Here is a 115,343-nt window from a genome sequence, read left to right as displayed (position 1 = left end):
TTATGATCAAGTACATATAGTTGAAGAACAAGAATTACCAGATCCTCAATTTTCGACTGTGAAAAGTCCAAATCCTGAGGAGCATGTTGCATTTGAACTTGCTATTCAAAAAGGAAATGAAGTTGGAGCAGACTTACTCATTGCAACCGATCCAGATGCAGACCGATTAGGAATTGCTGTTAAAAATAGTGTAGGCGAATATGTGATTTTAACAGGAAATCAAACGGGCGCATTACTTTTACATTATATACTTTCGGAAAAGGCTAAAAAGAAAACGTTGCCTAGCAATGGTGTTATGCTAAAAACAATCGTGACATCCGAGTTGGGAAAGGAAATTGCGTCATCTTTCGGGGTGGAGACGGTTGATGTTTTAACAGGATTTAAATTTATTGCAGAAAAAATGAGACAATATGAGGCAAGTGGTGAGTATCAGTTTTTATTCGGATATGAAGAGAGCTATGGTTCTCTAATTGCTAATTTTGCAAGAGACAAAGATGCCATTCAAGCAGCTCTATTAGCGACGGAAATTTGTGCTTTTTATAAACAAAAAAGCATGTCCTTATATGATGCTTTATTATCTGTATTTGAACAGTATGGATACTTCATTGAGGGCTTACGTTCCCTCACATTAAAAGGGAAAGAAGGAGCAGAGAAAATCCAACAAACATTAACTTCCTTTAGGGAAACCCCTCTGCAGGAAGTTGCAGGATTAAAGGTAGTTAAACAAGAGGATTATTTAAAAGGGATTAGTACAACAGTAGAAGGACAAAAAGAAATCGACCTTCCAAAGTCTAATGTATTAAAATACTTCCTTAAGGATGATTCTTGGGTTTGCTTACGTCCCTCAGGTACTGAACCAAAGATTAAATTTTACTTTGGGGTAAAAGGTTCATCTCTGGATGAAAGTAGAACTAAGCTCAAAAAGATTGAAGAGGACTTCATGCACTTAGTAGAAGAAATGATGAACTAAAGACACGGCATTTTGCTGTGTCTTTTCTTTCGGAACCTCTCATAAGTCATTTAGAAGCATAGTTATATTAAGAAAGTGAATTAAGGGTTTGCAATCAAATGATTGATCAAAAATGATATGTCACAAATGGGCTGGCACGTTCAATTTAAAAGTTGATTTTAGGAGATGTTTTCGTAGGATAGGAAAAATTGGCAATTTTGCGGGGAAATCCTCATACAGAGATTTCAGTTTAGCCGGAAAGTAAAAAGGCTGTTTAGAAGATTAAATCGGTTAAGAGAATGAGGGGGGGACGGCTTAGATTTGTCATTATGTGTAGATAAAAGAGTAGCACTTGTTTAACTACTCTTTTCATCTAAAACCATATATCGTAGTAACGCTGCCAATCCTCCCCCATGTTGAAACTGGCCTGATGAAGCTAAATTTTTTAGTTCTTCAAGCTTTAGAGGATACACTTCAATTTGCTCGCTCTCTTCAAGAGATTGAACAGACTTAACAAGGTCGGTTGCTAGGAATAGAAAAATTTCCTCGCTTGTGGAACCAGGTGAAGGGAAGAAGCTGCCTAAAGGAGTCCATGTGTCAGCGATATATCCGGTTTCCTCTTGGAGTTCTCTTTTTGCAGATTCAAGTGGGCATTTATCTTCTGGATCAATAGCACCTGCAGGTAATTCCCATTGCCAGCTTTTAAGCGCATGTCGATATTGGCGTAAGCAAAGGACTTCGTTATTTTCATTCATTGCTAAGATACAGACACCTTTTGAAAAATTAACGAAAGAAAAAAGTATCTTCTTTTGATTGGGAAGAAGCACTTTATCTTCAATAATGGAAAAACGACCAATCTTATGTAGTGAACTTCTTAATATTTTCCAAACCATGTCCTTCCTCCATTTTCACAAGTGAAAAAATAATAGGGACAGAAGCTCTTTGTCCCTATAGTTTTTTATAAATTCAATATTTTTCTGCTAGTTGAATTATATGCAGTTCGCTAATTCCTTCAGCTCTGCTGGATGCTTTGGCCAAACTGGGGAAAATAATACTGTGAATAGCCATAAAATCCTCAATAGTGTAATCTACATAAATATTCCCTTTTCAATTTTGTAATTGGCTTGCTTAGTCTTCGTGAGCTTAGCCAATGTAGATATGTGCCATCGCTTTCAGTGATTTTGCCATATTTCGTCCATTTGTAGTTTATATTATCATATTATACTTAGATTAACATTTTAACGCGAGTCTTTAAGTTGTTTTATCGAATAACTTTTGAAGAATAGACAGGTATTGAAAATAGGAGAGATTCTCAAGTTACTCTAGGGTTGAGAATTTTTAATATTAAATTGGACCGAAGTGAAGAAGATGGAAGCCCGTAGCAAAATTGTTTGGGATGGTATATCCTTTTCCATATTTAACTAGAACATACAGGGATTGGCCATTAGGAAAGCTTTCGGAACCCTATTCGGAACCCTATTCGGAACCCTATTCGGAACCCTATTCGGAACCTTGTTATAGTAAGAAAGTAAAAGAGGAGCTATCAATCAAACGTTTGATCAAAAATGGCACGTCGTAACTGGGCTGGTGCTTCTGAGACGAAAGTGAATTTTTAGGAACATTTTAGTGAGATAAGAGCTGACCGTAATAAAGCACAATATGGCCCTCACTATAGTAAGAAAGCAATAAAAGGGATGCCAATCAAACGTTTGATCAAAAATGGCACGTCACAATTGGGCTGGTGCTTCCAAGTCGAAAGTTAATTTTTAAGAACATTTTAGTAAGATAAGAACTAATAGTAAAAAGCACAATATGCCCCTCATTATAGTAAGAAAGCAAAAAAGGACCCGCCAATCAAACGTTTGATCAAAAATGGCACGTCGCAACTGGGTTGGCGTTTCCAGGTCGAAAGTTAATTTTTCTGATCATTTTAGTGGAATAGGGATATTGGAGTTAAAACCAGGATTTTATCATATTTCTGGGGTTTTTCTTATGAGTTAGTAAGAAGGATTCCGAGTTCTTGAGTCTTTTTCAATAAAAAGGGGCAATTGGAATATACCAAATTCACTCCATATGCCCCATCAGTTCATTTTTCATTGAGTTTTTCGATGAAACCTTTTAGTACATGTGCAGTTTGAACGCAGTCGTTCAATGTGGACCATTCTGATGGATTATGGCTAATCCCTTCGATGCTTTTGACAAATATCATAGCGATGTCTGTTTGCTTCCCGATAATCATGGCGTCGTGACCAGCGCCGCTTGGAATCCGGACAGGAGTAATTCCATGTTCCTGCAGAACGTCTTCTAAAAGAAGTTGAACGTTTTCTTTAATTGGAACAGGCGGATTATTCATTTTCTTAGTGTAGGATAGGGACACTTGATGTTCCTTCGCTATATTTTCTGCTTCTAGAATAACGGTATCAACAAGTTGATTGCGACTTTCTTTGAAAATGTCGCGGATATCTACAAATAGTTTTACTTCACCTGGGATCACATTGACTCCATTCGGAGAAATCTCCATTTTACCAATTGTTGCAACGGATGTATCATTAATTGAACGTGGAAGTTTGCTTACTTTTGTAATAAATTCACTTGCAGCTACGAGGGCATCCGTTCGATCGTCCATAGGCGTGTTGCCAGCATGTCCAGCTTTTCCAGTGAAATTAACTTCTAACCAGTAGGGTCCAGCAATCCCATTTACGATGCCACATGGTAAATCTAGTTTTTCTAGGCGTTTCCCTTGTTCAATATGGACTTCCACAAATATTTCTACATTGGAAAAATCTCTGAGAGACTTTTCGTATGATTCAACTGATAATCCGACACTTTTTAATACTTCTTCAAAGGAAAGATCATCAATCGAAATTAGTTTCTTGAGTTCTTCTATATCATAGTCACCGGTCATTCCTTGGCTTCCAAGTAGACCACCATTGAATCTAGCGCCTTCTTCGTCACTAAAAATGATAACTTCATAGCTTTTTCTTGGGTGATAGCCGATGGCTTTCCAAGCTTCGACCACCTCTAAAGCTAATAACACGCCAAGGGGACCATCAAAATGACCACCATTTGGAATACTATCTACATGTGAGCCTGACATGATGGTGGGAAGTGAGGGGTCTGACCCCGATAGTCTTCCAATTATGTTACCAGCTCCGTCTCGGTTGACCTCTAAACCAGCTTCCTCCATCCACTCAGAAACTAGACTTTTAACAGCTAACTCTTCTTCCGAGAAGCCTGGACGGTTTGAGCCTTTGTCATTTGTTAACCCAATCTTGGCAATCTCATTTAGACGAAAAGCTAGACGCTCTCCAGATATCCCATTTTGGTCATAATCATTTTCATCATAGCCGTCCATGAGCCGCTGATAAATTGGACCATCCATACTCATTTTCAACACTCCAATTCTTACTAACTATTAGCGTGGCCTAATACTCCATTTGTTGCGGCCATGGCGATAATGACACATCCCCACATATGCTTATAAGCAGTAACGATGTCACCGCAAGTAAACTTAATACTTGTTGGGGAAGTTAGCTCAACTGTCGGCAAAGTAGAAGTCATTTTTGTTTGCTGTGGGCCTTTAAAGCGAATTTCAAATGTTGTTTCCATGTTTTTTGTATCAAGTGGTGTAAAAGTTGAAAGATTATCGATGGCCTTCGCGACACCAGTTTCTATGAGTTCGTTTACTTTTTCAGGATGGATTAACTCGGCAGCAAGGCGATCACGTGCAAATTTTGTCACAACACTTTCTACATCTGGCAAAGTTTCCTTCACTTCAGATACGTATATATCATCACCGCTAATGAATATGGCAGGAACACCAAAAGCACCTGCTACCATTGCATTCATTTCCGTTTCACCAACAACTTTTCCATTAATCTTCATTTCGCTTACACAAACACCAGCTAATGTATGAGAGATAACTGCTTCGGATGCTCCTTCTCTGCCGTGATGACCGACGAATATAATGCCATCAAACGTTTCATCAAGTCCTTCCAATTGGCACATGACTCGGTTGTTTCCTGAAACAAGACGTGCACGAGGGTCTAATTCCTCAATTAGCATATTTGACATATTTCCGTGTCCATCAGCTACGACTACTTCTGTTGCACCTGCGTTGAAGGCTCCTCGGATTGCAGCATTGACTTCAGATGTCATTAATTTACGAAAACGTTGATATTCGGTATTGTTTACGAGTTGTTGAATGGTACTAACTCCAGCAATTCCCTCAATATCTGCGGAAATGAAAAATTTCATTTGTATCACCTCATCTAAGTTATGTAAAAAGAGGAACGACTCAACATCTTACTTACATATATTGAGTCATTCTTAAATTGATTGTGATTCTTAATTTCTATAGGAATTCTCTACGATTAATAACAAATCAAAGACTGCAAATCTCTCGGATAGTATGTCAACAATTCAATCCCGTTTTTTGTTACAAGAATCGTATCGGAATGACGGAATCCACCCAAGCCCATTACGTAGATCCCTGGCTCAACCGTAACGACCATGCCAGGTTCCAAAATAGTTTGGTCACCTAAATCAAAGAACGGTGCTTCGTGACCTAATAGTCCGATGTTGTGACCAGTATGATGTCTTGTTAATTCTGTTAAGTTATTCTCTTTAAAATAAGCTTGAACATCTTTTTCAACATCAGCGTAGGTTCTTCCAGGTTTAATCGCATTAAATGCGACTTCTTGAGCCTCATACATATGGTTAAAATATTTCTCTTGCTCTTTTGAATATTCTTCGACGAACATCACGCGTTCTAGTTCACTTGTATATCCGAAAACGCTAGAAGCAGCTCCTGTTACAAGTGTATCTCCTTTTTTCAATACGATATTTTGTGTAACTGCGTGCGGGAAAGCCGATTCTGGACCAATTTGGCCACGGAAAACAGCATATGGCGTTTGACCATGTGGCTTGTAATCAGGTCCAAGTGTATCGATCATCGTTTTCGTTGCTTCATTCGAAGCTTTACTAGTAATCTCGATTTCACTCAAACCTGCTTTTGTATACTTTTGTAGTAGGCGGTGAACTAGATTTCCCCAGCGACAAGATTCTTTGATTAATTCAATCTCATTGGGACTTTTAACATATCGCAATTCTTGCACGACACCACTTAAGGAAATAAAGTTCGCATCGATGAGTTGATCCATTGCTGGACCGCGATAACCCATTGGAGAACCATAACCTAAAGAATCAACGCCGATTTTTTTATTTTCGAATCCGTATTCTACTAAGATTTCTTTAAAGTATTCCATCGGGTGTTTGATACCAGGGTATTCTGGATAGGAATGAACATAATCTACGACACTATATTCTTCGGCGTGTTCATGCTCTAATGCAGGAACAAATAAATGAATCTTATCTTGTGAATCAATCAATATCCCAATCGGTCTCTCGGTTGGATGGAAGTGAAAACCTGTTAAGTAGAAGATATCTGTTACTGAGAAAAGAACGGAAGCGTCACAGCCTTTTCCTTTGTAAATGTTCTTAAACGTTTCTTGTCTTTCTTTGAATTCGTACTTAGGAATAGATAACAGCATTTTATTTTTCCTCCTTGTTATTGGTATATAGATGACAGCTAGTGATATGTCCTGACTCGATCTCGGTGAGTGCTGGTACTACAGATTTACAAATATCCATGGCAAAAGGGCATCTCGTATGGAATGTACACCCAGAAGGTGGATTAGCTGGGTTCGGAACATCTCCTTTTAATACGATGCGTTCCTTTACTTCTTTCGGGTGAGACGCTGGTACCGCAGAGATAAGCGCTTGCGTATAAGGGTGCTTTGGATTCGCAAACAGTTCCTCTGTGTCAACTAATTCTACGATTTTGCCAAGATACATAACAGCAACGCGGTCCGTCATATGTTCAACGACACTTAAATCATGGGAGATAAAAAGATACGTTAACCCAAATTCTTTTTGTAGCTCGAGCATTAAATTGATGACTTGAGATTGAACCGAGACATCAAGAGCAGAAACAGGTTCGTCTGCCACGATGAAGTCTGGATTTAGAATCACGGCTCTTGCTATCCCAATCCGTTGCCTTTGTCCACCGGAAAATTCATTTGGATGGCGATCTAGATGTTCTTTTGATAGACCAACAATCTCTAAGATTTTGAGAATCTTCTCTAGGCGTTCTTCCGGTTGGAATTTATTATGGACACGAAGTGGCTCCATTAAGATTTGTTTGATGGTCATCTTCGGATTAAGTGAAGCGTAAGGGTCCTGAAAGACCATTTGCATCTCTGCCCGTAGTGAACGCATTTTTTCAGCCGACAAGGCTAGAAGGTCCTTGCCTTTATAGAGGATTTCACCAGAAGTTGTACCAGTTAATCTTAATAAAGTTTTACCAGTGGTCGATTTTCCGCAGCCAGATTCGCCGACTAGTGCAAAGGTTTCTCCCTTTTTAATAGAAAAACTAACGTTATCAACTGCCTTTACGACTACCTTTGGCTTAAATAGACCCTGAGATATTTCATAGTATTTTTTCAGATTTTTAACTTCGAGTAAGGTCATTGAATTTTCACCTGCCGTTCGGGCTCTTGTAACCAACATTTGCTTAAATGCTCGCCTGTTGAAAAAGTTGGTGGGGCACTTGCTATGCATTTATCAAATGCATATGGACAGCGATTGGCAAACGCACATCCCTTCCCAATCTCGTCAGGTCGGGGGACTTGACCTTTAATGGAAAAGAGTCTACTTTTTCTTGTGTTGTTCGTCGGAAGCGAGTCAATTAGTCCTTTCGTATATGGATGTAGGGGATTGTCAAATAGCTCATTAATCTCTGCGCTCTCAACAATCTCACCTGCATACATGACAACAACGCGGTCACACATTTCTGCCACTACCCCTAAATCATGTGTGATAAAAAGGAGACTCATATCTTTTTCAGATTTAATCTGCTTCATTAGTTCTAAGATTTGAGCTTGAATCGTAACGTCTAAAGCAGTAGTTGGCTCATCACAAATGAGCAGCTTCGGGTCACATAAAAGGGCTAAAGAAATCATCACACGTTGTCTCATCCCACCCGATAATTGATGAGGATATTCGTTAATAATCTGCTCTGCTCTTGGAATACCTACTTGCTTTAAAATATTGATGATCGCTTCTTTTCTATCTTTCTTAGCCATTTTTTTATGCTGTTTAAGTGGCTCGCTTAATTGTTCACCGATCGTGAAAACCGGATTAAGGGATGTCATAGGTTCCTGGAATATCATTGAGATTTCATTTCCACGGAGTTTTCTAAACTGGCGATCCTTTAGGTGAGTAACATCCTGATTATTAAAATGAATACTCCCAGAAACAATCTTGCTTTTCTTCTCTGGTAAAAGTCCCATAATTGCTAATGAAGTAACACTTTTTCCGCTACCAGACTCGCCAACAACCCCAAGAGTTTCTCCTTTTTTTAAGGAAAAATTGACTCCTCGTATAGGTTGAACAACACCTTCGCCTGTTTTAAATTGGATCCCTAAGTCTTTAATTTCTAGAAGTACTTCAGTCATATTTTTTCACTCCTATTATTCGCCTTTAAGCTCTGGGTCGAGCGTATCTCTTAACCAGTCGCCGAACAGATTAACTCCAAGCGTTGTCAGGACAATGGCCAATCCTGGGAAGGTGATTAGCCACCAAGAACCAAAGATATAATCCTTTCCTTCGTTCAGCATGTTGCCCCAAGCAGGAGTCGGTGGTTGAACGCCAAAGCCTAGGAAGCTTACAGATGCCTCTGCAATAATGTAAGTCCCCATTTGTAAGGAAACCAAAATAATAATGGGAGTAAATATATTTGGAAGTATATGTCGAACCAATATCTCCAGTTTTGGAACACCTGTTGCAATGGCTGCCGTAATAAATTCTTTTTCTCTAATTGCTAGTACTTCACTGCGTATTACCCTTGCAAAAATAACCCATCCTCCCACAGCAAGCGAGATGATGATATTTGTTAGGCCCGCACCGAGCACCGCACTTACGACAAGCACTAATAGGATAAAAGGAAAACTAAGCTGAACGTCGACAATTCTCATTAGGACAACATCAACCCAGCCTCTAAAATATCCTGCCGTCACACCAATAATGGTACCAACGACTCCGGCTAATAAAGCAGTAGCCAAGCCGATAATCATGGATACTTTTGTTCCGGCAATCAGTCTAGAAAGAATATCTCGGCCTAATTGGTCCGTTCCAAGGATGTGCCCATCTGTGAGAGGGGGTAAGAGCCGGTCTCTTAGTGGAGCATCCATTGGATCGAAGGGAGCAATCCATTGCCCAAACAAACTGAGCACAATCAAAATGATGATGATGCCAAAACCAAGCATCCCTGTCCAACTTTTTGACAACTTTCGAAAAAAGAACTTGAATTTTGATTTCTTTTGAACTTTTGAATCAATTGGATTAGTAGTAGTTGTAATTGTACTTGTTTCCACATCCTCACCTACTTCACTCTAATTTGTGGGTTCACATATGCGTATAAAATATCAGTAATAAAGTTGATAACGGCATATATGATGGCAATGATAAATACCCCTGCTAAAACAATTGGGAAATCTCGATTCATTAAAGACTGTTGTAAAAGTCTACCTACACCTGGCCAAGAGAAGACAGCTTCCGTAATTACAGCTCCACCTAGTAGCACGCCAAGATCGAGTGCGATTAACGTAATAATCGGAATCAATGAATTTTTCAAGGCATACTTCATAATGAGTGTTGATGTTGGCGTTCCGGCTGCCTTTGTTGTTCGGATATAATCTTTACTTAAAACATCGAGCATGGCTGAACGTGTAAAGCGGACAAACCGTGAAACACTGTATAAGGCTAATGTAATGACTGGAAGTACCATGTGTTTCACCGAGCCGCCACCACTGGATGGGAACAATTTCAGCTGAGCAGCGAAAATAAAGATTAAGATAAGACCGAACCAAAAGTTAGGGATAGCCTGGCCGATGACGGTAATACCAACACTCGCTTTATCAAAAAGAGTGTTTCGTTTGTAGGCTGATAGCACACCTAGTGGTATTGCGATAATTAGCGATAGAGCCAGTGCTGAGATAGCCAACTGGAAAGTTGCGGGCATTCTTGCCATAACAAGTCCGAGAGCATCTTCACCGCTTCTTAATGATTCCCCGAAATCCCCATGAACGGCACCTTTCATGAATTCAGCGTATTGCACATATAGCGGACGATTGAATCCTAATAGTTCGCGATACTCTTCAATTTGTTCTTTTGGTGCATCAGGAGGGAGGAAGAGGGTGGTAGGATCTCCCGAGAGACGAATTAAAAAGAAGACAACGGTAAGGGCAAGAAATACAACTATCACTACTTGTACTACTCTTTTCACGATAAAATCTAACATGGGAGCAACTCCTTATCCCTTGGAATAAAAAAGAGAGGAGGTGAACCTCTCTTTTTCGATGTTTTTCTTGTACTCTACTAATTTAGTTCCATGCCATTTCGAATACATTCATCTTCTCATCAACACGAGGTGAGAAGCTTAAAGATGTTTTAACAGCGTATAGGTCGGCTTGTTGCCATAACGGAACCCATGCAGCTTGTTCCACTAGTTCTTGTTGCAACTCAGCGTATCCGGCATAACGCTCATCTTGATTGAATAATTGGTTTGTTTCCTTAATTTTCTTTTCGATATTTTCTTCATAAAAACTACTGTAAGGTGCTTCTTTAGTGAACAAGTTTTCAATGGTTGACTGAGCGTCAAAAGCAGGGCCCCAACCCAGAATGTACATATCACCTGTTTCTCTCTTTTGAATCTTCTCTAAATGTTGCCCCCATTCATTCACTCTTACTTCTACATTGATTCCGATACTTTGTAATTGGGAAGCAATGGCTTGTGCAATGTGAGAGTCCATTGGATATCGACCACTTGGTGTATCTAGTGTTAAGGATAAATCTTCAGGTTTAAAGCCAGCTTCTTCAAGAAGTTTTACAGCAAGTTCTGGATCATACCTGTAGTCTTTTGTTTCAGCATAATCGGCGTTTAGTTTAGAAAGAGGTCCTGTGATTCTTGTGCCGTTTCCACTTAAAACAGTTTCCAATAATTCATCTGCATCGATTGCGTAGTTAATGGCTTGTCTAACTTTAAGATCCTTTAGTGGTCCATCAACTAGATTCGATAGTGCTAAATAATTGATACGGGAAGAAGATACTTGTTTTACTTCATCGCTTTCAAATTGCTCCACAGAGTCGACAGGGATGTTTTTAAACAAATGGATTTCTCCACTCATAAAAGCAGACATTCTGGCACTGAATTCAGGAATAATACGGAACTCAACTTCTTCAATTTTCGGTTTTCCCTGCCAATAGTCTTCGTTTGCTTTTAATTTCAAGTAATTATCTCTTGACCAGTCTACAAACGTGTATGCACCAGTACCGACGGGTTCACTTGATGCTTTTTCAATCCCAACCTCTTGAACATAACCAGGTTCCATAATGAGTAAGTCTTCTGCGATACGTTGGATTAGACTTGGAAAAGGAACAGATGTATGAATTTCAACTTCATAATCTGAAAGAACAACAACCTCCTCTACATTCGCCCATCTAGAGCGATAAAATGAACCGTTGTTTTCATCTAAAATGTAGTCAATGCTAAATTTGACTGCATTGGCATTAAAATCTGCACCATTCTGGAACTTGATTCCTTCTTTAAGCTTTAAGTACCATGTTTTTTCGTCAACATTTTTCCATTCTTCTGCCAGGACAGGGATAAATTCCGCTGTTTGAGGATCACGATCAATAAGTGGATCGTAAATATTTCGAATCAGTGTATCTGTGGTGTAGTTCACATCGTGGTTAGCTAAAAGGGTAGTAGCATCTGCTTCAAAACCAATGACAAGAGGACCTGAATTAGCAGCATTTGAGTCGGAATCGGGTGAACTGCTTGAGTCCCCTTCAACGTTCGTACCTTCTGTACATGCAGCCAATAATAAAGTGACTATTAAAAACAATGCTAAAAGGAACTTGTTGTTACTCATCATTTTTTCCTCCTTGATTTTCTGATAGAATTTTCTCGATTTCTTCCATTGATTGAATGAGGGAATCTACTTTTGATAAATCGATTTTTTCAATCATCCTCCTTACATCATTGCTAGCATTATCTGAAAGTTCTTTTAGAACTTTTTTCCCGTCATCGGTAATATGTAAATACTTTTTTCGTTTATCATGTGGGTCTGATACTCGTTCAATCAGCTTTCGTTTACTGAGCCTGTGAATCATTCTGCTTACATAGCCTTTATCAAAGTTGAAAAACTCGGATAAATCTGTGGCTGTACATTCCTTTCGTTGATCGATCTCATATAAGATCATTGCTTCTGATATCGAATACGGGCTACCTTCTGTATATTGCGCATACAAGCCTACGACATTAAGGTAAAAACGGTTAAACCTTTTGATCTTTTCAATTTTTTTATCCATGTTTTGATTTCCCTTTATGAAATTTAGTTGCTAGTAACAACTTGTTTATATGTTAGTTATTTATAAGTGGATTTGTCAACTTAATTTTTCGAAAATTATGTCAATTGGTTTTTTAGAAAAATAGAATTAAGAGAGATTTTGGGATGTGGGAAAAGAGATTTTGCTCAAGAAGAGATTGTGAGTAAGTTGATGCATGTCCATATATAGAAGGGAATTATTCTAGTTCAACTTTTTGTTTATATACTCATTTTAATAAAAAATCAGTATTGGAAGAGTTCATAAAATCGTTTTAGTAAGATAGATATGTATCACCGTTTCGGGAGGCATTTGTAACTGGATTCAGAGGAAAGATATTTTGAAAAAATAAAAAAGGGATCTCTATCAAACGATTTAAAAAACGCCACGTCTGATATGGGCTGACGAGAACGAGTTAAAAGCTTATTTTTCGAGTTACTTTTGTGGAATAGGAATAAACGAAAAAATGGGGACAATGAAGTCCCATTATAGTAAGCAAGCAAAAAATGACCCGTCAATCAAACGTTTTATCTATTTCGCCACGGCACTCATGGGCTGCTGCGTTCAAGTCCAAAGTTAATTTTTTTGATAGTTTTTGTAATATAGATTAAAAGCGCAATAAGAATTGATATTGGGTAAAAAATAATTAAAATTTTCCAGGTATGATAGGCGAACTTGTAAATATGGCTTTAAAGGTTCCGAATAGATGTAAGCTACACGTCAAACAAATGGTTCGTCCTCAAACTAAAAAACAACATGATACCAATGATTTTTGGTTTCATGTTGCAAAAGTCGCAATTCCCTCTCTACTCAAGAGCTTTAATTTTTTCTATTATTTTGCTTCGTGCACCTCTTTTCCAAGCTTTCACCTCAGATATAGATACTTGTTCTATTTCTGCAATTTCCTTGATGGAGAGGTCGGCTAAAGATGTATACAATACCCATTTTTTTGATGCTCTGTAAAAATTCGTACAATAGGAAAGAATAGTTTCTCCTTCTAACAATGGATTTACTGATTCATCTTTAATAAGAGACCTAAATTCCTCTTCCGGAAAAACAGAGCGGTCTTCGTGCTTTTTTCGTCTAGTTAATTCTGTCATGATCTTCCCTCGAATAATGGCAAATGCATAGCTAGTAAAGTTCCCTTTAATTTCGTCAAAACCATTATTGGCTTCCCATAATGTAATCAGTCCTGTTTGATAAAATTCCTGCTGATTCTTGTAAATATGTAACGAATGAATGATTTTTCATATCATCGCCTTATACCTTCTTTTCCAATTCATTAAATTGTTCCACGATTTTTCCCTTTCAGGAAAGCCTGCTTACCAAATTTATTCCCGGATAGCTAAAACATATCGAGATTTTTTCAATTTGGTCTAACTTAGGAAAATGTACTTAATGAAGGAAAAAGATGGTGTTTTTTTATTTTTCATCGATAATTTTGCACTTTCGGTATTAAAAAGGGGGGGACATACGTTTTAGGATGAAATGAGAAGAAGCATCTCTATAATTATTGAATTAAAAAACTGAAGTATTCAGTGTTAAACCGAATACTTCAGTCTTAGAAGAGAGTATGCTCCTATAGGGGACAAGGAACCTGTCCTATTTTCATTATTTGATAATTTGATATAACGGAGATTGAACAAATTCCTTATCAGTCATAAGATATTGATGGCTTTTCATCATAGCTGTCTGGAGGTGAGTGTTGACCTTCGATGAGTCGTATGCACAAACTGACATAAGTCCCATTTCATTTACACTACAGTCAGCTACATTTTCAAAATCCTCAATTTTCTTCGAAATGTCATCTTGGTCTTTCCACTCAACATGACCCCAAGTACGAACGTCTATTTTTTTATTGAGAAAAGGATCCAGTAGTTCACCAAAATGTTCAACAATACTATGGATGTGAAAATCTCCATAACAGCGATAAAATAAATAATTATCTACATGGTGAATAAAATTTTTGTCTTCACTAGAGAACAATTCATTTATTCTAGCTTCTACCAAATTATAGATGGTTGAATTTTCGATAATGATCAGGTGATGATTTCTATCAATCCCTGTCTTAATATAAGCCAATAAATTATTAATATAGGTATCCGTATTTTCATAAAGATAAAGTATATGTGCTGAACTGTTTACTTGTATAAATTTAGTTAATTGAACCATTTTTTCCATATTATCACACTCTATCTCCTATGATTAATTATCCTCTTGCATATAAAGAGAGGGGTATATTTTTGTATTTGTACTAGAAGGATACAGTGGGGATTCAACGATTTCATTATCAGTCATAAGATAAGGGATCTTTCTCATCAACTTGATATGTGTATTTGCAGATACTAATGAAGCATCATATGCGTGTAATGAAACTAATTTTTCCTTGTTTTCCATGATCCCTATATAATTTAATTGATTTTGCACATTGAATATACAATTATTTGAATAATCTCTTCGGACATGACAACACAAATATATAAAATCTTCGCTTTCTAGCTGATTGAATAACCCTTCCAAGTGAGTAGTATTCAAGTTTTCTGGTGATTGATTTAATAGTGCATCCAAATTGATATGATGAATGTATTTATTTAATTCATTTTTAGATAAATACTTTTTTAGAGTATTCTTTATCTGAGAAAAGTTCATCCGAGTATCTATTATAAAGCAATAACACTTCTTCCAAACTCCCATTAAAGAAAAAGCAACAGAGGAATTTATATAGCGATTGAAATTACTATATAGGTAAAGGATATGCCCGCTTTCCATATTTTTTAAAAGGTAATCTAAATCAAGTGTGTCAGAAACGTTGTTGATCTGGTCATCTTTAAAGAAAAGCAATGGATCAAACTTCAACACGGCTGCAATATTTTGAGCAATTGCAAGGCTAGGATTCCGTTTCCCATTTTCAATATGAGAATAATAAGATCTGTCTATAAAGGAACTAGAGGCAACCTGCTGTTGTGTTAGTTGTTTTGATGTGCGCAAATTTATTAACCATTCTCTCTTCATTTTCTCACCACACTTTTGACTTCTTATAAAATAAAATTTCGTCTAATAAAACTTTAAACATATACTACTACACACATATTAAAACACATATATATTCACTTAACCCTAGTAAATATTGGTTTGTTGCTTAGAAGGAGTAATTATTGTTTTGTCCAAATTTATTGGTTATTAAAGTAAGCTGGATCAAATGTGACTTTTAGACACTTTATATTAAACGATTACATATTTAAACTTTAATTATGATTAAAAATGTGAAAAAGTGCAATTTGTCGCATTTTTGTGTAAAATATATTTCTTTCGGATAATTATAGGAAAAGGAAAAAATTGAGGTTATTATATGTTTGGAATTTTTGTTGACTATATAGGCAAGAGAATTATTTATGCAAATACCGTTCACATTGAAGTGTTGGATAAACTCACCAAAGATGTGGCTAGTTGTGAATCATTCAAAGGTATGTCAGAGAATGAAATGAATCTAAAGCTATTTTCCTTAAAGGAAAAGAATGAGGATTTTGAAGTGATTGGTATAGGGGATACTTTCGGTAATTTGGAACACTGATTTTAAAAGTGGTGCTTCTATATTGTATTGCATTTTTAAAAAAACAGATAGATTCATTTTTTGGATATTCATAGATAAAGAGAATCCACTCAAAATAGGGAATGATTCCTAGTCTGAGTGGATTTCCTATGGTTTTGGGAGCTACTATTTCTAAACTTTTAATTTGATTCTAAGGATACTATATTATGTCTTCCTCTAAATAAAGCACTTCACCCTCGCTAATCTCACACTGCCCATTTGTCAGCTCCACCATCCACTCTGCGAACGCGTTCGTTTGGTTTTCTTCAACAAATGTTTCAATTTCGACCGTATCGAGATAGTGAATTTCTTTTACATTATATATAGAAGATCTTAGTTCGTTTTCAAGCTTACCGAGCCAGGTGTAATCGACTTTTGTATGCATCACCTTCATCAGTCTTCTTTCGACCACGCCTGTTGCGTTGATACCTTCGGAAGTAGCTTTTCCATAGGCGCGGATCAGCCCACCTGCGCCTAATTTAATGCCACCAAAGTAACGGGTAATGACAACTACTGTATCTTTTAGATGCTTTTTTTTCAAAACCTCTAAAATTGGGAAACCGGCTGTTCCACTTGGTTCTCCATCATCGTTGGCTTTTTGGATTTGGTCATTCTCACCGATGAGGTAGGCGGAACAATTATGTGTTGCATTCCAATGCTTCTTTTTTATCGTTTGAATAAATTCTTGGGCTTCTTCCTCCGTGGTTGCTCTCGTTACATGAGCAATAAAACGGGATTTTTCGATAATAATTTCATTTTCCCCGTAACTTTTAACGGTATTATAGCTAGGGAGCATGTAATCACTCCTTATTATTTATTGTCGATAACTCGACAATTCTATTATAAATCGACAAATGGTCCTGTATCAAATTATGTGGGCCGAAGGGACAGGTATCTTGTCCCTGTTCCCAAGCCAGGTGAAAGTTGTCTTGCTTATACAAGCTAGAGATACGGCATTGTGCTGTATCATTTATTCGTAACTTCCTCGGAACCATTTCGGAATCTAGTTATTGTAGCAAAGCAAAAAATTGTTCTTCAATCCAAAAGTGCCACGTCAGATATAAGCTGGCTCGTTCAACTTGGAAGTAGATTTTTTAATTTACTTTTGTGGGATAGGAACAATGGCAAATTAGAGAAAAAATGCAGTAAAATCAGTCTAATTATAGTAGGAAAGCAAAAACAAACCTGTCAATCAAACGATTGATCAAAATTGCCGCGTCGAATATGGGGTGGTGGGGATCAAGTTGAAAGTTAATTTTCTGAGTTACTTTTGTGGGATAGGAACAATGACGAATTAGAGAAAAAATGTAGGAAAGTCGGACTCATTATAGTAAGAAAGCAAAAACGTGCCCGTCAATCAAACGATTGATCTAAATTGCCATGTCGGATATGGGCTGGCTCGTTCAACTTGAAAGTTAATTTTTCAAGTTACTATTGTGGGATAGGAACCATAGCGAATTAGAGAAAAAATGTAGGAAAATCGGACTCATTATAGCAAGAAAGCAAAAACAGACCACTCAATCAAACGATTGATCAAATTTAACACGTCGGATATGAGCTGACACTTTCAAGTCTAAAGTTAAATATTTCAATTATTTTTGTGCAATAGATTAAAAGCCGTAAAGAGTGGAAATTAGGTCAAAAATAATAAAAATCCTCAAGGTATGATAGAAGAACTTGTAAGTATGACTCTAAAGGTTCCGAAAAAACGCAAGCTGCTCTAAAATAATAGCTTGTTCCTCTAACTAAAAATGCAACTCAAAACCATTGGTCTTTGGTTTCAAGTTGCAAAGTTCACAATTACTCAAGGGTTTGAATGTTTTCTATTATTTTTTTTCGTGCACCCCTTTTCCAGGCTTTCACAGCAGATACCGATACTTGTTCAATCTCCGCAATTTCCTTGATCGAAAGGTCAGCTAAAGCCGTGTACAAGACCCATTTCTTTTGGTGCTCTGTTAATCTTCCACAATAGGAAAGGATTGTTTCTCCTTCTAGCAATGGATTTACTGAATCATCTTCAATATGATACCAAAACTCTTCTTCTGGAAAAATGGTACGGTCTTCAAGTTTTTTTCGACTAGTTAATTCTGTCATGATCTTTCCTCGAATAAAGGCAAATGCATAGCTAGTAAAATTCCCTTTATTTTTGTCAAAACCATTATGTGCTTCCCATAATGCAATCAGCCCTGTTTGATAGAATTCCTGCTGATTCTTGTATATATGTAACGAATGAATGATTTTCCATATCATTGCCTCATACTTCTTTTCCAACTCGTTAAAATATTCCACGATTATTCCCTTTCAGGAAAGCGCGCTTTACCAAATTTATTCCCGGGTAACTAAAACATACTGGGATTTTTCAATCTGATCTAACGTCGAAAAATGCACTTAATGAACGAAAAGAGGGTGGTTTTTCATTTTTTATCGTGAATTTCGCACTTTTGGTACTAAAAAAGGGGGGATATTTGTATAAGAGGCTGAAATAGAAAAGTGACTATCTTTTTCTGCAAAATATAATAAGAACTAAAGTAATCAGTTTTTAACCGAATACTCCAGTTCTTATCTATGGGACGCTGAACCTGTCCCTCCGTCCACTGTATCAAATTAACATCACCTTGTAATGAAACTTTAACATGATTGACTTTTTGTCATGCTATAATGATACAGGTCAGTGGTATTGTAAAATAGTTTTGTATTTGGAAATATTCATCCATTTTTATAAGAAATAGGCCTCTGGAAAGATTAGGATATTTGACTTATTTTGATAATCTATTCTCCTTCTTTTTACCGATTTTCAACCATTTTTCTGTTTTTTTCAAGGTAGAAATATAGTATCTTGGTGAAAATAAAGGTAAAATATTAACAAATAAGAAAGGGTTTTTGATTCCCTTGGAGGAATATAGATGATTAGAAAATTTGACACAAAAACTCTTGATATGATTTTGGACAAGATGGTAGAAACCGTAGGAGATAGTAAGGATGAAATTTTTCGCATAGGGGAACAGTGCCGTCGTGAGTACGATTCCTTGATCGATGAATTAAGAGATGTGCGAAGAATGGTTGGCCAAATCATTGAAGAGGGAGATGAGCTGGAGGCTAAATCGCGATTAGCGAGGAAGCGACTTTCTGAAGTAAGTATGCATTTTAAAGACTACACGGAAGTGGAAGTTCGAGAGGCATATGAGAAGGCTCATCAAATACAGATGGATCTCACCATGAATCGGCAGACGGAAAAACAGCTTCGAGGACGTAGGGATGATATTGAGCGTAGGCTCGTCGGTCTAACTGAAACGATTGATAAGGCAGAGCGCCTCGTTTCACAGATTACCGTTGTGATGAATTATTTAACGAGTGATTTAAAGAAGATGACTGAGGTCATCGAAGATGCTAAAATGAAGCAAGACTTTGGCTTAAAGATCATTGAAGCACAAGAGGAGGAACGAAAGCGTCTTTCTCGTGAAATTCATGATGGTCCAGCGCAAATGATGGCGAACGTGATGATGCGATCTGATTTGATTGAAAAAGTCTATAATGAATATGGGGCAAAGGATGCTTTAACTGAAGTTAAGAACCTGAAAAAAATGGTTCGTAATGCGTTGTATGAGGTCAGACGTATTATCTATGACTTGAGGCCAATGGCACTTGACGATCTCGGATTAGTACCTACCCTCAAAAAGTACTTGAAGACCATCGAAGAGTATCATAGTACGACGCGTATTACGTATAAGAATATTGGGGAAGAAAAAAGACTACCTTCTAAATTCGAAGTTGCACTATTTCGCCTTGTGCAGGAATCGGTACAAAATGCTTTGAAGCATGCGAATGCAGGTGAAATTGTTGTAAAACTAGAAATGAAACCTGATAAAATCATCATTTTAATAAAAGATGATGGACAAGGCTTTGATCCAAAAGAGCGAAAAGCAGAGTCCTTTGGGATTATTGGCATGAGAGAAAGAGTTGAACTGTTAAGCGGGGAGATTACCATCGATTCTAATATAGGTAAAGGTACCGTGGTACTGATTCAAGTTCCGCTAGAAGTGAAATAGAACAGAAAATAAATGGGCGTAGGGAGGCGAATCAAATGACAACGAAAATTGTTATTATAGATGACCACCAATTATTTAGAGAAGGTGTAAAAAGAATACTAGATTTTGAATCTTCATTTGAGGTTGTAGCTGAAGGTGATGACGGCTCAGAGGCTGTTAATTTAGTGGAACAATACAATCCAGATGTTGTGATTATGGATATTAACATGCCAAATGTAAATGGTGTGGAGGCAACTCGTCAGTTAATCGAAAAGTTTCCTGATTCAAAGGTAATTATTTTATCGATACATGATGATGAGAACTATGTGCAGCATGCTTTGAAGACTGGGGCAACTGGCTATTTATTAAAAGAAATGGATGCCGATGCTTTAATCGAAGCGGTTAAAGTAGTAGCGGATGGAGGTTCTTACCTACATCCGAAGGTGACACATAATCTTGTAAAAGAATACCGTCGCTTAGCGGTTGAAGAAGTTGGAGGCGGTGACGGTTATGTTCAACAAGTTGAAATTAGACGTCCACTTCATCTATTAACTCGCCGTGAATGTGAAGTTCTTCAATTATTGGCAGACGGTAAGAGTAACCGTGGCATTGGTGAATCATTATTTATTAGTGAAAAAACCGTTAAAAACCACGTAAGTAACATTCTTCAAAAAATGAATGTAAACGACCGTACTCAAGCCGTTGTTGTAGCAATTAAGAATGGTTGGGTAGAAGTGAAATAATAGTTTTTGGTAAACGACCTGATTTGGCCCAGTGCTGAATCGGGTTGTTTTATTTTTAAGGACTTAGATATTAAGATGTGCGCCTAAACTAATGCAATTTCGAAAGTTTTCATATAAAATGAATACTACACATATAGTATAATCAACTCTTGTAAAATTTAAGTAGATATAAAGGATGGTACATATATGAAAACGGCAGTTGTCACGGATAGTACGGCGTACATCCCGAAGGAATTGCGAGATAAATTAAATATCCATATGATTCCCTTAAGTGTTATTTTCGGGAACGAGACTTATAGAGAAGAAATTGATCTCCATGCAGATGAATTTTATGAAGAAATTAAGACGAAGGGTCTACCAACAACTTCTCAACCAACAACGGGAGAGTTTGTTACTCTTTTTGAAAAACTAGCCAAGGATTTTGATGCGGTTATCAACATTCATCTATCTAGTGGAATAAGCGGGACCTATCAAGGCGCGATTACAGCAGGAAATCTTGTGGAAGATATCGAAGTTTATGCGTATGATTCCGAAATCAGCTGCATGATGCAAGGCCTCTATGCGATTGAAGCAGCTGAGATGGCTAATGCAGGCAAAGGACCAGAGGAAATCATCGCACGCTTAGATGAGATGAAGAAATCAATGCGAGCTTATTTCATGGTTGATGATTTATCCCACTTGCAACGAGGTGGTCGCCTGTCTAGTGCACAAGCGATCATTGGAAGCATGCTACAGGTCAAGCCTTTGCTTCACTTTGTGGACAAGGTTATCGTTCCATTTGAAAAAATTCGTACGCGTAAAAAAGCAATGAAACGTATTGCGGATATGCTAGAGGAAGATGCAGCAAGTGGTGAAGCGTATAGAGCGGTTATTTTCCAAGGGAAGCGTGAAGAAGAAGCGCAGGAATGGAAAACTGAACTAGAAGCAAAGCTACCAAACGTTGAGTTTACGATTAGTTACTTCGGACCAGTCATTGCAAGTCACCTTGGTGAAGGTGCAATGGGCCTTGGATGGGTAAAAAAGTAAGTGTTTTGATAAACGTCATTCAGCTTGGGTTGGGTGACGTTTATTGATAAATTTGGGTCCTTGTCTCTGAACTACCTGATTACACTAGAAACCTCACTATATTAATCAACGTAAAACTTTCTCATCCCCCGCAACATTCCCTAAAAACCCAATAAAAGAGGTGTCCCCACATGAAATTTGCTGTACTCCATGAAAAATTAGTACCTGAACCATTGCTCACAACACCTTCGGCTACTCAAACCATTACCTCATTAGCTGAAATTCCTCAACCACCAACGATTCCGAACTTCTCCTTCAATCCTGAACTCCAGAAACTACTGCTCGGAAAACAACTACTTTTAGATGAAATTCCCCTCAGCCTCGAAGAAATTCAATCCCACTATGAAAATGGCTATATCACCCTGCGAAAAGGAATTACGTTTAATAAAAATATCCCGAAATGTGAACGTTGTGGCAATCAGGATCAGAGCTGGTTTGCTAGTTTTCCTTGTTCTAGATGCGGAGAAACTTGTACCTATTGTAGAAAGTGCATCATGATGGGACGAGTTAGTACTTGTACACCACTATATGGATGGATTGATGTGAGCGACATATCGCATGTTCACGCAACACTAGATTGGAAAGGTACTCTATCACCGGGGCAGCAACACGTATCCAATAAAGTCATGGAATCCATAAATGTAAACAAGGAACTACTCGTCTGGGCTGTTTGTGGAGCTGGGAAGACCGAGGTGTTATTCGAGGGAATCAACCGCGCTCTTGCAATGCAAAAGCGAGTTTGCATTGCAACTCCCCGTACTGATGTTGTCCTCGAGTTATCTCCGCGACTACAAGCTATATTCCCTATCATTGAAGTAGCTTCACTTTACGGTGGTTCAGAAGACCGACAAAAATACTCCCCACTTACAATAACTACAACCCATCAACTCCTCCGATTTTACAAAGCCTTCGATACGATCATTCTCGATGAAGTTGATGCTTTTCCATATTCCGTAGATAAAGCTTTGCAATATGCAGTCAATCAAGCTCGAAAAGATATGTCTTCGCTCATCTATCTAACGGCTACTCCGAATGAACAATGGCAGAAAGAATGTCGCCAAGGTAAAAGAGACTTTGTTACGATTCCAGCTCGTTATCATCGTCATCCTCTTCCGGTTCCGGAATTTGTTTGGTGTGGAAATTGGAACAAAGCATTAACGAAAGGAACACTTCCAGCCAATGTGATGAAATGGTTGAAACATCGAATTGAAACGGGTAAACAAGCCCTTATATTTATTCCAAAAATCGAGTTAATCCCTAAAATTCTCCCGCTCCTTCAAAAACTCCATCCAGCTATAGAAGCTGTACATGCAGAAGACCCTAATCGAAAAGAAAAGGTAAAAGCCATGCGAAGCAAAGAAATTTCACTTCTTATAACTACGACCATTTTAGAAAGAGGGGTGACGTTCCCCAATTTAGATGTAGCTGTCTTTGGAGCAGAGGATCGCATTTTTACAGAAAGTGCCCTTGTGCAAATCTCTGGTCGGGTCGGACGAAGTGCTCAATATCCTGGAGGGTGGATCACCTTTTTTCACTATGGTTTAACGGAGTCGATGCTGAAAGCAAGAAAGCAAATACAAGGGATGAATAAAGAGGGATTGAAGAAAGGATGGATTGACGTTGAGTGAATATTGTCTGTTTTGTCATGAGCAGATTACTTCAAATACAAATTGGTCGAGTTTTTTCACAAGCCATAAAGAAACGTATCTCTGTCAGGTCTGCGAATCGCAACTTATCAAAATCGAAGGGGAAACCTGTGATATTTGCAGCCGTCCCCTTGAAAAGTTGGAGAAGCAATACGTGATTAACAATCGTTGCCTTGATTGTGTTCGCTGGGAGGAGGATGACGAATGGAAGGGATATTTGCTCAAAAATGAGTCACTTTATGAGTACAATGACTTTTTAAAAGGAATTATCAGTCAATACAAATTCCGAGGTGACTATATCCTAGCAAAAATATTCTCGTTAAGAATTCAACAAAAGCTTCCTCCCAATGTCCTTCTAGTACCCATCCCATTAAGCACTGAACGTCAATTCGAACGAGGCTTCAACCAAACAGAAGCACTCATTAATGAAACTGGACAGTCTCCAATACATCTCCTCGAAAGAACTCATAGTGAAAAACAATCAAAAAAATCCCGCCATGATCGGATTCATATTCCTCAAGTTTTTCAAATAGAAGAGGGGAGGGGAGTTGCTGACAAAGATATTCTCCTCATCGACGATATCTATACAACTGGTTCAACTTTAAGGCATGCAGCAAAAATATTGATACATGCAGGAGCTAAATCGGTCTCATCCTTAACGCTAGCAAGGTGATAGCAAAGTGCTTTCAGTTTGCTATCACCTTGCTAGCATTTGGCTAGAATAACGCTAGCAAAGATAATATCTTTAAACAAAGTGTGCATTATCAACAATTTTCTCGATTGTTCCAGTGTTTCTTAACCTATAAACGTTTTTCAACGATAACCTCTGTAGAACTGTTTTAGCTTTAAGGAATGCAGAAAAAATGGTTGGGTCGATATTGATAGCAAGCTGCTATCAAAGTGCTATCATCCTGCTATCAGTGTGCTAGCATTTTGCTAGAATAATGCAAGTGGTTGCTAGCAAATGGATAAAGCGTAAGGCTAAGTGCCTATTTCCAACAATTGTCTCAATTTTTTCATATTCTACTTCCCTTCTAAACGTTATAATCAAAATAGTAATGTCTCTTGGAGAGGGGATTTTGAATCATGGAAGAGTTATCAAATTGTCCGAATTGCGGAGAGCTATTCATTAGAAACATCCACCGTGATTTGTGCCAAAAGTGCTGGAAAGAAGAAGAAGCGTCCTTTGATAAGGTCTATAAATTTATTCGCCAGCGTGAAAACCGTACTGCAACCATCCATCAAGTAGAAGAGGGAACAGGTGTAGACGAAGAATTAATTCTCAAATTTATCAAAACCGGTCGTCTAAAAGTGGCTTCGTTACCGAATTTAGGTTACCCGTGTGAAAAATGTGGGACAACTATTCAAAAAGGTAAGTTATGTGAGCCTTGTGCAGGTACTTTGAGGAAAGAACTCGATCTCTTCTCAATTGAGGAAGAGCGGAGACGTGAAATTGATAAAAAGGCAACTTATTTTACCTCTAAATAAATAAGGCAGAAGAACTAACCGTGTGCAGATGCATACGGTTTTTTTAATTACTTTTAACTATATTTTATTTTTCATTAAATAATTGCCTCGGTTGATCCGATAATAAGAGTAAGAATACGCTCGGTTAGGAAAGTGAGGAAAAAACAATGAAAATTAATAACTATGGAACATCTGGAATTAATCCATATAAACGTCAAATGAACAAGCTGGAGAACACTAATAAGGTATCCAAGCAAACTGATAAAGTGGAAATTTCCGCAACAGCTAAAGGGATGCAGAGTGTGAATTCTATTGCTGTAGAACGACAAGAAAAAGTAGATGCTATAAAGATTCAAGTGGAGAATGGGAATTACAAAGTAAATACGAAAGAAGTAGCAAAAAGTTTATTTAGCTTTTATAAGAATTAGTAATTAAGAATGGAGGGATGAAATGTCTGCTACTGTAGATTTGATAACAACATTAGAAAAATTACTTGAACTGCACAAAGACTTATTTGAAAGTGCAGTAAAGAAAACAGAATATATCAAGGTAGGAGACATGGATTCTCTCAATCAAATTTTGAAAAAAGAACATGCACTAGTTGCTGAGATAGGGAAGCTAGAGAATGAGCGTATGCAGGTAACAAAAAATATTTTACCTAATACAGAAAATACTACTGTGACAGATTGTATCGAGGCAGCTTCGGGAGAGGAAAAGGATCAACTTATTGAGGTTGCTCATTCATTAACAGCGATGGCACTTGATTTAAAAGAACGAAATTTTTTAAATCAACAATTGATCTACCAATCGCTACAATTTGTGAACTTCTCTTTGAGTTTACTTAATCCACAGCCAGAATCGATTAATTATGGTCCGCCAACAGGAAAAAGAGTAGGGGACTTGAATTTAAAAGGAATGTTTAATTCAAAAGCGTAGGAGATCGGAGGAGCAAAGAATGCGTTCAACTTTTATGGGGCTCGAAACAGCACGTCGTGGTATGTTTGCACAACAAACTGCGCTTTACGTAACAGGAAACAATATTTCTAATGCAAATACAGATGGATATTCACGTCAAAGAGTGAATCTTACACAGACACTAACCTATCCTGGAGTCGGCATGAATAGACCACAAACACCGGGACAGTTGGGTACTGGAGTAGTGGCGAGTTCAATTCAAAGGATTCGAGATGAGTTTGTTGATAGCCGATATCGTGGGGAAAATAATAAATTGGGTTATTATTCCACCAAAGCGGATACCCTTTCAAGAATGGAAGAAATTCTGAATGAACCAACAGAAGAAGGATTAGCGGCTTCTTTAAGCGAATTTTGGAATTCGCTTCAAATATTAGGAAGCAGTCCAAATGAAAGTGGTGCTAGAGAAAGTGTACTCGCACAAGCGAATGCTCTAGCAGATACGTTTAACTATATGTCGACTTCTTTAGAAACGATTATGGAAGATTTAAAATTGAGTACCAAAGCAAATGTGGATACGATCAATTCTATTGCGACTCAAATCAATGAGATAAATAGACAAATATCTGAGGTAGAACCTCATGGTGATTTACCAAACAATCTTTATGATGAGCGTGATAAGCTTGTAGACGAATTGTCGGCTTTGGTTAACATAAAGGTAACTAAGGAAAAAACTGGTGGTAATGCTTCTATACTCGCTGAAGGAGTCTATAAAATTGAAATCCTTGGTTCTTCAGGTAATAGCTTAGGTGTGTTAGTTGATAAAAATTCATTAACCACAGGTCCAACTCAAGTATCTACATCAGCAGATTATAAATCAATTATTTTTGGCAGTTCAACTGTTGCGTTAAATGATTTTTCCATGGGTGAACTAAAGGCCAATATGGAAGCATTGACAGATAAATATCCAGCAATGATTGAAAATCTAGATAATATGGCTTATACCTTGGTGAAGGAGTTTAATAAAATTCATTCAGACGGAGATGACTTGAATGGTGATCAAGGAAGTCCATTTTTTAATGATTTAACTACAGCTACAGGAGCTGCTAAATCTATATCTGTAGCAATTACGGATCCAACAAAAATAGCAGCGGCAGCAGATGGAACTTCTGAAGGAAATGGAGATAATGCTTATTCATTGGCTGGTGTCATGACTAAAAATTTGACTGATTTTACGACAAGTACTATTGGGACAACGGGGAATTTCCAATCGTTCTATGCCGGAGTCATTGCATCTCTCGGTGTTCAAACAAAAGAATCAAATGTCCTAACAAATAACACGCTTACTTTATTAGATTCGGTGAATACTCAGCGTCAATCCGTATCGAGTGTTTCCTTAGATGAAGAAATGACAGATATGATTAAATTCCAGCATGCTTATAATGCATCTGCAAGAATGATTACAATGATCGATGAAACGTTGGACAAAATTGTTAACGGCCTTGGTGTCGGGGGAAGGTAGGTAAATAATCATGCGCGTTACACAATCGATGCTTTCTAATAATACGCTACGTAATCTAAGTTCAAGTTATTTGAAGTTAGGAACATATCAAGATCAACTGAGCTCCCAAAAGAAAATAAACCGACCATCCGATGATCCGGTCGTTGCATTTAAAGGAATTGGGTATAGAGCTAGTCTAAACGAAGTGGAGCAATACAAAAGAAATTTAGATGAAGTTAACAATTGGCTTGAAAATACAGAAGATGCATTAGATAAAACAAATACTGCTGTACAGAGGGTTAATGAACTTGTTGTTCAAGCGAACAATCAAACGTTGACAGATAGTGACAGGGAACAAATTGAAAAGGAAGTTGAAGAATTAAAAAAACAGATTATATCTATAGCCAATACAAAGGTTGCGGGAAAATATATGTTTAATGGCTCTGATATTTATTCTGAACCAATACAATATGATGAAACTTCAAATCCACAGATTACAACAAATTTCAAAGGGGATTATGTAAAGGTGGAGGTTTCGGCAGGTGTGAATTTAACAGTCAATACAGATGGCTCTAAGATATTCGAGCAATTACTATCAGATATCGAAGGTCTTCAGGCTGATTTAAAATCAACTGACCCTGAATTAGGTGGACGCCTAAGTCAGCTTCAGAGTCATATGGATACAATAAATTCTGCAAGGTCAAGTGTTGGGGCTACTATGAATAGAGTTGAATTAATTGGTCAGAGATTGGATTCTACAGAAATAATGGCTACAAAAATGGTCTCCGAAAATGAGGATGTTGATCTTGAGGAAGTCATTCTAAATTTGAAAACACAGGAAAGTATTCATCAAGCAGCTCTTAGTGCGAGTGCAAGAATTATGCAGCCGACATTAATGGATTTTCTAGGCTAAAAAATACAGCTGGCTCTAATTGGTTATTTTGGTACCTAAGGAGTCAGCTATTTTTATAGTTGGAGGTGATGAGATGAGGATACCTCAAATTAGAATGGAGTCTCAAGCTGGGAAAATTGGGTTAGCTACCTATCAACCAATACAAAAAATTGAACAACCACAAGCAGACATAACTATTGAACAGCCTACAGCTGATTTAGGAATTACACATCGGCCATCGAGACTAACGATCGATCAGACACTTGCATGGGATAACTTGGATTTAAAAAATGTTTTTAAACGAGTGGAAGAAAGTGCAAACAAAGGATTCCAAGCAGCCATGGAATTTATCAGAAGGGAGTCACAGGAAGGTGACGAACTAATGAATATAGCAAAGGTTAAAAACCCAATTGCTAAACAAGCTTCTCGAGCCATATCAAAAGAAACACCCTATGATACAGGAAGTGTTCCTTCAAGTGAAAGTGTGCAAATTGATTATGTCCCTGCTAGTGTAGATATTAATGTAAGAGCAAACAAACCACAGATTCAAGTGCAAGCACATAAACCGATCCACGAATACACACCAGGAAGCACGGATGTATACATGTTACAGTACCCTTCATTAAAAATTGATGTAACTGGGTAAAATGAAAGTGTGAGGTGAGGAAATGAAAGTACATACAAGATACCACGGAGATCTGGAAATTTCAGATAATGAAGTGATCTATTTTAAAAATGGAATACCAGGTTTCCCGGATGAAACAAAATATATCCTTATTCCTTTGGGTGAAAATTCTCCGTTTAGTGTTCTTCAATCCATTGAACTAATCGAGTTAGCATTTGTTGTTACAGACCCTTTCCCATTTTATAAAGATTATGAGTTTGAAGTCCCAGATTACATGATAAATCAGTTGGATATTAAAAATAAGGAAGAGGTTCGGGTCTATTGTATTGTTACACTAGGTGATAGTTTGGATACATCGACAGTAAATCTTCAGGCTCCTTTAGTTTTAAATAGTAAAAATAACAACGGCAAGCAGTTCGTCTTGAATACGGATAAGTACCATACAAAGCATGTCTTAAAAATGAATAAAAAAGAAATGGTACAGGAGGGGTAGTTATGCTTGTCCTTACACGTAAAAAAAATGAGAGTATCATCATTGATGAGCATATTGAAATAACTATCCTAGAGGTATCTGGGGATCAAATTAAAATTGGAATCAATGCTCCGAAAAAGGTAGAAATTATTCGGAAAGAAATTCTTGAAAAAGTTGAAAGTGAGAACCAGAAGGCACGAACTACAAGTTTGAATCTAGATATGTTTAAATGAGAGAAATGGCAAATGGAAGATTCAATCCATTGGCCATTTTTCTTTTTTTTGCTCATTGCAAAAAGATTAATGTAGGAAGGTAGTTTGAAAATATAAATCTAGATATTTTTCACTCAAATATTTATCTAAGAATATTGATACTATGGTGATTTAAGGTGTTTTCAATGTTATGAAATCAATTTTTGTAGAAAAAAATAAAAAAATATCAAAAAGTATTAAAGAAATAAAAATCCTGTCGATATTATTAATAGTTACATGGTAGCAAAGTCGGCCGACTCTTACACCAATGTACAAATTTATAAAATACGAAAAAACAATTCCACAAGGATGTGGAATTTCAAACTCAAGGAGGAAAATAAAAATGAGAATCAATCACAATATTTCAGCGATGAACACACATCGTCAACTAACTTACAACAACAATGCAACTTCTAAATCTATGGAGAAATTATCTTCAGGTTACCGTATCAACCGTGCTTCTGATGATGCTGCTGGTTTAGCAATCTCTGAAAAAATGCGTAACCAAATCCGTGGATTAGATCAAGCAACTTCAAACTCTCAAGATGCTATTTCATTAATCCAAACTGCTGAAGGTGCTCTTAACGAAACTCATTCAATGTTACAACGTATGGCTGAGTTAACTACACAAGCAGCTAACGAAACTTTAACAACAGATGATTCTGCTAAGATTCAAAAAGAAATTACACAATTAACATCTCAAATCGATTCTGTTGCAAGCCAAACAAAATTCAATACAAAGAATATCTTAAATACTACTTCATCATTAACATTCCAAGTTGGTGCAAACGCTGGAGAAACTATTTCTATGAGTTTAGTAGATGCAACTTCTTCAACATTAGGAGTATCATCAACGCAATTGTCAGATTTAAGTTCTACAGTTAACGCAACATCAACTTTAAATTCTGTTGCAAGTGCAAACTTAACAAAAATCCAAACTGCTATTAACACAGTTTCAGAAAACCGTTCCAACCTTGGTGCTGTTCAAAACCGTCTTGAGCACACTATTAACAACCTTGGTACAACTTCTGAAAACTTACAAGCAGCTGAATCTCGTATTCGTGACGTAGATATGGCTAAAGAAATGATGAACATGACTAAAAACAACATCCTTTCTCAAGCTTCTCAAGCTATGCTTGCTCAAGCTAACCAACAGCCACAAGGTGTACTTCAACTTTTAGGTTAATAGCCAATTTTAAAAGGACCTTAGATTTTTATCTAAGGTCCTTTTTTGTTTTGGCGAAAAGTGGTTATATCAATATACTATTAAAATAACACTAATATGGCCGATATATTAAATAGAAGAAAATAGGAAATTTAAAAGGTGGCTATTATGAATAAAAAAACAATATCACTATGCATGATTGTTAAAGATGAGGAAGTCTTCCTAGGAAGATGTTTAGATAGTGTTAAAAATCAGGTGGATGAAATCATAATAGTAGACACTGGTTCTACGGATGCTTCAGTGAATATTGCTAAGGAATATGGTGCGAAGATTTACACACACAAATGGAACCATGATTTTGCTGAAGCACGGAATTTTTCTATTGAACAGGCGTCAAGTGAATATATTTTAATTTTAGATGCTGATGAATTTTTGGATATTAGTTTTAATATTCAAGAATCACTCAATACCAATAAGGATTATTATGTGCTAACGATAAAAAATCATATGAGTAATGGGTATATTTCCTACCACCAGGCAATAAGACTTTTTAGAAAAACTGATGGCCTACATTATTATGGAAAAATTCATGAACATCTAAATATAGAACAATTCAATAATTTGTCTCACGAGTTTTCCGATATTGTTATAGAACATGATGGTTACAAGCAAGAAATATATAAAGAAAAAAATAAGGAAAATCGTAATCTGAAAATTTTATTAAAAGAAGTAAATGAGTCACCAACAGGCTACAATCTATTTAATTTAGGTGTGCAATATAAGGTATCTGGAAATTTTGAGAATGCAATAAATATGTTCAAAAAATCCTATTTTTTAAGTAAGGACAAAGTGTACCTACCATATCTTCTCTATTTAATGGGTGATTGTTTATTGTCAACTCAAAAATATGAAGAGGGTATTAATTTGATGAAAGACGCGATTCAATTGTACCCTACGTATACTGGATACCATTTCGTACTAGGAAATTTATATGGAGAAAGCGGCTATTTATTAGACTCGGAATTTTCTTATAAAAAAGCTTTGGAATTAGGCGAAGTTAAAGGCTTCCAAACAATCGATGGTGTAGGTAGCTATTTATCCAATATTAAGTTATCAGAAGTGCTGCAAAAACAAGGTAAGTTGGTGGATGCACTCAATTATGCTTTTAATGCTATCCAACAAAAAAAGGATTTTGCACCTGCGATTTCTCAATATATAAATGTGTTAATCCAATCTGGAATTGAGAAAAGTCATAGCTTCAATAATATTAAACAGGTATATAGAATAACCTCTCTTGATGAAGTTATTCTTTTAAGCGGAGTGCTGTTAGCGAAAAGGTCAGGGATTCTTCTAGAGTTTATTAACGAATATAACTTAAATGTTGATAAAGGATTAATGATGATAGCCAATTTATATGGAAATAGATATAATGAAGCACTTGACTGTTGGCAAGAGGTTCTAGAAATTAGTGAAGAATATTTAATTGATGTAATTAACTTGGCAGTCGTAAGGAATGATGAAAATTTAATTAATGAAGTTGTTTCAAAGTTATCACTATCGGATAAAGACAAGAAATATCTAATTGAATTCATTGTTAATGGAAAAGTTCCAACACAAGATTTAAGTGAAGAATTTTCTAGTGTCATCATAAAATTTATTACCAACTTTATTAGTATGAACGAAAAAGAAATCTTTCATTTACTAGCATCTAAACTTACTAAGTTAGAAAAAATTTTCTTATCAATAGTGAGGCAATCAGATCTTTATGGATATTCGAATTATGTACTGAATTGTTCCTTGGATTTTTCCCCGAAATATCAAGAACAATTTCTCGAAATTATAAGTGACATCTATCTGAGAAATGGTAATTATAAAGAAACAATAGAAATAATCAATAACTTATATAATAGGAAACCAAGTTATCAGAACTTAAATAGATTCTATAATTTTTATGAAAAGACTAAAGACCAAGAAGGGCTAAATCTTGTGCTGAATGAGATATCCAAATATGAAATCTCTAATATAAGGAATTTATAAATTACAAATACAAAGGAATGATATTTTGCTTACAAGTATAATTATCCCGACTTTTAATAAATTGAATTATACAATTGAATGTATAGATAGCATTAGGAAATATACACAACCTGGAACGTATGAGATTGTTATAGTTGATAATGGATCGACAGATGGTACTAGACAATGGTTAGCTAACCAAGAAGATATTAGAACTCTCTTAAATGCAAATAATGAGGGGTTTCCGAAAGCATGCAATCAGGGAATAGAGTATGCAAATGGAGAAAATATCTTATTGCTTAATAATGATACTGTAGTAACTAAGGGCTGGTTAGATAACTTGCTAAAAGCCCTGTATAGTAATGAAAAAATTGGTGCGGTTGGTACTGTGACAAATTCTGCAGCCTACTATACAAGTATTCCTGTAAATTATAGGACTATTGAAGAAATGCATAACTTTGCTTCTAATTACAATAATTCTGATCCTTTACTCTGGGAAGAAAGACTTAAGTTAATAGGATATTGTATGTTAATCAAAAAAAATGTGGTCAATGAAATAGGTTTATTAGATGAACGATTTACTCCAGGAAATTTTGAGGATGATGATTATTCATTAAGGATTAGAGAGCGAGGGTATAAATTACTGTTATGTAAAGATACTTTCATACATCATTATGGAAGTGTATCTTGGAGAGATAATACTTGGGGGTATGACCAGTTGTTATCGGAAAATGAAAAGAAATTTATGGATAAGTGGGGGACCAATTCTTATTCTTATATCATGCATAATGAGTTAATTAATGAGATTGACTTTCATACTGAAATGTCAATCCGCGTATTACATTTTGGATGTGATGCAGGTGGCACATTGTTAAAGATTAGGGATAAATATAGAAATGTATCTTTAACCGGTGTAGAAGAAAATGCACGAGCCGCTTCAGAAGCAGGTCATTTTACAGAGATATTCAATATGTCATATGAAGATGCTCTTGAGGCATTAAACGGAAGAGAATTTGATGTTATTCTAATCACTAATTGGAATAATATCAAAGACTTAAATGGATTTTTATGGAAAGTTAGGAGCTTGTTGCATACTGAGGGATTAATTTTAGCATCAGTATTAAATGCAACAAATGTAAATGTACTAGCGAAACTTATAAAAGGTGAAAATCCCTATTTAATAAATAAAATGATGTCTTTTTTAGACATAGACAACCTTTTCATTCACCAGTCTAAACTAAGAACCAATATAAGAAGTATAACTGGATTTCTTAGTGAAGAAGAATCCCAATTAATTAATCTTTTTTGTACGCTTTCTAATACTGAGATAAAGTCACATTATGAAGCTAGCAGATATTTAATTACAGCGAAAAAATATAATGAAAAAATTCTTGAAAATGTGGTAAATATTTATCATCAAAACGATGTTGAGAGCAATCTTAAAGAGCTGAAGCAACATGATGAAGAGGTAATAATAGAGCATATTGTAAATGCTTTAGAAAAACCGATTCAATTTCTTCAAGCTTTAGCTATTATGAATTATAGCTTTAATTATCATGAAAGTGTTGTTCCTTACTTAAGTAAAGCATATGAACTTGATCCAACAAATTCAGATACTCTCTACAATTTAGGGACGATTTTATACTCATATCAAGAAAAAGACTTGGCAAAAAAGTACTTAGAATTGCTAAAGAAAGAAGATAAAGATGAAGTTGTGGGCAATATCTTAACTGAAATTTATGAAATAGAACAACAAAGAATACGTAGTTTGATCTATCTTTTAAGAAGAATAGAGTTTGAGATTGAGTTAGAAGAATCGAAACAAGAATTAGCGAATTATATTTCAAGGTCAGTTTACTCTGAAGAAGAAATAATGACAGCCATAATAACAAATACAATTAATAAAGAAAAAATGTTAAACACTGTTGCTACTATTTCGTATGAAAATAACATAATGGATAGCATTTTCCCCTATTTGAATAAAGCATATGAATTAAATTCAAAAAACGATGATACACTATTTAATTTGGGGTATATGTTGGTTCAATTAGGTGATTCTGCATCAGCATTGTCTTATTTTGAGAAAATAAGTAACAAGGATCAAGAGGTGCAAGAGCTAATACAGAAGTTGAAGGATGAAGTTTATGAATAATAATAAATTCTGTTTTATTTATAATGTTAGAGATGAAATGAAGTATAGCGAGTCTCTTAAATATATAAACGCACTTTCTATCCCTGAGGGATTTGAGGTAGATGTTATTGGAATAGAAAACTGCCAAGATAATACTGTTGCTTATAATAAGGCAATGAGTTTAACAGATGCAAAATATAAAATCTATCTTGAAGAAACCACCTTCATAAGTGATAAGCAATTTTTATTTTCAATTTTAGAAGTCTTTAATTCAAATAGTGATATAGGTATGATTGGAGTATTTGGCTCAAAAAAAATACCTGATGATTTAGGATGGAGCGAAGGTCAATTTAAGATTGGAAATATTTTCGCAAAACAAGGAAATAATCTAGAGAGAATCAAATTCTCTCAAACTTTATCAATTTTTGATGAAGCAGCTGTACTTGATAGAGCAATAATGGCAACTAAGTATGACATCATGTTCGATGAAGAGGTTGCTGAATATGATTTAGCCCATAGTGTAAAGTATATTGAAACTGGTTATAAAATTGGAGTGATGGCTAAGGAACCACCTTCTGTCATAATTGATCGATCTTTGAGTCGTGATAATGTACAGTATATAGCATTAAATTATTCTGATATAAATAGCCGGATAAAAAATAATGAAAATCATGTTGATCTACCATTAGTTAGTGTTTTGATACCTACTTATAATAGACCGGATTATTTTGAACGTGCTCTACAAAGTGCGATACAACAGACATATCAAAACATTGAAATCGTTATTGGCGATGATAGTACTGACAATGAAACCGAGCTCTTAGTCAAAAATAACTATTTACCGTACTATAACAATATTCGTTATATAAAAAATGAAACTAATCTAGGCCAATTTGATAATGATCTAAAACTTTTCGAATTAGCTCAAGGTGAATTTGTAAATTTCCTAATGGATGATGATGTATTCCATCCTGAAAAAGTCGAAAAGATGATGGAATACTATTTGAATGATCAAAATGAAGAGATTACGTTAGTCACATCTCATAGAAGGTTTATAAACGAAAAAGATGAACTGCTTAAAGAAGAAGGGGTAACACAAAAGGTATTTGATCAAGATACTGTTATGGATGGAAAAGAATTTGGTAATATGCTATTGAAATACAATTTCAACTTTGTAGGTGAACCGACTACTGTTTTATTCCGTAAAAAAGATCTGGATGAACCATTTGGCACCTTCGCTGGAAGAAGGTATGGGTGTAATGTTGACAGTGCAACTTGGTTAACACTCTTGGCAAAAGGAAAAGGTGTTTATATTAGCGAGACTCTAAGCTATTTTAGAATTCATAATGGTCAACAACTTCAATCAGATAAAATGAAGTTTTTAGGTGCAAATGATTATGCAAACTCAGTACTATTAGCGCGTAAAAAGGGTTTCTTACAAGAAAACATTGATTATTTAACTGCACTCAATAATAGTATGAACTATTTAGATAGTGTAACTAAGGTACTGAATAACGATTTTTATAAGCAAGAATTAACAAACACATATAATTATTTGCATGATGAATGTTTAGAATTGGAAATTCCAAAATACAATAAACAAGATACTAGTTATCCACTTGTTAGCATTTTAATTCCTTCATACAACAGACCTAAAATGTTGGAAGAAGCACTAATAAGTGCTTTGAATCAATCATATCAAAATATAGAGATAATCATTAGTGATGATAGCACAACAGATGAAGTTCAAAAAGTCGTAGAAAAATATCTAAATAAATATTCAAATCTACACTATTATAAGAATGAGATCCCGCTAGTTGAAGATAATTATGATCAATGTTTTAATTTGGCGAATGGAGAGTATATAAATTTCTTAAATGATGATGACCTATTTCATCCGAATAAAATAGAAATAATGATGAATTATATTCAGGGAAAAGAAGGAATCACTTTGGTTACTTCACATCGTCAAGTTATTGATGAAGAAGGGGAATATTTACCTGATATTGGTGCAACCACAAAAATTAGTAATGAGGTAACTATCATAAATGGAAGAGATTTTGGTAACCTTTTACTTAAAAACCAGATAAATATAATAGGAGAACCTTCTTCAGTTCTATTTAGGAAAGAAGATCTTATAGAATGTTTTGGTTATATAGGAGGAAAAAGATTAAGTTTTATTAATGATATTACAACTTGGATTGCCTTATTACAAAAGGGAAATGCTGTTTATATTCCTGAGAGTTTGAGTTACTTTAGAATACACTCAAATCAAGCTCAACAAAATCTTAAATATCTTTTCACTAATATTTATCAGTGGTCTTTTCTAATAAATTATTCGAGGAAACTTGGATTTCTAAGTCTAGAAAGAGATTACAAAAATGCACTTAACAAACTGTTAACTGTGGGCACTGATATTTTTAATAAATATATTTCTGAGGGTAATACTAGTATTTTAAATGAGAAACAGTTATTGGATGCATTGGCATTCATTATTTCTGAAATTATACAAGGAACAGATAAATATTACTGTAATCTTTGCCATGAGAGATTTAATGAATTCTTACCACTTCCAGATATATATGTAATTGAAAAATTTGAATTTGAAAATAATAATGTAAAAACGGCACTTTGTCCAAATTGCTATTCTATGGATAGAGAAAGAGCATTTAAATTATTCATTGAAGAGGAAACAGATATAAAAGAGCAAAAGACTAAAGTCTTGCATATTGCTCCTGAAAAGAATATAAGAAACTGGCTAATTTCACTTAAGAATATTGATTATACGTGCGGTGATCTTTTTCCTAGTGATAGAAATATGGAGAAAATAGATATTACTAATATTCAATATAATGATAATTCCTTTGAATTCATAATTTGTAGCCATGTACTGGAACATGTACCTGATGATAGTAAAGCAATGAAAGAACTTTGTAGAATTTTGAAACAAGGTGGTAAGGGTATTCTTCAGGTACCAATTGCTTTAAACCTTGATGAAACATATGAGGATGATAGAATAATAAGTCCAGAAGATAGATTACTAAATTTTGGTCAAGAAGATCATGTACGTGTATATGCCAAAGACTATATTCAAAAACTTGAAAATGCAGGCTTTATTGTATGTCAATATAATTTTGCAGAAAAAAATGGTGTTGCAGAAGCAGAAAAATATGGATTGACCCTTTCTGATATTGTATACATTGTTTCAAAAGAGTAAAAATTAATTTTACTTAATTTTGTATTGAAAAAAATATTTTTTATAGAAATTAATTTCTACGGTCTATTTTGTGTATTTTATTGAAGATATTTGGTTTCTTAAATACCAATTTGTAGAAAACTTTTATCGCGTATAGATTGTATTCAATTTAATATAAATAACAAAAGGAGGCTGTTAAATTTTGAAACTTGGTATTATGCAGCCATATTTTTTTCCGTATATCGGACACTTTCAACTTATTAAACATGTAGATATGTGGGTAGTTTTTGACGATGTACAATATATACGACATGGCTGGATAAATAGAAATAGGATCCTGCATCCTTCGGAAGGATGGCAATATATCGGTTTTCCAGTATCAAAAAAAAGTTATAAACAAGAAATTAAAAACGTTAAGATAAGTAATGGTATGGATTGGAGAAAAAAAATTCTTAATCAGCTGCAACATTATAAGAATAAAGCTATTTGTTATGAAACCACAATGGATATTATTAATGATTCAATAAAACTGGAAACGGATAATATATCTGAATTGAATATGAATATCATGAAAAATGTTTGTGAATATCTTGATATAGATACTAGGTTTATAATTTCCTCTCAAGCTTCTTTTAATTACGACTCTATAGAGAACGCTGGAGATTGGGCTCTGGAAATAAGTTCACAACTAGGTGCTAATGAATACATTAATCCTATTAATGGGAAGCAATTATTCTCAGAAGAGAAATTTAATAATAGTGGAATAAAACTTTCATTCTTTCTTCCAAACAATATTGAATATAATCAAATAGGTTTGAGAGATTTTATTTCACATTTATCCATCATTGATACAATGATGTTTTGTTCCAAGGATGAGATAAAGGATATGTTAAATGAATATGAGGTAATTTAATGAGAGATGAAATTGGTGGTTTTTTTGAATTGGAACTCTTGAATGGGCAAGAGTATCATTCAAATGCAATTAAACTAAATAAAGCTAGAAGTGCACTATATTATTTTATAAAGGCAAACAAAGTAAGTAAAATATATCTTCCATATTACATGTGTGAATGTATTTTAGAGCCAATTTTAAGTCTGGGAATCGAATATGAAATGTATAGAATTGATAGAGAGATGCAGCCTATTTTCAATGGAGAACTATATAGTGACCACTATTTACTTTATATCAATTATTTTGGACTAAATACTAACAATGTTTATAAATTGGTAACAAAATATAAAAATATAATCATAGATAATACCCAGGCTTTTTTTGATTTTCCAATTAAGGATATTCCAACTATATATTCTCCAAGAAAATTTTTTGGTGTACCTGACGGAGCGTATCTATACCATTCAAATCAACTTGAAGAGAATATCAATACTAGTGTTTCATTTGATAAAGTTAATTTTCTAACAAAAAGAATTGATGTATCTGCTGAAAAAAGTTATGAATTATTTCAAGAAAATGAAAGGATATTGACTAGTGAAGGTTTAAGTGAGATGTCAAGACTAACAAAACGTTTATTAAGTAGCATTGACTATGATAGAGCAAGAGAAGCAAGAAACATAAATTTTCTTTATCTTCATAAAAAAATAGGAAAATATAACCAATTAAAAATTGATACGAGTGCTTTAAATGGTCCGATGGTATATCCATTTTTATTTCCTGGTGAAAATATTAAAGAAGTACTTATAAAAAATAAGATTTATATACCAACTTATTGGAAAGAAATATTGCAAGTTACAGATGAAAATTGGTATGAAAATTATCTTTCAAGGAAATTAGTATCAATACCAATTGATCAAAGATATGGAATACAGGATATGAATAGAATATTGAATGTATTGAACTCGTTAATATAGAGGATGAAACAATTATGATTTATTTAAGAGAACTTACATCTACAGATATCGTAACCATTAATAAATGGAGAAATAATAGGAATTTAATTAATTCTTTAGGAGCTATATTTAGATATATTAATATCGAAACCGAAGTAGCATGGTTTGATAATTATTTGAATAACCGTTCCAATAATATTCGCTGTGCAATATGTAGTGAAGAGTTCGCGGAAATAATAGGGGTAGTATATTTATTGAATATTGATTTTATTAATAGTTCAGCAGAATTTGCCATTATGATTGGTGACCGGAATAATCAAGGAAAAGGAATAGGAACTTTTGCAACTGAAAGTATTTTAAATCACGCTTTCGTGGATTTGAACCTAAATAGAGTCCACTTAAGTGTATTAGAAGAAAATATGAGGGCAATAAGATTATATGAAAAGGTTGGCTTTTCAATTGATGGGGTAATAAGAGAAGCTGTATATAAGAATGGAGAATATAAAAATATAGTTTTGATGTCAATCTTAAAAAGAAATTATATCAATAAATAAGACTTAGTGAGGTAATTATGACAAATATTCCATTTATGCGACCAAGTCTTGTGAAATACGAAGAGTATAAAGCGTACTTGGATTTGATTGATAATTCAAGGATTTATAGTAATTTTGGACCGATAAATAATGCTTTTGAGAGTAGAATATTAAATGATTATTTTGATAATATAGGGGGGGTAACAACAGTAAATAATGCAACTTCAGGTCTAATGTTATCAATCTCCCAAACAAAAAGGAAAGGTGCAAAATATGCTATTATGCCAAGTTTTACATTCTCTGCAACCGCCTTGGCAGCAATGTGGTGTGGGCTAGAGCCTTATTTCATAGATGTCAACCCTGAAGGATGGGAGATGGATACTGAAAAGTTAAAATTGGCAATAAGCAATTTAGGTGAACAGGTGGCAGTGGTTGTCCCATATGCTACATTTGGAAATAATATTGATTTAACATATTATGAGGAATTACATAATAATGGAATTCCTGTTGTAGTAGATGCAGCTCCTTGTTTTGGTTCAAGTAAGGAAAATATACAATTCGGAACAAGTTTTAGCGGAATTGTAGTATACAGTTTTCACGCTACCAAACCATTTGGGATAGGAGAGGGCGGTTTAATCTATAGTGCAGATACTAAGTTAATCAATTCTATAAAAGCACAGTCGAATTTTAGTTACTCTGGGAAAAGAGAGTCTGAAAGTTTAGGATTAAATGCTAAACTTTCAGAATTCCATGCAGCAATTGGCTTAGCGACACTAGATGTGTTTCAAGAAAAGATTCAAAAACGGATTGCATTATATAATGTATACTCGGAGGAAATAAGTAAATACAGTTTATTGGACAATGGATGGTGTCTTCAAAAAACGACTGGTAGAATACCCTATCAATTTTTCTCCATCCTGTGCCCTCCGGGAGAGTCCAATAATAAATACATTAAAAAACTTCAGGAGAATTCTATTAATGCAGTTTCCTATTATAATCCTGCGTGTCATAATCAAAAGCAATTTCAAGAATTTATATATACTGATTTAAGTATTACTGATGATATTTCTTCTAGAGTTATTTGTATGCCGTTTTGGGAAGAAATGGATGAAAATACTATTCGAATTGTAGTGGAAACTTTATCCATATAATGAATATGGGGATGGAATTTGAAAAACGAAAGATTCGCTTGTTTTGATGGAATGAGAGTAAACTAGGGTCTCAATTAAGTTGTATTGTTTTATAGAATGTGTAAATATACACGTTACTTAGTTATTGATAAGGATTAAATCACTCTTTGTAATTAGATGATTATAGTAGAACTTTTTAAAAAGTTAAAAAATAAAAGATTTTAGGTCTATAGCCAACCAACTGCTATAGGCCTTTTATTTAGTACTTTTGTTTCAAATATAAAATTTTAAGTCGATATAATCATTATATGAGAAATACAGAATTAAGGAGATTGATATGTTAAATATATCTCTAGTTATGATAGTGAAAAATGAAGAAAATAATCTAGCTACATGTTTAAGTTCCGTCAATAAATTCGTAGATGAAATTATTGTTGTAGATACAGGCTCAATTGATAATACAAAAGAGATTGCTGTTAGACATGGTGCAATCGTTTACGACTATGAATGGTCAAATGATTTTGCTGCTGCTCGGAATTTTGCTCTTACCAAATCGACTTCTAGGTGGAATCTCATACTTGATGCAGATGAACAAATATTAAGGTGGGACAAAGAAAAAGTAGACTCGCTACTCCTAAAAGAACAATCTATTGGGAAAGTCTGTATTAAGAATAAATTCGTACAAAACAACGAAGAAAGATATTCTCAAACATATATTTCTCGTTTGCTTCCTAAAGGTATGGTATATCAAGGTAAGATTCATGAACAAGTTGTCTCTGATTTACCAAGATTGGAGTTTCCGATAGAGATACTTCACACAGGATATAGTGAAACGGACAAATCGAAAAGAAACATTGCCATACTTAATGAAGAACTTAGAAGTGATTCAAACAATGGCTATATACATTACCAGCTGGCTAGACAGTATAAAAAAATGGATTTATTAGAAGAGGCAGAAGCTTCTTTTAGAGAGGCATATCTGCAAGTGAATAGCTTGGAAGGATATTTTACAGATCTAGTAGTCAATTATATTTATACTTTAATTGAATTAAAAAAGTTTTACTCTGTTTTTGAAATTGTTGACCAAATGAATGTTCCATTAAGAAATAGTCCAGACTTTAACTTTGTAACAGGATTGTTTTACATGCATTTTGTATTGAGCGATACTGAGGAGAATATCGATTTCATTCCACTAATTGAACGTGCTTATCTTATTTGTATTGCATTAGGTGAACAACAACAGAGAGAAATCGTAATAGGGACAGGTTCCTTTCTTGCAGCATACAATTTGGGAGTATATTATGAAATGTTTAATCAAAAGGATAAAGCTAAAAATTACTATAAGTTATCTGCTAAGTACAATTACGCTCCTGCAAAATTACGATTAATGAATCTAAAATAGTAAAAGTTGAGGGAAATTATCCGATGTAATAAGTAGAACTATATTAGGGGGATTTGAAAATGGGCTCTGTTAATTTAATATCAAATTTGCTAGAAAAAAACCTCAGTGTTGACAACAGTAAATCTATTAAAGATAGAATTGAAGTACAACAAACTAACAGCATAGAACAGCAGCCTAAGAATGAAACCGACGATAGCATTAAAGAAAAAGATATGGAAAACATGGTTAAAGACATAAACTCAGTTCTTGAAGATACACATACTTCTTTAAAATATGTGTATCATGAAAAATTGGAGAAATACTATGTCACTCTTATTGACGATGAAACCAAAGAAATAGTGAAAGAAATCCCACCTAAAAAATTGTTGGATATTTACGCTTCTATGAGAGAGTATTTGGGTTTATTTATAGACAACAAAATTTAACGGAGGTATCTTAATGGCCAATAATACAATGAGAATTACAGGATTTGCATCTGGACTAGATACAGATCAGATTATAAAAGATTTAATGAATGTTGAACGTGCCCCATTAGATAAGTTATTTCAGAAAAAAGAATGGCTTCAATGGCAACAAGATGCATATAGAGATGTAAATCTGGAGTTAAGTACATTTCAGGCAAAAGCTGATAAATTAAGATTCTCAACTGCATTCAATGGATACAAAGCAACTTCTACAAATACAAGTTTTGTATCTGTCTCTTCAAAGAGTAATGCGGTCCAAGGTTCCTATGATTTAACCATTAATAAATTGGCAGAAACTGCCCGTGTTAAGACCGATAAAAGTATTCTGGGTGTTGATGGATCTGCTGTTAAATCAACAAATAAAGTGTTAACTTCTGGAGAAACAGCCGCTTTTGAAGTGAAAACATCTGTTGGTACAGCAACAATTACAGTAACGGATCAGGATACTTATGCTACATTGGCTAGTAAAATAGGGGCAGCTACTACATCGGACGGAAAATCATTAGGGTTAAGAGCTTCATTTGATGAGGTAACTTCAAGTTTTGTTATTTCGACCAAGGAAATGGGAGAAAATCAATCCATTACGCTTACTAGTAGTGATAGTAAAAATATTGCTGCATTGATTAATAAAGGTGGATCATTGGCAGATGCTTCTAGTGTTGTAACTAATACTTATTCTGCACAAGGGCAAAACGCAGAGATTATCTTCGATGGAACTACTATTTCTAACTTAACTTCCAACAAAGCTACTATTTATGGAATTGAATTAACTTTGTTGAAAGCAGATCCGAACATGGCAACTACAGTAAATGTTGAATCAGACACTGAATCCATTTTCAATAACATTAAGGATTATATTGATAGTTATAACTCCCTCATTGATAGTTTAACTACAAAAGTGAAAACGACTCGTGATCGTGATTATAGCCCACTTACAGATACACAGAGAGAGGAACTATCTGAAAAAGAAGCAGAAAAGTGGGATGAAAAAGCCAAGCAAGGGTTACTCTACAATGATGAGATTATCCGCACGGCCCTTACCAATTTAAGGGGAGATATGGGCAACATTGTTTCTGGAATACCAAGTGGTCAAATTAAGATGTTATCACAATTAGGTATTAGTACCAAATATATGGCTACAGATGGAAAGCTTGAGATTGATGAGGACAAATTAAAAGCGGCTATTGCTAATAATCCAGATGAAGTAGCTAAGTTATTTACAGCTGAAGATGGTATTGCTACTAGAGTATATGATGAGCTCAGCAAAACTGTAGATAAATTGAACAAAAAGGCTGGCCGCCCTAACACAGCTGCAAATATTGATTCTAGTTCATTAGGTAGTTCTATTAATGATATAACAAAACAAATGGCTGATTGGGAAGATAAACTAGAAACAATAGAAGATCGATATTATAAACAATTCACGGCAATGGAAAAAGCAATTAGTGATATGAACTCACAAAGTAGTTCTATTACAAGTATGCTAGGGTAATAATTTTTTTCATATTTTTTTTCATATTTCAAGAGGAGGAAAGAAAATGCAAAAACAATATACAGTTTATCAACAGAATTCTGTTTTAACAGCATCTCCTGGTGAATTAACTCTCATGTTATACAACGGATGTATTAAATTTTTACATTTAACTAAAAAAGCTATTCAAGAAAAAGATATAGAAGGAAAACACCTTAACCTCACTAAAGCGCAAAATATCATTTCGGAATTAATCGTAACTCTTAATTATGACTATGATATTTCAAAAGAGATGAGACAATTGTATGATTATATGAATCGTCGACTTATCGAAGCGAATATTAAAAATGATGTTGAGATTGTGAATGAAGTAGAAGGATTAGTCATAGAGTTTAGAGATACTTGGAAGGAAGTCATCCAAATTAATCGCAAAAAACAATACCAGACAAGTGGGCTTGTTTAAATGGATTCTCTTGAGGAGCTATATTCTATTACGTTACAGTTAAAAGCTAAAGTTGAGACAAGTGATAAACAAGAACGTGATAAGCAAATTGAGGAGATCGTTAGTTATCTTGAAGCACGTGGCAAGATACTACAAGAATTACTTACAGAGACTTTGTCAGCGATTGATAAAAATAGGCTTAAGGAAGTCCTACGTATAAGTGAAGATATAATCAGTAATTTGACTAATATAAAAAAAGAGATACAGCAGGATATTTTACTTGCTAAAAAGGGGAAGTCTGCATTTAGAGGATATAATCAAATGTATACTGTTCCTTCATTTGATGGACATTATTTTGATAAGAAAAAGTAAAGGTGGAAAAGGGTTGTGAAAATAGTTTTCACAACCCTTTTTATGACCTGATTTTTAGTATGAACCCCAATTAAAGTCCAATACCCTTCAATTTCCACATACACATTCCTCATTTTTTGCCGATAAAATAGATAAGAATACCAGAACGGAGTGCGTTTTATGCAAATCCAATTTCCTACTAGTTTTAAAACAAATACGCTCACAAATAGTTCTTCATTTAATGTAGGTGATGTCCTACAAGTAAATATAAAAGATAAAATGAATGGTCAAAATGCGATTGTTTCTGCAAAAGGCACAGATACAATGGTCAAATTCGAAAGTGAAGTTCCGAACGAGAGCAAAGTATCTGTTGAGATTACGGGGAAATCTGCCGAAGGAGTTATTACGGTTAAAGTGGTTGACCCAAATACAGCTCAAGTTCCTGCTACACAGAAAAAGCAAAGTCTAGAAGGTAAATTGGAAGAAATTATCCGCTCCTTCACGGCAAAGGGGATTCCTGTTACAAAGGAAAATATAGCTTCAATTCGTAAATATTTGACGAATGGGGAAGGAACTGCGGAAGAAAAGCAAAAGACTTTGCAAGCTATGGCTCAAAAACAAATTCCAATTTCTGATGCGACCATAAAATCTGTTCATGAAGCTTTGTATGGCAATAAAGTATCTACCACACTAGATACGCTCCTAAATATGTTGAAATCTTCTTTTGGTATGGAAGTTGATCAGACAAACGTTCATCCTAAATCAGAAATTGGGAAGACCACTCAATTTTTGGATGTACAGCTGGACGATGCAGATTTGAATGAGTTGATTAAGAGTCAGCTTACTAAAAAGCTTTCGGAATCAGTTGCTGGTGAAGTGAATGAGGAAGAGTCTCTCGAATTTGCAAAAAGTCAGAACGAGATTAAAAACACTCATTTTGAACAAACCAATTCATCGCAACTTAAACATCCACACAATCAAGATAGCGAAGTGAATCATACTCCTTTAGAGGAGATGAACAAAGAGACAATCAGTCAAACTAGTGTTGATGAACCGAATCTAGCCAATATCGAGGCAGATTTAACTATGGGTGATTTTCCTTCAATAAAGTCAGATTCAATAAAATTGATCGTCACAGAAATTACGAAAAAAATGTCACAAATGGCTATCGATTTTAAAGGTTTAAAGCAAGATATTACACGAAACTTAGATAATGTTAATAAAATGCTTGAAAATCGTACGATGCCACCTCAAGCAAATATAAAGCAAGTATTAGAATCAACTATCCATAAACTAGATAATGCAATTTTAAAAGGCGATTTTCTCCTTTATACAGATATGGCTACAGAAAAAAAGTTACTCACAGCAAGCTCACAATTATCTGATGCTAAGAAGCTTTTAGCCAAAGGGGAAGCGTCGGAGGCAAATAAAATTGTAAAAGAAGTAAAGAGTATGATGGAACAGCTTGAGTTTAAGCCATCGGATGTAAAAATGAAGCATTTTGTGATGAGTAAATTTGGGTTAGAGGATAGTGCACCGATCAAACAGTTAACAAATTCAATTGAAAAAGTGGTTCAGCCTTTTCCGAACAATGAGGTAACTCCACGACATATGTACGAGGCAATAAGTAAGTTGGGTCTTTCAAATGAACGTGAGGTTGCATATTCACTTTTATCAAAAGCTGGTATTCCCGCGAATGAGCAACAAGCGGATAACATAAAAAATATTTTATTAAAAATGATGAAAAGCGATGATCTAAAGACTCAGCATAAGCAACAGGTTGAAGAAGCTGTCAACAGTATCTCAGGACAACAATTGCTAAGTAAGCAATCGTCGACAGGAGAACAAAGCTTATTTTTCCAAATGCCTTATATGGTGGATAAGCAGGTTGAAAATATCAAAATCTATGTTAACTCTAGAAATGAAGGCGACAAGCTGGATTGGGAGAACTGTAGTATTTATTTTGTCTTGCAAACGAAAAAGCTAGGCGAGGTAGGAGTGCTGATGTCATCCTCTGAGAAAAATGTTTCTCTTACTTTTAAGAGTGATAAAGATAGCCTGAGTGATAAGGTAGCCGGTTTTACAGAAATCTCACAAGAACGATTTAAGGAAATTGGGTACAATTTAAATCAAATGAAAGTAAGGCCATTAGAGGAACAGAATGAAGTGGTGGCACAGGAAAACACGACTGTTCAATCAAAGCCTATCGAGAACGAAAATAAAGGGTATGATATTACTGTATGATGAATCCAAGAAGCATGTATATAAAAAATCAGGAAAAAATTAGTGTCCCGTCTGAGGCAGTTGTTCGTTATAATAATAGTCAAGGTGCGTTAGCAAGTGAAGCAATCCAAAGTTCTGGAAAGGCTGTAAAAAAGGTACTCGATTTAGCAAAGCAAAATCAAATTGAATTGCAAGAGGACGATACGCTATTGAATACGCTAATCAGTATCGACCTAGGAGAATCAGTACCTCCTCAGTTGTATGCCGCTATTGCTCAAATATTATTATTGTTAGATGAACTAGAACGTAGCTATTAGAAAAGGTGATGTAGGAATGGAAGTTAGCCGTATAAAGAGAGCTACACTTGATCAAGTAAAATCAAAAGAAACGACTGCTAAAGGGTCCATCCAGTTTCAGTCTGTCATGGATCATGAAAAAAGAGATCTTACTTATGATCGACTTACCCAAAAGGTTAAGGAAATTGAAGAACAAGGGCAAAAGCTTGCTGATAATCAAACGGTTGATAATTTACGTAAATATAAGAAAATGGTCAAAGATTTTTTAAAGGATGTTGTTGAGAACGGTCTTGAGCTAAATGAAGACTTTGGCTTTAATCATCGTGGTTCTGCAAGAACCTACAGAATTGTTAAAGAAGTCGATAAAAAATTAATTGATCTTACAAATGAAGTATTAGAAAAAGAAAAAACGGGTCTTAACATAGCTGGTCTTGTTGGTGAGATTAAAGGGATGTTAATTAATATTTATACTTGATGAATGGTACTGGTTACCTTAAATAGCTCGGCTCTTAATTGGGTGGGGCTTTTTTTATTTTACAGGGCGGGCAAACTGTGCCTAGTGAACTCATTAATAGTAGTAGTCCATACCCAAAACATCTGTCACCAATTCGACAAGATTTTTAAACTTTTTCCTCGTTTTAGCAGGAGTTTGAAGGGTTAAAATAGAAATGTAATACATAGTCTTTTTTAATAAAGACTTGTTTGTAAAATCTTTTGTGACTGGAGCCGTGAGGTGACCGGAAAGCAGGGATTGCAAGGTAAAGGAAATTCTAAAAGGAGGAGTTCACTAATGAATTTTAACGTACGAGGAGAAAACATTGAGGTAACTCCAGCAATTCGAGAGTATGTAGAAAAGAAAATTGCCAAACTTGAAAGATATTTTACCGAAACTCCTGAAGCAAATGTGAATGTGAATTTAAGGACCTACAGCGACAAGAAGTCCAAAGTGGAAGTGACGATTCCGATTCCAAATCTAGTGTTGCGTGCAGAAGAGATTCACGAAGATATGTATGCAGCGATTGATTTAATTACTGATAAATTGGAGCGTCAAATTCGCAAGCATAAAACAAAGGTCAACCGTAAGCTCCGAGAAAAAGGAAGTGTCCAAGCATTATTTGCAAGTTTCGAGGACCAAGGTGCACCTGTCATAGAAGAAGACGATCAAGATCTTGAAGTCGTTCGCCAAAAGAGCTTTGATTTAAAGCCAATGGATAGCGAGGAAGCGATCCTTCAAATGAATATGTTAGGACATACCTTCTATGTCTTTACCAATGCTGACACAAACCTAACAAACGTCGTGTACAAGCGTAGAGACGGCCGTTATGGATTAATCGAGGCACAATAAAATAGTTTATCAAACCGCATCTCCATTTTGGAGATGCGGTTTTTTGTTGTTTTGGGGGAAAAATATCATTTTTTTGCCTATTCGTGCTATTTCGAGGCTAAAATTTCTTGCATTTTGCTTGATACAAGAGGGTATAAATACTTTTTTGCACTCTGTGTTGAATTCCCACCGAAAAAATTAGTACCAGGGCAGGACTTAACGGTTCTGCTCGTACCTTTATCTAAAATTCTTTGCCCTGTTTTATAATGCCACCAATGATGGTAGGTAATGGTGTCAACAGAAGGCTGTAAATTGAATTTAATACAAAGTAAAGCTGTGATATAAACAATCGTATCTTTTTGTTCTTTCGTCATGATATCTTGTCCTTTATCGAAGTTCCCTATATTTTCGATTGATATCCCGTGAGCATTTGCAGTCCAACCAATAGAACCTTCAGGGGCCATGTCAAAAGGTCTTGAAATAACGATTCTTCCATCAGGGAATGTTGTTATGTTTTGAGCAATCGTCTGCCAGCCCTTTTTACTTTTATGGTAATGTTCCATACTTTTAATCATTTGAAAATGATTGTTCCATTTAAAATGTTTGTACGATGGTGCCCATGTATGGTGCTGTTGAATCAGTGCTATTTTCCGTTTAAATGACTGCTTAAATAACCAATTCTTAAATTCTTCTCTTGTCATAAGGATATATTGTCCTTTTTTTGCCATGGTTTCTATGGATGGATTAGGTGTTGCGGTATCTTCAAAAGCATGAACAGTAAAATTATTGAATACAAAAGTTAAAAGTAGTAGCCCTACAATAAAACATTTTTTCATCATTAGAGTCCTTTCCATTAAAATAATACTTATAGATTTTGAAAAAAGGCGTCCGAATATGATTTTAAAAAGTATTGGAAATTATTGCATTTACTCAATCCGTGGTACAAGTGTAATCAAATACGCAACAATTCCTCCACCTTGTGCATTCACTAGCCCTTCACACGCATATCCTCTTCAATTCCACGCATTACTTCAAAAGTCTCATCCATTAAAAACAAAAATTGTGAATATTGCTACAATCTATTACAATATGAATATAAGAAGGGGAGGCATACATAATATGAACTTTGATTTTCAACAATATCCATATCCATCGCAGCGAACAACGGTCATTGCAAACAGAGGAATGGTGGCCACCTCACAGCCGTTAGCGGCACAAGCAGGACTTGATATTCTTAAAAAAGGTGGAAATGCGATTGATGCAGCGATAGCAACTGCTGCAACTCTAACTGTCGTTGAACCAACCTCGAATGGAATCGGAAGTGATGCATTCGCGCTTGTTTGGACAAAAGGTGAGCTTCACGGTCTAAATGGTAGCGGGCCAGCGCCGAAATCCATTTCTATCGAAGCCATCAAAGAACGCGGACAAGAGCAAATGCCGACTCATGGCTTTATTCCGGTCACTGTACCAGGTGCTCCATCTGCATGGGCAGAGCTGTCCAAACGTTTTGGGAAGCTTCCGTTAAAAGAAGTGCTTCAACCTGCCATCGATTATGCGGAAAACGGCTATCCTTTAACTCCGATCCTTGGAAAGTATTGGGGTTATGCCTATAAAAGATATAAGCAAATCTTAACCGATGATGAATTCCAACATTGGTTTGAAACGTTCGCACCAAGTGGGAGGGCGCCAAAGGTCGGAGAGATCTGGAAATCAGCGGGACATGGCGCAACCTTACGCGAAATTGCTGAAACGAATGGGGAAAGCTTTTACCGAGGCGAACTAGCTGAAAAAATCGATGCCTTTTCAAAAAAATATAATGGTTTCCTAACAAAAGAAGATTTAGCTGCCTACAAAGCGGAATGGGTGCAGCCAATTAAGGTGAACTACCGTGGCTATGATGTCTGGGAGATTCCGCCGAATGGGCAAGGATTAGTGGCGCTTTTAGCATTAAACATCACGAGTGGTTTCGAATTCCCAGCAAAAGATACGCTCGATACCTACCATAAGCAAATTGAAGCGATGAAACTGGCTTATACAGATGGAAAAGCCTACATCACAGACCCGAAGGATATGCCAATTACCGTCGAGGAATTGCTATCTGAGGAATACGGCCAATCCCGCCGAAACGAAATTGGAGACGAGGCAATTGACCCGAATCCATACCAGCCACCACGTGGAGGAACGGTATACCTTGCGACCGCTGACGATGAGGGTAATATGGTTTCTTTTATCCAAAGTAATTACATGGGCTTTGGCTCAGGGCTCGTGGTACCAGGTACCGGCATTTCGTTGCAGAACCGTGGACACGATTTCTCGTTAAATCCTGAGCAACCGAATGCATTAAAGCCAGGGAAGAAAACGTATCATACGATTATTCCAGGATTCCTTACGAAAGGAAACGAAGCGGTTGGTCCATTTGGTGTCATGGGTGGTTACATGCAGCCACAGGGACATATGCAGGTTGTTATGAACACGATTGATTTCCATTTAAATCCGCAGGCTGCGTTAGATGCGCCGAGATGGCAATGGGTTGGTGATAAAAAGGTGCAGGTTGAACATAGCTTCCCGAATCATATTGCACAGGCGCTCGTTCGAAAAGGACATCAAATTGAAGTGACTGTTGACACAGGTGGATTTGGCCGTGGTCAAATCATCTGGCGTGACCCGGAAACAGGTGTCTTGATGGGTGGTACGGAATCACGTACAGATGGCTCAATTGCAGCTTGGTAAACATGAATAGCCAGTGGAGTGGTATATTATTTGTATACCACTCTTTATTTGAGAGGCGAAAGGGTGAAAAAATGAAACATCTACACATTTTTCTAGCATTTTTCCGGGTGGGCATATTAGGATACGGTGGCGGCCCGTCTTCCATTCCGCTCGTACATAAAGAAGTCGTGGACAAATATAAATGGATGGACACGGATGAGTTTGGCGACGTGTTAGCCCTTGGGAATGCTTTGCCAGGGCCGATTGCGACGAAAATGGCTGGTTATATCGGCTATCGTGTCGGTGGAATACTTGGCATGGTCAATGCGCTCATTGCGACGATGCTGCCGACCATTATTTTGATGATTCTCCTTTTAACCGTGCTGAATTCTTACAAGGACCAACCTTGGGTGAAGGGGATGGCAACGGCGGTAGTGCCTGTCGTGATGGTTATGCTAGCGACCCTTACCTGGGATTTTGTGAAAAAGTCTGGAACATCACAGCTCGGTTGGATTTGGGCAAGCGTGATGATTGCTGTCGGTGTCGTGCTCCTTTATTTCCTTAACATTCATCCTGCCATTATTATTTTGATTCTACTCGTAGCAGCTTTGGTGAAAAAGGATTCGATTTCGGAGAAAAAGGAGAATCAGGCATCATGATTTATTGGCAGATATTTTTAGCATTTTTCCTTCCAGGAATTCTCGGATACGGTGGGGGACCTGCTTCAATTCCGTTGGTGGAACATGAAGTCGTCGACCGTTATGGTTGGTTGTCAGTGGAGGAGTTCAGTGAGGTGCTCGCACTAGGCAATGCTTTGCCAGGACCAATTGCCACAAAAATGGCTGGTTACATCGGTTATCAGGAAGGCGGCATTCTTGGTGCGGTTATTGCAGTTTTTGCAACGGTTGGACCGTCATTGATCTTAATGATTGCCCTGCTAGGGTTGCTAATGAAATACAAGGAATCGCCAAGAGTCAAGCGTATGACGACGTTCATTCGCCCAATCATCGCGGTATTGCTCGGAATTATGACGTATGAGTTCTTCTTCTCCGCTTATGAAGGTGTTGGCATCTGGCAAACGTTCTTCATCGGAGCGGCAAGCTTCATTTTGATGGAAAAAATGAAGGTGCATCCAGCGTACGTGATTGCTGGTGCGTTGGTGTATGGGGCGGTCGTGCTAGCCTAGCTGAAGGTGTGGCAATTTGCGGTTTCGCCGATATATTCGGTTTTTCGCCGATAAAATCCGATTATCGCCGATATATCCCAAAAATCACCGATATCGCTCCCATCATAAACAAAAAACAGCCCCGGACCCAAAATTCCGGGGCTGTCTCACATAAAATTTAAATCGTAAACTTATCCAATTCCTTCTTCAATACTTCCGTCATGTCTTGAAGTTTCAAGAGCATGTTGTTTACTTCTTGGAAGGCATTTAGCTGTGCTTCAGTGGAAGCGGAGATTTCCTCTGTTCCAGCTGCTGTTTCTTCTGTGATTGCAGAAATGTTTTCAACTGCAAGAGAAACTTGGTTGCTCATTTCGTTTGATCTTTCAACGCTACGAACGAGCTCTTCTAATCTCTCCTGAATCGAAGTTACATCTGTAGCAATTGTTTCAAATGCATGCTCAGTTGAAACTTTCGCTTGTTCCTGTTGAGTGGACAATACATTTCCAAGCTCCGTTGCTTCGACGATGTTTTTCAATCCACTCATGATGTTTGATACCATCGCAGTAATTAAGTGAGTTGCTTGTGTAGAATCTTCGGCAAGCTTTCGGACCTCGTCTGCTACAACCGCGAAACCTTTTCCAGCTTCACCAGCACGAGCTGCTTCGATCGCAGCATTCAACGCTAGTAAGTTTGTTTGCTCAGCAATAGCACGAACCGATTGAGCGGCTGATTCGATTTCTCCTGTAAATTGAGCGAACTCTTTTACCGATAGTGCGATATTTTCCGTTGATTTCGAAAGCTGTTGCGCGATTTCGCCTTGCTTATTGAGTGATTCGCGACCAACTTCAACCGATTTAAATGCACTTGCACTTGCCTCAGATGCTTGTCGACTTTCATCCTGCACATGTACGAAGTCTTGGCTCATACTACCCATTAATGAAGCAGTAGATTGGATATCTGAAGAAATCGATTCGCTTCCTTTTGCAAGCTCTTCGGTTGATTCCGCTACTTGGCTACTAACTTCAGATAAGTTCTCCATTTGCGTAGAGACTTCTTTTGTAAACGCCGTTACTTCTTTCCCAATTTGCTCAATCGAGCTAACCGTACCCTTTAAATTTTCCATCATAAAAATGAATGCAGCATTTAATTGATCAATTTCAAATTTACTATTCGCTTTTTTCTCAGATTGAGAAAGCTGGCTTGTTAAATCCCCATTAGCAATCTTGTTGGCTACATCAACAATTTCGTTTAATGGCTTTGTGATTTTTTGCGAACCGATACCAATAATCACACTCATAATCACAATCAAAGCACCAATGCTAATGCTTGAGAATAGGACGACACCATCAATTTTTGTCTCTGTTTGCTGAAGAATTTCTTCATACCACTCGTTTGTTCTTTTATCCAACATGTAAATATCGTTTAGAACGCCGGAAATACGAATCGATTGGCGTTTGATTTCAGCTTTATTATCCTGCTCAAACGCCTTTTTCGATTCGGTAGCTAAAGTCTCAAATTTACCAGATGCTTTTTGTAAAAGCTCTTTGTGCTCATCATCCCGTAAAATCTTTCCAAGCTCAGACATTTTTCCTTGAATACTATCAAGCTTTTCTAATGCTTCTGTCTTATTCGCTTCAGATGCATTAGCTGTATAGTTCGCTAAGGATTGCTTTGCAACATTTGAATCGCCCTTTAATTCCTCTACCTGTAGAAGAATTTCAACATCATTCTTACTAGAGCTTTGAATATTAAGTAGTTGAACGATCATAAATCCAATGATGAAGGCAGAAAGAATCATTGGAATGATGGACATGCTTAGTAAACGGCCTCTTAGTCTCATAATCTAGTTCCCTCCTTTACTCCGAATCGACGGTGATTTCGCCTGAAATAATTTTATTCGTAGCTTCTTCAAGTGCCTTTTGTTGGTCTGGCGTTAGATTAGCAACCCTAATTTCAGCAAGACCTACCCCTTGTTCAGCAAGACCTAATAGGTAGTCGTCAGCATCGATTTTGCCATCTTCGTCTATCATTTTTGCGATATCATAAACTGCTTGGTCGACATTTTTCAGCATCGACGTCACAACCGCTTTTTCTGCTACGAAAAATTGATCCGTGTCCACTCCAGCTGCATATATTTTACGCTCTTGTGCTGTTTGTAGGATCCCGTAACCTGTGAATCCAGCTGCATGGTAGATAAAGTCAGCACCTTTATCGATTTGAGCTGTCGCTAATTGTTTGCCTAGTTCAACATCATCGAATGAACCAGCATAGTCAACGAATACCTCTGCGTTTGGTTTTACATATTTCACACCTTGCTTAAATCCTGCTTCAAAATGGTGAATTAGGGGAACGTCCACACCACCTACGAAGCCGATCTTATCAGTCTTACTTGTCATCGCTGCGACCATTCCAACTAAGAAGCTTCCTTCTTGTTCTTTAAAAGTAATCGATGCGATATTTTCCAGTTCAGATACTTCGTCAATCAATAAGAATTGCTGATCAGGATATTTCTTCGCTACTGTTTCAAGACCTTCCTTAACGGAGAATCCTAATCCAATAATGATGTCGTTTCCTTGCTCCACAAGCTCAGTCAATGGCTTTTCTAATTCGCCATCTGGAGCTTCACGATAATCAAAAGTAATTCCGAATTCATCACGTGCTTGCTCTAAACCACGAAAGGCTGAATCGTTAAAAGATTCATCGCCAAGACCAGCATCAGAAAGTAGAATACCGATTTTATGTTCATCCTTTTTTTCTACGGCAGAATTGGAACAGCCGCTTATAAGAAAGACCAACAAAATAATGAAACTTAATTTTTTCATGTTGGTTAAACCTCCAAGTTAGTGTAAGATACTTTGCCAATATAATATCGGTTCGAATTCGAGACATTTTAACTCTTTTTGTCATCTTTTCGACAATTTTGCGAAACTTGTCGAAGGGGGATAAATACTATAGGAATATAGTTGCGGAAATCAAGAAGTTTTTTCCAAAAAATAGTTTTGCTTTTTTGAAAAAATGTTTAAACTGAAATTAGTGATAGAATGGTAGGTACGTGTAAAAAGAGAGGAGCACCAACCATGAATGTAAAGGTAAGTAGAAATGAACCATGTCCCTGCGGAAGTGGGAAAAAATATAAAAAGTGTTGTGGAGCACAAAAGACCGTTTCGATTACTTCTATAATTGAGCAAGAGATTTTAGCACTTCAAACGCAAGTGCTTCAATATGCAATGCATGAGTATGAGGAAGAAATCACCGAGGATTTCGAGGAGAAGCTAGAAGAGCTATTGACTGAGGATGAAGATGAACTAGAGTTTTACTCATTTGTTCACACAATCTGGTACTCGTTGTTTGTACCGGTTGAAAATGAGGAAACAATTCTACAGCAGTTTATCAAGGGACGAAGCAAAATGATCCAGCGTCCGAAGGTAAAAGAGATACTAGAATCCTGGACGAACCCAAGACCGATTGCAGGAAGATTGCTTTCCCTAAGCGCCGATTCTATGAAGGTAAGAGATACGTTAACCGGCGAGGTCCTTTCCATTAAGCTGTTGGAGCCAACAGAACTAGAAAAAAATTCCTTTGTCTTCGGATTTTTAGTCCCATTTGGTGGCGAGTACATTCTGTTCGTATCCGTCTTTGACCTAGAAGGGGAGAAGGATGACAAGGAAGAGTTCTATATAAATGAAGTTTTTGAGAATTCAGGATATGAAGACCCAATTGAATTTTTGAGCGATGAATTTATTACGCTTATGAATGATGTACCATATGCGACGATTGAATACGGAGCAGGAGATTTTGAGTGGAAAAGTCCAATTCAGAAGGAAGTCGCAGAGCTTTTTGAAGCAGAAATGAAAAAGCTGGAGGCTCCAAACACGGCGATTGCAACAGGGTTCATCTTGTGGAATAAGTATTGTGAAGTAGCGTGGCGATTGACGAAAAAGCCTGCAACTTATGCAGCGGCGATACATTATATCAACTTGTCCGTGAATCCGATGATCGATATTACGAAAAAAGAAATTGCAGAAATGTACGGCATTTCTCCATCGACTTTAGGTACTGCCATTTCCGATATGGAATTCGATCTAAAAGAGTTAATTTTGGAGTTAAAAGGACTCCACCTTGAACAAATCATCGAGGCTATGCAAGCCAAGGGGATAAATATAGAGGATTAAGCAAAAGAGGAAGTACCCGCTGCATGGGGTGCATCCTCTTATTAGAAATCTCAATCATTAACATTCTGAGCAAAGTTCGTAATAACAAACTTATTCGGGATGAAACGAATTTCCGTATACTCAAATAGCTTCCCCATATCGGTATAGACGAGGTTCTCGGCTACACCCACGCAATTGTTGCCTTCTAGATCAAGGTAGTCCATGTCCTTTGCATTAGCCGTTTCGACCTTCAAAAACGTTTTTGCCGAAGCGATTTGGATTCCTATCGTTTCTCGGATATAACTATAAATTGAGCCGTGCGCAATTTCTTCCGTCAAATTCTCGACAATGTTTGCGCGAAAATAACTCGTATCATACATCACTCTCACTCCATCGACGATACGAATTCGCTCGATGAAATAAGCGGTTTCCCCTGCATCAAAGGATGTTCGTTCTGCTAAATCCTCATCTATTATTATTTCACTAAATGATTTCACAATAGATTTAGATTCCGATTTTTTGTTTGTATGTAAGGTGTTGAATCCCTGGAAGTTGCTCAAAGGTACGTACATATTGTCTTTCTTCGTACTCTCTAAAATCACAACGCCGCGCCCTTTGACGCTATACACAAGACCATCTTCATTCAATTTCTGAATCGCACGACGTACCGTATTACGACTCACATTAAATTCTTCAACGAGTGTCATTTCAGTCGGAAGAAGCATGGTATCAGAGTAATAATTATTTGCAATCCGAGCTTTTAGAATTTCGTATATATGTAAAAATTTATTCTGAGCCATAAAAAATCCCCCAATATGTAATGAACAGTCTAATTATAGTACACAGTAATTTCCATATCAATTAACAACTATAAAAATTTGTTTAAACAAATTCACAAAAACTAATTGACAATTTGTTTAAACAAATTTAAAATTCAAAGTGTAAAGCGTTTACAAATTTAAAGGGGGATAGCGTCATGAACCATCATGAACTAGCGCAACAAATCGTTGACCGTGTGGGTGGTCCCACTAACGTTATTAAAGTGATTCACTGTATTACGAGATTAAGATTTTTCCTAAAAGATGAAACCATTGCCGACACAGAAGCAATTAACGAATTAAAAGGTGTTATGAGTGTTGTGAAAAGTGGAGGTCAATATCAAGTCGTTATTGGTAGCCAAGTAGGGGCAGTTTACTCAGAAGTTATCGAAATTTTAGGAGAGAAGTTCACCGGTGAAGAGACTTCTGCAAAAGAAGAAGTACAAGTAACTGAGAAAAAGAAAAACGTCTTCAACCGCTTTTTGGAAACGTTGACAGGAACAATCACTCCGGTAATCGGACCTTTAGCAGCAGCCGGTATTTTAAAAGGAATTCTAGCACTACTTACTATTTTTAAATTAATTACGGCAGAGTCCGGAGCGTACTTACTCCTTAATGCTTTAGCAGATGCACTTTTCTATTTCTTCCCAATTTTACTTGGATTTTCAGCTGGTAAAAAACTAAAAACAAAACCTTACATTCCAGCGATTATTGGAGCGGCACTTGTCCATCCAACAGTCGTAGCGCAAATCGCAAACGTCGATTTAGACTTCTTTGGCATTCCAGTTGTGCTCATGAACTATGCATCATCTGTATTCCCGGTTCTTGTGGCAGCTTGGTTATGTTCTTACGTTGAAAAATGGTTGAACAAAAAGTTACCGAGTGCAACTCAATTAATTTTGACTCCACTTTTTACAATGATCGTAGTTGGAGTGTTAACGTTCTTATTAATCGGGCCAGTTATCACATTTTTAAGTGGACAATTAGCAACAGTCGTTTTCTGGATTTACAATTTAAGCCCAATGATTACAGGCTTCATTCTTGGCGGATTCTGGCAAATTCTTGTTATCTTCGGATTACATTGGGGGATGCTTCCAATTTCAATCGGAAACTTCATGGCCAATGGACATGACCCATTACTTGCAATATTAGCCGTATCTATTTTCTGTCAGTTAGGTGCAGCGCTTGGAATGCTGATCAAAACAAAGGATCCTATTCAAAAAGAAATCGCAGCAGGTGCAACGATTTCAGCGATGTTTGGGGTAACAGAACCAACTTTATACGGTATTTGTTTGAAGTTTAAGAGAGTTCTTTGGTTCTCCATTCTTGGTGGTGGTATCGGTGGAGCAATCATGGGTGCGATGAATGCAGAAGCGTACGGAGTTGCTGGTGGTGTATTTAGCTTATTTGGTGGAATTAATCCAGCAGGAATTGACCACAGCTTCTATGCCATGTTGATTTCATTCGTTGTCGCAGTATTTGGTACAGCAGCATTAGTATTCATTTTTGGATACGAAAAAAGAAAGAAAAAAGGTGAAATGTAATGATATTTCGTTCGATTGACTTGCCGAACTTTGGTTATAGCGACAAGCACGCACAACTAGATACGTATATTCAGCAAAAGGTAACCATCGATCCAGACTATCGAATGCCTGCTATCATTATTTGCCCTGGTGGTGGATATGAATTCATCTCCAATCGAGAATCGGAACCAATGGCCATTTCCTTTGCGGCACAAGGTTATCAAGCGTTTGTCTTGAATTATTCGATTATCAACAATGATAGTACAGAAGAACTTTTACCATACCCATTGTTGGAGCTTGGCTATACGGTGAAATACATTCGTGAACATGCCGACGAGTGGAATATCGACCCGAATAAAATTGTCTTACTCGGCTGTTCGGCGGGTGGTCATTTAAGCGCACTATATAATGGTGTTTGGCAGCAAGAGTGGTTAGCAGAAAAATTACAGACTACAACGGAAAGCTTGAAGCCGAATGCAACAATTCTCTGCTATGCATTGGTGAGTTTTGATACGGTCACGATTCACCCAGCGCTTGCGGAAGCCGTGAAAAAAATAACGACAAATGAAGAGTATCGCCATGTCGACCAATTAGTAGGGGAGCAGACAAGCCCAACTTTCATTTGGCACACATCAGCAGATGCAACAACACCTGTAGAAAATGCTTGGGTCTATGCGAGTCAATTAGCGAAACACAAGATTCCTTTTGAAACTCATGTTTTTCATAAAGGAAGACATGGCTTGTCTTTAGCTGATAAAACAACAGCGAAATTACAAACAGCCGACTATATTGACCCACATGTAGCGAATTGGTTTCCTTTATGTATTACATTTCTTGATGAAACTCTATAAAAAAGAGGATGTTTCAGCATGTTGAACAAGCACACGGTCGTTTATCAAATTTATCCAAAATCATATAAGGATAGTAACAACGATGGAATTGGAGATTTAAGAGGCGTAATCGAAAAACTAGATTATATAAAAGAGCTGGGGGCCAATTTTATTTGGCTTACCCCGTTCTTCGTCTCACCGCAAAACGATAACGGGTACGATATTGCCGACTATTACAATATCGACCCTTTATACGGAAGCATGGCGGATGTGGAGGAGTTAATTGCCGAGGCTCGTAAAAGAGACATCGACATCATGTTTGATATGGTGTTTAACCATACGTCTACCAAGCATGAGTGGTTCCAAAAAGCCTTAACCGGTGATCCAAAATACGTAGATTACTATATTTTCAAAGACAACCCGACCAATTGGGAATCTAAATTTGGTGGCAATGCGTGGGAATACGTTCCTTCTTTGGGAAAATACTATCTTCATTTGTTTGATAGAACGCAGGCTGATCTAAATTGGGACAACCCTGAGGTTCGTGAAGAGTTGAAAAAAATCGTTCGTTTTTGGATCGAAAAAGGGATTAAAGGATTCCGATTTGATGTCATCAATTTGATTTCGAAGCCAGCCATTTTTGAGGATGATTCTACAGGCGATGGGCGTAAGTTTTATACAGATGGTCCACAAATTCATGAGTTTCTGAAAGAATTAAGTCTGGATACTGGTTTGGATGAGGATGGTATCGTGACAGTAGGAGAGATGTCATCGACGACGATTGACAACTGCATTCGCTATTCGAATCCTGATGAAAAAGAACTAAGCATGTGCTTTAATTTTCACCATTTAAAGGTTGATTATAAGAATCAACAGAAGTGGGAATTGCAGGATTGCGATTTTGAGGCATTGAAGAAGCTGCTTGTTACGTGGCAGGTCGAAATGGAAAAAGGCAATGGCTGGAACGCTGTGTTCTGGTGCAACCATGACCAGCCGCGGATTGTTTCGCGATTTGGCAATGATGGCAAGTATCATAAAGAATCGGCGAAAATGCTGGCGACGATGGTTCATTTTTTACGAGGAACGCCTTATGTGTATCAAGGGGAAGAAATCGGCATGACCAATGCTTATTTTGATAAGCTCGCGCAGTATAAAGATGTGGAGAGCTTGAATTACTATCTCATCTTGAAGCAGGCTGGAAAATCGGATGAAGAGATTTTTCAAATCCTCCAAGCTCGTTCAAGAGACAACTCGAGAACGCCGATGCAATGGGAGGATTCGGAACATGCTGGATTCAGTGCTGTAGAGCCCTGGATTCCGGTCATTCATAACTATGCGGACATAAATGTTGCGAACAGCTTACAGGATGAGGATTCAATCTTCCATTATTATAAGAAGCTGATTTCTTTACGTAGGGAAATGGATATTATCGCGCACGGTTCGTTTAGGCCAGTTTTGCAGGAGCAGCAAGAGATTTTTGCTTATCAGAGAACATATCTTAATGAAGAATTGTTAGTGATGACAAACTTCTTTGAGCAGCCAGTTGAAGTCACAATGTGTGATGTTGAGGTCGATGGTTATCAATACCTCTTGTCCAATTACGACGAACGTCCTTTAGAGCAAACGATAATCCTACGCCCATATGAGGCAGTAGTATTCTATAAAAAGTGATTACGAGCGAGGCTGTCCCAAAAAAGGGTAAATACCTGTTTTGGGAGGACTTCGCTTTTTCCGTTGTTTGGCTCATAAAGACACTGTTCGGAGAATTTTGATGATAGAGTCCGCATGCAGGGAGCATAAAGACAACTCTTGCATGAATCCAAAGCAAGCTGTCTGCATGAGAGCGTCATAAAGACAACTCTTGCATGAACTCAGAGAAAGCTGTCCGTATGAGAGCGTCATAAAGACAGCTCTTGCACGAACTCAGAGAAAGCGCTGTCCGTATGCGAGCGTCATAAAGACAACTCTTGCACGAACCCAGAAAAAGATGTCTGAATGAGCCGTTCATAAAGACAACTAATTTATGAACTAAGTGAACCTTGTCCGCATAAACGCGGTTTTCTCTAAAACCCAACAAACTTTGCCCTTGTGAAGCTACCCAAGAAGACAATAATCCAAGAAATCCACCAAACTATGACTACATAAAGGCAAGCTCCTGTAAAAATCCACACTCCCTAAGCCTTCAGCCTCCCACAAAAGTTGTCACTCTACTTTGGAAGTGGTAATATTAATACGAATATAGGATAAAAGAAACTTCTTAAAATAGACAATTGGAGAGAGGATTCCACCTTTCTTTTTTACATTTTTGAGTAAGCTGTACGGCTTACTTTTGACACAAAGGAGCGTATTCAATGCTTGGAATGTTAAATAAGGTTTTTGATCTGAACAAACGTGAAATTAAACGTCTAACAAAAATGAGTGAAGAAATCGAAGCACTTGCTTCGCAAACCGCCGCTTTAAGCGACGATGAACTCCGTCAAAAAACGGAAGAATTCAAAGCGCGTTATGAAAAAGGGGAAACACTCGAGGACCTTTTAACCGAAGCATTTGCTGTCGTTCGCGAAGGAGCCAAGCGTGTTCTTGGTCTATATCCTTATCCGGTACAGCTAATGGGGGGGATTGCCCTTCATGAAGGTAACATCGCTGAGATGAAAACAGGGGAAGGTAAAACCTTAACAGCGACAATGCCTATTTACTTAAACGCCCTATCTGGAAAAGGCGCCCACGTTGTAACAGTCAACGAATACTTAGCTAGTCGTGACGCGACAGAAATGGGTCAGCTTTATCAATTCTTAGGCTTAACAGTTGGTTTGAACTCAAATGGACTATCGAAGGAAGAAAAGCAGGAAGCGTATGCTTGCGATATTACGTATAGCACGAACAATGAGCTTGGCTTTGACTATCTTCGTGACAACATGGTTCTTTATAAGGAGCAAAAGGTTCAACGCCCGCTTAATTTTGCGATTATCGATGAGGTCGACTCCATCTTAATTGATGAAGCGAGAACGCCATTAATCATTTCGGGTTCTGCGCAAAAGTCGACTGCTCTATACATTCAAGCGAACGCTTTTGTCCGCACATTGAAAAAAGAAGAAGATTACACATATGATGAGAAAACAAAAGGCGTTCAGCTGACTGAAGACGGGATTTCCAAGGCTGAAAAAGCTTTTGGTATTGAGAACCTGTTTGATATTCGTCATGTTGCCTTGAACCATCATATTGGTCAAGCGTTAAAAGCGCATGCGAGCATGCATTTAGACGTAGACTATGTTGTTCAAGATGGAGAAATCGTCATTGTTGACCAATTTACAGGTCGTCTAATGAAGGGTCGTCGTTACAGCGATGGCTTGCACCAAGCGATTGAAGCAAAAGAAGGTCTTGAAATTCAAAACGAAAGCATGACCCTTGCTTCGATCACGTTCCAGAACTTTTTCCGTATGTACAACAAGCTTTCTGGTATGACTGGTACAGCGAAGACGGAAGAAGAGGAATTCCGCAACATTTACAATATGAATGTTATCGTGATTCCGACGAACAAGCCGATTGCTCGTGATGACCGTCCAGACTTAATTTATGCGTCTATGGATGGGAAATTCCGTGCTGTAGTTGAGGATATCGCTGATCGTCATAAAAAAGGACAGCCAGTTCTAGTTGGTACGGTTGCCATCGAAACGTCGGAGTTAATTTCCAAGTACTTAACGAAAAAAGGCATCCAGCATAATGTCTTGAACGCGAAAAACCATGGTCGTGAAGCAGAAATTATCGCCAATGCCGGTGAGCAAGGTGCTGTCACGATTGCGACAAACATGGCTGGTCGTGGTACCGACATCAAGCTTGGCGAAGGCGTAATCGAACTTGGCGGTTTAGCGGTAATTGGTACAGAGCGTCATGAGTCTCGTCGTATCGATAATCAGCTACGTGGACGTTCAGGTCGTCAAGGGGACCCTGGTATTACGCAGTTCTATCTTTCAATGGAAGATGAACTAATGCGTCGTTTCGGTTCTGACAACATGAAGGCAATGATGACGCGTCTTGGCATGGATGATTCACAACCAATTCAAAGTAAAATGGTGTCCAAAGCAGTGGAATCAGCACAGAAACGTGTTGAAGGAAACAACTTTGATGCACGTAAACAGTTATTATCGTATGATGACGTTCTTCGTCAGCAACGTGAAATCATTTACAAGCAACGTAACGAAGTACTTGAGTCTGAAAATCTTCGTGACATCCTTGAAAACATGATTCTTAGCAGTTTAAGTCGTCATGTTGAGGCATTTACGCCAAGACATGATGATCCAGAAACATGGAATCTTCAAGGGCTCATCGACTACGTGAACGGAAACCTTTTACACGAAGGTGATGTGACGGTGGACGATATCCGTGGCAAGGATACGGACGAAATTATTGACCTAATTTTTGCGAAGGTTAAAGAGAATTATGATGAAAAAGAAAATCAGCTTGCTGAAGAGCAAATGCGCGAGTTCGAGAAGGTTGTTCTTCTCCGCGCGGTTGATTCGAAGTGGATCGATCATATAGATCAAATGGATCAGCTTCGCCAAGGAATTCATCTTCGTGCGTACGGTCAAATTGATCCACTACGCGAATATAATCGAGAAGGCTTTGCGATGTTCGAGGAAATGGTCTTGGCGATTGAGGATGACGCTGCGAAGTATGTGATGAAGGCAGAAATCCGCAATAACCTTGAGCGTGAAGAGGTTGCCAAGGGCCAAGCGGTGAATCCGAAGGAAGACGGCGAAAAAGTGAAGAAGAAGCCTGTCGTGAAGGCGATGGATGTTGGTCGTAACGACCCATGTATTTGCGGAAGCGGCAAGAAATATAAAAACTGTTGTGGGAAGATTTCATAAGATTTGAGGGTCGGTGTGCCGGCTCTCTTTTTCTGAGATGAGGGCCCGACTGAAAAAAATACGAGGTGACATAGATGGAATTAGCAGATATTCGTCATGAGTTAGAAAATACAGCTAAGAAATTAGCGGACTTTAGGGGGTCTCTTTGACTTAGAAAACAAAGAGGCGCGCATTGCTGAGCTTGAGGATGAAATGCTTCAGCCTGAGTTCTGGAATGATCAACAGGCGGCGCAAGCGGTCATCAGTGAATCAAACGGGTTGAAGGACCAGGTTCATGAGTTTCATGATTTGAATGAAACGTTCGAGAACCTTGAATTGACGTATGAGCTTGTAAAAGAAGAGAGCGATGATGAGCTTATGGCTGAACTCATCGAAGAGATGCAGGATTTAATGAAGCGCATGAGTGAATACGAGCTTCAGCTTCTTTTAAGCGAGCCATACGATAAAAATAATGCGATTTTGGAATTGCATCCAGGTGCAGGTGGTACCGAGTCTCAAGACTGGGGCTCCATGCTCCTTCGCATGTACACGCGTTGGGCGGAGAAAAAAGGTTTCAAAGTGGAAACAATGGATTACCTGCCTGGTGATGAAGCGGGGATTAAGAGTGTGACGCTTTCCATTAAGGGTCACAATGCTTACGGTTATTTGAAGGCGGAAAAAGGGGTTCATCGTTTGGTCCGTATTTCTCCGTTCGATTCTTCAGGTCGTCGTCATACTTCATTCGTTTCTTGTGAAGTGATGCCAGAAATGAATGAAGAGATTGAAATTGAGATTCGTACAGAGGATTTGAAAGTTGATACGTACCGCGCAACGGGTGCCGGTGGACAGCATATCAATACGACCGATTCAGCGGTTCGTATTACCCACCTTCCAACAGGCGTTGTCGTTCAATGTCAAAATGAACGTTCTCAGATCAAGAACCGTGAAGCTGCGATGAAAATGCTTCAAGCAAAGCTATACCAGAAGAAGATTGAGGAACAGGAAGCTGAACTTGCGGAAATCCGTGGCGAGCAGAAGGATATCGGATGGGGAAGTCAAATCCGTTCTTACGTCTTCCATCCATATTCGATGGTAAAAGATCACCGTACGAACACGGAAAGTGGAAATGTTCAAGGGGTTATGGACGGCGATTTGGATCCGTTTATTAATGCATATTTACGTTCAAAGTTAAGTTTATCTTAATTGATAGGGCCTTCACCAATCGGTGGGGGTCTTTCTTTTTGCATCGGTCCTCTACTTGTTTACCTCGTTAAAACGTCAATTTGCCAACATTTACACCTTTTGGGGTCCGTGATATACTCACTGACGGTATATGCAATCATTATCGAGATATCCTAAGCAAAAGGAGAATGACAACATGTTTAATCGCAAAAGAAATCATACACCTAATCCTCGGATTAAGAAAATATTCGAGTACATATATATTTTATTGGGCTCGGCCATCATCGCCTTGTCTTTTAATTTATTTCTTCTTCCAAATCAGATTGCCTCTGGTGGAGTGAGTGGAATTAGTACGATCACCGATTCGGTTTTCGGCTGGGAACCTGCCTATGTGCAATGGGCTTTTAATATCCCTTTATTTGTTGCTGGAGTGATTTTTCTAGGGAAACAATTTGGATTTAAAACGCTGATTGGCACAATCTTTTTACCATTTGTCGTTTTTTTATCGAACGATATGGAACCGTGGACGAACGATCCTTTACTAGGGGCGCTCTTTGGCGGAATCGGTATCGGGCTGGGACTAGGAATTGTTTTTCTCGGAAAAGCATCGACAGGTGGAACTGACTTAGCGGCGCAAATCATTAACAAATTCACAGGATTTTCACTTGGTACTTGTGTGGCGATTATCGATGGGCTGATCGTCCTTACTGCGGCAATTGTCTTTGATATAGAGCGCGGACTTTATGCGCTCATTGCCCTTTATGTGACGAGCAAAACTATTGATTTGGTGCAGATTGGACTTGGTCGTTCGAAGATGGTCATGATTATTACGGGGAAACAAGCGGAAGTTTCCGAAGGGATTTTGAATAAAATTGATAGAGGTGTGACAAAACTATCAGCATACGGTGGTTATACTGATCAGGAACGCCCGACCCTCATGTGTGTTGTCGATCAAACCGAATTCACGAAATTGAAACAATTAGTTAGAAGTATTGATCCTACTGCATTTGTCGTGGTTATGGATGCGTCAGAGGTCCTTGGTGAGGGTTTCAAACGGGTATAGAATTGGTATAATTAGGACGTATATGCATAATATTCCTTGAGGGGGAGTTACTATTGAAAAAGAAGCTTCTTGCTTTATTAATGGGTACGTCTCTAGTTTTTGCTCTTGCAGCATGTGGCGGCGGAGATGACGAAGCTACTGACAATGGCGGAAATGGTGAAGGCGAGACAACCGACACAGCTGGTGTGGACGCTGAACAAGTGTTTAGTCAGTCTTGTGCAGCCTGCCATGGTGGAGATTTAACAGGCGGAGTGGGACCTGATATCTCAAAAGTTGGAGCGAATTTGTCTGCCGATGATATCAAAACGATTATTCTAGAAGGTAGAGGCGGAATGCCACCTCAAAATCTAGACGATGCTGAGGCTACTGCTGTAGCAGACTGGTTAGCAGCGAAAAAATAATAGCTATTACAAAAAAGACTATCTCAAATTGGTTTGTTAATGACCTTTTTGGGAGGGTCTTTTTCGTCTATAGAGGCTGGCGGGAGAGTTCGGTGGCGAATTTTGATATATCGGCGTTTTTTCGTCAGCATTTTCTGGGAAATAAACACGAAAAATAGAAAATATCTGCGAGATGCTGTTGAAATGCTGTAGCTAGAATAGGCTGGCCGTCCAAATATTGCCCGTTTTAGAATATATCGGCGATTTTCGGATTATATCGGCGAAAATGGAGTTATATCGGCGAAAATCACATTTTATCGGCGATCTGCTATTGAAGTGTATAACCTGAACGGACTTGCCCTTCGGATATCGGTCTTTATTTCATTTTATCGGTCGTCGTTTAAATATATCGGTCTTTATTCCATTTTATCGGTCTTCAGTTAATTATATCGGTCCTCGCACCTAATATATCGGTCAAAACCCCCAAAACAGCTAATTTCCAATTTCGAATTCGCCCACCGAATCCAAGTTCACCAAATTGTTGCAAATTCAAAAACCTTAATATGACAATGTTTTTATTGGTTTTCAATACTCAGAGAGTGAGAACTGGGGGTTATAAATAACGTCGAGATTTGTATAATACAGGTAGATAGATTTACTAGAGGAGGCGTGTCAATTGAAAAAGAAACTTCTAGCATTATTCATCGGTTCAGCACTGGTATTAGCTGCTTGTGGTGGAGAAGACGAGACTACAGAAAAGGAAACGGGTACAACAAATGAAGAAACGACAACGGCGAGTGTCGATGTGGACAAGAAGTTCCAACAAAAATGTTCCATGTGTCATGGTGTTAATCTTAATGATGGAAGAGGAGACGTTCCAGATTTAACGACGGTTGGATCACGATTGTCGAAAGAGGAAATCGAGGACGTCATTCTAAATGGTAGAGGCACGATGCCTCCTGGGCAACTGCAAGGTGAAGAGGCATCTGCCGTTGCGGAATGGTTAGCAGCGAAAAAATAAGTTTAAAATCCAAAGTTCAAGGAGCAATCCTTGGATTTTTTTGCGCCATTTTTAAAGCAAAATTAGACAAAATTCCGAAATAGGTAGGAATAAATAGGAAGAATGGTGTATATTTATAAAGGGAGAATTTGCTCTAATTATGTCAAATTATAGCTTTTTTACCACTTTGAAAAGAAAATGTAATATTTTTTTAGGGTTAATCGACAAAATATGATGTTATAATGGTTTTGGTTACAAAAAAGGACAATGAATTTTTTATCAATAAAATATAGAAAGAACCTAAAGGTGATATAAATGATCGAAATGGAAGATGTATATAAGAAGTATCCAAACGGCGTCGTCGCCGCTAATGGAATCAATGTAAGCATCAAACAAGGCGAATTCGTTTATGTCGTTGGCCCAAGTGGTGCCGGAAAATCGACATTTATTAAGATGATGTATCGTGAAGAAAAGCCAAGCAAAGGTGCGATCATGATCGATGGAGTGAACCTTGCAAAGCTAAAGGAAAGTAAAGTTCCTATTTTCCGTCGTAATTTAGGGGTCGTATTCCAGGACTTTAAGTTGCTTCCGAAATTAACCGTGTACGAGAACGTGGCATTCGCATTGGAAGTAATTGAAGAAGGCCCAAAATACATTAAAAAGCGTGTCATGGAAGTGCTTGATCTAGTTGGTTTAAAGCACAAATCTAGAATGCTTCCAACGGAACTTTCCGGTGGGGAACAACAAAGGGTGTCCATTGCTCGTTCTATCGTTAATTCTCCAAAGGTTATGATTGCGGATGAGCCGACAGGTAACCTAGATCCGGAAACATCTTGGGAGATCATGCGAATTTTTGAAGAGATTAACACAAGAGGTACCACAATTGTGATGGCTACCCATAATAGAGAAATAGTGAACACTATTAGGCATCGCGTAATCGCCATTGAAAATGGTCAAATCATTCGTGATGAACAGCGAGGTGATTACGGTTATGAAAGCTAGAACAATACGTCGTCATATAAAAGAATCTTTGAGAAACCTTGGTCGAAATGGTTGGATGACATTTGCGTCAGTCAGTGCCGTGACCGTTACACTTATGCTAGTTGGTGTATTTTTCGTCATTATGATGAATTTAAATAAGGTCGCAACTGATATTGAAGAGGATGTAAGAATCCGTGTTCATGTGGATATTGCTGCGACAGAAGAAGATCAGCAGGCACTTAAGTCGAAAATTCAACAGATCGCCGATGTCGATACAGTTGAGTATTCATCGAAGGAAGCTGAGCTGGATAACCTGATTGCGAGCTTAGGAGAAGAAGGGGAAGCCTTCAAGCTATTCGAACAGGACAACCCACTTTATGATGTGTTTATTGTTAAAACAAAAGAACCTGAGCAATTAGAGAAAGTGGCAAAGCAAATCGAGAAATTTGAGTTTGCTTCCAAAGTTAAATATGGACAAGATGATGTGAACAAGCTATTTTCTTTTATCAAAACGAGTAGAAATGTGGGACTCATCCTCATTGTAGGATTGCTTTTCACAGCGATGTTCCTAATTTCCAACACAATTAAAATTACGATTGTGGCGAGAAGAAGAGAAATCGAAATCATGCGACTTGTTGGAGCGACGAATTCGTTTATCCGTTGGCCTTTCTTTATGGAAGGAATCATGATTGGTATTCTTGGTTCGGTTATTCCAATTGTCTTAATTAGCACATTATATACGTATTCATATGACTATATTTCAGCGAAGCTGGAAGGTCACTTCATTCAATTATTAGAAATGAATCCATTTATGTACCAGGTTGCAGGCTTACTCATTTTACTAGGAGCATTCATTGGTATTTGGGGAAGTTTAATGTCTGTACGCAAGTTTTTAAAGATTTAATGGATAAGGATCGCCAAGGCCTCTCTTGGGATCCTTTTCTGATTTACATATGCATGGGAAAGGAGAAATCAATCTTGAAAAAAACACTTTTAACCGTTTCTGTAGCTTCTGTATTAGGGTTTAGTAGTTTAGGAGCGATTGACATTGCCTCTGCCAGCACAAAGATTAATAGTTTAAAAGAACAGAAGAGCCAGCTGCAAGAGAAACAGTCTGAAATCAATTCCCAATTGGACGAAAAGCATGATGCCATAGACGAGGTTCAAAATGAACAAGCAAGTGTCGACCAAGAGATCAAACGAATTGACCTTGCTGTCGAAGATACTGAGGTAAAAATTAGGGAAAAAGAGAAACAAGTAACAGAAGCTGAAGCCAATATCCAAAAGCTTCAAGGTGAAATTGCTACTTTAGAGGAAAGAATTGCGAAGCGAAATGAGCTTTTAAAAGATCGAGCACGTTCTTTCCAAGAAAATGGCCGCATCACCTATTTTGATGTGTTACTTGGTGCCAAAAGCTTTAGCGATTTTATCGACCGAATGGGAGCCATTGCTGTATTCGTTGCTGCGGACCAGGATATTTTAAACGAGCATAAAGCGGATAAAGAAGAGCTTGAAGCAAAGCGGACAGAAATGGAAAATACGCTAGCGAGTTTGAAAAAAATGCAAGCGGATCTAGAATCGATGAAAAAATCTTTAGCTGCACAAAAAGCAGAAAAAGAAAAAGTGATGGCTTCCCTAGAACATGAAGAAGAGCATATGCACGCAGAAATGGCCGACTTAGAGGAAGCAGACCAGTTACTAGCTGCACAAAAGAAGGCGATCCAAAAAGCGATTGAGCTCGAGCAAAAGCGCCAAGCTGAAGCAGCGGCAAAAGCGAAGCAAAGTTCTTCAAATGGTGGCGGTGGCTCCGTGTCTGCACCTCCGGTTTCTAGTGGAAACTTCACGAAACCAGCACAGGGCTATTTATCCTCTGGGTTTGGAAATCGTTCACTAGGTGATCACAAGGGTATCGATATTGCAGCGAGCGGAACTGTTCCGATTGTGGCTGCGGCCGATGGTGTCGTGATTCGATCTTATTATTCTAGTAGTTATGGAAACTGTATTTTTATCTCGCATTCTATTAATGGCCAAATTTACACAACGGTCTATGCTCATATGCGCCAACGTATGGCAAGTGAAGGACAAGTTGTCTCAAAGGGTCAGCAAATTGGATTAATGGGAAATACAGGCCGCTCTTATGGACAGCATCTTCACTTTGAACTGCACAAAGGTGAATGGAATATGTCAAAATCAAACGCGATTAATCCTGTAGGGATTGTACCGTTGTAATAATCTGAGCAGGGGAACATTGTTTCTCCTGCTTTTTTGCGTTCAGGAAAAATCATAACTCGTCCAGTTAAATCATATAGTGAAGGGACAACTCTTTTTGTTGAACGGGTGGAGGCGCTGGGCAGCCAAGTATGTAATCAACAGGTCGGACAGGAGGTAGAGGATGAGGCATAAATGGATTGCTCTATTTTTAGCATTCTCTTTTTTGTTAGGAGCAGGAAGTATATATGCTATTTTAGAGTGGACTGGAAAAGAGGAGCAGACGAAGCAAAATGAAGAACCTGTAGAAAGAGATTTACCAAGCTTAGAAAAAGTGGAAAAGGCATATGATTTAATTTTAAATGGGTATGTCGAGCAAGTTGAGGAAGAGAAGCTTGTAGAGGGAGCTATTCAAGGAATGCTTGCAACCTTGGATGACCCATATTCGGTCTATATGAATAAGGATACGGCACAGCAATTTAATGAAACGCTTGAATCTTCTTTTGAGGGGATTGGAGCTGAGGTTGGTCTTGTTGATGGGAAAATTGTGATTGTCGCGCCATTTAAGGATTCACCGGCTGAAAAGGCAGGTCTCAAACCGAATGATCAGATTTTATCAGTAGATGGGGAAAGTGTGGTAGGGCTTGACCTTTACGAAGCTACCTTGAAAATTCGCGGGGAAAAAGGCTCGAAGGTGAAGCTTGAGATCTCGAGACAAGGGTTGAATGATCCGCTGATGGTTGAAGTGAAGCGTGATGAAATCCCACAAATAACCGTTTATAGTGAGATTAAGAAACAGAACGGCAAAGATGTTGGCTATATGGAAATTACCTCTTTTTCTGAGGAAACAGCGAAGGAATTTACCGAGCAACTGACTGATTTAGAGAAAAAGGGAATTGAGGGACTCGTTATTGACGTTCGCGGCAATCCAGGTGGATTTTTGACTAGTGTCGAGGACATCCTGAAGGAATTTGTCTCGAAGGAAAAGCCATTTGTGCAAATCGAAAAACGTAATGGCGAGAAACTTCGTTATTTTTCTAGCCTGGAAAAAGATAAGCCGTATCCTGTCGCGGTTTTGATTGATAAAGGGAGTGCCTCCGCTTCAGAAATCCTGGCGGGCGCCCTAAAAGAGGCAGAAGGGTACACTTTAATTGGGGAAAAAACCTTCGGTAAAGGAACCGTGCAACAGCCCGTCCCAATGGGGGATGGCAGTAATATTAAGCTAACAATTTTTAAGTGGCTGACGCCAGATGGAAACTGGATTCATCAAAAAGGGATTGAGCCTGACCTTGAGGTGAAGCAGCCTGAAATTTTTGCGACGCATCCACTGCAAATTGATCAGGCGTTGACAAAGGATATGAATAACGAGCAAGTTCAAAATGCACAGCAGATGCTAGAAGGGCTTGGATTCACTCCTGGTCGTCAGGATGGCTATTTTGATGACGCCACGGAAACAGCAGTGAAAGCTTTCCAAAACCATAGGGGACTCACATCCAGTGGTAGAATCGATCAAAAGACAGCTACTGAACTGCAAACAGCCATCATGGAAGAAATGAAAAAGGAAGAGAATGACCTCCAACTGCAAACCGCATTAAGATATATTTCGAAGTAAATAGATATGTGTGCCGCCGACATGGTTCGGCGGTTTCTTTTTGTACTGGGGGTTTTGGCGGGGTGGCGTGGGTATAGGGTTCATGGTGTCGATAATGTCGGGGCTGTACTGGAAAAGGTAATTATGAAGCCCTCATGGCGACGATAATAGGAGCAAATCACTAAAAAGGTAATCATAAAGCTCTTATGGCTACGATAATGATAAGCTCCCTAAGAAAAAGGTCACCATAAAACTCTCATGGTAACGATAGTTAGAGCACAACATTAGAAAAGGTAATCATGAAGCAATTATGGTGCCGAAAAAAGGATGGATCCATCAAAAAAGGTCACCATAAAACCCTCATGGAACCGATAAATAGAGTCAACCACTACAAAACGTAACCATGAACCCGATTTCTGAGCTCCTCCTCACAACTGTGACCCACACCAACCAAAAACCAGGTAACAAAAAACAGCACCTACTTCGTTAGTAGGTGCTGCACTCGAACCTAAGCCACTCCAAAATTCCAAATCCTCTACTCCGCAATCTTATCCTTCGTCCAATTCCAGAGCCAGACGGTGTCGTCCTTGAATTGTTCCATGACCTGTTTCCATTTTGGAGTTTCTTCCTTGATAACCTCTTTCAGAACTTCAGTCTTTTCCTTAATCGTTTCGGTGATTTTTGAATTGTCACTTTCATCATCCGCTTCTGCCACATCATCTGAAGTATCACTTTCTCCCGCCAGACGAGCATTCACCGATTCCACAGCAAACTCGCTCTCTTCAATATACGGTAAAGACTTTTCCATTATATCGTGGAAAATCGGTACAACATTGTCCGAACTACTGTTGGATAAATAATGCTCTCGGTCCGTTTGGTCATACCCCAACCAAACTGCACCAACCACATTAGGTGTGTACCCCACAAACCACTGATCCTTCGAGCCGTTCACATCCTCATATGGCAACTGAGTAGAACCCGTTTTCCCTGCTATCTCAACACCATCAATCTGAGCGGCCTCGCCAGTCCCAGACTCCACGACATTTAATAGCATCGATGTAACTTCACGAGCGGTCAATTTAGAGGTAACCTTCTTCGTTTCCCCTTTATGCTCGGCGATCACATTTCCAGTCGGACCGACAATCATCGTAATCAAATGGCTATCATGGTACTTTCCTTCATTGGCAAAAGTCGAGTAGGCCTCGGCCAATTTTACAGGAGAAATCCCCTTGTGCATACCGCCTAACGCGATTCCTAAATATTTGTCCTCATCGGTTAAAGGAATGCCGAATCGATTCAGGGCGTTGATTCCTTTTTCCAAGCCGATTTCATTTAACAACCATACAGTAGCAGAGTTGATCGAGTCTTGTGCTACTTCGTACATCGGAACCTCACCGCGATACACGCCATCTGGGTTTGTCGGAGAATAATTCCCATATGTTTTCTTTTCATCGATCAAAGTAGATGTGACCTCGTAGCCCTCTTCAATCGCAGGGGTATAAACTGCTAATGGTTTCATCGTTGAACCTGGCTGTGCCTTTAGGTGTGTTGCGCGGTTAAAGCCACGGAATACATAATCGCCACGACCGCCGACTAATCCAAGCACGCCACCTGTTTTCGCATCAAGCATGACGGCACCACTCTGAACAATTTCGCCTCCACGTCCTCGAGGGAATGTAGAATCCTTCGCATAGACTTCTTCCATCGATGATTGGATATTTTGGTCCATATTTGTATAGATTTTATAGCCTCTTGTTAAAATTTCTTCCTGCGTTAAACCATATCCATTAATCGCTTCATCTAACACTGCATCCACATAATAAGGATAGTCCCGCTTAATAAAGCTTCCACCGCCATCCTCTAACTGAATCTCTTCATCCTTTGCAGCCTTATATTCCTCATCATTAATGAAGCCCATATCCTTCATCCGGCCTAAAACAACATTTCTTCGCTCAAGTGCTCGGTCCATATGCTGATACGGGTCACGAGCAGAAGGGGATTGAAGGAGCCCCGCTAGTAAAGCAGCTTCACTAATCGTGACATCCCCGATATCTTTATTGAAATATTTTTTCGAAGCATTGCTAATTCCCCAAGCGCCACTTCCGAAATACACCTGGTTAATGTACATTTCCAGGATTTCTTCTTTTTTGTACGTCTTTTCAAGCTCCAATGCTAAAAATAATTCCTCTGCCTTGCGTCGATACGTTTTCTCTGGAGACAGCAAGGCGTTTTTCGCAAGCTGCTGCGTAATCGTACTCCCTCCGCCAGTGATTCTTCCGGCTAAAAGGTTTTTGAAAAACACGCGCACAATCCCTTGTAAATCGAAGCCGTTATGCTCATAAAAACGGTGGTCCTCAATGGCCACAACGGCATTGCGAACATGCTCGGGGATCTCTGAGCCACTCACACCAGATGTTCGATTCGTTGTGATGTTCGTGGCTACCTTACCATCCTTGTCATAAATAACAGTCGGCTGATTCAAACCAGCTTTCAAGGATTCCACGTTGGCCTGACTCGCCAACACAGCAAAATAAATAATCGCAAAAAGAATAACGGATAAACCTAATAACAGTAATATTTGTGTAAAATGCATTCTCTTCCAAAAACGCATAAATTTTTCCCAATAGGGTTTTAATCTTTCCATTTTTATCTCCCGTTTCGATAATTCTCGTCCCACTAATAAAAACAATCTTTCTCATGATATGAAGCTTTCATGAATTTAGACCAGTAAATTTGGCTATCTCTCATTATACATCAACTTATAGCAGTGCATAATCACTATGATTGCATACAGTATAGATCATTCATTTAGATAGATAAAGAATAGGAGACTGCACTTTTACATATACATGTTTAAAAATCGTCGTAAAGGACTATGAATTTTAAAATTTGTAATATAACCCCCGAGTAAATTACAAAATGTCTGATTGAAATTCACAGAATATTCTCCTTTTGAACTAGAGCCTTATCCTTCTTTTTACCCTCCTAATATTTTGGAATCGAGATAAAGATAGGGCTATTTTCACAGTGGTTAATAGATGAAAAGATGGGAGAATTTGACGAAAATGTGAATCGATGATAGTTAATATATAGGACTTTAGGATAAAACTGGAAATTATATTTATATAGAATTTAAGTTTTTTAATAATATACATACCATTAGGACATCTGACAAAGGGGAGAATTGAACTTGAAATGGATGCGCGTTCTATTTATTTTCACAGCACTACTATTTATTGTGGCTTGTTCGGATAAGGAAGAAAAAAAAGAGACAGCACAAGAAGAGGAAGTTGTAGAGGCGGTAAAACAGGAAAAGAAAGTAGAATATCCGGTAGCTCCTACGGTACCTGAGGAGATTGTTCAACAGGCAAGTGGAATCGAATCAAATGAAGAAAGTATTACAGAAGAACTCATGTCTGAATTTGAAACTGAAGGACAGACACCAGATTCTATCTATAATGGCCTTGTCCATTGGTTTGCACAGGACTATCAAGAAGTATATGCACAGCTTCGCGATTTTGAGCCTGATTATGGGGAATTGGATATTACAAAGGGTGAAGAGAACAAGGTCAAAAATATTGCCATCCACTTGGATTCCAGTGGAAGTATGGCTGCAGCAGTTCCAGGCGGAATAAAAATGGATCTATCGAAAGCGGCCTTAAAACAATATGCATCCGGCTTACCGAGCGATAGCCTAGTATCGTTACGCGTGTATGGTCACGAAGGAACAGGGAGCGATTCGGATAAGTCGTTGTCTTGTTCAAGTACAGAAATGATGTATGGTGCTAGTACCTATGATGAAGCGACTTTCGCAAGTGCGTTAGAGAAGTTCAAGCCAAGTGGATGGACGCCTCTTGCCGCCTCCATTCAAAATGCTTATGAGGATTTAAAGGCAACGGCCACTGAGCAAACGGAGAACATTTTATTTGTGGTCAGTGATGGAATTGAAACATGTGGTGGAAATCCTGTGGAGGAAGCTCGTAAACTAGCAGAATCTGATTTGAACATTAAGGTCAATATCATTGGATTTAATGTGGATGATGAAGGCCAACAGCAGTTGAAGGAAACAGCGGAGGCAGGGAATGGGGAATATTTTACGGTCAACTCCAATATTGACCTGACTAATACAATCGATCAATTGCTTACAGATGCAAGAAAGACTTATGAGAGTAATTTTAAAAAGGCTGGATTAGGTACGAAGGTTAATTTTCGATTGGTGGAAATTACGGATGAAATTAATGATTTAGGGTTTGCGTTTAGAGGTGTTTTCGAAAAAGAGAATGGCCTCTTGTCAGACGCAGCCTATGAACTCTATTTGCAGGAAAAGATTACAGAAGAGGACCGAGAGGCAATTGAACAAATGATTGAACAGCGTTACGAAAGTCTTAACCAATTTAAAGAAACCTTGGTGCAAAAAGCCAAGGAGAAAAATGAACTGAAGCATCAAGAGCTAATATCCATCATCAATAACAGTTAAGGGTGTTTTTGTGCTAGGAAACAGCTGGCTCTTTTCTCAAATTTAGTAGCTGAATATCTATGAGATTTCAAAAGCAACCAAGTTTGAGAAAAGAGTTGTAGTTAAAGAAAGGAGGACGCCTATGCAGATTGTGGTCGATGAATCATTAGGCTTACCAATTGAGATTGTGAAGGATGCCATTATTAAAAAAGCAAGACTAAAAAATGATGGCTCCTTGTCCATGATTGTTCAGAAGGAAACAGGTGGATTGATTGCCAAAAGGCTGACATTGGAAAAAAAGAGTAAAGAGTTAGAGTTCGAGGAAATGATGCAGCTTTTAGAGCAGCATGAAGAGATCCTTTATGTGTACGACGCACATGTCATCAATGAGGGGTGGTTGAAACGATTGCGGACATGGGTGTATCCAAATCAAAAACTGTTTTTATTAGATGGTTCAGACAATCGCGCCTTTACCATCTATTTTTTAGAAAAATTAAAAGAAAAATCATTAGAAGAATTGTACCGTTCAAGTCCACATCAGAATAAAAAGTTCACCCTCACAAATGATTCAAAATATCAATCTAATTATCTACTTCTAAAAAAACTCAAACAAAAGCAATACTATCTGTTTGAAAGTAAAAGACAGATCAAAATAGTTTCCGGGAAAAAGCAGGATTTACTGGAACAGTTTTTGAGTATCCCTACGAGAGAAATCTACATAGCATCAAGGAGTCCGATTGAGCATAGCCATAATACGGTGAAATTTTATGAGTTACAAAAGCATAGTCTTCCAGTGTGTTCAGATCAGACAGATATATATATTCCACAATATGAAAACGTGTAACGGAGTGACGGATGAATGATTGATGCTAAGCGGAAAGCCATTATTTTTTTAACTATTGCATTTTTATTAGCGGTCGTGGCCGCCGGACTCATTCTCGTACAAATTAATGAAGCACAAACAAAGCTTGGCAAAACGGTTCAGGTAGCGGCAGCTTCAAAGAATATCGGGTCGTACCACGAGATTGGTGAATCCGATGTTACGTGGGTGGAATTGCCGGCTACAAGTGCCTATGAATCTTTTATTACGAGTGAACAGGAGCTGGAGGAAGCCATTTCTGTGGTCAATCTAAAAGAGGGTGAGCTCCTAACGAACTCTCAGGTTAGGAAAAAGCTAGACATTCCTGCAAATGAAAGAGTTGTGTGGTTAAATGCGACTGAAATCGTGCTGATTGACCAACAGGTGGCTGAAGGTGACCGGGTCGATATCGTCATCGTGACCAAGAATGCTGAAGAACAGTTAGAAACAAAGCGTATTTTAGAGAACATACCGGTCGTTCAAATCGAAGAGCAGACAGAGGGTGCTCCAAGGGTAAAGGTGGCCCTTTCGATCGAGGACGCTGAAGCGGTGATTCATTATCAAAATGCAGCAGTGCAAATTCGTGTTCTTAGGGTAAATCAAGCTTCTGCAGGAACTGAAGGAGTCTAGTTTTTTCTAAAAACTGCAGGATAATAGGAAGGATGCGTATCGTTGAGTAATTTTAAAGGTCTATTCATATCAAAAAATCAAGTGTGGAAAGAGCAATTAAGCAATCTATTAAATGATGATCAAATCGAGCTTACAACCGTTTCTGATTGGAAACGAACATTTTTAGAGCAGCAGCATTATCATTATATTTTTGTGGATTTAGAGACGATTGATGATCCGCGAAAGCTTCAAGTCCCTTCGACAAGCATATTAATAGGGCTAACGAGCGAGCATGATTTTGAGATCGGAAGAGAGCTACTTGTTGCGGGCGCGAAGGATTTGATCCTTTTTCCAGAAGAAGAACATCGCTTGAATCACCTGATTAAAGAATTAAACAACCAATTTCTTTTTCAAAAAGAAGCGGAGTCGGGGTATGGCACAGGTCAGGTTCATGCTTTTTATAGCGCAAAGGGTGGGAGTGGTAAAACTTTGCTTGCCTCGATGGTGGCGCAGTCCCTCAGTATTCACCAACAATTGAAGGTATTGGTGATTGACTTGAATGCCCAATTTGGGAATATCGAAGTCCTCTTTGGTAGTCAGCCATTCCGTTCTTATTATGATTTAATTCCGGTTATGGAAGAAATGGATATTCGCCATATTCAAAATATCGGCCAATACATAGAAGAAGCTAATCTCACCTTGATTACAGGTCCAACTGATCCGGCGAAGGCTGAGCAAATTCCAGACGAGTTGATCAGCAGGTTGATAAGGGTGGCGAAGAGCCAATACGACTTTGTCATTCTTGATTTGCCAACCTCCATCAATAATCTATCTTTCACAGGCTTAAACGAAGCGACGCATGTCCATTATGTGTTAACTCCAGATAGCCTCGGACTGCGAGCTTATAAGTATGCTGCAGAGATGTTTGACCGTTTCCAAATTGGAAAAAATGACAATCTTTCGATCATCGTGAATCGTGTCCATTCTAAGCTTGAGTTAACGGAAAAGGATATTTCAAAAATTCTTGATAGAGAAGTTCATGGACTTATTCATTCTGACTTTTTCTCGATTCAACCGACGCTCAATATGGGAGGAGCCTTTTTTAAAAAAGTGAAGGATAAAGGTTCAACAAAGGTTGCGAAAGATGTGAAGAAGTATTCAGATGAGCTGATTAAACGGACAATGAGGTGAGGATATGTCCTGGATTGAAAAAGCAGCGGTCATAGGCGCAAGGAATCAGAAGAATCAACAAGAGTGGAATGTTGGGCAATCGCAAATTGATATTTGGGTTCGTCATTACAAGGATCGCTTAATTAAAGAAGCGAATCTTGAGACTATTACGATGCTTCCACCAGTAGAGCGAAAAAAGACGATTGAACGCTTAGTCACGCAAATGATAAACGAGGAAAAAGTGATCATTACTTCTGACCAGATGGAGCAGATTATTCAGCAAATCATCAACGAGTCAGTCGGATATGGGCCGCTCGAAAGTCTATTGCGAGATGAATCGATTACCGAAATCATGGTCAATGGTCCGAACGAAATTTTTATCGAGAAGAACGGAAAAATTGAGAAGACACGGGTAAAGTTCAAGGATGATAATCATGTTCGTCATATTATTGATCGTATTATTGCTCCTTTGGGTCGGAGGATTGATGAAAGCTCGCCGATGGTCGATGCACGATTGCAAGATGGAAGCCGTGTGAATGCGGTCATTCCACCTATTAGTGTCGATGGTCCATCGATTTCTATTCGGAAATTCCAAAAGGATCCGTATACCTTAGATGATTTGAAGAACTTTGGCAGCTTTTCAGATGAAATGGCCGAATTTTTACAAGCGGCAGTACAAGCGAAATCCAATATTCTCGTATCCGGGGGAACCGGGAGCGGGAAGACGACTCTTTTGAACGTCTTATCTGCCTCCATTCCGAGAGGTGAGCGGATTGTCACGATTGAGGATATGGCGGAGCTGCGATTTACCCATGATAACTTAGTTCGCTTGGAAGCCCGCCCACCGAATATGGAGGGAAAAGGGGAAGTAACGATTCGTCATCTTGTGAAAAACGCCCTCCGGATGCGACCGGATCGTATTGTTGTCGGGGAGGTTCGTGGTTCAGAAGCAATCGATATGCTTCAAGCGATGAACACGGGTCATGAAGGTTCCTTAACAACGATTCACGCCAACAGCCCAAAGGACGCACTAGGACGTTTGGAATCGATGGTCATCATGTCTGGCCTTCCGTTGACGGTAGAGGTGATTCGAGGCTATTTCGTTGGTGCACTCGATTTGATTGTCCAAACCTCAAGATTTTCTGATGGTAAAAGAAGAATCGTTCACATTACCGAGCTTGTTGAGGAACAAGGACAAATCCAGTTAAGAGATATTTATCGTTATGAGCGCCAAGCTACCCTTGCAGATGGAACAGTTACAGGGCAATTTGTTAAAACAGACTATACCCCAAGAATATTGGAGCGGTTCCAGGCGTTTGGCATTCACTTGGTCCTAAATGATGTGGAAAGTGGTGTCTTTCCATGAACCTAAGTTGGATTGCCTTAACAGGAAGCATTTTTACCTTAATTGCCGGTATTTACTATGCTGTCCAAAGTAGAAATACCCGGAAAACCTATAAGCGAATGTACACATGGTTTGATAAGAAAAAGCAACAGGAAAGAAGAAGCTTTGTATTGCTAATTGGTGATAAGTACGACGACTCTGAACTGGCCGAAACCCTTAAGAAGAAGCTGATTCAAGGTGATATTCCTTTAAAGCCTTCGGAATATATGGGGATTTACATTCTCCTTTTAGCAGCCCTAACCTTTGTCAATGTCACGCTACTTGGACTATATACGATGATGGGATTTTTGTTTGCCTACTTAATTGTGGCGGTTGGGTCGAAGCTCTATTTAAGTTCGAGGAAGAACAAACGGACAGAGAGCTTTAACCAACAACTTCCGGAAGTATGCCGGATGATGGCAAATGGCATTAAAGCGGGTCAAACGATTCCCCAAGCGATCGAAATGGTCGGAAGGGATATTAAGGCTCCTAGTAAAGTCGAATTTCAGCAAATGGATTACCAGTTGAAGTTAGGGGATAGCTTAGAGCTTGTCATGAATGAATTTCGTGAAAGAGTTTCCAGCAATGATATCAATATTTTTGTGAGCACGATCTTAATTCAGCAAAGGGTAGGGGGGAATCTTGCCGAGGTTCTCACCAATATGGCAGAAACGCTTGAAGAAAGAAGTCGGGTGCATAAAGAAATCAAGACGATTACAGCTGAGAGTCGTTCGGTTGCTTACATTCTCATGGGCATGCCGGTATTAATGGCGTTAATGATGAACCTCTTTATTAAAGGCTTCTTAAACGTTCTTTTTACTCCGTTCGGTCTACTGATTTTTGCAGGTTTTGCCGCGATGAACTTTGTCGCATTTGTCATTATTAAAAGAATTACGACGATAAGGGTGTAAGGCTATGAAATTCTTAAGTCTTTTTTCGAGTGTTATGTTTATTAGCATATTAATCTTATTGTTTATTGGTTTTGTCTTTTTGTATTTATTTATTGCGAAAAAAGATAATTTGCTTAAAGCGAATGGACTTACGGAGAAAAAGAAAAAGAAGAAACAGAATTTGCGAGAGCGTTTCGTTATGCCACTCGTGAAGCTTGGGAAAAAAGCTGGTCCCATCGGTATTAATTATCCCTTTTTTACGGATATTCAAAAGACTGAAATACTGATTAATCAAGCAGGGAATCCCTTGGGCATGCATCTTCAGGATTTTTATGGGTTTCGCTTTGTGTTAGCGATGTGTGGTCTAGGTTTTGGGTCATTCTATAGTTTCATAGGATTGCCTTTTGCGATGCCAGTTATTCTCTTGGCTATCTTTGGTGGCCTATTCGGGCCGAATGTCTGGATTTATTTTAAAGCGAAGAACAGGCAGGAAATGATTAGTATAATGATGCCGGATTTTCTTGATACAGTTAGTGTTACTTTGTCAGCAGGGGTTAGCTTAGATGGAGCATTAAAGCAGGTAACGAAGCAGTTCGAGGGGCCGTTAAGTGAAGAGATTGACCGTTTTAACCGAGAAATTGAGTTAGGGGTAACGCGCTCGAGTGCATATCAAGGATTAATTGATCGGAGTTCTTCAAAAGAGCTGCACTCTCTTGTTAATGCTCTTATGCAAGGTTCCAACTTGGGGGTTCCCGTCTCAAGAACCTTTAAATTGCAAGCGGATGACTTAAGAGCCACACGTGGCTTTGCTGCAAAGGAAAAAGCAGCAAAGGCAAGTCCATTAATCACGCTAGTAACCACATTTTTTATAGCGCCATCCGTTATTGGCTTAATTTTAGGATTGCTAGCTTTAAACCTTATATATAATCCGGAAGCATTTGGATTGGATCACTTTTTCTTTTAGGTGGGAGGGAGGATTTTATTACTTTGAAAAATAGGCGGAAAAATTCCGGCTAAATCAAGAAGTTTACCTATCTTCACAACAAATAAGCGGAATTTTTCCGGTTAAGCTATCCATTTTCATGATTTAAAGGCTGTTTAGGTTATTTAAGCGGAAAATCTCCGCCAATTTCACTTAATCTTCATTCATTTTTCGAAATAAACGGAATTTCTCCGGTTATGTGGTGGGTACGTCTGTCGAAAACACTTACGAAAAAACCATAAGTTTTTTCGTAAGAAAATAAACAATAGGCGTTTAAAACAAATTTTACGATATTAGGAGGATGAACATGTTGATGAAGAAAGCTTGGAACAAAATGAATTCTGTGTATGCACGCTATGTAAACAATGAAAAGGGGGCACAAGCCTTAGAGTGGGTGGCACTTGGTCTTGTAGTATTAGCGATTATGGGTGTCATTGCAGCAGGGTTAGATGGTGATACCTCTTTAGGTAAAACGATTATTAGGAAATTGAAAGAAATGATTGAAGGACTATAAGGATAGTATGGGCAAAGGATGAGGTGATGTCGTTGAAGGGGATTTTTAAAAGATATATTAAAAATGAACGAGGCTCGCAGGCGATTGAGTTTGTCGCGATGTTCCCTTTAATCATTCTCTCCATCCTAATAATTTGGCAAATTGGTCTTATTGCTTTTTCGTTAGTAGTCGGTGAATCTGCTGCCAGAGATGGGGCAAGAGCTGCGGCCATACATGATCCTGATTGGAGGGCGGTTGCGGAAAGGTCTGCATCTGGGATAAAAGTAGAGGTGTCAGGTGGACCGGGAACGGTAGACGCCCATGTATTTGTGAAGATCACAGCTCCGATAGTTAAGCTCCCCTTGATTGGTGACATGGAATTTACTTATACAGTCGATGCGGTCATGCCTATGGAGGATGATACCGATGAAAACTAATAAACTGAAATCCTATTTAAAAAATGAACAAGGCAGCGGGACTCTCCTGATCATGGTCGGCATGGTTCTAGCTGCCATCTTTTTTGGCTTGCTCTTTTTTGATTTTTCCAATGTCTTTATTAATAAAAGGGTCACGCAAACCGGGGCCGATGCGGCCGCGATTGCAGCTGCGAAAACAGCAAATGATTATATGAAAGACGAATTACAGACGAAAACCCAGGAGGAGCTTGATAAGCTTGGGGAGGAATGGGAGAAATTTTTAGAAGAAGCTTTGGAGGATTTGGAAGAAGAGGAGGGAGAGGAAGATGGCGATGAGGAAACGCCTCCACCAGATCCACCTTCTACTGAGGAACTCTTAGATTTGTTTGTGGATATGAAAGAAGCAATGATGGGAAAGAGTATGCCAGGGGATGTAAGGGCATGGCTCCTTAATCATTCTGCCAAGGTAAAGGCTATGACAGCTATGAAATTTTTCTTTGATGATGATGAGGTCAATGATATGTCCTGTAAAGTTGTTCGCAATCATTTAGAGGACGCCAGAGAAGAAGCAGAAGAATACGCAGAGAAGAATCAAAACGATCACGTATCGGAATTTACTTTTATCCCAGAGGATTTTCGAATCTATGTTGAAACGGACCGAAGGGGGAAATTCACCACTGTTCCAGATGGGGAGGTTCCTGCGATAACATCTGAATCCTCAGCGATAATTGGGGATCCGGAAGGTTATACGATTTCTTGCAACTAAATCTTTAAGGATGGTGAAGGAGGAAAAGGGATGCCTCAAAAGGAAAAATGGGTTGGATTTTTCATATGTATGATTACAGTCCTTTATCTACAGGCATTTTTAGTACATCCAATTTATGCTAATGTAGAAGATATACAAACTGATGGTCAGAATATTCACGAAACAGATATATCCGATGGCAAGGGAGAATCCGTCGGTGGCGGGGGAGAAAATGTTCCTTGGTGGAAAAAGGCGTGGAACAAAGTAAAAGATATTGGTAATAAAGGGATTGACCTTATCGAAGACATTGGTGACTCCATTGGGGATCAGTGGAATGAATTTCTCGATTGGTCATCAGATGCCTGGGATAGTACGAAGGACTGGATCTCTGATGTCGGAGGTGACATTGGAGATTGGTTCAAAGATGTCGGCAGCTCGATCGGAGAATTTTTCTCGGATGCCTGGGATTGGATTCAGGAGAATGAATGGGTCCAAACGATAGCAGCAGGTTTATTAGCAACAGTGATCATCATCGGTGGTGCTTTCTTGATTGTTGGAAGTTTGCCAGCTATAGCCGTAATTGTGGTTGTTGCTGGTCTTGCAATCGGGGTTGGTTTCTTATATCAGTGGTTAGCAGGAGAAGATTATAATTTCTTCGGCGCCTTGGGAGCTTCCTTAGTAGGCGGACTTGTCGGTTATTTCGGAATGACAACTGGCGCATTTGCCGCAGGCTGGACATGGTTAAGACACACGGCAGGGCCGGCTGCTTGGTCATGGATTAAGGGAACGGCCGTCCCTTGGGTGGTTGGACGAGGGAGTGCTGCTTGGAGCTGGATGAAAACAGCTGCCTATCCATGGATTCGAGGGAAAGCCGTTTCGAGTTGGCGTTGGTTTAAGGGTTTGCCTGCTTGGGGGCAAATTGGTACAGCATATACTCGGTCTGGTGTTTTGGGGAGAATATTAAAAGGTTTAGGAATTGGGTCAGCGGCAGGTGCTGTATCAAATTTAACATTGCAGATAATTAAATTGTGGGCAAATGGAGAAGCGTTTTCTGTTAAAAGTCTTTTAGTTGATACCGTTGCTGGAGGTATTACTGGGGCATTATTAGGACCAATTATAGTTCCGGGGTTAATATTAAGTGGTTCATTAGTAACAGTTCTAGGGATATATGGTGGATTTGAGAACATGATTGCTGAAGGTTTTAAAACGGGCGACTTTCTTAACTGGCAGAACTTTGTTGCAGGATCACTTACGGCATTTTTATCTGTTAAATTATTGTCACCTATTATTGGGAGTATATTTGATAGATTTATTAAAGAACCTACTGGCATCCTTGAAGATAGTATCACAAAAGGCATTGAGGAACAGATAAAGAATCTAATAAATGATGGTCTACCTAGTAATGAAAATAATGCACCAAATAAACCTTCAGAAAAGCCAACACCAAAACCAACTGAACCTACGGATGCTCAGATGGAAAAAAATACACCAGATTCAGATATTCCGTCTGACAATCCTACAAATAATCCAACGGATCGAATTGAAAAAAATCCTGTTAAAAATCCTATGGGTGGGGGTGTAAACCCTCAACCCTTAAATTAGAATGTAACAAATAATGAGGTGAGAAGTTGAAAAAGAAACACTTTACAATTATTACTTACACTTATTATCTTGTAGTCATTGTTATATTTGTATTGTATGCAAGCCAAGTGATGGATGAAAATTGGATGATAGATTTCCAAGATCAAAAATATAACTTAGTATTATTTGGTGGTTTATTTTTTATAGCATTAATACTAACTGCAATAGATGGAGCAGGTGTAAGGGATAAAAGTAATAAAGTTACTATAAATATGATATATGGCGGACTATCCCTTGCGACATTCTTCCTTGTATGGAGATTATTAATGGGAATATTTTAAAAGAAATTTACTGATTTCTTTTTTGTAAAATCTGGAATAAAAAATAAATAATCAACAAAAGAAATCTGTCTATATTCCCTTAAACCTCAATCACTACATTGGAAATATGAGGTGGAAATTTGAATAAAAAGAAATTCTCTATCATTACTTGGTCTTACGTAGGTGTAGTAGTGCTAATATTTGGGATCTATTTAGCTCGAAATATGGATGAAAATTGGGAAATTAATTTAGATGGTCAGAGAGGGAATATGTATACATTTCTAGGACTAATATTCATTGCTTGTATACTTACTGCTGTTGATTTTGCAGGAATTAATGAAAAAAGCAATAAAAAAACAAAAAGTACTATTTATGTTGGTCTTTCTGTGGCTGCATTTTTTCTTATTTGGAGGGCAGCGACTGCACTCGTTTAATCCTGTTGAGAAATGAAAAACTTTCAAACAAAATGCAAAAGTCAGGACTTTTATTGCGGTCTAAAAGAGTCCATAAGTCTCAGAAACTATTCCTCTAGAAAAAACGTAAAACTTATAAAATGAAAATACTGGAAGATGTTCTTTTGAAGGAGGAGACTATGAAACGAAAAGTGCAACTGTTTGGTTTTCTTTGCTGTGTAATACTTCTAGTCGCCTGTAGCAATGCGGATAAGAGCGAAACAAAAGCAAAGGAAGCAGAGAAAAATAAATATGAAAAATTAGTAGAACAGAAAAACAGCGAACTTGAGCTTCTGCCTCTTGAATTGACTTCATACGCTGAGGAAATCGGTGCTACGCTCAGTAAGCCCAAATACCAAAAATTCGCGGCAAATGGAAAAGTGACGATTGAGGGGAAGATTGAACAAGCTAGTCAGCTACAAGCAGACTATGCATGGATTAAGATTCGATCGAATGAAGAAGGTCCAGCCGGTTCAGAGCATGAATATTATGCTCCGATTAAGGATGGAGCCTTTAAACAAACGATTCATTTTTTTAACGGGGAAGGCGATTATCAAGTAACCGTCCAGCTCCCAAGTACGGACGCAGAGGATTATTTTTATGATACAGCAAGTTTTGAAGTGATCAACGTTAATCCAGAGCAGCAAAGAGATCTCACTTACACACCGTTTGGAATTTTAGCTGGGTTATCACTGGACTTAAAAACAAGTTATGTAAAAGAAAACCAGACTTTCCTACTTAAAGGAGAGGCGTCGAATCTGACGAATGGTGACTCGGTTATGCTGAGTGTGACAAAGGATTCGGAGGAATGGAAGCATCTTTTACCGATAAAGGATGGAAAATTTGAATATGAGGTGCCGCTGTTCTATGGAAAGGGTCTGCACGAGATAGAGGTATTAGTCCCAGATGCAGAAAGCGAAAATTATTATCAGCTTGGGACAAATATTTTAGTAGATAACGAGTCAGAACAGTTGATGAAGCCAATTGAATTCTCGGATGTTTATATTGAGCGCGGAGTTACCTTGGAGGAACCGACATTTGGTGGAGTCATCTCTGAGGGAGAGTATCATATCAAAGGTTCAATTGACCCGAACGCTGAATTTGCGGAAGAAACGACTCATATTTATGTTACCTCGGTAAAAGGGGAGGATGAGGCATTAGATGTCATTCCAGTTAAGGATTTCTCCTTCGATGATTCGTTCTATTTAAGGTTCGGACCGGGGACTTATGAAATTACCGTAAGTGTTCCAGAGATTATAGAGGAAAATAGCGATCGTTTTCGTTATTTTGGATTTGCGAAGTTCGAGGTCGAATCTACGGGTGAGGATAAAAGAGATTTGCTTCCAGCCAGAGGTGTACAATCAGACGATCCGAAAATTATCCAACTAGCTGAGGAAATAACACAAGGAAAAGCCACCGTACGAGAGAAAACCAAAGCAATCTATGATTATGTCGCACAGAATATTTCTTACGATGTGAGTAAAATGAAAAACGATGAGTTTGAATGGGATGATAGTGCACTTAAAACGCTTGAGGAAAAAACAGGTGTTTGCCAAGACTATGCTTATTTGGCGATTGCCTTACTAAGGGCGGCTAATATCGAAGCAAGATTCATAGAGGGTACGGCTATGGGTGGGTTCTGGCCATCCAAACACGCCTGGGTCGAAGCGAAGGTCGACGGAAACTGGCTTGTGATGGACCCAACTTGGGGAGCTGGCTATATCAAAGACGACCAATTTGTGGCTGCTTTTAATGAGGAGTATTTTGACCCAAATATGCAAGAGTTTGAGAAAACACATTACCGAACAGGTGTAATGTATTAAAAAAACGTGGTGAGTGCTCTTGAATTCAAAACGCTTGACGAAAAACTCAAATTTTTTCGTCAAGCGTTTTTTAGATTTCACAATATGAGAACGTTATATCTTAAACCGATCTGTTTGTTTCTTGAGGTGATCGGAAATCATCTTCATAATAGAATGTTCTTTTATTGTTCATTGTTGATTTTTTGATTTTCGACAGATGTATCCACTAAACCGGAGAAATTCCGTTTATTTTGAAAATTAATGAATATTAGATGAGATTGGTGGAGATTTTCCGCTTAAATGACCCAAAAATCCTTAAAATCATGAAAATGGATAGCGTAACCGAAAAAATTCCGCTTACTTGTATGAAAATAGGTGAATTTCTTGATTTAGCCGGAATGTATCCGCTTATTTTTCAATGTGATAAAATCAACACCCACCTTTTACAGAGCATAATATAAGAAAAAAACGCCATATAAAATGGCGTGAATGTTAGTGCTCTGTATTGTCGGTTACATTGCTTTGCTGTTCAGCATTCGGATCAATGTCACCGTATCCCATAGCTGGATTGGTATGTTCCTTATGATACTGTGTTCCTGATCCTTGCTGGTTGGTCATGTTGCTTGCATTCTGCTTCTTCTTATCACCATTTGATTGAGTAGACAAAAAGTTCACCTCCTTCACACTCACATAGGATGTGAAGTATTGGTGAAATTATTCGAACAAGTTGATTTACATGGCAGGGAAGGATGATTTACGTAATCTATCAAAAATGACTCTATTTATAGGTGCCTAATCTGCCTAACATTTGGTAAAATAGAAATTGAAACCATTTTACATAGAGATGCTAGAAGCATTTTAATAGAATTTTAGATAAAGGTAGGTGGCAGATGTGGGTTTAGATTGGCTGTTGGAACTATTAAAGGGCACGCTTAAGCTTTTTCTTCATCCGGTATTTTATTATTGCTTTTTTATCGCGGCTGCATTAGGCGTTTCACGAGTAAAAAGGGAGCGCAAAAACTTCTCGGTTCGCTCGGAGAATGCTTATTTTGAATTAAGACAGCTACTTCCATTGGGGATTGTCATCGGGATTGGCATATCGATCGTGACCATCACAGCGGGTATCACGATTCCGTTCGCAACGATTCTTTTTATGGCGGTACTCACCATCCTTTTAAGCGCGACAACAAAACCTCGCCTGATTGCACCTGTCTATGTTGTTGGCTTAGCCTTTTTCCTAACGGTAGTTGCAGGAGGGGAAGAGTGGTCCGTACCATTATTCCGTGATGCATTTCATCAATTAGACGAGAAAATCTTTCCTTCAATCGCGGCACTGCTTTCCTTATTAGTCATCGGAGAGGGACTCTTGATTCTTATTAATGGGAAAAAAGGGACATCACCTAAGCTAATGAAAAGTAAAAGGGGTCAAAGAGTAGGATTGCATGAAGTGAAGCGTTTATGGATGGTCCCCGTGTTCTTGTTCATACCAGGAACGGCGTTGCAGGCTCCATTTGAATGGTGGCCGGTATTTTCAATTGGAACCGAAAGCTATTCAATGATTCTCGTGCCATTTGCGGTTGGATTCCATCAGCAAATACAGGGCATGCTTCCAAAGGTGGCTATCCAGGCTTTTGGTAAAAAAGTTGTGGCGTTGGGTATCTTTTTGGCACTTCTATCCGTCGGAAGCTACTGGCTACCGATTTTAGCGATAGGGGTTGTGGCAATCGCCATTGTTGGACGTGAAGTTTTGACATTAAGACAACGAATAAAAGATGACGATTCACCATTTTATTTTTCCAAACAAAATCATGGTGTCATGATCCTAGGTGTGCTACCAGGCTCACCTGCGAGTAAAATGGCGCTTCAGGTTGGGGAACTCGTGACAAAGGTGAACGGAACGCTCGTCCACGATGAGCAAACCTTCTACGAAGCCCTCCAACGAAATCGAGCTCACTGTAAACTCGAGGTACTAGACGTCAATGGCCAAGTCCGCTTCGTTCAAAGAGCGCTCTATGAAGGCGATCATCACGAATTAGGAATCCTCTTCGTTCAGGAAGAGAAGAAGTGGGGAACGGCAGCGGTTTGATGCATAACAATTATAGAAACACAACGCCTTAATTGGGGCGCTGTGTTTTTTTGTGGGTTTTATGTATGTAATGGTTACAGTTATCAAAAGCCACCTCTTCTATACTTTAATCTATTTACTTCCTTAGTCAATTCGTCGATTTGTTGTTGCATTTCTTTGAATTTCCCATCTAATTCTTCCTGAACTTTTTTTTCGTTTTCTACTTCCATTTTATATTCTTCAATAGAATCTAGAACCGAGAGCAATGCAAGAAATTCTTCAATGATAGCAACGAACGATACCGTTAGTGCGAGTCTAAGGCTAGAAGGGAGGTCTGATTGATCATTCTCTTCTTTGTTTGTCGAATTAAACATAGACGAGCTCCTTTGTTTGTAAATGATATTAAAAATTTATGCATTGGGAATTTAAATCATTCGATTTTTACTTTTGAGAGTTCGATGTAAAAAATCAACTAATTGTAATGACGACCTTCCCCTGGGTATGCCCTTCTTCAAAATACCTAAAGGCATCAGCAACTTCATTAAGCTTATACCGTCTATCAATGACCGATTTTACTTTGCCATCTGCAAGTAGTTCTCTTAGAATATTGAGATCTTCTTGGTTCGATTTCTGCAGCAGATTGCTCATTTTCTTATTACTCGTCATGGAAATAAAAGGTCCGAGCAGTAGAGTTTGATACATTTGAGTTTCGGTACCGCCTACATGAACAAAGATCCCATTTGGTTTTAGTGATCGTTTATAAGCTGAGATAGGGTGGGAGCCATTGACACCAAGAATCAAGTCATACTTCTCTGCATTTTGAGTGAAATTTTTTTTTGTATAGTCGATGACATGGTCTGCTCCGAGTGAATGTAAAATATTTATATTTCGTGTACTACACACACCGGTAACTTCTGCTCCGCTTGATTTGGCGATCTGTACAGCGAATGTACCGACGCCACCAGACGCACCGTTAATTAATACTTTTTGGCCAGACTGGATCTTGCCTTTATCACGTAATCCTTGTAGGGCAGTAACACCTGCCATCGGCGCGGCAGCTGCTTCTTCAAACGTGATATTGGCTGGTTTCAAGGCTAAGGCTTGTTCTGGAGCAGTAGCGTGTTCAGCAAAACTACCCCATCCACATGCAGAAAGATCTCCAAACACTTCATCTCCGATGCGAAACTGCGTAACATTTTTACCAACAGCTTCGACGATCCCAGCAATATCCCCACCTGGAATCGGATATTTTGGTCGCCGCATTCCGAAAGCAAAGCGAGCTAAATAGGGTTCTCCTTTTAAAAGAACAAGATTGCCAAAGTTTATTGAAGCCGCTCGAATCTTGACCAACATTTGATTTTCTGTCGGTACCGGTTTTTCAACCTCCTTTAATTCGAGGACATCGGGTGAACCATATTTCGGACTAATGATCGCTTTCATCCATCCCCCTCCAAAAGTTATTGATGATAATAATACGAATATATGAAAGGAGAAATTCGCAAAAATATACGAATTTACAAATCTTTATTGATTTCAAACGGCCACTCGTCTATGAATGCATAAGAAATCCTTATGATCCACTATAAACAAATTGAAATTAACTTCTTCTGCCTCGTGAGATAGGATCATATCTATAATGTACAGTTGGGAGGAAGCTTTCATGGAAACTGAAATCACAATTAGATTAGCGAATGAACAAGATTTAGATAAGATTGTTGAAATGCTTGCTGATGATGAATTGGGAAGGAATCGTGAGCGTTATGAACAGCCTCTCCCGGAAAGTTACATAAAAGCATTTGATGCTATCACATCGGATCCAAATAATGAATTGGTAGTCGCTTGTCAGGGAAATGAAGTAATTGGTGTGCAACAGATTACATTTACCCCTTACATTACATACCAAGGTGGATGGAGAGCTACGATTGAAGGAGTGAGAACATCCTCTCAAGTACGTGGTAAAGGAGTAGGAACGAAATTGATAAAATGGGCGATTCAACGTTCGAAGGATCGCGGTTGTCACTTGGTTCAACTAACAACAGATAAGCAAAGAGTTGATGCATTACGTTTTTATGAGAGTTTGGGTTTTAAGGCGACACATGAGGGATTAAAGCTGAAACTAGAATAGTAATCTTTTAGAGAAAGGGGGGGCAAAAAAAGTTGAATGAAATCATAGGAAAAGTCATCGCGGTTAGTCGAAGTGAAAAACATACGTTCAGTAAAGAAAATCTACAAAAGGTAAAATTAGTAAAAGGATTAGGGGTTGAAGGGGATGCCCATTTCGGCGTGAATGTTAAACATCGGTCAAGAGTGGCACAGGATCCAAACCAGCCGAATTTAAGGCAAGTCCATTTGATTCAAAGTGAATTGTTCGAAGAATTAGCTGAGCGTTTTAAGGTCGAACCTGGACAAATGGGTGAAAATATTACTACTGTCGGAATTAATCTTCTTGAACTGCCGACGGACACACTCTTGTATGTTGGTCAGAGTGCCATTGTCAAATTAACGGGGTTACGAAACCCATGTGCTCAAATCGATAATTTTAAACATGGGCTCTTAAAAGCTGTTTTAGATAAAGATGCTGAAGGCAATTTAGTTAGAAAAGCAGGAGTCATGGGAATTGTTATCCATGGTGGAGAAGTAAAGCCTGGAGATTCCATCCGTGTTGAACTGCCACCAAAACCATTTAAAAAGCTGGAGCGCGTTTAACGATAGGGGGAGAAGAGAAGATGAAAACGGTTGTTGAAAGAATCAATCATTGGATCAACGTTTTACCTAAAGAGTTCAAATTAATGTCTGAAGAGGAAGCTTCAAATCGACCATTGCCAAATAAGTGGTCAAAAAAAGAAATCTTAGGACATCTTTGCGATTCTACCATTAATAATATGGAGAGGTTTATCAAAATTCAATATGAAGAAGAGGTGTATGTGATCCAAACGTATAACCAAGAACAATGGGTCACACTGCAAAATTATCAGGCTCTCCCAGTTAATGAAATCATCGATCTTTTTCAGGCATTGAATAAACAAATCGTTCACATTGTGAACAATATTCCTGATGAGAAGTTAATGAATCTTTGTGATATAGGGGATAACGAATTAAAGACCTTAAAGTGGTTGATCCAAGATTATGTTGATCATATGGAGCACCATATCAACCAAATTAAGAATCGGGATGAATGAAAGGAGGCAGCAGATTGGAGATTTTAAAATATCGTGAATCGGATTGTGAGGCGATTGTTTCCTTGTTTTATGAAACGATTCATTCGGTCAATGCGAAGGATTACTCACAAGAGCAATTAGATGCATGGGCACCAAGGGATGAAAGGGACGTAAAAATGCAATCTTGGAAAGTATCCTTGGGAAAAAATATTACTTTCGTTGCAAAGATCAATCATCAAGTAGTGGGATTTAGTGACTTAACCAGAGACGGACATCTGGATCGACTGTTCGTACATAAGGATTATCAAGGAATGGGAATAGCAACTGCATTAGTGGAAAGATTAGAATCTGAGGCGAAAAAGTTAAATCTGAACGAAATTGATACAGATGCGAGCATTACAGCAAGGCCATTTTTTGAATCTCGCGACTACAAAGTCGTCCGATCGCAAGCGAATGAGCGCAGAGGTGTTATATTGGTCAATTTTAAAATGGTGAAAAAATTGTCCTAGGAAAACCTCTTTAATACTTATGTTTCTCAATAACCGTCTCCAATGCAGAATGATACTCTTTTTCGTAATGCCCTTCTGGACAAGATTTAATTACAATAGGATTGAGTATGCTTGATGTGCTATTCATCAATACTTTATTGCAATGAGGGCATTTATCCATAAATAAGTTTTTAATGAAATTCATCACTAAATTCCTCCATACACTTTAATTCCTATCAGTTTAATATGAATTATAATAAGGAAAATTGTTTCTTTCAATAGTTATTTTATGCGAATGTCCAAGAAGTGTGAGTGAGTGGCATACTTTCGTTCGATTTCATCAAATTAAAAAGCAATGTTGACAATATACCTATAGGGGTATATTATAAATCATATCCCTTTTGTTATTATTGGCTTTGTACATCGTAATTATCGCTGATATAATGAATAAAAGTGTAACGTAAATAGTAGGGGTGAAAAGATGGATTACAATGACCAAATGAAGAATAGAGTGAAACGGATTGAAGGTCAACTAAGAGGGATTCTAAAAATGATGGAAGAGGATAAGGACTGCAAAGAGGTTATTACTCAACTATCTGCAGTAAGATCAGGCATTGATCGTACCATTGGCGTTATTGTTAGTTCCAACTTAGTTGAGTGTGTTCAGAAAGCTGAATCTGAAGGCGAAAAGAGCATGGAAGAGTTGGTAAAAGAAGCTGTAAATCTACTAGTGAAAAGCCGATAAAAAAGGGTTCTACCCTCTTTTTATTTGCATTTTTATATACCCTTAGGGGTAATTATTTTTATTTATTTGAATACCCATGCGGGTATAAATTAGGAGGAAACATCATGTCAGAAAAAAAGAAAACAACGATCATCTTATTTAGTGGGGATTACGATAAAGCGATGGCTGCTTACATTATTGCGAATGGAGCGGCAGCTTATGATCATGAAGTGACTATTTTTCACACGTTTTGGGGATTAAATGCTCTTCGAAAAGCAGAAAATATTCCTGTGAAAAAAGGCTTTATGGAAAAAATGTTTGGAAAAATGATGCCAAGAGGCGCAGATAAAATGGGCTTATCGAAAATGAATTTCGCAGGGTTTGGTCCAAAAATGATAAAGGACGTGATCAAGAAGCATAATGCTATGACACTTCCACAATTGATTGAAATGGCGCAAGAACAAGATGTGAAATTGGTAGCTTGTACGATGACGATGGATTTATTAGGACTACAAGAAGAGGAACTTTTAGACAATATTGAATATGCAGGTGTGGCTGCGTACTTAGCAGATGCACAAGAAGGAAATGTGAATCTATTTATCTAGTGATTTGAGGAGGAAACACGATGAAAGAAATGACTGCAAAAGAAGTAGAAACATTTTTAGAAGAAGGCAAGAAACTGAATTTGATCGATGTACGTGAAGTAGCTGAAGTAAAGTCTGGAAAAATACCGGGGGCTGTAAATATTCCTTTAAGCTTACTGGAATTTCGAATGAATGAATTAAATAAATCGACGGAGTATACGATTGTATGTCGTTCAGGGGGTAGAAGTAGTCAGGCTTCACAATTTCTAGAATCTCATGGCTTTCATGTTATCAACATGACTGGTGGAATGCTAGCTTGGGAAGGAAAAGTAGAATAATTTTTGCGAAAAAAAGATACCTACTTAGGGGAGGAATTATTTTGGAAAATGTAAAAGCAAACGAAGTATTAGATGCAAAAGGACTAGCTTGTCCTATGCCGATTGTGAAGACGAAAAAAGTGATGAACAATTTAGAAGCTGGACAGGTGCTTGAGGTTCAAGCAACTGACAGAGGTTCAAAAGCGGATATGAAAGCATGGGCTGAAAGTACAGGACATCAATTTTTAGGAACGATTGAAGATGGAGGAGTACTGAAGCATTATCTCCGCAAGGCATCAAGTGATGAGTCAATCGAGAAAAAACATCCAGATGTCGTGAAAAATGAAGAGCTCGAACAGAGACTTGGAGAAGATGTCACAATTCTAGACGTAAGGGAAAGCGCGGAATATGCCTTTACCCATATTCCAGGGGCCATTTCCATTCCTTTGGGTGAACTAGAAGAAAGAATCGGAGAACTTAGCAAAGAAAAGAACATTTATGTGATTTGTCGAACTGGGAATCGTAGTGATTTGGCTTGCCAATTGCTAGGGAAAAATGGTTTTTCACAGGTCATAAATGTGGTACCAGGCATGAGTCAATGGACGGGAACAGTAACTGGGATAGAAAGCTAATATTTTTTTTTGAATTCGAAAATACCATAGGGGGTAGTAAAGTGACGATAAATGTCATGACATCTGGAGAGGTCACAAAAAAAGTATATAATAGAGAAGAATTATTTATTTTGGATGTTCGTAATCAGAGTGACTTTCAAGATTGGAAAATTGAAGGAGCGAATTTTTCGTATTTAAATATTCCTTATTTTGAATTACTTGACGGTGTTGAAGAAATCCTTGGAGAAATTCCTGCTGATAAAAATATTTTAGTAACCTGTGCTAAGGAAGGTTCATCTGTCATGGTGGCAGAGATGCTTTCAGAAGCTGGCCTAAATGTTTTTTATTTAGAAGGTGGGATGAAGGCTTGGAGTGAACATCTAGAACCTGTAAAAATCGCCGACTTAACGGATGGTGGTCAAATTTATCAATTTGTACGGATTGGAAAAGGCTGCTTGTCCTACATGGTCGTTTCGAACGGTGAAGCTGCACTTATTGATGCCACGCGTATGACGGATGTTTATATCGATTTTGCTAAAAGGATTGGCGCAACCATCAAGCATGTATTTGATACACATCTTCACGCTGACCATATTTCTGGCGGGCGTTCGATTGCTCAAAAGACGGGTGCAACGTATTGGCTCCCTCCAAAAGATGCAACAGAAGTAACGTTTAAATATAGTCCGCTAGAAGATGGAAATGATGTTAGTATTGGTCATACGACCATTCAGATTCAAGCTCTGTATTCACCAGGTCATACAATCGGATCTACTTCTTTTGTAGTCGACCAAAAGTTTTTATTATCCGGTGATATTTTATTTGTGGATTCGATTGGGAGACCAGACCTTGCTGGGAAAGCAGAGGATTGGGTCAGTGATTTAAGAGAAACATTATATTCTCGCTATAAAGAATTATCAGGAGAACTCATCGTATTACCTGCCCATTTTATGATCATTGACGAATTGAACGAAGATGGAAGTGTTTCTGAAAAGCTAGGTACTCTTTTTGAAAAAAATCATGGTCTTAATATTGCGGATGAAAGTAAATTTAGAAGTCTCGTCACAGAAAACTTACCTCCTCAGCCAAATGCTTATCAAGAGATTCGTGAAACGAATATGGGAAAAATCAATCCAGATATAGATAAGCAACGAGAAATGGAAATCGGCCCAAACCGATGTGCCGTACGGTAAGTGAAGGAGGGATTAGAATGGATTCTGCAAAAGTATTAGATGTCAAAGGTTTAGCCTGTCCGATGCCGATTGTGAAGACACGAAAAGTAATTGGAGAACTTGATTCTGGTCAGGTATTAGAAATAGAAATTCATGCAACCGATAAAGGGGCAAAGAATGACCTTGCTGCATGGGCAGCATCAGGCGGACATGAGTTGATACAGCACGAAGAAGAACATGGCGTATTGAAATTTTGGATTAAAAAAGGTTAAAAAATAGGGAAAGCTTTTATTGAAGGTGGAAAAATGGAGATTAGTCTTGCTATTACGCTCTTTTTCATAGGGTTTGTCGGGTCGTTTATTTCGGGGATGCTTGGAATAGGTGGAGCCATTATCAATTTTCCGATGCTATTATATATTCCAGTGGCTTTGGGAGTTGGTCATTTTTCAGCGCATGAGGTTTCGGTCATTACGGCCATTCAAGTGTTTTTTTCAACCATTGGTGGTGTGATTGCCTATCGTAAAAGTGGTTATTTGAATATGAAATTAATTGCGTTTATGGGAATTAGTATTTTAATAGGAAGTTTTATCGGCGGATTTGGTTCGACACACTTAACGGATACGGTCATCAATATTGTGTATGGCATTTTAGCGCTTGTCGCTGTTGTCATGATGTTAATGCCGAAAATGGGCGTAGATGATCTACCTCTTGAACAGGTTGATTTTAACAGAACTCTTGCCGTCATTCTTTCGTTTATAGTCGGAATTGCTGCGGGGATTGTTGGTGCAGGTGGAGCATTTCTCTTAGTGCCGATTATGCTAACGGTATTGAAAATTCCAACTCGAATGACGATCGCATCATCTCTAGCCATAACGCTTATTTCATCAATCGGTTCTATTGCTGGTAAAATTTCCACTGACCATATTGAGATATTTTCGACACTCATCATTGTAGTAGCTAGCTTAATCGGTTCTCCACTAGGAGCGAATACAGGGAAGAAAATAAATACAAAGGTCCTGCAAATGATCATGGGTGTGCTGATATTAGCTACAGCAGTGAAGATCTGGATGGATATTTTAGTATAATAAGAAGGATTCAACAAAAGGAGGAAACGAACTTGATTATCACAGACGCAGCACGTGACGAATTTAAAAAAATGTTCGAAAAAGAGAATGCTAACAACATTCGTATCTTTTTTGATGGCTTTGGCTGAGGGGAGCCAAGGATAGGACTGGCTCTGGATGAGCCAGAAGAAGATGATATTATCGTTGTTATTAATGAAATAAAGGTAGCGATTGACCCTATTATTGAGCCGAATACGGAAGACCTAATGCTCGACCTTAGTGGAAATGGCCAAGGGATTTCGATGATTGGTTCAACGGGAAGATGCTGCTAAGAGAATTCCTTGGATAATATAAAAGGTTATTTTTCTGTTAACTGGGAGTAAAGAAAAAGAAAAGTCGGGTGTATACAATTTTTATAAATTGCTATACCCGGCTTTTTGTTGTTGGTCATATCGAAGGAACTTTGATTGAAAAAGATCCTAATCACGGCTATAATTCAACTATTCAATAAAACACTTGAATAGTGAAAGTGGTGATTTCATATGATTAATGAACGTGATCTGAAAAATTTGTTGTATCAAGAGTTTGCAAGAATAGGCAAAAGTCTTTCTAGCCCGAAGCGATTAGAAATTCTTGATATTTTGTCTCAAGGTCCAAAATCGGTGGAGGCTTTATCAAAAGCAACTGTCATGTCTGTGGCCAATGTATCTCAACATTTACAAACCCTTGCTAATTCAAAATTAGTTAAGTTTCAGAAGAAAGGGAATTACGTCATCTACGAACTCGCAGATTCAGCCATTTTGGATTTTTTAACTTCGCTACATAATTTGGCGGAAAACCAGTTTGCACATATTCAACAAATAAAACAAGAATTCTTAAATGCTAATCTGGGTATGGATGGGGTATCACTTTTAGAACTAAACGAACGGATGGCCAAAGGTGAAGTTATTTTGCTGGATGTGAGACCAATAGAGGAATACGAAGAGGCTCATATTCCTGGTGCAGTTTCTATGCCAATTGAGGAGTTAAAAGAGAAACTCTCTTCTATACCTAGCAATGTTGATGTTGTGGCCTATTGCCGAGGTCGTTATTGTTTAATGTCGGTGGAAGCTGTTGAATTATTAAGAGCTAATGGTGTTAATGCCTTTCGTTTAGAGGAAGGTGTCAATGATTGGAAGATGTTTATAGGTAGATAAAATGAATTTGGGGGAATTAAGATGGCATTAGAATGCGTGGTATTCAACAATGGCTAATCCTAATCACTTAAGCCAAAGTTATGCTGTTTCACAAGAAAATCAAAAAAAGTTATATAAACGTACGCTATTTATTGTAAGTATTTCACAAATATTTGGTGGTGCAGGATTAGCAGCCGGAATTACTGTTGGCGCACTGTTAGCCCAGCAGATGCTTGGGACTGATGCTTATGCTGGACTTCCCTCAGCGCTATTCACATTAGGCTCTGCAGGAGCTGCCCTGTTTGTTGGGAGGTTTTCTCAAAAGTACGGTCGTCGTACAGGCTTAACAGTCGGATTTATGATTGGTGGACTTGGAGCAATAGGAGTCATTATTGCAGCTTTGGTTAATAGTGCTTTTCTGCTGTTTGCTTCTTTATTGATTTATGGTGCAGGGACGGCGACAAATTTACAAGCTCGTTATGCAGGGACGGATTTAGCAAATAATAAACAAAGGGCCACTGCCATTAGTATTACAATGGTTTTTACAACATTTGGTGCTGTTGCTGGTCCAAACTTAGTAAATGTGATGGGGGATTTCGCTCTCGCTATTGGTGTTCCATCACTAGCTGGTCCATTCATTTTATCTGCAGCTGCATATATTTTAGCGGGGCTTGTGCTTTTCGTTATGCTTCGTCCAGATCCATTAGTTATTGCAAGAACAATTGAGTTCTATAAGCAAGAATTGAATCAAAACGGTCAATTTGCAAATGGCGAACAGGTAGGAAACAAAAGAGGAATTTACGTAGGAGCAACGATTATGGCGCTTACTCAAATTGTCATGGTTGCCATTATGACAATGACACCAGTCCATATGAGACATCATGGACATGGCCTTGGTGAGATAGGTCTTGTGATAGGCTTTCATATCGGTTCAATGTATCTTCCTTCATTGATTACTGGAGTCCTTGTTGATAAAATTGGTCGCACTGGGATGGCGATTGCTTCTGGAGTTACGTTATTACTGGCAGGTTTAATCTCCGCAATAGCACCAGGTGATTCTATGTTTTTTCTAATCATAGCTCTTTCTTTACTTGGACTAGGTTGGAATTTTGGTTTAATAAGTGGGACTGCTCTCATCGTTGACTCCACAGAAACTTCAACCAACGCAAAAACTCAAGGTACAGTTGACGTATTAATCGCCTTATCCGGAGCTTCAGGTGGTGCCATGTCTGGAATAATTGTGGCAAATTCAAGTTATCCAATACTATCTCTCGCGGGTGGGATTTTATCATTAATCCTAATTCCAGTTGTATTCTGGGCTCGCGGTAGTAAAAAGTAGATCTTAATTTTGGAAACGGTAGTCAAAGTTGCTACCGTTTTTCTATTGGGATGGCCAAATTATGGTCGCTTTGACCAAGGAGACACAGTTCCAATTATCTTCTGGGCAACTGGATCTTCGATTGTTTCAATAACACCCTGGCAAATTTCTTGATGGGTGAGCCAACGAGAAGAAGCAACCTCTAACACAAATCCTAAAATAACTTCCCTATAGTGAATGTTTGGGTATGCCTTTTTCATGAAATCTTGGTCATTTGATTTCTTTTCGGGGTTTCCATACGCACTACCAAGCAATCGTAAAAAGGTACTATCTGGAGATGACGTATTTTGCAATTCCAATAAAGCTTGCGGAGCATGAGGAGCCGTGCTGTGAATCCAATTTACCGATGTGGTAATGGGACCATACTGTGTAATGGCATGGGAAATCGCTCGAATGAAATCATCCGTATTTGTATAGTCGATCGCTATAGGATTCATGGTACCAGGTAGGTTTTTAAACTCTTGCGCTAGATTCTGCATTTTTGAAAGAGTGCGACCAACGACTGAGACGGCCATACCTTGCACTATAAAAAATTCCACCACACCTTTTAGCATGCCAAAGCCTCCAACAACTAAAACATGTTCTTGTTTCTCCAAACCTCTCACCCTTTCTTACAAATACTCTTCTATATTTTCAAACTTAATTACTTTTGCAACTAAAAAAATGAATCATTAATTAGGTATTATAAAATAGTGTGAAAAGAACTCGAAGACAAGATAATAAGCACATAGATAGCTGTTTTAACGTTCAATCGACGGTCTTTAACATAAGTATCGCATAAATCACCTCTTTAATAATAATCAAAAACGATAAGATTTCTCTATCATAATGGGTACTGATCAGGACTTGGAAATTATTTAGCATGTTAATCATTAAGAAAAAAAGATAATATTTTTTTAGAATTATGGACGCAAAATGACAGATTTAGTCGAATACTCTAGTACAAACCATTAGGGGGAAATTACACATGAAGAATGGGAATTTAAAGAAGTCTATCATTAGCGGTACTCTTACAACGGCACTGGTTTTTTCAATAACAACACCTGCTGCTTTTGCTAACGAGGATTCAACTGTGCAAGAAGACCTTAGCATCACAGAAACAGAAGAGACTGTAACTCCTGTTGAAGAAGTGTCTGATACTGAAACTGAAGAAAATGTGGTAGTGGAAGATGAAACGACGACTGGAGAGACTGGACTAGAAGTAATTGAAGGAACTGAAGATGCAGTAGAGGAAACAGAAGAATCTAAAGATGCAGATACCCAAGAAGATAGTCAAGAAGAGGAACCATCATTAATTCCTGGAGACTTATTCTATTTTGTAAAAATCATGATGGAAAAAGTAAGACTTGCTGTTACGACAGATAATTACAAAGAAGCTCGCCTTTTAGCAGATTTTGCGGCAGAACGTATTGCTGAAGCAAATGCTTTGATTTCTGAAGGTAAGAATGAAGAGGCCGAGGAACTTCTAAAAGAAGCCATTTCAATGCAAGATCTTGCTAGTGAAAATATAGATGGTGAAAAAGAAACAACTACTGAAGAAGAAAGTACAGAAGAGTTAGTAACAGAAAATGAAGGCGATGAAGAAGCTCTTAATGAAGATTTTGTGGAAAACAAACTTGCTCATAACATTGACGCGCTACTTGTTGTATTAGAGAAAATTGAAAATCCGAAAGCTCAACAAGCCATCATAAAAAATATTCAAAAGTCATTCGAAAAACTTGAAAAGAAAGTGGCAAAGATTGAGGAAGCTGATGGTAGATTTGCTGAAAAAATGAAGAACATTCAAGAAAAAGCGGCAAGTGGACAAGTTACTTCTGAAGAAGCAGACCGTGAAATGGCGAAGCTAGAAGAAGAATTAAGAAAGAAAAAGAAAAAAATTGAAGAAGAAGAAGTTCGAGATGTTGAGGAAATAAACAATGAGGTAGTAAAAGTAACTGAAGAGACTATTAATGAAGTACAAACTGGGGAAAAACAAGCTACAACTGTAAAGAAACAAGAAGTGAAGCAACTTGAAGAGGCAAAGAAAGTGGAAGAAAAGGTAAGAGAAGAAGCAAAAAAAGCTGAAGAGAAGGCAAAGGAAACGGCAAAGAAGGCTGAGGAAAAGGTAAAAGAAGAAGCAAAAAAGGCAGAAGAAAAAGCAAAGGAAGTAGCCAAGAAAGCTGAAAAAAAGCAAAAAGAGGATAAATAATAGCAAAGAGTAGGTTAGCCTCCTACTCTTTTTGTCTGTAGAAAATCAGAGGAAGAATAAATAGATTTGCATGGGGAGAGCCTAAAATTAGGCGGTGATCAACTATGAATTTTCCAACCATACATACTAATTTTTGGGACGCCGTCATTGCCATTCCGATTGTGATGGTGTTGACCCAAGTCCTTAAATTGTTCCTTAAGGTTCCGAAAAAATATGTTCCATTAATGGCTCTTATCATCGGTTTATGTATCTCAATTTTTTTTGCCCATCGAGGAGATTTCGTCGCAGGTATATTCATGGGCTACTTTTATGGGTATTCGGCAATTGGAAGCTATGCTTCCTTAAAAACAACGATTCGTTCTTATCGGAACCCTCAGAATTCTGAAAAAGCAGATTACTAACATAGGTATTGAACAAATCCGCTATTCATGGTTTAATTTTTGTATTAACTTTTTATACTTTTTAGTATAAAAACAAATAAGAGGAGAAGCAACATGTTTGTATTGGAAGGAGTTATTCAATTACGGCGGATCAAGGGTTCTGATGTGATGGAGATTGATAATGTGCCGATTGCGAAAGCACTTAGTGATTATAATGGAAAGCAGATAGAGCTTCATGTTGGGGATGCCTCATTTAAAGGGGAAGCTGAAATCTTCTATTTTGAAGGTTCGCAAGCTTATCATAGGGGTATAAAGTACGTAAACGATTTTTTTATTGACGAGTATGATATGATGGAATTTCTGGAGAGGCTGGAAGGTGAGTCTGTTAAGCTAACAATTACAGCGAAGAGCTGAGACTTTTTATAAAACCAGGAGGTGGAACAGCTATGGGAATTGTCATTGTTGACATTTGTGATGCAAGCTTAATCAAGGCACTTGATATTGAAGCGATTTTAGAAGAAGAATATCCGGAGGTTGCAGTGATTGAAAGTAGCTGTCTATCTTTCTGTGGTATGTGTGCAAAACGGCCATACGCTATCGTGAATGGGAAAAAGATTTTTGCAAAAACGGCCGAAGAATGTCTTGAATTAATCAAAAAACAAATTGAAATCGAACTATCGATTTTTGCATAAGCAGCAAGAGGAGGAAGCGTTTTGAAAGAAGATCAAAAAGTATACGACATTACGATTATTGGTGGAGGTCCAGTGGGACTGTTCACAGCATTTTACGGAGGTATGAGACAGCTTTCTGTGAAAATCATTGAGAGTCTTCCACAACTAGGTGGGCAATTGTCTACTTTATATCCGGAAAAATATATTTACGATATAGCTGGATTTCCAAAGGTCCGCGCTCAGGAGCTTGTCGATCGCTTGAAGGAACAAATGTCTATTTTTTCACAAACAGTTGTTTTAGGACAGACTGTCGAAGGGTTAGAAAAAGAGGAAAACGGTAATTTTAAATTAACGACAGGCGAAGAGGTGCACTACACAAAGGCCGTTATTATCACAGCTGGCGTTGGAGCATTCCAACCGCGCCGAATTGAGCTTGAAAATGGGGCACAGTATGAAGGAAAGAATCTGCATTACTTCATTAATGATTTGAACCATTTTGCTGGTAAAAAAGTAGTGGTCTTCGGCGGGGGAGATTCTGCGGTTGACTGGGCTATGATGCTCGAACCTATTGCTGAAAAAGTAACGCTTGTGCACCGTCGTGATAAATTCCGTGCGCATGAACACAGTGTTGAAAACCTTAAGAATTCAATGGTTGAGATTAAGACACCTTATGTTCCTGCTGAATTAATTGGTGACGAAAATCAAATCAACCAAGTTGTGTTGCAACATGTAACGACGGAAGAGAAGGAAACGCTTGATGTCGATGCGGTTATCGTCAATTATGGTTTCGTGTCTGCATTAGGGCCGATTAAGGAATGGGGACTCGATATTGAGAGAAACTCCATTATCGTTAACTCCAAAATGGAAACAAATATCGAAGGCGTTTATGCTGTAGGAGATATTTGTACGTATGAAGGCAAAGTGAAGTTGATCGCAAGTGGATTTGGTGAAGCTCCTGTTGCTATTAATGCAGCTAAGCATTATGTGGACCCAACTGCGAAAAAGCATGTCCCGCATAGTTCGGATTTGTTTAAATAAGATTTAACAATTGCTCCTTAGGCTTAGTGCCGTGGAGCAATTTTTCTAAAGTTCGGATGGAGTTGGTGTTCATGAAGACACAGTTTTGGGAAAACCCGAGAAAAATGTCCGCATGGAGAGTTCATGAAGACACTTTCTCAAGGATCCAGTGAAAGCTGTCCGCATGGAGAGTCCATGAAGACACCTATTATCAGAAACCGGAGAAAGTTGTCCGCATGAAGCGTCCATGAAGACAACTATTACAAGAATCGGATGAAAGCTGTCCGCATGAAGCGTCCATGAAGACAACTATTACAAGAATCGGATGAAAGCTGTCCGCATGAAGCGTCCATGAAGACAACTATTACAAGAATCCGATGAAAGCTGTCCGCATGAGCCAACCATGAAGACAACTTTTATAAAAATCCAGTGAACTCTGTCCTAATGAACATAATATCTCTAGTTTTTATACTTTTTAGTTGAAAAAGTCCGCAAAAGAAAATACAATGAAAAGGTAAACATTACATATTGGGAGGAATTCACATGTCTAAATACGAATTACCAGCATTACCTTATGCAAACAACGCACTTGAGCCACATATCGATGAAACAACAATGATGATCCACCACGATCGTCACCATGCAACTTATGTAAACAACTTAAATGCAGCACTTGAAGGTCACGACGATCTAGCAAGCAAGAGCATTGAGGAATTAATCGCGAACCTTGATGCTGTTCCTGAAAGCATCCGTACAGCTGTACGTAACAATGGTGGCGGTCATGCTAACCACAGCCTATTCTGGACTCTTCTTTCACCAGCAGGTGGCGGAAATCCAACAGGCGAAGTAGCAGAAGCAATTAACGCAGCATTCGGTAGCTTTGATGAGTTCAAAGCTGAATTTGCAAAGGCTGCAGCAGGCCGTTTCGGTTCTGGTTGGGCTTGGTTAGTTGTTGACAATGGTCAACTTGCAATTACTAGCACACCAAACCAAGATAGCCCAGTAATGGAAGGCAAGACTCCAATCCTTGGTCTTGATGTTTGGGAGCATGCTTACTATCTTAACTATCAAAACAGACGCCCTGACTACGTTCAAGCATTCTTCAATGTAGTAAACTGGGATGAAGTGAACAAGCTTTTTGCAGCTGCAAAATAAAGTTATATTATCTTTAAAAAAAGAAATAATAATAAAAAAGACCATTCGGTGCTGGTAACACCAAATGGTCCTGTAACAAAATAGTATCGCTTCAAAAGCGATCAGCGATTAGGACAGAAAACCGCCCAGGCTGGCAAGCTCAAAGGGCGGTTTTACTTTTTTCTAGAAAAAGTATATGCCAAAGCTACAACAGACACGACCAAGCTTGCAAAACCGATCATGAGAGTCAAGCCTTCATATACTGACATCGGCATCATCTCCTTCCCTTTTCGCAAATTTGGCCGAAAAGTTTCAGAATAAGAGATGCCGACCGCCCTTGAACACACTATTTCGTTACTTCTTCATTATTGCCACTTATCCGTTCTTCTAATAAGCGTCCGTTCCATTTTTAGACCTGAATGAGAAATTTACAATGATCATTGCCGTCGGTTTTACAGCTAACACGGCGAACATCTTTCGTACCCAGGACATTCTTAAATAAATTCGTTTCGCATTGACACGCGGTTTTAAATTCATTCGCTACGGCCATAATCGGGCAATTATATTCAATCAATTCAAATGTTTGTGCATCAATTTCTGTGACATCTGCCATATATCCCTTTTCGTTCTGGATATTAGCGATCTCATGTATTTTTTCTTTATTTGTCTTTTTCGCGAGTCTTTTTGTATATTCTGTAGTGAGACGTTCTTCCCGTTTCTGGAATAATTTTTGAATGGAATCCTCTCCATAAAGTTCTTTCATATCTTCTAAAAATTCGAGAGTGAGACCTTCGTAATTTTTCGGGAACAAGTTGTCCCCAGTATCGGTTAGGAGATACATTTGAAGGGGTCTTCCAATCGGTTGTTTGATTTCTTTCGATGAAATGATGTTGTCTTTTTGCAGGCTATCAAGATGTTTTCTGACTGCCATATGAGAAATGCTTAAATGGTCGGTGAGTTCGTTCACTGTGACGGAGCCTTGTCTTTTAAGCAAATCAAGGATTCGCTCTTTCGTTGTGATTTTTGCAGCCAAGAAAAACACCTCGATTCTTTGTAAAATAAAAAGCAGTGCCAAGCACTACTGAACGACGACTATATTGTAGTTAATTATACTAGAAAGTATAAAAAAATAAAAGGTGCAGCGTTTTTGAAAAAAATCATTTTACTCATTTGTTCGGCTTTGCAATTTTTGGGTAAAACTATTCTTAACTACCAAAGGAGGAATACTTTTTATGCAGAAAAAACGGATAGGTTTATTCTTGTTGATAGGAGCACTATTATTCCCAATAACAGCTTGTTCCGAAGAGTCGGAAGAGACTGCTGATGCTGAGAACGGGGAACATGCTGATGGAACAGGCCATAAACATATGGATATGTCTAGCTCAGGAGAAGTTCCAGAAGGATTGAAGGAAGCGGAAAATCCAACATTCGAGGTTGGAAGTAAAGCTGTTATTGAGTCCGATCATATGGCAGGAATGAAGGGAGCAGAGGCGAAAATCGTTGGGGCTTATAGCACTACTGTCTATGCGATTTCTTATATACCGACAAACGGCGGTGACAAGGTCGATAACCATAAATGGGTTATTCATGAAGAGCTGCTCGATGCTGGGGATGAGCTGCTTGCGCCAGGTGAAGAGGCGAAAACAGACGCTTCTCATATGGAAGGAATGGCAGATGCAACGGTGACGATCGATACAGCAGAAGATACGACAGTGTACATGATCGATTTCACAACTGCTGATGGGCAAGTAGTGAAAAATCATAAATGGGTAACGGAGAGCGAACTTTCTCCAATGAAGTGATCTGTCTCAGACTTTGAGGCGGATTTTTTTGTTTGGGTTTAGAGTTCTCTCTATTCAAGTAGTTCTCATTAGTAATAATACGCACGAATATCCGCATTTCTGCATGTTTGCCACACTGAATGCAGAAAAATGAGATTGGTGTGAAGGTTGAGGAGGAGAGGAAGTACACTTGCTAAAATCGACGATCGTGCCTCCCATTCTCTTACCTATTATTGGATCATTCTTAAAAATTGACGTGTTCGTTCTTCCTTTGGTGCAACAAAAATTTCCTCAGGCTCGCCTTTTTCAACGACTACGCCATCCTCCATAAAAATGACCTCATTCGCCACTTCCTTGGCAAAGCGCATTTCATGAGTTACGACAACCATCGTCATGCCTTCTTTAGCAAGGTCCTTCATGACTTTTAGTACTTCGCCGACAAGTTCCGGGTCGAGTGCTGATGTCGGTTCGTCAAACAGTAGGACATTCGGTTCCATCGCTAAGGCACGAGCGATTCCAACACGCTGCTGTTGCCCGCCAGATAACTGAAAAGGGTAATAGTCGATCTTATCGCCAAGACCAACTTTCGATAGTAGGGCTTCAGCTTTTTTTCGAACCGCTTCTCGACCTTCTTTTTTCACTACAAGCGGTCCTTCCATCACGTTTTCCAAAGCTGTTTTATGAGGAAAAAGGTTGTAGCTTTGAAACACCATACCTGTTTGCCTTCTGAACTCAACAATCTCTTTATTGGAAACGTGTCGCGAAAAGTCGAGTATTTTCTCCCCAATCGAGACAACTCCATTTGTCGGCACTTCTAGAATATTTAAGCATCGTAGCAATGTTGTTTTACCAGAACCAGAAGGGCCGATCACAACGACTACTTGGCCTTTTTCAACGGAAAGATCAATTCCTTTTAATACTTCTAATTGATCGAAGCTTTTGGTTAGACCTTGAATGGAAATCATCTTATAAACTCCTTAATTTGCGGTGTATCGATCGAGTCGCGCTTCTAATCGTCCTTGGCCAATCGATAAGATGAAGCATATGATCCAGTAAAGAATGGCTGCTTCCGTATACAATAGCAAGAACTCGTAGTTGGTAGCAGCAATTTCCTGCGCGCGCCTGAACATTTCTGTGACTAGAATAAGCGATGCGAGAGATGTATCTTTTACCAGACTAATAAATGTGTTTGAAAGGGGTGGGACGGAAACTCTTGATGCTTGTGGTAAAATGATTCGCCTCATCGCTTGGGTGTAGGACATGCCGATTGAATATCCCGCCTCCCATTGCCCTTTCGGTATGGATAAAATCGCTGCACGAATGATTTCCGAAGCATAGGCACCGATATTTAATGAAAAGCCAATGACCGCTGAAGGGAAGGGGTCAATCGTTAACCCAAGTGTTGGCAAGCCGTAAAAGATGATGAATAATTGCACTAATAGCGGTGTGCCTCGGATGGCTGAAATATAAATTCGCGCGATAAATTGTAGAATTTTAATCTTCGAAATGCGTGCTAAAGCTGTTAACACGGCTAAAATGAGTCCCAATACAAAGGTAATGAGGGTGAGGGGAATCGTATATAAAATAGCCCCCTCCAGCATCGGCAGGAGGGAACTTTGAGCGATATCGATTAGTCGTTCTAGTCTTTCTGGATCCGAGATAATGCTATTTAAGTACATCTTCACCAAACCATTTCTCAGAAATTTTTAGATAAGTCCCGTCATCAATCATTTCCTTCAGGGCCTTGTTGACTTCTTCTACGAGGGTATCACTATTTTTTCTGAACATGAGGCCACTTTGCGAAGCATCATCGTGTGTGGCCGCGATTTTTACATTGGCATCAGGTCGTTGCTTCAAATAATCGAGTACGGTCAATTTGTCATTAATCGTGACGTCTACACGACCAGAGTTCAGGAGCTCAATAGCTTGGTTAAAGCCTTCCACACCGACAAGTTCTGCTTCATATTGTTTCGCAATGTCACCATAATTGCTTGTTAACGACTGGGCTGATTTTAATCCCTTAATATCCTCGAAACTTTTGATGTCTTCGTTATCCTTTGTGACGACTAAAACCGCTGCTGAAGTAATATAAGGGTCGGAAAAATCATATTTTTCTTGGCGATCCTCGCGAATCCCAACTTGATTGGCGATCATATCAAATCGCTTTGCATCAAGACCGGCAAATATGGCGTCCCATTGGGTTTCTAAAAATTCAGGTTCCACGTCGAGTCTTTTCGCGACTTCTCTAGCAATTTCCACATCGAACCCAGTAAGGTCTCCTTTATCATCATGGAAGGTAAAAGGAGGGTAGGTACCTTCTGTTCCAATTAATAATTTTCCTTCATCTTTTACCTTGGATAGGAGGTCGTCTCCTTTATCTGTTGTTTCCTCTTTTTTAGTTTCATCGTTTTGGTTGTTTCCGCAACTAGTTAAAAAGGTAAGTCCGAAGCATAATAGCAGGATGAAAAATATACGATATTTCTTGGTCACTTTCTCTGCCTCCTCAAATCTTCATATAGGAGTAATCTTCCCAACAAGTAGGGCTTTTATTATGTGTTATTTCGAGGACCCATTTTGCGTTAGACCGATATATTGTGCTGAAGACCGAAATATTTAATTGAAGACCGAAATATTGCAACGAAGACCGATAAAAATTTATAAAGACCGATATCCTGTTTTGGGAGGGACAGCAGGCTAAGGCGTTTCGCCGATATAATTGATTTTTCGCCGATATATCTGGATTTTCGCCGATAAAACCCGAAAACCGCTGATATATTTCAGTTTTCGCCGATAATATCGAATAACCGCCGATATATGGTCGCCAAGCAAGTCAAGCAACCCAAATAACCTACAAAAACAACAAAAACAGCTGAAATACGGCCCACACATACAACTACAAGACCTCCAAAACAACAAAAACCGCCCCATAACTGGGACGGTGCATCAAATTCCTTATTTCATTTCCATTTCCTTACGACCGGCGACCAGCACAACTGCTTTCTCCTCACCGATATTTTTCACTTTATGCGGAACGCACGTGTTACAGCAAAAAGAATCTCCTTCTTCTAATACCACGGATTCTTCTCCTTGTTCAGCAATGACTTTTCCCTGCAAGACCAAATGGCATTCTTGTCCTGCCTGTGCATCTGAATTTTCCATGGTCGCACCAGGTGGAAGCTCTAACATGTTCATTTTCAAACTGCCAATCGAACCGACGAGCTCTATTTTTGAATCCTTATCGAAGGATTGAGTTCTTTCATTTTTACGTACGACTTGTAGCTGCTCTTTTTTTTCTAACAACAAATACGGCAAAGGTACTTCCAAAAAATTGGCAATCGTTTGCAATGTGCTGATCGATGGAGAAGTGTTGTTGTTTTCCACATTGCTGATAAATCCCTTAGATAGTCCTGTTGCTTCACACATTTGCGCAATTGTAATTTTTTTTCTGTTTCGGATGGCGCGAATCTTCGACCCAATATCCACCTTAACACCCCCAACCGTTTCATAATAGAAAACTTAGTTCTATATTACCAAAAAAATGTTTGACATTCCATAGTGGATTTTGTTATCTTATACATATAAATTATTCATATTAAGAAACTAACTGTTCATCAAAAGTTTTTCTTAGTATGAGTTAAAATTCCATTATCTAATTTGTATGGAATTTTACCGAATAATTCATTCTAATAAAGTAAAACTGGTGGTGCAGTAACATGGGTTTCTTAGACAAACTTTTTAAGAAAACAACTAAGGAGGAAGAAGTAATGACTGAAAAACTAAACATCGGGATTATCTTAGGTAGTACACGTGACGGACGCGTAAGTCCACAAGTTGGAGAATGGGTAAAATCAATCGCTGACAAGCGTGGAGATGCAAATTATGAGATCGTTGATATCGCTGAATATAAATTACCTTTATTAGGTGAAGGTGAAGCACCAGGCGCAGCTGCTTGGAACGAAAAATTAGCTAGCCTAGATGGATTTGTATTCATCGTTCAGGAATACAACCACAGTATTACTGGAGCTCTTAAAAATGCTCTTGACTATGCTCGCGAAGCTTGGAACAACAAATCTGCTGGTATTGTCAGCTATGGTTCAACTGGTGGAGCTCGTGCAGCAGAACACCTACGTGGCATCATGGGAGAATTAATGATTGCGGACGTTCGTACACATCCAACATTATCTTTATTCACTGACTTTGAAAACTTCTCAACTTTCAAGCCGCAGGATATGCACTTAGATAACGTAAACTTAATGCTTGACCAAGTTAACGCTTGGGGTAAAGCTTTAAAAACAATTCGCTAAAAAGAGAAAAGGTTAATCATGCCGCAAATGGCTGATTAACCTTTTTTGCTTTAGAAAGCACCTGAACCTCCGCCACCGCCACCAACACCGCCGCCTCCACCAGTTGTACTTGATGTGGTGTTTACGGTAGATTGTATGGTCCGATCGGCTGATTGAAAATGAGAAGAGGCCAGTGGGCCAATAAGAAATAACGAATTGAAAACGATCCAATCGTCCTGATTGTGATGAGCAGGACGCTGGAATGATTGAATCAGCTCTTTGTTCCGAGCGATAACCTTTTTATCATTCATCCCGATTCCAAAAATATAGCCACGCATTTGCTCATCTGTAGATAAGTCTTCCCATTCCTTCGTCGAAAGGCTTTCTAATCGCTCCTTCATCAATCGCCAGCCGGTCATAATCTGTAGGCCTTCCGTTGTCTTTGGCCGATAAACGAGAGCTAAGATTATATAAGCCACAAATAATCCAAAGCATGCGAAGAACCACCCAAATAGTTCGTACACTAACACATAAATTCCAAAACCAAACAAGAGGATACCGAAAATGGCAAACAGCCAACGAAGCTTTCCGTTCTTTTCAAACAAACTTCTTTCTTTTACTTCTTGCTGGACAGCCTGCTGCCACTGCGTCATTTTCGTGTGGTATTTCTCATGATTACTCTTTCTTTTTGTGTAGGCTTTTAAATCCGAAAAACTAAATTCTCCGCCAGAACCAATTTCGTCAAATAGAAATTCGAGTAGCATTTGCTCATGTTCTAAGGCACGAGCCGAGCTTACGAATCGAAAACGGTCATCCTCTAACTTTTTAACATAACCTTTTCGCACCAAATCAAGGAGTGCAGCTGCTATCGCATCAGCAGGAAGAAGGCCCTTAATAAAATAGAGTGTTGCCGGCATGCTCAATTCTTCCTTCGGAATGAGAGAAGATTGCCCGCTTCTTCGTTCGACCTCTAATTCT

At 38.2% G+C, this 115,343-nt stretch carries 116 protein-coding genes (2 of these 116 running past the window's edge); 85 read left to right on the top strand and 31 right to left on the bottom strand.

Annotation, left to right across the window (positions count from 1 at the left end; all coding sequences use genetic code 11):
- Window positions 1-970 carry the 3' portion of a phospho-sugar mutase gene (locus FAR12_RS02245; RefSeq protein ID WP_126405706.1) on the top strand. It extends 749 nt beyond the left edge of the window, so the window shows 970 of its 1,719 coding nt (coding positions 750-1,719); its start codon lies beyond the left edge, outside the window; it ends in the stop codon at window positions 968-970.
- Window positions 971-1,305: 335 nt separating this feature from the next.
- Here FAR12_RS02245 and FAR12_RS02240 read toward each other — a convergent pair whose 3' ends face one another.
- The 13 genes from FAR12_RS02240 to FAR12_RS02180 form a co-directional block, all read right to left on the bottom strand.
- Complete coding sequence (locus FAR12_RS02240) at window positions 1,306-1,842, bottom strand: NUDIX hydrolase (RefSeq protein WP_126405704.1); 537 nt, start codon at window positions 1,840-1,842, stop codon at window positions 1,306-1,308.
- A 1,193-nt stretch (window positions 1,843-3,035) separates the two neighbouring features.
- Window positions 3,036-4,337 carry a M20 family metallo-hydrolase gene (locus FAR12_RS02235; RefSeq protein WP_126405702.1) on the bottom strand — a complete coding sequence of 434 codons (1,302 nt, stop codon included), beginning with the start codon at window positions 4,335-4,337 and terminating at the stop codon, window positions 3,036-3,038.
- Window positions 4,338-4,357: 20 nt separating this feature from the next.
- Window positions 4,358-5,206: a M55 family metallopeptidase gene (locus FAR12_RS02230; RefSeq protein WP_126405700.1), complete on the bottom strand. Its 849-nt coding sequence runs from the start codon at window positions 5,204-5,206 to the stop codon at window positions 4,358-4,360.
- 116 nt (window positions 5,207-5,322) lie between these two features.
- Window positions 5,323-6,501 carry a M24 family metallopeptidase gene (locus FAR12_RS02225; protein ID WP_126405698.1) on the bottom strand — a complete coding sequence of 393 codons (1,179 nt, stop codon included), beginning with the start codon at window positions 6,499-6,501 and terminating at the stop codon, window positions 5,323-5,325.
- 1 nt (window position 6,502) lies between these two features.
- Complete coding sequence (locus FAR12_RS02220) at window positions 6,503-7,480, bottom strand: ABC transporter ATP-binding protein (protein ID WP_126405696.1); 978 nt, start codon at window positions 7,478-7,480, stop codon at window positions 6,503-6,505.
- A complete protein-coding gene (locus tag FAR12_RS02215; RefSeq protein WP_126405694.1) occupies window positions 7,477-8,466 on the bottom strand; it encodes an ABC transporter ATP-binding protein in 990 nt (329 codons plus the stop codon). Before FAR12_RS02215 ends, FAR12_RS02220 begins: the two co-directional genes overlap by 4 nt.
- A gap of 15 nt (window positions 8,467-8,481) precedes the next feature.
- On the bottom strand, window positions 8,482-9,384 hold the full coding sequence (locus FAR12_RS02210) for an ABC transporter permease (protein ID WP_246010274.1): 903 nt from the start codon (window positions 9,382-9,384) through the stop codon (window positions 8,482-8,484).
- 8 nt (window positions 9,385-9,392) lie between these two features.
- Complete coding sequence (locus FAR12_RS02205; protein WP_126405692.1) at window positions 9,393-10,310, bottom strand: ABC transporter permease; 918 nt, start codon at window positions 10,308-10,310, stop codon at window positions 9,393-9,395.
- Window positions 10,311-10,392: 82 nt separating this feature from the next.
- Window positions 10,393-11,943 (bottom strand): ABC transporter substrate-binding protein, encoded by a 1,551-nt coding sequence (locus FAR12_RS02200; RefSeq protein ID WP_170972056.1) that lies wholly within the window; start codon window positions 11,941-11,943, stop codon window positions 10,393-10,395.
- On the bottom strand, window positions 11,936-12,382 hold the full coding sequence (locus FAR12_RS02195) for a MarR family winged helix-turn-helix transcriptional regulator (protein ID WP_126405688.1): 447 nt from the start codon (window positions 12,380-12,382) through the stop codon (window positions 11,936-11,938). The genes FAR12_RS02200 and FAR12_RS02195 overlap by 8 nt, the downstream gene beginning before the upstream one ends.
- Before the next feature lie 821 nt (window positions 12,383-13,203).
- Window positions 13,204-13,623, bottom strand: coding sequence for a sigma factor (locus FAR12_RS23745; RefSeq protein WP_281275629.1), 420 nt, complete (start codon window positions 13,621-13,623; stop codon window positions 13,204-13,206).
- Window positions 13,624-14,008: 385 nt separating this feature from the next.
- Window positions 14,009-14,578 carry an MEDS domain-containing protein gene (locus tag FAR12_RS02185; protein ID WP_126405686.1) on the bottom strand — a complete coding sequence of 190 codons (570 nt, stop codon included), beginning with the start codon at window positions 14,576-14,578 and terminating at the stop codon, window positions 14,009-14,011.
- A gap of 24 nt (window positions 14,579-14,602) precedes the next feature.
- Window positions 14,603-15,409 (bottom strand): helix-turn-helix domain-containing protein, encoded by an 807-nt coding sequence (locus FAR12_RS02180; RefSeq protein ID WP_126405684.1) that lies wholly within the window; start codon window positions 15,407-15,409, stop codon window positions 14,603-14,605.
- Window positions 15,410-15,746: 337 nt separating this feature from the next.
- On the opposite strand from FAR12_RS02180, the gene FAR12_RS02175 reads away from it, so the two are divergent.
- The gene (locus FAR12_RS02175) at window positions 15,747-15,968 is read left to right on the top strand and encodes a hypothetical protein (RefSeq protein WP_126405682.1); all 222 of its coding nucleotides are present in this window, start codon (window positions 15,747-15,749) and stop codon (window positions 15,966-15,968) included.
- Window positions 15,969-16,146: 178 nt separating this feature from the next.
- Here the strand turns inward: FAR12_RS02175 and FAR12_RS02170 are convergent, their stop codons facing one another.
- Together FAR12_RS02170 and FAR12_RS02165 are read right to left on the bottom strand one after the other, a co-directional pair.
- Window positions 16,147-16,782 carry a YigZ family protein gene (locus FAR12_RS02170; protein ID WP_126405680.1) on the bottom strand — a complete coding sequence of 212 codons (636 nt, stop codon included), beginning with the start codon at window positions 16,780-16,782 and terminating at the stop codon, window positions 16,147-16,149.
- A gap of 1,004 nt (window positions 16,783-17,786) precedes the next feature.
- Window positions 17,787-18,257, bottom strand: a complete 471-nt coding sequence (locus tag FAR12_RS02165) for a sigma-70 family RNA polymerase sigma factor (protein ID WP_281275625.1) — start codon at window positions 18,255-18,257, stop codon at window positions 17,787-17,789.
- Window positions 18,258-18,889: 632 nt separating this feature from the next.
- Here FAR12_RS02165 and FAR12_RS02160 point away from each other — a divergent pair.
- The 30 genes from FAR12_RS02160 (at window position 18,890) to hpf (ending at window position 49,595) form a co-directional block, all read left to right on the top strand.
- Entirely contained in the window at window positions 18,890-20,032 is a 1,143-nt protein-coding gene (locus FAR12_RS02160; protein ID WP_126405677.1) for a sensor histidine kinase, read from the top strand.
- Window positions 20,033-20,067: 35 nt separating this feature from the next.
- The gene (locus FAR12_RS02155) at window positions 20,068-20,754 is read left to right on the top strand and encodes a response regulator (RefSeq protein WP_126405675.1); all 687 of its coding nucleotides are present in this window, start codon (window positions 20,068-20,070) and stop codon (window positions 20,752-20,754) included.
- A 186-nt stretch (window positions 20,755-20,940) separates the two neighbouring features.
- Window positions 20,941-21,780 carry a DegV family protein gene (locus FAR12_RS02150; protein WP_126405674.1) on the top strand — a complete coding sequence of 280 codons (840 nt, stop codon included), beginning with the start codon at window positions 20,941-20,943 and terminating at the stop codon, window positions 21,778-21,780.
- 170 nt (window positions 21,781-21,950) lie between these two features.
- Window positions 21,951-23,447, top strand: a complete 1,497-nt coding sequence (locus tag FAR12_RS02145; protein ID WP_126405672.1) for an ATP-dependent helicase ComFA — start codon at window positions 21,951-21,953, stop codon at window positions 23,445-23,447.
- Window positions 23,440-24,138 carry a ComFC family protein gene (locus FAR12_RS02140; RefSeq protein ID WP_126405670.1) on the top strand — a complete coding sequence of 233 codons (699 nt, stop codon included), beginning with the start codon at window positions 23,440-23,442 and terminating at the stop codon, window positions 24,136-24,138. The genes FAR12_RS02145 and FAR12_RS02140 overlap by 8 nt, the downstream gene beginning before the upstream one ends.
- Window positions 24,139-24,551: 413 nt before the next feature.
- Window positions 24,552-24,953 carry a TIGR03826 family flagellar region protein gene (locus FAR12_RS02135; protein WP_126405668.1) on the top strand — a complete coding sequence of 134 codons (402 nt, stop codon included), beginning with the start codon at window positions 24,552-24,554 and terminating at the stop codon, window positions 24,951-24,953.
- 146 nt (window positions 24,954-25,099) lie between these two features.
- The gene (gene flgM, locus FAR12_RS02130; protein WP_126405666.1) at window positions 25,100-25,360 is read left to right on the top strand and encodes a flagellar biosynthesis anti-sigma factor FlgM; all 261 of its coding nucleotides are present in this window, start codon (window positions 25,100-25,102) and stop codon (window positions 25,358-25,360) included.
- A 22-nt stretch (window positions 25,361-25,382) separates the two neighbouring features.
- A complete protein-coding gene (locus FAR12_RS02125; RefSeq protein WP_126405664.1) occupies window positions 25,383-25,868 on the top strand; it encodes a flagellar protein FlgN in 486 nt (161 codons plus the stop codon).
- Between the two features lie 19 nt (window positions 25,869-25,887).
- Complete coding sequence (gene flgK / locus FAR12_RS02120; protein WP_126405662.1) at window positions 25,888-27,366, top strand: flagellar hook-associated protein FlgK; 1,479 nt, start codon at window positions 25,888-25,890, stop codon at window positions 27,364-27,366.
- 10 nt (window positions 27,367-27,376) lie between these two features.
- On the top strand, window positions 27,377-28,258 hold the full coding sequence (gene flgL / locus FAR12_RS02115; RefSeq protein WP_126405660.1) for a flagellar hook-associated protein FlgL: 882 nt from the start codon (window positions 27,377-27,379) through the stop codon (window positions 28,256-28,258).
- A gap of 73 nt (window positions 28,259-28,331) precedes the next feature.
- Window positions 28,332-28,883: a DUF6470 family protein gene (locus FAR12_RS02110; protein ID WP_126405658.1), complete on the top strand. Its 552-nt coding sequence runs from the start codon at window positions 28,332-28,334 to the stop codon at window positions 28,881-28,883.
- 22 nt (window positions 28,884-28,905) lie between these two features.
- Window positions 28,906-29,355, top strand: coding sequence for a flagellar assembly protein FliW (gene fliW / locus FAR12_RS02105; protein WP_126405656.1), 450 nt, complete (start codon window positions 28,906-28,908; stop codon window positions 29,353-29,355).
- Between the two features lie 2 nt (window positions 29,356-29,357).
- On the top strand, window positions 29,358-29,567 hold the full coding sequence (csrA, locus tag FAR12_RS02100) for a carbon storage regulator CsrA (RefSeq protein WP_126405654.1): 210 nt from the start codon (window positions 29,358-29,360) through the stop codon (window positions 29,565-29,567).
- A gap of 361 nt (window positions 29,568-29,928) precedes the next feature.
- Window positions 29,929-30,771: a flagellin N-terminal helical domain-containing protein gene (locus FAR12_RS02095; RefSeq protein WP_126405652.1), complete on the top strand. Its 843-nt coding sequence runs from the start codon at window positions 29,929-29,931 to the stop codon at window positions 30,769-30,771.
- Between the two features lie 147 nt (window positions 30,772-30,918).
- The gene (locus FAR12_RS02090; protein WP_126405650.1) at window positions 30,919-32,787 is read left to right on the top strand and encodes a glycosyltransferase; all 1,869 of its coding nucleotides are present in this window, start codon (window positions 30,919-30,921) and stop codon (window positions 32,785-32,787) included.
- Window positions 32,788-32,812: 25 nt separating this feature from the next.
- Window positions 32,813-34,918, top strand: coding sequence for a glycosyltransferase (locus tag FAR12_RS02085; RefSeq protein WP_126405648.1), 2,106 nt, complete (start codon window positions 32,813-32,815; stop codon window positions 34,916-34,918).
- The gene (locus FAR12_RS02080) at window positions 34,911-38,114 is read left to right on the top strand and encodes a glycosyltransferase (protein WP_170972055.1); all 3,204 of its coding nucleotides are present in this window, start codon (window positions 34,911-34,913) and stop codon (window positions 38,112-38,114) included. Before FAR12_RS02085 ends, FAR12_RS02080 begins: the two co-directional genes overlap by 8 nt.
- A 181-nt stretch (window positions 38,115-38,295) precedes the next feature.
- The gene (locus FAR12_RS02075; protein WP_126405646.1) at window positions 38,296-39,006 is read left to right on the top strand and encodes a WbqC family protein; all 711 of its coding nucleotides are present in this window, start codon (window positions 38,296-38,298) and stop codon (window positions 39,004-39,006) included.
- A complete protein-coding gene (locus FAR12_RS02070) occupies window positions 39,006-39,959 on the top strand; it encodes a hypothetical protein (RefSeq protein WP_126405645.1) in 954 nt (317 codons plus the stop codon). The genes FAR12_RS02075 and FAR12_RS02070 overlap by 1 nt, the downstream gene beginning before the upstream one ends.
- Window positions 39,960-39,973: 14 nt before the next feature.
- The gene (locus FAR12_RS02065) at window positions 39,974-40,492 is read left to right on the top strand and encodes a GNAT family N-acetyltransferase (protein WP_126405643.1); all 519 of its coding nucleotides are present in this window, start codon (window positions 39,974-39,976) and stop codon (window positions 40,490-40,492) included.
- 17 nt (window positions 40,493-40,509) lie between these two features.
- Window positions 40,510-41,622 carry a DegT/DnrJ/EryC1/StrS family aminotransferase gene (locus FAR12_RS02060; RefSeq protein ID WP_126405641.1) on the top strand — a complete coding sequence of 371 codons (1,113 nt, stop codon included), beginning with the start codon at window positions 40,510-40,512 and terminating at the stop codon, window positions 41,620-41,622.
- A 316-nt stretch (window positions 41,623-41,938) separates the two neighbouring features.
- Entirely contained in the window at window positions 41,939-43,003 is a 1,065-nt protein-coding gene (locus FAR12_RS02055) for a glycosyltransferase family 2 protein (RefSeq protein WP_126405639.1), read from the top strand.
- A gap of 59 nt (window positions 43,004-43,062) precedes the next feature.
- On the top strand, window positions 43,063-43,428 hold the full coding sequence (gene flaG / locus FAR12_RS02050) for a flagellar protein FlaG (RefSeq protein ID WP_126405638.1): 366 nt from the start codon (window positions 43,063-43,065) through the stop codon (window positions 43,426-43,428).
- 13 nt (window positions 43,429-43,441) lie between these two features.
- Window positions 43,442-44,959, top strand: a complete 1,518-nt coding sequence (gene fliD, locus FAR12_RS02045; RefSeq protein WP_126405636.1) for a flagellar filament capping protein FliD — start codon at window positions 43,442-43,444, stop codon at window positions 44,957-44,959.
- Window positions 44,960-45,005: 46 nt separating this feature from the next.
- Window positions 45,006-45,401: a flagellar export chaperone FliS gene (gene fliS / locus FAR12_RS02040; RefSeq protein WP_126405634.1), complete on the top strand. Its 396-nt coding sequence runs from the start codon at window positions 45,006-45,008 to the stop codon at window positions 45,399-45,401.
- Complete coding sequence (gene fliT / locus FAR12_RS02035; RefSeq protein WP_126405632.1) at window positions 45,402-45,752, top strand: flagellar protein FliT; 351 nt, start codon at window positions 45,402-45,404, stop codon at window positions 45,750-45,752. It begins immediately after the preceding gene.
- 159 nt (window positions 45,753-45,911) lie between these two features.
- The gene (locus FAR12_RS02030; protein WP_126405630.1) at window positions 45,912-47,975 is read left to right on the top strand and encodes a hypothetical protein; all 2,064 of its coding nucleotides are present in this window, start codon (window positions 45,912-45,914) and stop codon (window positions 47,973-47,975) included.
- A 14-nt stretch (window positions 47,976-47,989) separates the two neighbouring features.
- A complete protein-coding gene (locus tag FAR12_RS02025; protein WP_170972053.1) occupies window positions 47,990-48,271 on the top strand; it encodes a flagellar biosynthesis protein FlhS in 282 nt (93 codons plus the stop codon).
- A 16-nt stretch (window positions 48,272-48,287) separates the two neighbouring features.
- Window positions 48,288-48,725 carry a YaaR family protein gene (locus tag FAR12_RS02020; protein WP_126405626.1) on the top strand — a complete coding sequence of 146 codons (438 nt, stop codon included), beginning with the start codon at window positions 48,288-48,290 and terminating at the stop codon, window positions 48,723-48,725.
- Between the two features lie 315 nt (window positions 48,726-49,040).
- Complete coding sequence (gene hpf / locus FAR12_RS02015; protein ID WP_126405624.1) at window positions 49,041-49,595, top strand: ribosome hibernation-promoting factor, HPF/YfiA family; 555 nt, start codon at window positions 49,041-49,043, stop codon at window positions 49,593-49,595.
- 86 nt (window positions 49,596-49,681) lie between these two features.
- Here hpf and FAR12_RS02010 read toward each other — a convergent pair whose 3' ends face one another.
- The gene (locus FAR12_RS02010; RefSeq protein ID WP_126405622.1) at window positions 49,682-50,410 is read right to left on the bottom strand and encodes a peptidoglycan recognition protein family protein; all 729 of its coding nucleotides are present in this window, start codon (window positions 50,408-50,410) and stop codon (window positions 49,682-49,684) included.
- Window positions 50,411-50,693: 283 nt separating this feature from the next.
- Here FAR12_RS02010 and FAR12_RS02005 point away from each other — a divergent pair, with 283 nt between their 5' ends.
- The 3 genes from FAR12_RS02005 to FAR12_RS01995 all read left to right on the top strand — a co-directional run bounded on the left by FAR12_RS02005 (window position 50,694) and on the right by FAR12_RS01995 (window position 53,469).
- Window positions 50,694-52,304: a gamma-glutamyltransferase family protein gene (locus tag FAR12_RS02005; RefSeq protein WP_126405620.1), complete on the top strand. Its 1,611-nt coding sequence runs from the start codon at window positions 50,694-50,696 to the stop codon at window positions 52,302-52,304.
- 71 nt (window positions 52,305-52,375) lie between these two features.
- Window positions 52,376-52,942, top strand: a complete 567-nt coding sequence (locus FAR12_RS02000) for a chromate transporter (protein WP_126405618.1) — start codon at window positions 52,376-52,378, stop codon at window positions 52,940-52,942.
- Entirely contained in the window at window positions 52,939-53,469 is a 531-nt protein-coding gene (locus tag FAR12_RS01995) for a chromate transporter (protein WP_126405616.1), read from the top strand. Before FAR12_RS02000 ends, FAR12_RS01995 begins: the two co-directional genes overlap by 4 nt.
- Before the next feature lie 157 nt (window positions 53,470-53,626).
- Here FAR12_RS01995 and FAR12_RS01990 read toward each other — a convergent pair whose 3' ends face one another.
- On the bottom strand, window positions 53,627-55,288 hold the full coding sequence (locus FAR12_RS01990; protein ID WP_126405614.1) for a methyl-accepting chemotaxis protein: 1,662 nt from the start codon (window positions 55,286-55,288) through the stop codon (window positions 53,627-53,629).
- A 16-nt stretch (window positions 55,289-55,304) separates the two neighbouring features.
- Window positions 55,305-56,270 (bottom strand): BMP family lipoprotein, encoded by a 966-nt coding sequence (locus FAR12_RS01985; protein WP_126405612.1) that lies wholly within the window; start codon window positions 56,268-56,270, stop codon window positions 55,305-55,307.
- Window positions 56,271-56,525: 255 nt separating this feature from the next.
- Here FAR12_RS01985 and FAR12_RS23635 point away from each other — a divergent pair, with 255 nt between their 5' ends.
- Window positions 56,526-57,620, top strand: a complete 1,095-nt coding sequence (locus FAR12_RS23635) for an SEC-C metal-binding domain-containing protein (protein WP_212734372.1) — start codon at window positions 56,526-56,528, stop codon at window positions 57,618-57,620.
- Between the two features lie 50 nt (window positions 57,621-57,670).
- Here the strand turns inward: FAR12_RS23635 and FAR12_RS01975 are convergent, their stop codons facing one another.
- The gene (locus tag FAR12_RS01975) at window positions 57,671-58,399 is read right to left on the bottom strand and encodes a GntR family transcriptional regulator (RefSeq protein WP_126405610.1); all 729 of its coding nucleotides are present in this window, start codon (window positions 58,397-58,399) and stop codon (window positions 57,671-57,673) included.
- Window positions 58,400-58,575: 176 nt separating this feature from the next.
- Here FAR12_RS01975 and FAR12_RS01970 point away from each other — a divergent pair, with 176 nt between their 5' ends.
- The 13 genes from FAR12_RS01970 (at window position 58,576) to FAR12_RS01915 (ending at window position 74,040) form a co-directional block, all read left to right on the top strand.
- Complete coding sequence (locus FAR12_RS01970; RefSeq protein ID WP_126405609.1) at window positions 58,576-59,961, top strand: PTS transporter subunit EIIC; 1,386 nt, start codon at window positions 58,576-58,578, stop codon at window positions 59,959-59,961.
- Entirely contained in the window at window positions 59,961-60,791 is an 831-nt protein-coding gene (locus FAR12_RS01965) for an alpha/beta hydrolase (protein WP_126405607.1), read from the top strand. Before FAR12_RS01970 ends, FAR12_RS01965 begins: the two co-directional genes overlap by 1 nt.
- An 18-nt stretch (window positions 60,792-60,809) precedes the next feature.
- The gene (treC, locus tag FAR12_RS01960) at window positions 60,810-62,441 is read left to right on the top strand and encodes an alpha,alpha-phosphotrehalase (RefSeq protein ID WP_126405605.1); all 1,632 of its coding nucleotides are present in this window, start codon (window positions 60,810-60,812) and stop codon (window positions 62,439-62,441) included.
- 680 nt (window positions 62,442-63,121) lie between these two features.
- Complete coding sequence (secA, locus tag FAR12_RS01955) at window positions 63,122-65,635, top strand: preprotein translocase subunit SecA (protein WP_126405603.1); 2,514 nt, start codon at window positions 63,122-63,124, stop codon at window positions 65,633-65,635.
- A gap of 74 nt (window positions 65,636-65,709) precedes the next feature.
- Window positions 65,710-66,817, top strand: a protein-coding gene (gene prfB / locus FAR12_RS01950; protein WP_126405600.1) for a peptide chain release factor 2 whose coding sequence is annotated in 2 segments (ribosomal slippage) — window positions 65,710-65,781 and window positions 65,783-66,817 — 1,107 coding nt in all. Because the reading frame shifts where the segments join, the coding sequence is not laid out codon by codon here.
- 175 nt (window positions 66,818-66,992) lie between these two features.
- Complete coding sequence (locus FAR12_RS01945; RefSeq protein ID WP_126405598.1) at window positions 66,993-67,859, top strand: YitT family protein; 867 nt, start codon at window positions 66,993-66,995, stop codon at window positions 67,857-67,859.
- A gap of 53 nt (window positions 67,860-67,912) precedes the next feature.
- A complete protein-coding gene (cccB, locus tag FAR12_RS01940) occupies window positions 67,913-68,260 on the top strand; it encodes a cytochrome c551 (protein WP_126405596.1) in 348 nt (115 codons plus the stop codon).
- 655 nt (window positions 68,261-68,915) lie between these two features.
- Window positions 68,916-69,260: a cytochrome c551 gene (gene cccB / locus FAR12_RS01935; RefSeq protein ID WP_126405594.1), complete on the top strand. Its 345-nt coding sequence runs from the start codon at window positions 68,916-68,918 to the stop codon at window positions 69,258-69,260.
- Window positions 69,261-69,554: 294 nt separating this feature from the next.
- Window positions 69,555-70,241: a cell division ATP-binding protein FtsE gene (gene ftsE / locus FAR12_RS01930; RefSeq protein WP_126405593.1), complete on the top strand. Its 687-nt coding sequence runs from the start codon at window positions 69,555-69,557 to the stop codon at window positions 70,239-70,241.
- Window positions 70,231-71,124, top strand: coding sequence for a permease-like cell division protein FtsX (ftsX, locus tag FAR12_RS01925; protein ID WP_126405591.1), 894 nt, complete (start codon window positions 70,231-70,233; stop codon window positions 71,122-71,124). The genes ftsE and ftsX overlap by 11 nt, the downstream gene beginning before the upstream one ends.
- A gap of 74 nt (window positions 71,125-71,198) precedes the next feature.
- A complete protein-coding gene (locus tag FAR12_RS01920; protein WP_126405589.1) occupies window positions 71,199-72,449 on the top strand; it encodes a murein hydrolase activator EnvC family protein in 1,251 nt (416 codons plus the stop codon).
- A 36-nt stretch (window positions 72,450-72,485) separates the two neighbouring features.
- Window positions 72,486-72,623 carry a hypothetical protein gene (locus tag FAR12_RS23225; protein ID WP_170972052.1) on the top strand — a complete coding sequence of 46 codons (138 nt, stop codon included), beginning with the start codon at window positions 72,486-72,488 and terminating at the stop codon, window positions 72,621-72,623.
- Entirely contained in the window at window positions 72,613-74,040 is a 1,428-nt protein-coding gene (locus FAR12_RS01915) for a S41 family peptidase (RefSeq protein ID WP_126405587.1), read from the top strand. Before FAR12_RS23225 ends, FAR12_RS01915 begins: the two co-directional genes overlap by 11 nt.
- 514 nt (window positions 74,041-74,554) lie before the next feature.
- Here FAR12_RS01915 and FAR12_RS01910 read toward each other — a convergent pair.
- Entirely contained in the window at window positions 74,555-76,663 is a 2,109-nt protein-coding gene (locus tag FAR12_RS01910) for a transglycosylase domain-containing protein (protein ID WP_126405585.1), read from the bottom strand.
- Window positions 76,664-77,218: 555 nt separating this feature from the next.
- Here FAR12_RS01910 and FAR12_RS01905 point away from each other — a divergent pair.
- The 14 genes from FAR12_RS01905 (at window position 77,219) to FAR12_RS01840 (ending at window position 90,199) form a co-directional block, all read left to right on the top strand.
- Entirely contained in the window at window positions 77,219-78,496 is a 1,278-nt protein-coding gene (locus FAR12_RS01905) for a VWA domain-containing protein (protein WP_246010280.1), read from the top strand.
- A gap of 121 nt (window positions 78,497-78,617) precedes the next feature.
- Window positions 78,618-79,319 (top strand): hypothetical protein, encoded by a 702-nt coding sequence (locus FAR12_RS01900; protein WP_126405581.1) that lies wholly within the window; start codon window positions 78,618-78,620, stop codon window positions 79,317-79,319.
- Window positions 79,320-79,334: 15 nt separating this feature from the next.
- Window positions 79,335-79,964: a Flp pilus assembly protein CpaB gene (gene cpaB, locus FAR12_RS01895; protein WP_126405579.1), complete on the top strand. Its 630-nt coding sequence runs from the start codon at window positions 79,335-79,337 to the stop codon at window positions 79,962-79,964.
- 42 nt (window positions 79,965-80,006) lie between these two features.
- Complete coding sequence (locus tag FAR12_RS01890) at window positions 80,007-81,134, top strand: CpaE/TadZ family protein (RefSeq protein ID WP_126405577.1); 1,128 nt, start codon at window positions 80,007-80,009, stop codon at window positions 81,132-81,134.
- A gap of 4 nt (window positions 81,135-81,138) precedes the next feature.
- Complete coding sequence (locus FAR12_RS01885; protein WP_126405574.1) at window positions 81,139-82,479, top strand: TadA family conjugal transfer-associated ATPase; 1,341 nt, start codon at window positions 81,139-81,141, stop codon at window positions 82,477-82,479.
- Window positions 82,476-83,408, top strand: a complete 933-nt coding sequence (locus FAR12_RS01880) for a type II secretion system F family protein (RefSeq protein ID WP_126405572.1) — start codon at window positions 82,476-82,478, stop codon at window positions 83,406-83,408. Before FAR12_RS01885 ends, FAR12_RS01880 begins: the two co-directional genes overlap by 4 nt.
- Before the next feature lie 4 nt (window positions 83,409-83,412).
- Window positions 83,413-84,351: a type II secretion system F family protein gene (locus tag FAR12_RS01875; protein ID WP_126405570.1), complete on the top strand. Its 939-nt coding sequence runs from the start codon at window positions 83,413-83,415 to the stop codon at window positions 84,349-84,351.
- A gap of 325 nt (window positions 84,352-84,676) precedes the next feature.
- Window positions 84,677-84,883: a hypothetical protein gene (locus FAR12_RS01870; RefSeq protein ID WP_126405569.1), complete on the top strand. Its 207-nt coding sequence runs from the start codon at window positions 84,677-84,679 to the stop codon at window positions 84,881-84,883.
- Between the two features lie 32 nt (window positions 84,884-84,915).
- A complete protein-coding gene (locus tag FAR12_RS01865) occupies window positions 84,916-85,299 on the top strand; it encodes a TadE/TadG family type IV pilus assembly protein (RefSeq protein ID WP_170972051.1) in 384 nt (127 codons plus the stop codon).
- Entirely contained in the window at window positions 85,289-86,044 is a 756-nt protein-coding gene (locus FAR12_RS01860; RefSeq protein WP_170972050.1) for a pilus assembly protein TadG-related protein, read from the top strand. Before FAR12_RS01865 ends, FAR12_RS01860 begins: the two co-directional genes overlap by 11 nt.
- Window positions 86,045-86,074: 30 nt before the next feature.
- A complete protein-coding gene (locus FAR12_RS01855; RefSeq protein ID WP_126405564.1) occupies window positions 86,075-87,625 on the top strand; it encodes a phage tail tape measure protein in 1,551 nt (516 codons plus the stop codon).
- 26 nt (window positions 87,626-87,651) lie between these two features.
- Window positions 87,652-87,945 (top strand): hypothetical protein, encoded by a 294-nt coding sequence (locus tag FAR12_RS01850; RefSeq protein WP_126405562.1) that lies wholly within the window; start codon window positions 87,652-87,654, stop codon window positions 87,943-87,945.
- 119 nt (window positions 87,946-88,064) lie between these two features.
- On the top strand, window positions 88,065-88,358 hold the full coding sequence (locus tag FAR12_RS01845) for a hypothetical protein (protein ID WP_126405560.1): 294 nt from the start codon (window positions 88,065-88,067) through the stop codon (window positions 88,356-88,358).
- 158 nt (window positions 88,359-88,516) lie between these two features.
- The gene (locus tag FAR12_RS01840; protein ID WP_126405558.1) at window positions 88,517-90,199 is read left to right on the top strand and encodes a transglutaminase-like domain-containing protein; all 1,683 of its coding nucleotides are present in this window, start codon (window positions 88,517-88,519) and stop codon (window positions 90,197-90,199) included.
- Window positions 90,200-90,670: 471 nt separating this feature from the next.
- Here FAR12_RS01840 and FAR12_RS23220 read toward each other — a convergent pair whose 3' ends face one another.
- Window positions 90,671-90,844, bottom strand: a complete 174-nt coding sequence (locus FAR12_RS23220) for a hypothetical protein (protein ID WP_170972049.1) — start codon at window positions 90,842-90,844, stop codon at window positions 90,671-90,673.
- Between the two features lie 226 nt (window positions 90,845-91,070).
- On the opposite strand from FAR12_RS23220, the gene FAR12_RS01835 reads away from it, so the two are divergent.
- Window positions 91,071-92,264 (top strand): PDZ domain-containing protein, encoded by a 1,194-nt coding sequence (locus FAR12_RS01835; protein WP_126405556.1) that lies wholly within the window; start codon window positions 91,071-91,073, stop codon window positions 92,262-92,264.
- 83 nt (window positions 92,265-92,347) lie between these two features.
- Here the strand turns inward: FAR12_RS01835 and FAR12_RS01830 are convergent, their stop codons facing one another.
- Window positions 92,348-92,617 carry a hypothetical protein gene (locus FAR12_RS01830; protein WP_126405554.1) on the bottom strand — a complete coding sequence of 90 codons (270 nt, stop codon included), beginning with the start codon at window positions 92,615-92,617 and terminating at the stop codon, window positions 92,348-92,350.
- A 94-nt stretch (window positions 92,618-92,711) separates the two neighbouring features.
- Window positions 92,712-93,683: an NAD(P)-dependent alcohol dehydrogenase gene (locus FAR12_RS01825; RefSeq protein WP_126405552.1), complete on the bottom strand. Its 972-nt coding sequence runs from the start codon at window positions 93,681-93,683 to the stop codon at window positions 92,712-92,714.
- A gap of 220 nt (window positions 93,684-93,903) precedes the next feature.
- Here FAR12_RS01825 and FAR12_RS01820 point away from each other — a divergent pair, with 220 nt between their 5' ends.
- From FAR12_RS01820 to FAR12_RS01760, 13 genes are all read left to right on the top strand, one after another.
- Complete coding sequence (locus FAR12_RS01820; protein ID WP_126405550.1) at window positions 93,904-94,368, top strand: GNAT family N-acetyltransferase; 465 nt, start codon at window positions 93,904-93,906, stop codon at window positions 94,366-94,368.
- 41 nt (window positions 94,369-94,409) lie between these two features.
- The gene (locus FAR12_RS01815) at window positions 94,410-94,949 is read left to right on the top strand and encodes an MOSC domain-containing protein (RefSeq protein ID WP_126405778.1); all 540 of its coding nucleotides are present in this window, start codon (window positions 94,410-94,412) and stop codon (window positions 94,947-94,949) included.
- 20 nt (window positions 94,950-94,969) lie between these two features.
- Window positions 94,970-95,422 (top strand): DinB family protein, encoded by a 453-nt coding sequence (locus tag FAR12_RS01810; RefSeq protein ID WP_126405548.1) that lies wholly within the window; start codon window positions 94,970-94,972, stop codon window positions 95,420-95,422.
- On the top strand, window positions 95,419-95,910 hold the full coding sequence (locus FAR12_RS01805) for a GNAT family N-acetyltransferase (RefSeq protein ID WP_425456121.1): 492 nt from the start codon (window positions 95,419-95,421) through the stop codon (window positions 95,908-95,910). The genes FAR12_RS01810 and FAR12_RS01805 overlap by 4 nt, the downstream gene beginning before the upstream one ends.
- Window positions 95,911-96,370: 460 nt before the next feature.
- Window positions 96,371-96,634 (top strand): metal-sensitive transcriptional regulator, encoded by a 264-nt coding sequence (locus FAR12_RS01800; protein ID WP_126405545.1) that lies wholly within the window; start codon window positions 96,371-96,373, stop codon window positions 96,632-96,634.
- A gap of 104 nt (window positions 96,635-96,738) precedes the next feature.
- Window positions 96,739-97,218, top strand: coding sequence for a DsrE/DsrF/DrsH-like family protein (locus FAR12_RS01795; protein ID WP_126405543.1), 480 nt, complete (start codon window positions 96,739-96,741; stop codon window positions 97,216-97,218).
- A 20-nt stretch (window positions 97,219-97,238) separates the two neighbouring features.
- Window positions 97,239-97,535, top strand: a complete 297-nt coding sequence (locus FAR12_RS01790) for a rhodanese-like domain-containing protein (RefSeq protein WP_126405542.1) — start codon at window positions 97,239-97,241, stop codon at window positions 97,533-97,535.
- A gap of 41 nt (window positions 97,536-97,576) precedes the next feature.
- A complete protein-coding gene (locus FAR12_RS01785) occupies window positions 97,577-98,146 on the top strand; it encodes a sulfurtransferase TusA family protein (RefSeq protein ID WP_126405540.1) in 570 nt (189 codons plus the stop codon).
- Between the two features lie 56 nt (window positions 98,147-98,202).
- On the top strand, window positions 98,203-99,315 hold the full coding sequence (locus FAR12_RS01780) for an MBL fold metallo-hydrolase (RefSeq protein ID WP_170972062.1): 1,113 nt from the start codon (window positions 98,203-98,205) through the stop codon (window positions 99,313-99,315).
- Window positions 99,316-99,332: 17 nt separating this feature from the next.
- Entirely contained in the window at window positions 99,333-99,566 is a 234-nt protein-coding gene (locus FAR12_RS01775; RefSeq protein ID WP_126405536.1) for a sulfurtransferase TusA family protein, read from the top strand.
- 33 nt (window positions 99,567-99,599) lie between these two features.
- Complete coding sequence (locus FAR12_RS01770; protein WP_126405534.1) at window positions 99,600-100,379, top strand: sulfite exporter TauE/SafE family protein; 780 nt, start codon at window positions 99,600-99,602, stop codon at window positions 100,377-100,379.
- Between the two features lie 524 nt (window positions 100,380-100,903).
- Window positions 100,904-101,554: an ArsR/SmtB family transcription factor gene (locus FAR12_RS01765; protein ID WP_126405776.1), complete on the top strand. Its 651-nt coding sequence runs from the start codon at window positions 100,904-100,906 to the stop codon at window positions 101,552-101,554.
- A gap of 49 nt (window positions 101,555-101,603) precedes the next feature.
- Window positions 101,604-102,872 carry an MFS transporter gene (locus tag FAR12_RS01760; RefSeq protein ID WP_126405532.1) on the top strand — a complete coding sequence of 423 codons (1,269 nt, stop codon included), beginning with the start codon at window positions 101,604-101,606 and terminating at the stop codon, window positions 102,870-102,872.
- A 59-nt stretch (window positions 102,873-102,931) separates the two neighbouring features.
- On the opposite strand, the gene FAR12_RS01755 is transcribed toward FAR12_RS01760, so the two are convergent.
- Window positions 102,932-103,507 carry an SDR family NAD(P)-dependent oxidoreductase gene (locus FAR12_RS01755; protein ID WP_126405530.1) on the bottom strand — a complete coding sequence of 192 codons (576 nt, stop codon included), beginning with the start codon at window positions 103,505-103,507 and terminating at the stop codon, window positions 102,932-102,934.
- 371 nt (window positions 103,508-103,878) lie between these two features.
- On the opposite strand from FAR12_RS01755, the gene FAR12_RS01750 reads away from it, so the two are divergent.
- From FAR12_RS01750 to FAR12_RS01725, 6 genes are all read left to right on the top strand, one after another.
- Window positions 103,879-105,099, top strand: a complete 1,221-nt coding sequence (locus FAR12_RS01750) for a DUF5667 domain-containing protein (protein ID WP_126405528.1) — start codon at window positions 103,879-103,881, stop codon at window positions 105,097-105,099.
- A gap of 104 nt (window positions 105,100-105,203) precedes the next feature.
- Window positions 105,204-105,500, top strand: a complete 297-nt coding sequence (locus tag FAR12_RS01745) for a hypothetical protein (RefSeq protein ID WP_126405526.1) — start codon at window positions 105,204-105,206, stop codon at window positions 105,498-105,500.
- Window positions 105,501-105,593: 93 nt separating this feature from the next.
- Window positions 105,594-105,893, top strand: a complete 300-nt coding sequence (locus FAR12_RS01740) for a hypothetical protein (RefSeq protein WP_126405524.1) — start codon at window positions 105,594-105,596, stop codon at window positions 105,891-105,893.
- A 32-nt stretch (window positions 105,894-105,925) separates the two neighbouring features.
- Window positions 105,926-106,171, top strand: coding sequence for a YuzB family protein (locus tag FAR12_RS01735; protein ID WP_126405522.1), 246 nt, complete (start codon window positions 105,926-105,928; stop codon window positions 106,169-106,171).
- Window positions 106,172-106,192: 21 nt separating this feature from the next.
- Window positions 106,193-107,188: an NAD(P)/FAD-dependent oxidoreductase gene (locus tag FAR12_RS01730; protein ID WP_126405520.1), complete on the top strand. Its 996-nt coding sequence runs from the start codon at window positions 106,193-106,195 to the stop codon at window positions 107,186-107,188.
- Window positions 107,189-107,710: 522 nt separating this feature from the next.
- A complete protein-coding gene (locus tag FAR12_RS01725; RefSeq protein ID WP_126405519.1) occupies window positions 107,711-108,322 on the top strand; it encodes a superoxide dismutase in 612 nt (203 codons plus the stop codon).
- Window positions 108,323-108,474: 152 nt separating this feature from the next.
- Here FAR12_RS01725 and FAR12_RS23735 read toward each other — a convergent pair whose 3' ends face one another.
- Both FAR12_RS23735 and FAR12_RS01720 read right to left on the bottom strand, forming a co-directional pair.
- A complete protein-coding gene (locus FAR12_RS23735) occupies window positions 108,475-108,570 on the bottom strand; it encodes a putative holin-like toxin (protein ID WP_221767325.1) in 96 nt (31 codons plus the stop codon).
- A gap of 140 nt (window positions 108,571-108,710) precedes the next feature.
- Window positions 108,711-109,334 carry a helix-turn-helix transcriptional regulator gene (locus tag FAR12_RS01720; RefSeq protein WP_126405517.1) on the bottom strand — a complete coding sequence of 208 codons (624 nt, stop codon included), beginning with the start codon at window positions 109,332-109,334 and terminating at the stop codon, window positions 108,711-108,713.
- Window positions 109,335-109,533: 199 nt separating this feature from the next.
- Between FAR12_RS01720 and FAR12_RS01715 the strand changes: the two genes are divergently transcribed.
- Window positions 109,534-110,103: a YdhK family protein gene (locus tag FAR12_RS01715; RefSeq protein WP_126405515.1), complete on the top strand. Its 570-nt coding sequence runs from the start codon at window positions 109,534-109,536 to the stop codon at window positions 110,101-110,103.
- A 209-nt stretch (window positions 110,104-110,312) separates the two neighbouring features.
- Here FAR12_RS01715 and FAR12_RS01710 read toward each other — a convergent pair whose 3' ends face one another.
- The 4 genes from FAR12_RS01710 to FAR12_RS01695 form a co-directional block, all read right to left on the bottom strand.
- A complete protein-coding gene (locus FAR12_RS01710) occupies window positions 110,313-111,047 on the bottom strand; it encodes an amino acid ABC transporter ATP-binding protein (protein ID WP_126405513.1) in 735 nt (244 codons plus the stop codon).
- 12 nt (window positions 111,048-111,059) lie between these two features.
- Window positions 111,060-111,761 (bottom strand): amino acid ABC transporter permease, encoded by a 702-nt coding sequence (locus FAR12_RS01705; protein ID WP_126405772.1) that lies wholly within the window; start codon window positions 111,759-111,761, stop codon window positions 111,060-111,062.
- Window positions 111,748-112,572 carry an amino acid ABC transporter substrate-binding protein gene (locus FAR12_RS01700; RefSeq protein WP_246010272.1) on the bottom strand — a complete coding sequence of 275 codons (825 nt, stop codon included), beginning with the start codon at window positions 112,570-112,572 and terminating at the stop codon, window positions 111,748-111,750. Before FAR12_RS01700 ends, FAR12_RS01705 begins: the two co-directional genes overlap by 14 nt.
- Window positions 112,573-113,034: 462 nt before the next feature.
- Window positions 113,035-113,565, bottom strand: coding sequence for a helix-turn-helix domain-containing protein (locus tag FAR12_RS01695; RefSeq protein ID WP_126405511.1), 531 nt, complete (start codon window positions 113,563-113,565; stop codon window positions 113,035-113,037).
- A 230-nt stretch (window positions 113,566-113,795) separates the two neighbouring features.
- On the opposite strand from FAR12_RS01695, the gene FAR12_RS01690 reads away from it, so the two are divergent.
- Complete coding sequence (locus FAR12_RS01690; RefSeq protein ID WP_126405509.1) at window positions 113,796-114,386, top strand: NADPH-dependent FMN reductase; 591 nt, start codon at window positions 113,796-113,798, stop codon at window positions 114,384-114,386.
- A gap of 50 nt (window positions 114,387-114,436) precedes the next feature.
- Here FAR12_RS01690 and FAR12_RS01685 read toward each other — a convergent pair whose 3' ends face one another.
- Window positions 114,437-115,343 carry the 3' portion of a DUF2207 domain-containing protein gene (locus FAR12_RS01685; RefSeq protein WP_170972048.1) on the bottom strand. Its footprint extends 797 nt past the window's final position, so only the last 907 of its 1,704 coding nucleotides appear in the window; the start codon falls outside the window, past its right edge; it ends in the stop codon at window positions 114,437-114,439.

Source organism: Bacillus yapensis, assembly GCF_005280205.1.
GTDB lineage: Bacteria > Bacillota > Bacilli > Bacillales > Cytobacillaceae > Robertmurraya > Robertmurraya yapensis.
Note: the sequence above shows the minus strand (reverse complement) of the source record. Positions and strands in the feature narration are given on the sequence as shown.

Bases quoted from the DNA above. Each gene is read 5' to 3' on its own strand.
- FAR12_RS02205 (WP_126405692.1), bottom strand. From the start codon at position 10,310: ATGTTAGATTTTATCGTGAAAAGAGTAGTACAAGTAGTGATAGTTGTA.
- FAR12_RS23635 (WP_212734372.1), top strand. From the start codon at position 56,526: ATGAATGTAAAGGTAAGTAGAAATGAACCATGTCCCTGCGGAAGTGGG.
- FAR12_RS02225 (WP_126405698.1), bottom strand. From the start codon at position 6,501: ATGCTGTTATCTATTCCTAAGTACGAATTCAAAGAAAGACAAGAAACG.
- FAR12_RS02215 (WP_126405694.1), bottom strand. From the start codon at position 8,466: ATGACTGAAGTACTTCTAGAAATTAAAGACTTAGGGATCCAATTTAAA.
- FAR12_RS02180 (WP_126405684.1), bottom strand. From the start codon at position 15,409: ATGAAGAGAGAATGGTTAATAAATTTGCGCACATCAAAACAACTAACA.
- FAR12_RS02090 (WP_126405650.1), top strand. From the start codon at position 30,919: ATGAATAAAAAAACAATATCACTATGCATGATTGTTAAAGATGAGGAA.
- FAR12_RS01985 (WP_126405612.1), bottom strand. From the start codon at position 56,270: ATGAAAAAATTAAGTTTCATTATTTTGTTGGTCTTTCTTATAAGCGGC.
- FAR12_RS01975 (WP_126405610.1), bottom strand. From the start codon at position 58,399: ATGGCTCAGAATAAATTTTTACATATATACGAAATTCTAAAAGCTCGG.
- FAR12_RS01995 (WP_126405616.1), top strand. From the start codon at position 52,939: ATGATTTATTGGCAGATATTTTTAGCATTTTTCCTTCCAGGAATTCTC.
- ftsE (WP_126405593.1), top strand. From the start codon at position 69,555: ATGATCGAAATGGAAGATGTATATAAGAAGTATCCAAACGGCGTCGTC.
- FAR12_RS02160 (WP_126405677.1), top strand. From the start codon at position 18,890: ATGATTAGAAAATTTGACACAAAAACTCTTGATATGATTTTGGACAAG.
- secA (WP_126405603.1), top strand. From the start codon at position 63,122: ATGCTTGGAATGTTAAATAAGGTTTTTGATCTGAACAAACGTGAAATT.
- FAR12_RS02195 (WP_126405688.1), bottom strand. From the start codon at position 12,382: ATGGATAAAAAAATTGAAAAGATCAAAAGGTTTAACCGTTTTTACCTT.
- FAR12_RS01840 (WP_126405558.1), top strand. From the start codon at position 88,517: ATGAAACGAAAAGTGCAACTGTTTGGTTTTCTTTGCTGTGTAATACTT.
- FAR12_RS01825 (WP_126405552.1), bottom strand. From the start codon at position 93,683: ATGAAAGCGATCATTAGTCCGAAATATGGTTCACCCGATGTCCTCGAA.
- flgM (WP_126405666.1), top strand. From the start codon at position 25,100: ATGAAAATTAATAACTATGGAACATCTGGAATTAATCCATATAAACGT.
- FAR12_RS23735 (WP_221767325.1), bottom strand. From the start codon at position 108,570: ATGTCAGTATATGAAGGCTTGACTCTCATGATCGGTTTTGCAAGCTTG.
- FAR12_RS01860 (WP_170972050.1), top strand. From the start codon at position 85,289: ATGAAAACTAATAAACTGAAATCCTATTTAAAAAATGAACAAGGCAGC.
- FAR12_RS01910 (WP_126405585.1), bottom strand. From the start codon at position 76,663: ATGGAAAGATTAAAACCCTATTGGGAAAAATTTATGCGTTTTTGGAAG.
- FAR12_RS01875 (WP_126405570.1), top strand. From the start codon at position 83,413: ATGAAATTCTTAAGTCTTTTTTCGAGTGTTATGTTTATTAGCATATTA.
- FAR12_RS01725 (WP_126405519.1), top strand. From the start codon at position 107,711: ATGTCTAAATACGAATTACCAGCATTACCTTATGCAAACAACGCACTT.
- FAR12_RS01705 (WP_126405772.1), bottom strand. From the start codon at position 111,761: ATGTACTTAAATAGCATTATCTCGGATCCAGAAAGACTAGAACGACTA.
- FAR12_RS01900 (WP_126405581.1), top strand. From the start codon at position 78,618: ATGCAGATTGTGGTCGATGAATCATTAGGCTTACCAATTGAGATTGTG.
- FAR12_RS02240 (WP_126405704.1), bottom strand. From the start codon at position 1,842: ATGGTTTGGAAAATATTAAGAAGTTCACTACATAAGATTGGTCGTTTT.
- FAR12_RS01780 (WP_170972062.1), top strand. From the start codon at position 98,203: ATGACATCTGGAGAGGTCACAAAAAAAGTATATAATAGAGAAGAATTA.
- FAR12_RS01915 (WP_126405587.1), top strand. From the start codon at position 72,613: ATGAGGCATAAATGGATTGCTCTATTTTTAGCATTCTCTTTTTTGTTA.
- FAR12_RS02005 (WP_126405620.1), top strand. From the start codon at position 50,694: ATGAACTTTGATTTTCAACAATATCCATATCCATCGCAGCGAACAACG.
- FAR12_RS02110 (WP_126405658.1), top strand. From the start codon at position 28,332: ATGAGGATACCTCAAATTAGAATGGAGTCTCAAGCTGGGAAAATTGGG.
- FAR12_RS01760 (WP_126405532.1), top strand. From the start codon at position 101,604: ATGGCTAATCCTAATCACTTAAGCCAAAGTTATGCTGTTTCACAAGAA.
- FAR12_RS02170 (WP_126405680.1), bottom strand. From the start codon at position 16,782: ATGCTCCCTAGCTATAATACCGTTAAAAGTTACGGGGAAAATGAAATT.
- FAR12_RS01770 (WP_126405534.1), top strand. From the start codon at position 99,600: ATGGAGATTAGTCTTGCTATTACGCTCTTTTTCATAGGGTTTGTCGGG.
- fliW (WP_126405656.1), top strand. From the start codon at position 28,906: ATGAAAGTACATACAAGATACCACGGAGATCTGGAAATTTCAGATAAT.
- FAR12_RS02175 (WP_126405682.1), top strand. From the start codon at position 15,747: ATGTTTGGAATTTTTGTTGACTATATAGGCAAGAGAATTATTTATGCA.
- FAR12_RS02030 (WP_126405630.1), top strand. From the start codon at position 45,912: ATGCAAATCCAATTTCCTACTAGTTTTAAAACAAATACGCTCACAAAT.
- FAR12_RS02200 (WP_170972056.1), bottom strand. From the start codon at position 11,943: ATGAGTAACAACAAGTTCCTTTTAGCATTGTTTTTAATAGTCACTTTA.
- FAR12_RS01790 (WP_126405542.1), top strand. From the start codon at position 97,239: ATGAAAGAAATGACTGCAAAAGAAGTAGAAACATTTTTAGAAGAAGGC.
- FAR12_RS02080 (WP_170972055.1), top strand. From the start codon at position 34,911: ATGAATAATAATAAATTCTGTTTTATTTATAATGTTAGAGATGAAATG.
- FAR12_RS02125 (WP_126405664.1), top strand. From the start codon at position 25,383: ATGTCTGCTACTGTAGATTTGATAACAACATTAGAAAAATTACTTGAA.
- FAR12_RS01715 (WP_126405515.1), top strand. From the start codon at position 109,534: ATGCAGAAAAAACGGATAGGTTTATTCTTGTTGATAGGAGCACTATTA.
- FAR12_RS02070 (WP_126405645.1), top strand. From the start codon at position 39,006: ATGAGAGATGAAATTGGTGGTTTTTTTGAATTGGAACTCTTGAATGGG.
- FAR12_RS01745 (WP_126405526.1), top strand. From the start codon at position 105,204: ATGAATTTTCCAACCATACATACTAATTTTTGGGACGCCGTCATTGCC.
- FAR12_RS02220 (WP_126405696.1), bottom strand. From the start codon at position 7,480: ATGACCTTACTCGAAGTTAAAAATCTGAAAAAATACTATGAAATATCT.
- FAR12_RS01690 (WP_126405509.1), top strand. From the start codon at position 113,796: ATGGGTTTCTTAGACAAACTTTTTAAGAAAACAACTAAGGAGGAAGAA.
- FAR12_RS01970 (WP_126405609.1), top strand. From the start codon at position 58,576: ATGAACCATCATGAACTAGCGCAACAAATCGTTGACCGTGTGGGTGGT.
- FAR12_RS02010 (WP_126405622.1), bottom strand. From the start codon at position 50,410: ATGAAAAAATGTTTTATTGTAGGGCTACTACTTTTAACTTTTGTATTC.
- FAR12_RS02155 (WP_126405675.1), top strand. From the start codon at position 20,068: ATGACAACGAAAATTGTTATTATAGATGACCACCAATTATTTAGAGAA.
- FAR12_RS01740 (WP_126405524.1), top strand. From the start codon at position 105,594: ATGTTTGTATTGGAAGGAGTTATTCAATTACGGCGGATCAAGGGTTCT.
- FAR12_RS02095 (WP_126405652.1), top strand. From the start codon at position 29,929: ATGAGAATCAATCACAATATTTCAGCGATGAACACACATCGTCAACTA.
- FAR12_RS01735 (WP_126405522.1), top strand. From the start codon at position 105,926: ATGGGAATTGTCATTGTTGACATTTGTGATGCAAGCTTAATCAAGGCA.
- FAR12_RS02055 (WP_126405639.1), top strand. From the start codon at position 41,939: ATGTTAAATATATCTCTAGTTATGATAGTGAAAAATGAAGAAAATAAT.
- FAR12_RS01820 (WP_126405550.1), top strand. From the start codon at position 93,904: ATGGAAACTGAAATCACAATTAGATTAGCGAATGAACAAGATTTAGAT.
- FAR12_RS02230 (WP_126405700.1), bottom strand. From the start codon at position 5,206: ATGAAATTTTTCATTTCCGCAGATATTGAGGGAATTGCTGGAGTTAGT.
- FAR12_RS01800 (WP_126405545.1), top strand. From the start codon at position 96,371: ATGGATTACAATGACCAAATGAAGAATAGAGTGAAACGGATTGAAGGT.
- FAR12_RS01750 (WP_126405528.1), top strand. From the start codon at position 103,879: ATGAAGAATGGGAATTTAAAGAAGTCTATCATTAGCGGTACTCTTACA.
- FAR12_RS01885 (WP_126405574.1), top strand. From the start codon at position 81,139: ATGTCCTGGATTGAAAAAGCAGCGGTCATAGGCGCAAGGAATCAGAAG.
- FAR12_RS01965 (WP_126405607.1), top strand. From the start codon at position 59,961: ATGATATTTCGTTCGATTGACTTGCCGAACTTTGGTTATAGCGACAAG.
- FAR12_RS02135 (WP_126405668.1), top strand. From the start codon at position 24,552: ATGGAAGAGTTATCAAATTGTCCGAATTGCGGAGAGCTATTCATTAGA.
- hpf (WP_126405624.1), top strand. From the start codon at position 49,041: ATGAATTTTAACGTACGAGGAGAAAACATTGAGGTAACTCCAGCAATT.
- treC (WP_126405605.1), top strand. From the start codon at position 60,810: ATGTTGAACAAGCACACGGTCGTTTATCAAATTTATCCAAAATCATAT.
- FAR12_RS01945 (WP_126405598.1), top strand. From the start codon at position 66,993: ATGTTTAATCGCAAAAGAAATCATACACCTAATCCTCGGATTAAGAAA.
- FAR12_RS02150 (WP_126405674.1), top strand. From the start codon at position 20,941: ATGAAAACGGCAGTTGTCACGGATAGTACGGCGTACATCCCGAAGGAA.
- FAR12_RS01880 (WP_126405572.1), top strand. From the start codon at position 82,476: ATGAACCTAAGTTGGATTGCCTTAACAGGAAGCATTTTTACCTTAATT.
- cpaB (WP_126405579.1), top strand. From the start codon at position 79,335: ATGATTGATGCTAAGCGGAAAGCCATTATTTTTTTAACTATTGCATTT.
- csrA (WP_126405654.1), top strand. From the start codon at position 29,358: ATGCTTGTCCTTACACGTAAAAAAAATGAGAGTATCATCATTGATGAG.
- fliT (WP_126405632.1), top strand. From the start codon at position 45,402: ATGGATTCTCTTGAGGAGCTATATTCTATTACGTTACAGTTAAAAGCT.
- FAR12_RS01710 (WP_126405513.1), bottom strand. From the start codon at position 111,047: ATGATTTCCATTCAAGGTCTAACCAAAAGCTTCGATCAATTAGAAGTA.
- FAR12_RS02185 (WP_126405686.1), bottom strand. From the start codon at position 14,578: ATGGAAAAAATGGTTCAATTAACTAAATTTATACAAGTAAACAGTTCA.
- FAR12_RS01870 (WP_126405569.1), top strand. From the start codon at position 84,677: ATGTTGATGAAGAAAGCTTGGAACAAAATGAATTCTGTGTATGCACGC.
- FAR12_RS02065 (WP_126405643.1), top strand. From the start codon at position 39,974: ATGATTTATTTAAGAGAACTTACATCTACAGATATCGTAACCATTAAT.
- FAR12_RS02000 (WP_126405618.1), top strand. From the start codon at position 52,376: ATGAAACATCTACACATTTTTCTAGCATTTTTCCGGGTGGGCATATTA.
- FAR12_RS01905 (WP_246010280.1), top strand. From the start codon at position 77,219: ATGCGCGTTCTATTTATTTTCACAGCACTACTATTTATTGTGGCTTGT.
- FAR12_RS01775 (WP_126405536.1), top strand. From the start codon at position 99,333: ATGGATTCTGCAAAAGTATTAGATGTCAAAGGTTTAGCCTGTCCGATG.
- fliS (WP_126405634.1), top strand. From the start codon at position 45,006: ATGCAAAAACAATATACAGTTTATCAACAGAATTCTGTTTTAACAGCA.
- flgK (WP_126405662.1), top strand. From the start codon at position 25,888: ATGCGTTCAACTTTTATGGGGCTCGAAACAGCACGTCGTGGTATGTTT.
- FAR12_RS01810 (WP_126405548.1), top strand. From the start codon at position 94,970: ATGAAAACGGTTGTTGAAAGAATCAATCATTGGATCAACGTTTTACCT.
- ftsX (WP_126405591.1), top strand. From the start codon at position 70,231: ATGAAAGCTAGAACAATACGTCGTCATATAAAAGAATCTTTGAGAAAC.
- flaG (WP_126405638.1), top strand. From the start codon at position 43,063: ATGGGCTCTGTTAATTTAATATCAAATTTGCTAGAAAAAAACCTCAGT.
- FAR12_RS02020 (WP_126405626.1), top strand. From the start codon at position 48,288: ATGGAAGTTAGCCGTATAAAGAGAGCTACACTTGATCAAGTAAAATCA.
- FAR12_RS01795 (WP_126405543.1), top strand. From the start codon at position 96,739: ATGTCAGAAAAAAAGAAAACAACGATCATCTTATTTAGTGGGGATTAC.
- FAR12_RS01990 (WP_126405614.1), bottom strand. From the start codon at position 55,288: ATGAGACTAAGAGGCCGTTTACTAAGCATGTCCATCATTCCAATGATT.
- FAR12_RS02025 (WP_170972053.1), top strand. From the start codon at position 47,990: ATGTATATAAAAAATCAGGAAAAAATTAGTGTCCCGTCTGAGGCAGTT.
- FAR12_RS02235 (WP_126405702.1), bottom strand. From the start codon at position 4,337: ATGAGTATGGATGGTCCAATTTATCAGCGGCTCATGGACGGCTATGAT.
- FAR12_RS01830 (WP_126405554.1), bottom strand. From the start codon at position 92,617: ATGTTTAATTCGACAAACAAAGAAGAGAATGATCAATCAGACCTCCCT.
- FAR12_RS02145 (WP_126405672.1), top strand. From the start codon at position 21,951: ATGAAATTTGCTGTACTCCATGAAAAATTAGTACCTGAACCATTGCTC.
- FAR12_RS01805 (WP_425456121.1), top strand. From the start codon at position 95,419: ATGAAAGGAGGCAGCAGATTGGAGATTTTAAAATATCGTGAATCGGAT.
- fliD (WP_126405636.1), top strand. From the start codon at position 43,442: ATGGCCAATAATACAATGAGAATTACAGGATTTGCATCTGGACTAGAT.
- FAR12_RS01855 (WP_126405564.1), top strand. From the start codon at position 86,075: ATGCCTCAAAAGGAAAAATGGGTTGGATTTTTCATATGTATGATTACA.
- FAR12_RS02060 (WP_126405641.1), top strand. From the start codon at position 40,510: ATGACAAATATTCCATTTATGCGACCAAGTCTTGTGAAATACGAAGAG.
- flgL (WP_126405660.1), top strand. From the start codon at position 27,377: ATGCGCGTTACACAATCGATGCTTTCTAATAATACGCTACGTAATCTA.